This window comes from Sphaerotilus montanus (assembly GCF_013410775.1).
In the GTDB taxonomy this organism is placed as follows: domain Bacteria; phylum Pseudomonadota; class Gammaproteobacteria; order Burkholderiales; family Burkholderiaceae_C; genus Sphaerotilus; species Sphaerotilus montanus.
The window spans coordinates 796093-906902 of the sequence record NZ_JACCFH010000001.1 but is presented as its reverse complement, the minus strand read 5'-3'; the positions used below and the strand labels follow the sequence as shown (position 1 = coordinate 906902).

The window sequence follows — 110810 nt, the reverse complement described above, 5'->3', positions numbered from 1 at the left end:
CCGCACCGGGCGGGCGTGTCGCGAGCAGCGCCAGCGCCCAGTCCACCAGCGTCTCGGTGTCCGGCCGCGGGTCGAGCACGTCAGGCGTGACGTGCAGCAGCAGACCGTGGAACTCGTGCTGCCCGGTCAGGTACGCCACGGGCACGCCGTCGGCGCGGCGGGCGAGCCAGTCCTGCCAGCGGGCCTGCTGCGTGGCGTCGAGTGGCGCGTCGTCGTGGGTGAGCAGCCAGGTGCGCGAGCGGCCGAGCAGTGCACCGAGCAGCACGTTCGCATCGCTGCGCGGCAGGCCGTGCGTGCGGGCGAGTGCCAGCGCCTCGGCGACGGTCATCCTTGCGCTTCCATCTCGGCCAGCAGCTCCGCGGCGCGGGCGGCCTTGAGCGCGGCGATCACATCGTCCAGCTCGCCCTCCATCACCGCGCCGAGCTTGTAGAGCGTCAGGTTGATGCGGTGGTCGGTCAGGCGGCCCTGCGGGAAGTTGTAGGTGCGGATGCGGTCGCTGCGGTCGCCGGAGCCGATCAGGCCCTTGCGGGTCGCGGCATCCCGGGCCTGGCGTTCCAGCCGGTCCTTGTCGCGCAGGCGGGCGCCGAGCACGGCCAGCGCCTTCGCCTTGTTGCGGTGCTGGCTGCGGTCGTCCTGGCACTCGGCGACGAGGCCGGTCGGGATGTGCGTTACGCGCACCGCCGAGTCGGTCTTGTTGATGTGCTGCCCGCCGGCGCCGCTGGCGCGGTAGGTGTCGATGCGCAGATCGGCCGGGTTGAGCGTGACCTCCTCGGCCTCGTCCGGCTCGGGCAGCACCGCCACCGTGCAGGCGCTGGTGTGGATGCGTCCCTGCGTCTCGGTGGCGGGCACGCGCTGCACGCGGTGGCCACCGGACTCGAACTTCAGGGCCTCGTAGACTGCCTCGCCCTCGATGCGCACGACGACTTCCTTGTAGCCGCCGAGGTCCGAGTCGCTGGCCGACATGATCTCGGTCTTCCAGCCCTGTCGCTCGGCGTGGCGCAGGTACATGCGCAGCAGGTCGCCCGCGAACAGCGCGGATTCGTCGCCGCCGGTGCCCGCGCGGATTTCCAGGAAGGCGTTGCGGTCGTCGTCGGCATCGCGGGGCAGCAGGGCGGTCTGCAGTGCGGCGTCGATGGTGGCGATGTCGCTCTCGGCGGCGGCGATCTCGTCGCTCGCCATGTCAGCCATCTCCGGGTCGTCGAGCATCTGCCGTGCTTCAGCCAGATCCCGCTCGCGCTGCTGCAGCCGTGTCCAGCGCTCGGTCAGCCCGGAGACGCGGGCGTGTTCGCGGTTCAGTGCGCGCAGGCGGCTGATGTCGGAGACGACCTGCGGATCGGCCAGCGCGGCGTCGATTTCGGAGAGGCGGACGAGCTGGCGGTCGAGTTGCAGGCGCAGGAACGGGGTCATCGGGGGGCGTTGTCGCCGCGCAGGAAGAGCCGCGTCACCGCCTCGATCATCCGCGCGCGCTGCTGGGGGTCGGCGTTGTGCAGCTCGGCCAGGGCGCCGTGCAGCATCTTCTGGGTCAGGCTGCGCGCCAGGGCTTCGAGCGCGTCGTCGGTGGAGGCGCCCTTGGCGATGAGCTTGCGGGCGCGCGCCACTTCGATCTGGCGCCAGTGTTCGGCCTGGGCGTTGACGGCCTGGATCAGCGGCACGGTGGCGCGCTGGTCGAGCCAGTGGACGAAGTTCTGCACGCCGGATTCGATGATCGCCTCGGCCTGCGCGACGGCCGCCTGGCGCTTTTCACCGGCGGTCTGCACCACGGCGGACAGGTCGTCGACGGTGTAGAGGTAGACGTCGTCGAGCTGCGCCACTTCGGGCTCGATGTCGCGCGGCACGGCCAGATCGACCATGAACATCGGGCGGCGGCGGCGGGCCTTCAGCGCACGCTCGACGGCACCCAGCCCGATCAGCGGCAGCGAACTGGCGGTGCAGGAGATGACGGCGTCGAACTCGTGCAGCCGCGCCGGCAGGTCGGAGAGGCGCATCACCTCGGCGCCGAACTGGCTGGCCAGCTTCTCGCCGCGCTCCAGCGTGCGGTTGGCGATGGTGATGTGCTTCGGGGCCTTGGCGGCGAAGTGGGTCGCGGCGAGTTCGATCATCTCGCCCGCGCCGACGAAGAGGATGCGGATCTTGCTCAGGTCCTCGAACAGCTGCCCGGCGAGCCGGACGGCGGCGGCGGCCATGCTGATCGAGTGCGCGCCGATCTCGGTCGAAGTGCGCACTTCCTTGGCGACCGAGAAGGAGCGCTGGAAGAGCTGGTGCAGTGTGGTGCCCAGGGTGCCGGCGGTGTCGGCCTCGCGCACCGCCTGCTTCATCTGGCCGAGGATCTGCGCCTCGCCGAGCACCATCGAGTCCAGCCCGGAGGCGACCCGGAAGGCATGGCGCGCGGCCTCCTGGCGCTCCAGCACATGGGTGTGGCGCACCAGCTCGTCGGCGCTGACGTTGCCGTGGGCGGCCAGCCATTCGAGCGTGGGGCGCACCAGCGCGCGGCTGTCGCCGGGGCCGGCGGCGATGTAGAGTTCGGTGCGGTTGCACGTGGACAGCAGCGCCGCTTCGGGCGCGGCCTTGTGCAGTCCTTGTCGCAGACCATGCAAGGCGGCCGGAATCTGCTCCAGCGTGAACGCAAAACGACCGCGCAGGTCGACCGGCGCGGTGTGGTGGTTCAAGCTAAGGGCAAAAACGCTCATGGTGCGATTGTAAGATTCCGCGCTGGCCAGTGCTTGTCTTGGCGCTCCCGCATTCGCCCCGGAATGGGCGTGGATTGAAACCATGGGTCCGCTCGACGCGATCTGGCATCTGTTCAACTTCCTGCTCACGCCGATCGGCCTGGGGCTGATCGCGGCGTCGCTGTGCAAGCTGGCATGGTGGCGCCCGTTGCGGGCCGTGCGCTGGCGCCGACTGGCGTTGTCGGCGGCCGGTGCCGCAGTCTTGATCCAGATCATCTTCCTCGTGTGGCTCGGACGCGACGGACGCATGCTCACCTATGGCGCCCAGGTCGTGGGCACCGCGCTGGCGCTGTGGTGGACGGCGTTCGGGCCGCGTCGCCGAGGTGCTTCAGCCGGGTGAGGGGGCCCCGCTGCAGCGCGGGTGGACCTGCCAGGGGTCGCGGTCCTTGCCGCCGAAGGTGCGCAGCAGGAAGTCCCAGAACACCTGCGTGCGCACCGGCACGTGCTTGCGCGTGGGCATCGTCAGCCACAGCCCGAAGCTCATCGCGTGCCAGCCGGGCAGCACGCGCTCCAGCGCGCCCTCCTGCAAGGCGTCCTCCACCACCAGCGACATCAGCCCGGTGATGCCCAGTCCGGCCAGCGCCGAGGCGTAGAGCGTGTCCGTGTGGGCCGTCGTCAGCAGCGGCTGGTGCGGCGGGCTCACGCGGACGGCCGCACGGCCATCCTCGTGCACGAAGGTGACGTCGCGTTGCACCATGGACGTCGGCGGCAGCAGCAGATGGTGCTGCTCCAGCGCCTGGGGGGTGTCGGGGCGGCCGGTGCGGTCGAGGTAGCCTGGGGCGGCACACAGGATGACCTCGCTGCGCGCGAGCCGGCGCGCGATGAAGTCGCCGTCTGGCGCATCGCGCAGCGCCATCACGGTGATGTCGTGGCGGTCGTCCGGGCCGCTGAACTCGATGGTGGACGTCAGCGACAGCGTGACACGGGGGTACTCGGCGTGGAAGGCGGGGAGGTGCTTGGCGAGCTGGTGCACCGCGAAGGCCGAGGGCACCATCACCCGCAGGTGGCCCTGCGGCGACTCCGAGACCGATTGCACCTGCGACTCGGACTCGTCGATGTCGGCCAGGATGTGGCGCACCCGCTCCAGGTAGCGCTCGCCGACGCTGCTCAGCGCCAGGCTGCGGGTGGTGCGCTGGATGAGGCGCGCACCGAGGTGTTCTTCGAGTTCGGCAATCAGCCGGGTGACGACCGCGGGGGCCAGGTCGAGGGCACGGGCGGCGCCCGCGAAACTGCCCTCGTCGATGACGCGGGCGAAGACCCGCATCGCGCGCAATTGATCCATGCAAACTCCCTAGACATCGTGGACCACCTGCTCCTGGATCCGCAGCGCGCCGACGGCGACCAGTTCGGCCAGCAAGGTCTGGCAACTGGCGCGCGGCGGTTCACGGAATCCGGCCCTTCCCAGGGTGCCGACCACCAGTGGTGTGCCTTCGGCCCAGGTCAGCAGGTCTTCGAGAGCTTGTTGGCGCTCTTCCATCACGTGGTATTTCAACAGAACCTTGGCCGCGTGTCGGGCATGCAGGGGCGGATTGGCAACAAATTTCGACAGGCGTTGACGGGCCCGCCGCAGGGCCGGGCCGACATCGGTGAAGGCCGGGCCGTGTCCGGGGATGACGGTGCGCGCGTCGAGTCGCTCGATCAGGTCAAGCACTTCGGCCACCTGGTCGAAGGCGTCGATGCCGTCCAGCTCCGGAAACACCACGCCGAAGCCGTTGTTCCAGAGCGCATCGGCCGAGACCAGCACACCCGCCTGCGCGTCGAACAGCATCAGCGAATCCGGGTCGTGGCCCGGCGCCGCCAGCACGTCCCACGCCCGTTGACCGGCGCGCAGCACGTCGCCCGGATGCAGCACGCCGTCATGCCGAAAGCGGTCGCAGCGCTGTCCGGTGGTGCGGTAGGTCAAGGCGTCCAGGTCCCAGCGGGTGACGGCGTCCGCCTGTCCGGGGGCGATCCAGACCGCGGCCCCATGGGCGGCCTGCAGCGCCGCATTGCCGCCGCAGTGGTCCGAATGCAGATGGGTGTTGACGATGCGCGCCAGCGGCTCGTCGCCCAGCGCCTGCGCCACCAGCGCCACGGTCTGCGCGGCGTGGACGCTATGCCCGGTGTCGACGACGGTGGCGCCTTCGCCCGGCGCACCGTGCAGGAGCAGGTTGTTGGCGGAGAGCCAGCCGCGCTCCAGCAGGGTGAGGCCGTCGAGGTGCTGATCGAGGGGCATGCTTGCGTTTCGTCAAGGGATCCGGAGGGCCGATTCTCACAATGAACGCAAGAACAAGGGGGAACGACAAGATGAAGACCTTGCTGCTGGTCGATGACCAGGTGCTGTTTCGCGAGAGTCTGGCGCTGCTGCTGCGCCAGCGCCTGCCGCAGGTGCGGGTGCTCGAAGCCGGCTCGCTGCACGTGGCGCTGCGGCGCTGCGTGGAGGAGGCGGCGATCGACCTCGTCGTGCTGGATCTGGAACTGCGCGACAGCCGTGGCCTGATGACGCTGGAGCGCCTGCGCGCGGCGCGGCCGGGGTTGGCGGTGGTGGTGGTGTCGGGCACGCTCGACGAGTCGATGGCCGGCGAGGTCCGCCAGCGCGGGGCGCTGGGCTTCCTGCCCAAGTCGAGCCGGGCCGATGCGCTGGTGGACACGCTGCAGCGCACCTTGCTCGGACGCGAGCCCGCCACGCGCCACGAGGAGCGGATCGACCCCTTGTCCGAGCGCCAGCAGGAAGTGCTCGGTCTGCTGGTGGCGGGCAAGTCCAACAAGCTGATCTGCCGCGAGCTGGACGTCTCCGAGGCGACGGTCAAGACGCACCTGCAGGCGATCTTCCGCAAGCTCGACGTCAACAGCCGCACCCAGGCGGTGGTGGCGGCGGTGCGGCTGGGGCTGCACACGCCGGCGCCGGGTCGCTGAGGCCGGGCTGGCGCGGCACGACCAGGCTGAAACGGCTGCCGCGCCCCGGCACCGAACGCAGCGTCAGCGTCGCGCCGAGCAGGTCCGCGCCGCGCCGCGCAATGGCCAGGCCCAGTCCTGCGCCGTGTTCCCGCGCGGGGCCGGTCGGGCGGCCGAGCCGGACGAAGGGGTCGAACAGGCGCTGCTGTCCGGGGCGGTCGATGCCCGGTCCGGTGTCGTGCACGACGATGCGCACCGCGGCCGCGCCACAGGGCCGCACGCCGACCAGCACCCCGCCGCGGTCGGTGTAGCGCACCGCGTTGCCGACCAGGTTGCGCAGGATCTGCGCCAGCAGCACCGGGTCGCTGTCCACCACGGCCGCCGTGGGGTGCAGGATCAGCCGCAGGCCCTTGTCGCGTGCCAGCGCGTCGCTCAGGCCGACGACGTCCTGCAGCAGCGGCTGCAGCGCCACCGCCTGCCGGCGCACCACCAACCCGCCGTCGTCCAGCCGCGACAGGTCGAGCAGACCGGCGAGCAGGCGGTTCATGGCCGCGCAGGCGCTGTCCAGCCGCTGCGACAGCGCCTGCAGGGTGGGGTGGTCGGGGCGGTCGGCGCTGTGCACGCGGTCGTGCAGCAGCTGCAGCAGCAGCGTGAGCGTGGCCATCGGCTGGCGCAGGTCGTGGCTGGCGGCGGCGAGGAAACGCGAGCGCGCCTGCAATGCCTGGTCGAGGGCCCGGGTGCGTTCGGCCACGCGGGTCTCCAGCGCGGTGTTGAGCTGGTCCACCTCGTCCATGCCGCGCATCAGGCGCCGTAACTGCGCCACCGAGAACGCCAGCACCAGCACGGGCACCGCCAGCGGCAGCGCGTAGTGGTGCGTGATCGCCAGCTGGCCGGTCTGGTAGGCGTAGTCGTGCACGGCCGCCGCCAGCACCAGCCCCCAGCCGGCGAGCTGGGCCTGGAGCGTGCGCCGCGACGGATGGCGCAGGGCGTGCCGCAGCAGCAGCCACAGCGCCGGCAGGCAGGCCAGCAGCAGCAGCGGATAGGCCCAGCGCCGCACCAGCGGCATCGTGCCGGTCAGCACGGCGACGGGGCCGCAGACCAGCAGCACGCCGAGCACCAGCGCCAGCATGCCGGCATAGCCGCGGGGCCGGTGCTGCGTGCGGGCCATCGCGAACAGGCCGAGCAGGCCGGCGCTGGCGACCTGCGCCAGATAGAAGAGCAGGTCGGTCCAGGCCCCGGGGAGCGGGCTGTCCGGGCTGTAGTAGCTCAGGTTGCGCAGGCAGGCCAGCAGCGCCACCGCGCCGAAACTGCCCAGCAGCGTCTCGTGCCGCCGGTACACCCACAGCACCAGCATGAACAGCGCGATGCCCGCGCCCGCCGCGTTGAGCATCCGCGGCAGGTCGACGTACCAGCGCAGGAACTGGTGGTGGCGCGGCAGCAGCGCCTCCATCGGGCCGACTTCGAGCGGCGACAGGCCTGCCCGCTCGCCGGTCTGCACGGTGATGTCGAGCGTGTTCTCGCCCGGGTGCAGGGTGTCGCCCGGCAGCGCCAGCAGCATCGGCACGGGGCGGCGCACGCTGTCGGGCAGCAGGCCGAGCGTGTCCGCGACCAGGCGGCCGTTCAAGCGCACGGTGTGGCGGTTCGAGAGCCGCTCGGCGCGCAGGGCCCAGACCGTGTCGCTTCCCGGTGCCGCTGCGAGGGTGAAGCGCAGGGTGTAGCGGCCGGGTTGTCCCACGGCTTGGCCGCGCTGTGCCCAGGTGTCCGGCAGGGGCAGGTCCGGGTGGCGCTGTCCGGTGCTGTCGGTGAAGGCGGCCCGCCGGAGTTCGAGCACCGCCGCCGTGGCGCTCGGCTGCGCAGGCGAGGGCATGGGCAGCAGGCCGAACACCACCGGCAGTGCCAGCAGCAGCACCGCGAACGCCACCGCCAGCCGGACGAGCCGCGCCCGGTGCAGCGCGGGTCGGGCGTCAGCAGTCGTTGCGCCGGGGGTGCTCATGCAGACCATCCTAGGCCCGGGGCGGGTGGCCTGGTGACCCCCCGGCGGGTGAACGTGCAGCCGGGCTGATCTGGCGCAGAGGCCGGTTGCGGCCGCGTGCGGGATCAGCCATTTGGTGGACGCCGCCGCCGAGGGGGCTGCGTAACGTTCGCTGGCGATGCCTTGAAAGACGCTGCTGTTCGGCGGCGTTCGAGGCCCGATTGCCCGAATTGTTCCCAAGGGGGTTTCCCATGCACACGACGAACACGACCGTCCGGACCACCAAGCACCACCCGGCCCGCCGGACCTGGCTGCCCTTGACCCTGCTGGCCGCGGCCACGCTGGCCGCGTGCGGCGGCGGGGGCGGCGACGAAGGTGGCACGGGCGGCACCCCGACCACCACCAAGGCCCTCATCTCGCTCCACGGCGTCGCCTCGAAGGGGCGGATGGCCGGCGCCCGCGTGACGGCGCACCCGGTGCGCAGCGACGGCAGTGTCGACCTGTCGACCGTGCTGGCCAGCACCGAGTCCGACGCGAGCGGCGCCTACCAGCTGCGCTTCGAGGGCACGCCGGACCAGCCGCACGTGATCCGCGTCGCGGCCAAGGACGACGGTTCGACCACCCACCTCGACGAGGTTGCGGGCACGGCTCGGCCGCTGCCCGCCGGGTTCGTGATGCGGGCGCTCTACACGCCCCGCCAGTCGGGCGAGGTGGCGGCCACCGCCAGCCTGACGCCCTTCAGCGAGATGGCCGTCTCGGCGGCCGAGCGTTCCAGCGGCGGGGTGACGGCGGCCAATGCGGCCCAGGCCACCGCGGCCGTCACGCAACTGCTCGGCTTCGATCCGGCCCAGACCACGCCGCGCACCGTGGCCACCGCCACCAGCGCCGACGAGCAGACGCTGGCGATCCTGCTGACCGCCGTGTCCGGGCTCGCCCACGACGGCGCGCTGGGCTGCACGACCGGCAGCGATGGCGAACGCACGCAATGTGTCGTCGACACGCTGGCCCGCGCGGCGTCGCCGTCGACGATCCACCTCGGCGTGACCGCGGGCGGTACCACGACCGATGTTTCCGCGGCGTTGAAGGCCGGGGTGGCGAAGGTGCTGGCCGACGCCGCCCTGCGCGGCCCGGTCAGCAGCGTGACGCTGACCCCGGTGGTGACCAACCTGGGCTGCAGCGAGGCGGCCTGCACCGTCGCGCCGGCCGCGGGTACGCCGGGCGACGCGGTGGCCAGCGCGATCGCCTCGGCCAAGACGCTCTTCGGCCAGATCAAGAGCGACTGGCTGGCGCTGTTCAGCCGGGGCGGTGCCAGCTCGCTGGCCGCGGGTGCGGTCAATGTCGAGGCCTACAAGATCCGCACGGCGATGCAGGGCATCGAGGTGCCGGTGGAGACCATGGGCAAGGATCTTGGCGCACTGCTGATGGGCATCGACCTCTACAGCGACTACAAGGCCGGGCGCACGCCCACGGCCACGCGGTCGCACGGGCCGGTGCCGTCCAACGACGGTCTGGCCGACTACAGCGCTTCTGAATCGGCTGGGTGCACCGTCTACCAGGGCGCCACCGGCTCCACCACGGCCACCAGCGCCGCCGAGGCGGGCTCGGTGGGCTGCTCGGCGCGTTACTACCTGACCCGCACGACCACTCGGCTGGCCGACGGCTCCAACCAGACCGTCGATCTCCAGTGGCGGCATGGCTTCACGCTCGTGCCGCAGGCCGACGGCCGCTACACCTATGCCGCGCGGCCCCGCAAGCGCACGACCACCACCACCTGTCCCGCCACCGGCGTCTGCACCACGACCACCACCGACGACATGCTCCAGACCGAGCCGTCCGAGGGCACGCTGGTGCCGACCTTCGACGCGGCCGGCCGGATCTCGGCCTTCACCGTCGAGGGCCGCCTGCCGGGCGCCTTCCGCGCCGACGGCAACACGCTGGCCAACCACCACCTCACCTGGTCGATGTCGGGCACGACCGCCTCGGCGCCGGACGGTCTGACCGCCACCAGCACCAGCCGCACCACCCGCATCACCGGGTCGATGCTGGCGTATTCCGACGCGACGACGCAGGCCGGCACCCTGACGCTGCGCAGCGGCCAGATCGGCGAGTCGGATGCGATGCTGACCGGCTCGACCGAGACGGCGCTGACGCTGGCCGATCTCGACCTGGCCTGGACCACGCCGGGCGCGGAATTCGAAGGCGCCTTCAAGGCCGACGGCATGAGTTTCGACAAGTCGCGCACCGACTACATCCCGACCCGGGTGCAGCTGAGCGGCTCGCTGCGCAGCCGTTCGGGTGGCGTGGCGACGGACGTGATGGCCGTCTCGGCCACGGTGACGGCGACCGGCTATGCCGCCTACGACAGCACGCAGCACAGCAGCGCGGCCAACCACTACACCGACCAGCTCACGGCCGTGGGCACGGTGTCGGCGCCGGGTCGCCCGGTGCTGGAGTTCAGCCTGGGCGCCAGCAAGCCGACCTACCTGAGCGAGACCGACACGATGACCTTCCAGTACCGCTCGCTGGTGGCGGGTACGCCCCGCACCGTACTGTCCGGCAGCGCCACCCGCGGCACCGACGGCGTGACCCGCTTCAGCCTCAACGAAGCCGCGAGCAAGGTGTCGATGCAATGGCGCAGCGGCCTGAGCGCGGCGACGGTGCAGTTCGACGGCAGCACCGCCATCGGCACCCTCGACTCGAACAACCGGATGCTGACGTTCAGCGACGGCACGTTCCTGTCGCTGGACCTCGGCCTGTGAAGCGGCGCCGGGTCTGCGCGCTCCGGCGGCTCGCTGGCCTGGTGTCCGGCATGGCGACTGGCCTGGTGGTGACCGGCGCGTCGGCTGCGGACTGGACGCTCACCGTGCAGACCGACCGCCACCTCGACGCGCTGGCGCTCGGCCACCTCGGCGACGACGCGGCCTGGTCCCGGCTGCGCCCGCGGCCGGGGCGCAACCTTGGCTACTTCTTCGACGAGGTGCGCCTGACGCGCCAGACCGAGGGCGGGCACTGGAGCCTGCTGGCCCGCCAGCGCGCGGTGGCGGTGGTCAGCGAAGGGGCGCTCGATCTGGCACGCAGCGTGGACGCTGGCGGCGATCCGGCGGGCGACCGGCGCTGGTCGGTGGCGCTGGACTACCTCGGGTTCTCCGGGGTGGGCGTCGAGTTCGGGCGCGGGCTGGACCTGGGTGGCGGCTGGCGGGGGGATGCCGCCTGCCAGGGACTGCAACTGCAGCGGCTGAGCGCGCGCCAGGCCCACGGCGAGGCGGCCTACCAGGCGGCGACGGCGTCCTACAGCGCCGCATTGACCTCCCGCGAGGCCGACAGCCGCCTGACCTTCCCCTACCAGGCGGCGGTGGCCGGGCACGGGCTGGGTCTGCTCTGCCGGGCCGGGGTGCAGTGGCAGGGCGGGCCGTGGACGGTGGCGGTCGAGGGGCGCGATGCCGGGGTGCTGATGTGGGACGGGCTGCCGCAGCAGGACGCGGTGCTGTCGACCGACCAGCAGCGGGTCGGCGCCGACGGGTTCGTGACCTACCAGCCGCTGGTGCAGGGCCGCAACACGCAGTCGCCGGGCCGCCGCACGCTGGCACCGATCTCGACCTGGTCGGTGGGCTGGAGCGGCTCCTCGCTGGGGCGGTTTCGTGCCGATGTGGTGTGGCTGCCGGGCTGGGGCGCGCTGCCGGGGGCGAGTTGGGAGCGTGGGTTCGGCGACTGGCAGCTCGGCCTGGGCTGGCGCGTGCACGAGCGCCGCGCCGAGGCCAGCGTGGCCCGCGGTGGCTGGCGGCTGGCGCTGTCCAGCGACGGGCGCGGGCAGACGCGCTCCACCGGATGGCGGCTCGACTGGCGCGTGGCCTCGCCTTGAGCCCTGACCCCGAACGTTCATTCCCTGTTGTTGAATTGAAGGATCTGACCATGAACAAAACATTGCTGGCGATCGCGGCGGCGCTGCTGTGCGCGGCCACGGGCGCCCGGGCTGCCCCTGAGATGCCGGTGCCGACGACCGCGCTGACCGTTGCGCCGACGACCACCGAGGCGCTCGGCGACAAGGGCTTCTCGTATTTCATCGGCCTGTCGCAGCTGCACAGCCACTACCGCGAGGACGTGCACCTGATGCCGATCCGCAGCAAGGTCACGGCCTCCAGCCCGCTGCTGGTGACCGGCGCGCTCTACGCGGTCACGCCCGACTGGCTGCTGTCGCTGGACAACGAGACCACCTTCGCGCCCCGCGCCGCCACCGAGACCTGGACCGCGACCGGCCCGGTGGTGGCCGGCGTGACGGTGACCAGCCCGACGCTGCAGACCGACCAGTTCCGTCTGTCGGAGTCCCGCACGCGGCTGCTGGTCCACCGCCGCTGGCAGGACCAGGTGTTCCTGCTCGGCGGCACCGAGTTCCATTCGCAGTCGTTCCGGCGCTACGCCTACCAGAGCGGCCCGGACGGACTGGTCAGCATCGCCAGCGGCCAGACCTCGGAGGAAACCGCGGCCGAGGTGGTGCTGGCGCTGGGCGCGGCGATCGAGTCCGAGTCGGTGCGCCGCCAGCCGCAGCACTACAGCCTGCGGGCGATGGTGGGCGTGCCGGTGTGGCGCCGGGTGGAGAGCACCAGCGCGCCGCAGACCCGCTTCACCGGCCTCGGCGGATACGACCTGACGCTGGAAGCCCGCTACAGCCGCGCCGTGCTGGACGACGTCCACCTGGGCGGCTGGGTCAAGCTCAGCCGGTCCGAACGGGCGCGCGACACCGCAGGCGCCAGCCTGGAGCTGCCACGCAGCCGGCTCGATGGGCTGGCGGTCGGGCTCGAACTGCTCTGGAAGCTTTGAGTCCTGAGCTTTGACTTTGCGTCACCCAAAGGATCTCACCATGAAGACGATGCAGACGAACCGAGCGGGCCTGCCCGCGACGATGAAGACGCTGGCGACCGCCGCCGCCCTGGTTGTACTGGCCGGTTGCGGCGGGGGAGGCAGTGACAGCACACCCGGAGGCACGGCGGTGGTTGGTCCGCTGACGCTGTCGGGCGTGGTGGCCGCGCGGGCCGCGGCGACGGGTCAGTCCGTGGACATCCAGTGCGCCAGCGGCACCGGCACGGCCACCAGCAACGCCGACGGCAGCTACACCGTGACCGTCACCGACGGCCAACTGCCCTGCGTGCTGCGCGCCAAGGGCACGGCCGACGGGGATCTGTACTCGGTCGCCACCGGCAGCGGTCGCACCGCGACGGCCAACCTGACGCCGCTGACACATCTGGTGGTGGCCAGCATGGCGGGGGGCACGCCGGCGACGTTCTACAACAACTTCGGCGCGGACATGGGGGCGCTGGTCACCCCCGCCCGCGTCGAGGCGGCACTGGCCACGGTGCAGGCGGACCTGACCGCCCGCGGCATCCAGACCGCCGCTGTCGGCAACCCGATCACGGCGGCCCTGGTGCCCGCCGGCACGGCGCAGACCGCCAATCCCTATGGCGAGGTGCTGGCCGGACTGGAAGCGAGCCTGACGACGACCGGCACGACGCTGGCGCAGCTCGTCACCGCGGTCGCGAAGGCCAGTCCGACGGTGCGGCTGCCGGCCGAGTTGCTGCGCCAGCCGCAGGCGAGCAACTGTGCGGCGCTGCGCAGCGGGACTTTGCGGTTTGTCTGGATCACGCCAGCTGAACTGAAAGCCGATGGCGACCTCGGCACCGTGTCGCGTGTCACGCTGGATGCCCCGATGCTGACGTTCGGCAACGCGAACGGCACATCGACTTCGGTGACCGCCGACGGCACCTGCCGCTACAAGGGCAGCACCGGCATGAACGGTGACCCGGCAGAGGTTGTCGTCTCGCAAGGCGGCGTGATGCTCGCGTCCTCGACGATCGGTGGGGTCAAGCGGCTCGGCATCGGTTTCCCCGAGCAGTCGCTGACGCTGGCGGATCTGGCGGGCGAGTACAACATGATGCAGGTGGAGTCGAACCAGGGCGTCGTGGTCGGAAGTGGCTTGACCTTCCGGCTGAATGCGAGCGGTGCCGTCGAATCGGCAGCGTGCCAGCCCGGTGAAGTGCTGGCCCGGACCTGTACACCGCTTTCCGGCCTGTTCCCGAAGCTGTCGGTCAATGCGGCTGGCGGGTTCACGATGACCTCGACCGATCCCGCCGAGCCCTGGACGAGCCGCTGGTTCGCCTACCGCACCGGCAGTGGTGACGTGGTGCTCATGCAGATCGATCAGGGCGGCACGTTTGGTTTCGCGTCGCCCAAGGTCGCCCGCACGCTGCCCAGTCTGGGCACCAGCCGTTCATGGGGCGCCTCCATGGACATGGAGCGTGTGGCCAGCGCGACCACGTTCGGCGAGACGACCTACCTGACCAAGCGCGTCGATGCCGCCACGGACAGCTACGTGCGCACCATTCGCAACCCGCTGCTGGCCACCGACGACAGCCACGACCAGACCATCCAGCACAACTGGCCCCGCGCCGGTTGGACCCACCTGGCGGCCGGCTCTTCGCCCACGCCGAGCGGGTCGCTGGTCAGCTTCCGCGAATGGGTCAACCTGCGGCTGCTGGGCACGGGGCTGTCGGTGACCTACTCGGTGCCGACGGCGACGCAGGCGCCGGTGTTTTCGTTCACGGTGACGCAGTGAGGCCGAGAGTGGTGCACAGCACGGTCTTGATGCACCCGATCTGGAAATTCACCTGAATATTGCCTCGATTTTTGTTGAATCAACCCATTCCTGAGGGGAGTACGTGCCCCACTGTTGTGCGTAGCATCTGGCTCGCGAACCAAGACAGGGCTGCAGTGCACGGACGCCACGTGCACATGCCGCAGACCAGGCGAGACAGGAACGGGACATGAGGCAATTCAAGGTGTACAGACACCCTTCGGGCGCACTCGACTGCGTCAAGCCAGGATGGTCGTGGCCGGCTTTCTTCTTCGGGGGCTTCTGGGGGTTCAGCAAGAAGATGTGGTGGCCGGGTGCCGCGGAGCTGAGCGGCCTGCTGGTGCTGCTGGTCCTGCCCGTCCACGCGGTATTTCCGGTTGTCGCCGTGCTGGTCTGTCACCTGGTGTTCGGTTGGTGCGGCCATGCCTGGCTGGCCCTCCACCTCCTGCGCCAGGGCTACCGCCACGCCGACACGGTGACCGCCAACGACCGTGGTGGTGCGCTGGCGCTGTCGATCCGCCAGCGTGGCTGGCGGGTGTCGACCGGTTTGCTCAACGGGTGATGCACACCTCGCCGCGCAGCGAGTGCGGCATGGCGCTGACGATGGTCACGTCCAGCATCTGACCCACCAGCCGCGCCGGGTTCGGCCCGCCTGGGAAGTTGACGATGCGGTTGCACTCGGTGCGGCCCATCAGCTCGGTCGGATCCTTGCGGCTCGGGCCTTCGACCAGGATGCGCTGCACGGTGCCGACGCGGCTGGCGCTGATGCGGCGCACGTTGTCCTCGATCGTCGCCTGCAGGTGCTGCAGGCGCTTGAGCTTCACGTCGGCTGGCGTGTCGTCGTGCAGTGCGGCGGCGGGCGTGCCGGGGCGCGGACTGAAGATGAAGCTGAAGCTGGAGTCGAAGCCGATGTCCTCGATCAGCTTCATCGTGCGGGCGTGGTCGTCGTCGGTCTCGCCGGGGAAGCCGACGATGAAGTCGGTCGACAGGCTGATGTCCGGCCGCACCGCGCGGATCTTGCGGATCGTGCTCTTGTATTCGAGCACCGTGTAGCCGCGCTTCATGCCGGCGAGGATGCGGTCGCTGCCGTGCTGCACGGGCAGGTGCAGGTGGTTCACGAGCTGCGGCACCTTGGCGTAGACGTCGACCAGGCGCTGCGTGAACTCGTTCGGGTGGCTGGTGGTGTAGCGGATGCGCTGGATGCCGGTGATCTCGGCGACGTACTCGATGAGCATCGCGAAGTCGGCGATCTCGCTGGTGCCACCCATCTTGCCGCGGTAGGCGTTGACGTTCTGGCCGAGCAGCGTCACCTCCTTGACCCCTTGGTCGGCCAGTCCGGCGACTTCGGTCAGCACCTCCTCGAACGGCCGGCTGAACTCCTCGCCGCGCGTGTAGGGCACGACGCAGTACGAGCAGTATTTCGAGCAGCCTTCCATGATCGAGACGAACGCCGAGGCACCCTCGACCCGCGCCGGCGGCAGGTGGTCGAACTTCTCGATCTCGGGGAAGCTGATGTCGACCTGCTGGCGGCCGATCGCCTTGCGCTGCGCCAGCAGTTGCGGCAGGCGGTGCAGCGTCTGCGGACCGAACACCACGTCCACATACGGCGCGCGCTCGATGATGGCCGCCCCTTCCTGGCTCGCGACACACCCACCCACGCCGATCATCACGCCCTTGGCCTTCAGGTGGCGCACGCGGCCGAGGTCGCTGAACACCTTCTCTTGCGCCTTCTCGCGCACCGAGCAGGTGTTGAACAGGATCAGGTCGGCTTCTTCCGGGTCGTTGGTCGGGGTGTAGCCCTCGGCGGCGCGCATCACGTCGGACATCTTGTCCGAGTCGTACTCGTTCATCTGGCAGCCGAAGGTGCGGATGTAGACCTTCTTGCCGGCAGGCACGGGCGCGGTATCGGGGGCGGCGGTGGTCGGGAGATCGGTGTCGGTGGACATGGCAGTCGTCGCAGTCAGGGCAGGGGTTCGGGGAAATCCGCCGGAATCTGCCTGTGCACGAACGCCTGTGTGCCTGCCTCGGCTGGAGCGGGCAGGACCGTCTCGCCATCGGGCGAGGAGGAGGCGCAGCGCTGCGTGGTGTAGATCCAGGGGCCGCGCGCGGATTTTAGCGGCCGGACCCTGCACGCGCCGACCGGCGGCAGGTGCGGAGAAGGAACTATTCGGGTACTTGCATGGATCCTGCGGGTACCAAATCGTGACCAAGAGTAGTAAAAGTGACGGCGAGGCTCAATTTGTGAGCCACTGGTGAGCGGATTGCATGGTCGGCCATGTTCAAATCGGGGCTGCGTGTGGGATTTGATGCATTTTTAAAAATATCGATTTTTTGATTTTCGGACGGAAATCTGTCGGTTGTGCTAGGGATAAAAGAACGAATTTTCGTGGGCCGGTTTCCCCGGTTCGCGGGGCACCAGCAAGTACCGGTGCCGGACGCCGATGGACGTGGTTACCATCGAACGACCCAAGGTGCATCTGCCTCTTCACGCAGCCTGTTGATCCGAACCTCTGCAGTCCTGGATGAAGTTGCCGATATGAACTGGTTGAACTGGTCAAACAACGCTCAGCAGCAGCCACGATGGGGGCATACCGCCATGCGATTCGGCCGTACGAAACAGCGGGGCGACCCCGTGCAGGAGCGCATCGACTGTCTGGTGGGCTCCGGCACCACCGTGACGGGCGACCTGACGTTCGCTGGCGGGTTGCGGATCGACGGGCACGTCGAAGGCGATGTCATCGTGTCGCCCGCCATTCCGGGGACACTGGTGATCGGCGATGGGGGCAGTGTCGCCGGGGATGTCCGGGTGTCGCACCTGATCGTGTTCGGCCGGGTGCTGGGCACGGTGTACGCCAGCGGACTGGTGGACCTGCGCATCAGTGCCCAGGTGGACGGTGACGTGCACTATGGTGCGATCGAGATCGAGAAGGGCGCGGTGGTCGAGGGCCATCTCGTCAAACACAAGACGGCGGGTGCAATTCAATGAGCGGTGTTCAGTCGGTGACCGGGGGGTCGGACCCCATGTTCGTGTTCGCCCGTGCAGGGCGTCTGGACTGCCCGTCAAGCACGGATGTACAGGATGCCTGGCGCCATTTCTCGATGCAGATCGCACGGGATCCGCTCGACATCGAGGCCCATGCGCGCCGGGTGCTGCTGGCCAGTCGGCCGCCGCTGACCGACCGCGCCTTCGGTGCCCTGGTCGACCTGTTCCTGGCGCTGGGCGACCGCGGGCGGGCACTGCGCCGACAGTTGCTGGAGCAGGCCATGCCCTGGCTCGATCCGGACGACGCACATTTCCTGCGCACCCACCTCGATACCGAACTGCCACGCGGCGCACAACTGCCGACACAGCGCTGGTCGGTGCTGGACACGGCTGTTCTGGGGTCGCTGAACATGGTGGGATTGCAACGCCGGGAGGTTGCGCAGGAGACGCCTTTCCAGCAGGCCATGTCGTTACTTGAATATGGAGATCTGGCTGGCGCGCGTGGCATGCTTGAGGCTGCGCTGCTGGACGAACCCGACCACGAGGAGGTCAACCGCGAGTTGCTGGCCATCTACCAGCACAGTCGGGACGACGCAGGCAAGGCCGAGATGGCCGACAAGCTCGTGGCCCGCCACGGCGCGCTGCCTTCGGGGTGGTCCTGAGACGTCTTGCGGCGTTTCGAGCAGACAACCCAGCCGATCGATCTATGACCTTGAGCCTGTAGTCAGTGGAAGCCACCAAGCTGCAAACCCGATTGAAGGTAGTCCTTCTGTCTCTGCCCCCACGCACCCAGGCGGTGCTGGATTTCTTCTTTTCGAGCACTGGTCGCAGCAGCTTCGCGCCCTCGGGCGAGGAAGCGGCCGAAGTGGCCATCTTCGACTTCGACACGCTCGAATCGCGCCAGCACTGGGACGCGTGGCATGCCCGCCGCGGCGGCCCGGGCATCGCCCTGTCGACCCAGTCCCAGGACGTTGCCTCCGCGATCTGGGTCCAGAAACCCGTGACACCAGCGGCCTTGCTGGCCGCGGCGGCGGAGTTGCGCACGCGGCGCTGGAACAGTGCGCCAGCCGCTGTCGAGCCGGCGCCCGCACCTGCGCCTGTGGCGGCGGCTCCGGTCGCTGCCACGGCCACTCCGCCTGTGCCGGCCTCGGTCGTCGCGGAACCGTCGATGTGGACCGAGAGCCCGGCACCCGCTCCTGCACTGGACTCCCGTCCGGTCGCGCCCTCGGTGGCCCGGCCAGTGGCGGCGCGTCCGGTGTCCGCGCCGCCACCGGTACCGCCCGCCAGTGGCGGACTGGGGGGGCTGATTCGCCGCTTCTTCGGCAAGACGGCGCCTGCGCCGGCCCCTGCGCCGGCCCCTGCGCCAGTGGCCCCCCCGATGCCGGTTTCAGCGCCCGCACCGGTGGCGGTGGTCGCCGCACCTGTGCCGGCTCCGGTGCCCGCGCCAGCACCCGCCCCTGTGCCATCTGTGGCGGCGCCAGCGGTGAAACCGGTGGTCAAGACGGCCCCGGTGGCCGTGCCCAAGCCGGCGCCGGCGCCCAAGGTGGCGGTGGCACCAGCGCCGGTCCCTGCGCCAGCCGCCCCCGTGCCAGCACCCGTCCCGGAGGCCCCGCCGGCCGTCGCCGCACCGGTCCATGACGCCCACGGCCACCGCCGTCCCCGGCCCGAAGAGCTGATCGACGAGGCCCGCTACTGCGGTACGCGGGCCGATGTGGCCGAGTCCGCGCAACTGGCCGATGCCAGCCTGCGCTACGACCCGGCCCAGCACCTGGTGGGTGTCCTCAAGGATGCCTACCTCGTCAGCTGCAAGTGGCAGGTGCCGACCCACCTGGACAGCCCGGCCGGTCGCATCACGGTCGACGGCACGACCAACCTGATCTACTGCGAGTTCACGGCCGAGCAACTGGCCGGCCTGGTGAACCAGCCCCTCGACAAGCGACCGAAGACCCGCGCGTTCAGCCGCCAGGAGTTCGCCGACCTGCAGGGCACGCTGGAACAGAAGGCCCTCGTGCAGCGACTGGACCACGTGCTGTGGCAGACCGCGCTGGAAACGTCGGCGGGTCGCTTGCCTGTCGGGGTGGATCCGGTCGCCCCGGTCTACCTGAAGCAGTGGCCCAACCTGACCCGGCTGCACCGCACGCCGCACGCGCTGCGCATCGCGGCACTCTGGACCACCAAGGGCGCCGGGCTGCTGGAGACGGCCCAGACGCTCAAGATCGCCCAGCGGCATGTGATCGCGTTCTACAACGCGGCGCTGGCGCTGGATCTGATCACCGAGGATGGCGCGCAGGTCCGCAGGGCACAGCGCAAGACCAAGAACAACCGCGGTCTGCTGACCCGCTTGTTCGGCTGGCTGAACAAATAAGCAACATGGCCCAAACCGATCACAAAATCATCTTCACCGGACCCGTCGGTGCAGGCAAGACCACCGCCATCGCCTCGATCAGCGACATCGAGCCGATCCGTACCGACGAACACGCGTCGGACATGACCCAGAAGCGCAAGTCCGCCACCACCGTGGCGATGGACTACGGAATGATCCGCCTGGGACCGAAGGAGAAGGTCCACCTGTACGGCACGCCCGGCCAGGAGCGCTTCGACTTCATGTGGGACATCCTGACCAAGGGCGGCATCGGCCTGGTGCTGCTGCTGGACAACACGCGCCCGACCCCGTTCGAGGACATGCGCTTCTACATCAAGGCGTTCAAGGAATTCATCGACGGCACCCGGCTCGTGATCGGCGTGACGCAGATGGACGCCCGCCGGACGCCCACCATCGACGAGTACGTGCGCCAGCTGGCCGAACTGGACGTGTCCGCGCCCATCTTCGAGGTGGATGCCCGTCAGCGCACCGATGTCTCGACGCTGATCGAGGCGCTGCTGCTCCAGATCGATCCGACCCTCTGACCCGGGAACCACCGCGCCCTCCATGGACCACTACACGCTCACTGGCGAGTTCTACCTCCACCCGACGCCGGCGGGTGCCTACTACGCCGCCAGCCGGCCCACCCGTGATCCGGCGCGGCTGTTCCTGCAGCGTCTGCTGCGCGAATCCGAGACGCCGCGGCTGACCGCCGATCTGGTGCAGGACTGGATGTCGATGAGCCAGCAGGACGCGCTGGAGTTCATCTACCGGCTGCAGTCTTCCGGTTTCGTGCAGGGACTGCCGATGCACGTGGAGGTGCCGCCGGACTCGATCGAGGCGATGCTGCCGCCGCTGCTGGCCCAGCTCTCCGACGAGGGCAAGGCGATCCTGGCCGACAAGCGCGGTCTCTACCTGGGCACTGCTGGCTTCGCGCACGAGACGGCCGAAGAGCTCGCCGCGCTGGGCGGTGACCTGGCCAGCGTCCATGAGCGCCATTCCCGGCTGCTGCACGGCAACATGCGCCTGCGCAGCGACGGCTGGGGCATGGTGAATGCCGCCGGCTACTGTGAAGTCGGCTTCTGGCCGCTGTACTTCGGCGACGACTACTTCATCCTGATCGTCAACGGCATGCCGCGTTTCAACCAGGAAGCCTTCACCACGCTGGTGTGGACCCTGGGTGTGCGCTACGGCAACACGGCCTTCTGAGGCCCGGTGCTGCGGCACCAGACTCCCGACCCTCCTCCCTCACTCCCCGATCTCCATTTTTCTCTCGAAGGAACTGCCCCATGCGTGAAGACCTGCTGAACTCGATCCTGAGCGAACTCAACGGATCCACCGCCGACATCGAAGCCTCGGCCGTGCTGTCCACCGACGGCCTGATGATGGCCTCCATGCTGCCCGCCGGCATGGACGAGGACCGCGTCGGTGCGATGAGCGCCGCCATGCTGTCGCTGGGTGACCGCACGTCGCGCGAACTGGCCCGGGGCGAGCTGGAGCAGGTGCTGGTCAAGGGGGCCAAGGGTTATGTGCTGATGACCTACGCCGGCCGCGACTCGGTGCTGACGGCACTGTGCAAGCCGAATTCGCGTCTGGGCCTGATCTTTCTTGACGTCAAGCGCGCTGCCGATGCCATCAGCAAGGTCATCTGATCGGTCTGTCGAGATCGAGGGAAATCGATGATGACCGATATGAGAGAGGCTGACCTGGTGCCGACGGCGACGCCGCGCGAACTGATGCTCGGCTACTTCGACGGACGGACCCGGCGCGTGCTGGTGGTCGACGAGGAAGTGCCGTATCCGGACGGCAAGCTGATCGTCTCGCGCACCGATCCCACCGGCATCATCACGCACGCCAACCAGGCCTTCGTGGACATGTCGGGTTACGAGCGGGACGAGCTGATCGGCGAGAACCACTGCATCCTGCGCCATCCGGACATGCCGGCAGCGGCGTTCCGGGACCTGTGGGACACGGTCGGGCGCGGCAGCAAGTGGCAGGGCTACGTGAAGAACCTGCGCAAGGATGGCGCCCACTACTGGGTCTTCGCCACCGCGATTCCCAATGTGCGTGACGGCCGCGTCGTGGGCTACACCTCGGTGCGCCGCAAGCCGTCGCGCGCCAAGGTCAACGAATACACCGCGCTGTATGCACGGATGCGTGCCGAGGAGCTGAAGTGACCCTGGAACTGACCGTCAGCCCCGACTTCTCGCCCGAGCACATCGCCGGCTGGTATGTGTTCAACACCTGGCTGCAGCGCAAGCTCGGCGTGCGCATCCACCTGGAGCTGTACGAGGACTTCTCGGCCCAGCGCCAGGCGATTGCCGCCGACAAGGTCGACCTGATCTACGCCAACCCCTACGACGCGGCCATGCTGGTGCGCGAGAAGGGGTTCGTGGCCATTGCCGCGCCGCAGGGCAAGGCCGACGAGGTGGTGATCGCTGTGCCGGTGGACTCGCCCGCACAGTCGGTCGAGGACCTGCAGCCGGGCCTGCGCCTGGCCGTGACCCGCGACCCGGACGTCAACCTGATCGGCATGATCCTGCTGGAGTCGGCCGATCTGACCCGCGACAACACGCAGACGCAGCAGGTCTCCACCTACGTCGTGCTCGCCCGAACCTTGCTTCAGGGCAAGGCCGATCCTGATTAGCAACGATCCTCAGCATTCCCCCGAACGACCCGCTGAGCCCGAGGCTTGCACCGCGAGACATCGATGATGAGCCGAGCCACCAACTCGCGCAGGTCGAACCGACGGTTGAAGCGGTAGGCGAACGCTGCCAGGTAGCTGCTGGCGTACTTGGGGTACTTGAACGCATGGAACGCACCCGACAACGTCGTCTTCAGGTTGCCCAGCACCGTGTTGACCCAGGTGAACTCGGGCAGCTCGCGCGGCTTGCGCTGCCCCACCACGATCGGCGTGTGCAGACAGCCCGCGCTGGTGACCGCGGCGAAGCACCCCAGCCCGTCGCTGACCACCCGCGCTCCCGGCATCAGCGCCGCCTGCGCCCACTGGCCCACCGCCTCCAGCGTGAAGCCGCTCACCGGCGCGAGCTTGACGTACTGCGGATGCCCCTGGTCATTGACCGAGACCGCCGCCACGAACGGCACCTTGTTCTCCGAACCCCGACCCGCCTTGCCGCCGCTGCGCTCCCCGCCGAGGTAGGCATCGTCGAGCTGCACCGTGCCGTCGAGCCGGTGCTGGCTCTCCCGCTCGGCCATCGCGTGCATGATCTTCTGGTGCATCAGCCACGCCGTCGGGTAGCTCACGCCCACCTGCCGCTTGAGCGCCAGCGCCGACAGCCCCGTCTTGGCCTGGCTGAGCAGGTAGATCGCCAGGAACCACGTTCTCAGCGGCAGCTTGGTGCTCGCGAACAGGCTGCCCGCGGTCAGCGAAGTCTGGTGGCGGCAGCCGTTGCATTGATACAGCTTGCGTGCGCCCTGGCCCACCACGTAGTGCGCCGCAGTGCCGCAGCGCGGGCACTCGAAGCCCTGGGGCCAGCGTGCCTGCTTGACCGCCTCGGCGCATTGCTCTTCCGTGCCGAAGCTGCTCATGAACTCCGGCAGCGACATCCCTTGCTGGAACTGGATTCGGTTCATCGGCATGTGCTCGCTCCTGCGCTTTGTCTGCCTTCTACGCTACGCCTGATCGTCGGCTAGGGCCTTGCTGAAGATCATTGCTAATCAGGAGGCCGATTGCGGTTTCTTCCTCAAGGAGGCGTTCGATGATCTGAGCGCCCCGATCCGCCGGCAACTGCGCCCGGTGATGACCAGCCAGATCAGTCTGGTGCACCACGTGCTGCTGGTGGGGCCGCGCTGCGCCGACCTGCGCGAGTCGCTGCAGACGCTGGTGCTGGGCATGGCCGAGCCGGGCTCGGATGGCCGGGCCACGCTGCAGGCGCTGGGTCTGAGTGGCTGGGACAGGCAGGATCAGGAAGACACCGAATTCATGATCGACCTGATGGACACCTTGATGGTGTGAAAACGGACATGTTGCCACCCCCCCTGAAGCGTCATCTTCTCTCCCTTGCGCTGGCCCTGACGGTCGGACCGGTCCTGGCCCAGACAGCGGCCGCGCCTGCGGGCGCCGGCACGCCTGCCGCGTCCAGCTCGCGCACGACGGTGGAGCAGGACAATCTCTGGGACATCGCCGGGCAGCTGGCACCGGTTCTGGGAGCGACCCGGCAGCAGGTCATGGTGGCCGTGCTGCGCCGCAATCCGGAGGCCTTCGTCAAGGGCAACATCCACCGCCTGCGCCGGGGCGTGCCGCTGGTGCTGCCCGGTCGTGACGAGGTGCTGGCCGAAGACCGGGCCGGCGCGACCACGCTGGTGGCGGAGCATCTGAAGGCGATGCGCGGTGGCCAGGTGCTGGCGTCGCTGCCTGCGCTGGCGCGGGTCCCGTCCACGACGCCGGTGGCCCCGCCGGCGTCCGCTCCCGTGCCGGCACCGCCCCCCAAGGTCGACGCGCCGGCTTCTGTGGCAGCGCCGCCGGTCGTTGCCAAGCCGCCGGAGCCCGCACCCGCACCTCCGCCGGCGCCCGAGCCTGCCCCGGCGTCCGCGCCCGTCCCTGCCGTCGAGCCGGTGGCCTCGGCCCCCGCCGACAGTGCCTCGGAGGCGGCCAGTGCCGTGGCGACCGGCGGCAGTTCCTCCGTGCCGCGGATCCTGCCCTGGTTGCTGGTGCTGGGTGGTCTGGCGGGGGGCGTGATCCTGTGGCGTCGCCGGCGTGCAGGCTTCCAGCCTGACGCGGCACCGCCGGAGTTTGCCAATTCGCTGAGTGCCACCCGCACCGGTGGTCCGCGCGTGTTCGACATCTCGAACGCCGCGGCCGAGATGGCCCGTTCGGTGGAAACCTCGCAGGTGGCCACCCAGCTGGTGCGCAGCGACACGGCCATGGGTGACGAGGTGGATGTGTCCCGGCTCACCGAGCAGGCGGCACTGAAGCTGGAGATCGCCCGCGCCAGCCTCGAAGTGGGCCGCCCGGACGATGCCCGCGCGCTGCTGCAGGCGGTGGTGCGCGAGGGTTCGGGTCGTCACGCGGCGGAGGCCGCCGAGATCCTCGCACGCATGGGCTGACGCCCACCGACCGTCAGATCAGTTTTCTGGGCGAGAACTGGCGGGCCTGCGGCATCTGGTCTGCGGCCCGGACGGCGCGGGTCAGCACCTGGTCCGCGTCCACCGGCCCCAGCGCTTCGCACATGGCCACGTAGAACTGGTGCACCACCTGCGACAACTCCTGCGGCGTTCCTTCGATCACCCAGGTGGCCTGCAGCGGCTGCGCCCAGGCATCGCGCACCTGCTTGCGCACGGGCTGCGACAGCCGGCCCTGGTCGATCTGTTCGAGTGCGCCGCTGCGCAGATCCGACAGCGCGCCTGCGTGGAAGCGCTGTACCTCGGCCAGCGCGGTGCGCAGCAGTTCGGCGCAGACTGCCCGGTCCGGTGAGGCCGGTGCGCTGGCGACCGGTGCTGGTGCCGCGGCCTGCATGGCCGCCGCCACCGGCTCCAGTGCCGCCGCCGAGACCGCCGGTGGCGCGACAGGGACCGGCGCCGGAGCCGCCGTGGTGCCGATCTGCATCAGCGGCCATGGGTCCATCGGCAGCTCGCTCTCGGGCTGTTTCAGGGCCTTGTAGTAGGCCTCGTAGAGCTTCTTGCGGCTGGCCGCGTCGATGTGGTGGCGCGCGGCCACCTGGTCGATGTAGCCGATGATGTCCGACACCGCGTCGCCGCGCATCGACTGGTGCTGCAGGCGCAGCGCGTCGAGCAGGGCGTCTTCCTCCAGCAGCGGCGACAGCACGGCGTAGGCGGCACGGCGCCGCTGGGACAGGGCTTGGGTGGCCATGCGGTCAGGCTTCCTTGTGCATCTGGCCCGGCGAGTTCTGGAACTCGGGGTAGCCGATCTCGTGGTGCTCGGTGTAGTCGAGTCCACGCTGCTCGTTCAGGGTGGGCGCACGCAGGCCGATCAGCTTGTCGACCAGCTTGAAGCAGACATAGGCCATCGGGAAGGCCCAGGCGAAGGCCGCCACGGCGCCGAGCACCTGCACCATCACGCGGCTGCCGCTGAACAGGTCCCCCTCGAAGAACAGGCCGGCGGCGAGCAGGCCCCAGGTGCCACCCAGGCCGTGCACCGCGATGGCGTCCACGGTGTCATCGATGCGGCGTTGGCGCAGGGCTTCTGCACCCCAGGTGGTCAGTGCGCCGGCGATCAGGCCGGTGACGATGGCCGTGACCGGGTTCAACGTGGCCGCACCCGCCGTCAGCGAGACCAGTCCGGCCAGGCTGCCGTTGACCGAGGCGCTCATCAGCACCGGACGGCCGGTGAGCCGCATGAAGGCCAGTGCGCCGATGCCACCGGCGCAGCCACCGAGGTAGGTGTTGAGCAGCACGGTGCCCAGCTGGCCGCTCTCGATGCCGGAGATCGAGCCGCCGTTGAAGCCGAACCAGCCCAGCCACAGGATGAAGCCACCCAGCGCCACCATCGGCAGGTTGTGGCCGGGGATGTCGCGCACTTCACCGTTCTTGCCGAAACGACCCAGGCGCGGGCCGAGGGCCAGCAGGCCGGCCAGTGCGCACCAGGCGCCCACCGAGTGCACGGCGCCGTCGCCCGCGAGGTCGATGAAGCCCATCTGCTTGAGCCAGCCGCCCGGATTCCAGGCCCAGTGGGCATAGACCGGGTAGATCACCAGGGCCATCAGTGCGGCGAAGGCCAGGTAGGCGCTGTAGCGCATGCGCTCGGCCACGGCGCCGGAGACGATGGTCACCGCAGTCGTCGCGAACATCATCTGGTAGAGGAGGCCGACCGCGTCGGTTGCGCCGAGTTTCTGCGGCGCGAAGCTGCCGCCGCCGATCAGTCCCTCGACGGAGGGACCGAAGGCCAGACCGTAGCCGACCGCCCAGAAGCTCACCCCGATGAAGCAGGTGCCCAGGTAGATCTTCATGATCACGTTGATCGAGTTCTTGGCGCGCGAGAGGCCGCCCTCGACCAGCGCGAAGCCAGCCTGCATGAAAAACACGAGGGCGGTGCAGATGCCCACCCAGACGAGGTTGATCAGTTCGTTCATTGGCACGCGCCCCGCGATTTTTGAGTCTCGTCAAGACGCAAGGGCAGTGCCAGACAAATCAGTGACTTGTCGCAACCTGAAGTGAAAAAATCACGATGCAGGTGGTGCGAATTGTCACGCTGGATCACGTCCTGCAACAGGTCGTTGCGGATCGACTGGCGTGCATGCACCACATCGGTGTGCACCTATGTGGTGGGTGCACCAATGGCGATCACGCGGGGAAGACGCCGGTTGACAGGTAGCGGTCGCCCCGGTCGCAGACGATGAAGACAATGGTCGCGTCGCGTACCTGCAGCGAGAGTTGCAGCGCTGCCCAGCAGGCGCCCGCGGCGGAGATGCCGGCGAACAGGCCTTCTTCGCGGGCCATGCGGCGTGCCATGTCCTCGGCATCGGCCTGGCTGACGAGCACCAGTTCGTCCACGTGGCGCGGCTCGTAGATCTTCGGCAGATAGGCCTCGGGCCACTTGCGGATGCCGGGAATGCGCGAGCCCTCGGACGGCTGTGCACCGATGATGCGCACCGCCGGGTTCATCTCCTTGAGGTAGCGCGAGGTGCCGGTGATGGTGCCGGTGGTGCCCATGGCGCTGACGAAGTGGGTGATCTGCCCGCCGGTGTCGGTCCAGAGTTCGGGGCCGGTGGTCTCGTAGTGGACGCGTGGGTTGTCCAGGTTGGAGAACTGGTCGAGCACGCGGCCCTTGCCGTCGCGCTGCATCTGTTCGGCCAGGTCGCGGGCGTACTCCATGCCGCCGGCCTTGGGCGTGAGCACGAGTTCGGCGCCGAAGGCCTTCATGGTCTGGGCGCGTTCGATGGACAGGTCCTCCGGCATGATCAGCACCATGCGGTAGCCGCGCACCGCAGCGGCCATGGCCAGCGCGATGCCGGTGTTGCCCGAGGTGGCTTCGATCAGCGTGTCGCCGGGCCGGATCTCGCCGCGCTCCTCGGCGCGGCGGATCATGCTGATGGCGGGGCGGTCTTTCACCGAGCCGGCCGGGTTGTTGCCTTCGAGCTTGGCCAGGAGGACGTTGCCGCGTTCGGCGGCGTCTGCGCCGGGCAGGCGCTGCAGGCGCACGAGCGGGGTGCGGCCGATCACGTCTTCGATGGTCTGGTAGGCGGGCATGGAATCTGTCTCCGGAGGTGGCGCAGCACCGATGCGGCACATTTTGGCAGCAAGACGAGCCGCGCGCTGTGCAGGGCAAGGGGGCCGGTTCGGCATGCCATAATCGCGGCTTCGCGCACCACGCAGCGCGACACCCACCTGCCGGAGTGGCGAAATCGGTAGACGCAGCGGATTCAAAATCCGCCGCCCTCAACAGGCGTGCCGGTTCGAGTCCGGCCTCCGGCACCAGTGATCAGGCTCAACGCTCTCCCTCTTCAGAGAGTCTTTCCATGCCCCAGCTCCCCCCTGTCACCAAAGCCCTGATGCTGATCTGCACGGTGGTGTACTGCCTGCAGATGCTTGCGGGGTACTGGGTCGAAGTGCTGTTTGCGCTGTGGCCGCTGGGCAGCGAGCCGTTCATGCCCTGGCAGCTGATCACCTATGCCTTCCTGCACGGCAGCATGGGGCACCTGTTCTTCAACATGCTCGGCCTGTGGATGTTCGGCGCCGAACTGGAGTCGGTCTGGGGTCGCCACCGTTACCTGCAGTTCCTGGGCGCCAGTGCGCTGGCGGGCGGGGTGATCCAGCTGGTGGTGGTGAGCCTGGGTGCCACGGGCGGTGGTCCGACGCTCGGTGCGTCCGGGGCGCTCTACGGGCTGCTGATGGCCTTCGGGATGATGTTCCCTGACCGCACGATCATGCCGCTGTTCCCGCCCATCCCGATGAAGGCCAAGGTCTTCGTGCTGGTGTTCGGCGGGATGGAGTTGCTGTTCGGCCTGGCGGGCGGCGGTGGCGTGGCCCACTTCGCGCACCTTGGCGGCATGCTGGGTGGCTGGTTGATGCTGCGCTTCTGGCGCGGCCTGCCGCCGTTTCCACCCAAGCGCCGCCGCCGCTGATCGGCTGCGGCCTCAGGCCAGCAGGCCGGTGGTGACGTCCGGGTAGCGCAAGGCGACCCGCAATTCCCGCTTCATGCGTCGGTTGTCCAGCCGGCGCGACTCGCTCATGAAGCTCAGCAGCATCGGGCTGAGTTGTGCCCGTGCTTCCTCGCGCGAGATCCGCCGTGGCGGGGGCAGTCCGCACAGCCGGGCCGCCAGATCGAAATAGTCCCCCATCTTCAGTTCGGTGTCGTCGCAGGCGTGCCAGATGCGCTGCGGCCGTCCCCGCAGCAGCGCCGCGATGCACAGGCGGGCCAGATCATCGGCGTGGATGTGGTTGGTGTAGACGTCGTCTTCGGCGCACAGCACCGGCGTGCCGCGTGCCAGCCGCTCGCGCGGGTGGCCGCCCGGCCGGTCCCCGGCGTAGATGCCGGGGATGCGCAGGATCGAGGCCTGCACGCCTTGGTCGACCGCCCAGCGGCGGATGGACGATTCGGCGGCGACCCGGCGCCGGGCGCGGGCGTTGACCGGGGCGACGGTGCGGGTCTCGTCGAAGCGGGCGCCGCCGGTGTCGCCATAGACGCCGGTGGTGCTGCCGTAGACGAGGCGCCGGCAGACGCCGTGCTGGCCGAGCGCCTGCAGGAGATGCCGGGTGCGGGGGTCGGCCTCGCCGCTGCCGGGTGGAGGCGCCAGATGCAGCACGCGCGGGGCGAGGGCGCCCAGGCGGTGCAGCGAGGCGGGCGTGTCCAGGTTGCCGATCAGCGGCGTGATGCCCTGCGCGCGCAGGATGGCGGCGCGCTCTGGCTGCGAGGTGAGTGCGCGCACGCTCCAGCCTCGGCCGAGGGCCTTGGCGACGCGCTGGCCGACGTCGCCGCAGCCGACGATCAGCAGGCGCGGCTGTCGCATGCGGCGCAAGGGTCTCGGGGCTGCGGAGCGGGCGGCGCACAGGCGGGTGGGGTGGGGCATGGTTCGGGTTCTTTCGGATCGGTACGGCACAATCTCGCCCGCGGCGACATGGCCGCGGACATCGCCGGGACGGCCCAGAGGATACGAGCAATGACTTTCACGGTGACAGTGCAGCCTGCAGGCCGCAGCTTCGAGGTGGCGCGCGACGAGGCGATGCTGCCGGCGGCGATCCGCCAGGGGATCGGTCTGCCCTACGGTTGCAAGGATGGCGCCTGCGGATCCTGCAAGAGCCGGCTGCTCGAAGGGCGCGTCATCCACGGCGCGCACCAGCTCAAGGCGCTCAGCGCGGCCGAGGAGGCGTCCGGCCTGGTCCTCACCTGCTGCGCCACGCCGCAGACGGACTGCGTGATCGAGTCCCGGCAGGTGACGTCGGTGGGGCAGTTCCCGGTGCTGAAGATGCCGGTGCGGGTCACCACGATCGAGCGCCGCGCACCGGACGTGGCCGTGCTGACGCTGCAGTTGCCGGGCAACCAGGTGTTCCAGTACCACGCAGGCCAGTACATCGAGTTCATCCTGCGGGATGGCGCCCGGCGCAGCTACTCGATGGCGAGCGCACCGGAGACCGCGCAGGGGCAGATGGAGCTCCACATCCGCCACATGCCCGGCGGGCGCTTCACCGACCATGTGTTCGGGGCGATGAAGGAGCGCGAGATCCTGCGTGTGGAGGGGCCGTTCGGCAGCTTCTTCCTGCGCGAGGACAGTGCGAAGCCGGTCGTGCTGCTGGCCTCCGGCACCGGTTTTGCGCCGATCAAGGCGCTGATCGAGCACATGCAGGCGCATGGCATGGACCGCGAGGCGGTGCTGTACTGGGGTTGCCGCAGCGAGGCCGATCTCTATCTGCACGACTGGGCGCTGGAGATGGCGCGCATGCTGCCCTGGCTGCGCTATGTGCCGGTGCTCTCGGAGCCTGGCGTGGCATGGCAGGGGCGCACGGGCTTCGTGCACCGCGCGGTGATGGCGGATCTGCCGGATCTGTCCGGACACCAGGTCTACGCCTGCGGTGCGCCGGTCATGGTGGCGGCTGCGCAGCGTGATCTGGTGGCGCAGTGCGCCCTGCCGGCGGAAGAGTTCTACGCCGACGCGTTCACCAGCGAGGCGGACAAGCACGGCGCCTGAGCGGGCCGGCCGGTTCCGAGGCAGGCAATGCAAAAGGCCCGCAGAGCGGGCCTTTGCAGTGGATCCACCCGGATCAGTCTTTAGGCAGCGGCAACCGCCAGGGCCTTGACCTTGGCAGACAGGCGGCTCTTGATGCGGGCGGCCTTGTTCTTGTGGAAGATGCCCTTGTCGGCGATCGAATCGATCACGGCCTGGGCGGACTTGAACGTGTCACCGGCCTTGGCCTTGTCGCCCGTGGCGACGGCCTTCAGCACGCCCTTGACAGCGGTGCGGAACTTCGAACGCAGCGAGGTGTTGGCGGCATTCAGCTTGACGTCCTGGCGGACGCGCTTGCGGCCGGAGGCGATGCGGACGGTCTTCTTCTTGGCTTTGGAAGCGGTGGCCATAAATGTGTCTCGTGTTCCGGGTGGAGGAAAGCCTAGCACTATAGCATGGATAATCGCAGGCTTTGCGACCGAGAACCCCCACCCATGAGTCTGCTTCGTTCTGCCTCTGTCGTGTCCGCGCTCACGCTGGCGTCCCGGGTCACCGGACTCGTGCGCGAGCAGCTCATCGCGGCGGCCTTCGGGGCGAGCAGTGCCACCGATGCGTTCCAGGTCGCCTTCCGCATCCCGAACCTGCTGCGCCGCCTGTTTGCCGAAGGGGCCTTCTCGCAGGCCTTCGTGCCGATCCTGGCGGCCTCCCGCACGACCCACGGGGATGCGGCCACGCAGACGCTGATCGATGCCGTGGCCACCGTGCTGATGTGGGCGCTGGTGGTCGTGTGCGCGGTCGGGGTGCTCGGCTCGCCGGTGCTGGTGTGGGTGATGGCCTCCGGTCTGCCGGCCGAGGCGCAGGACTCGGCCGTCGTGATGACGCGGCTGATGTTCCCCTACATCGGCTGCATGTCGCTGGTGGCGCTGTCGGCCGGCATCCTGAATTCGTGGAAGCGCTTCGCGGTGCCGGCCATCACGCCGGTGCTGCTCAACCTGAGCGTGATCGGCGCGGCGTGGCTGCTGGCGCCGCAGTTCCCGCGCTGGGGCATTGCGCCGGTGTACGCGCTGGCGGTGGGGGTGATGATCGGCGGGCTGCTGCAGCTCGGCGTGCAGCTGCCGGCGCTGCGCGCGGTCGGCGTGATGCCGCACCTCGGATTCACCGTCGCGGCCTTTCGCCAGGCCTGGGCGCACGAGGGCGTGCACCGCATCCTGAAGCAGATGGCGCCGGCGCTGCTCGGCGTGTCGGTGGCGCAGCTGTCGCTGCTGGTGAACACGCAGATCGCCTCGCACCTCGCCGCCGGCTCGGTGTCCTGGCTGACCTATGCCGACCGGCTGATGGAGTTCCCGACCGCCTTGCTGGGCGTCGCGATGGGCGTGGTGCTGCTGCCGCAGCTGTCGGCTGCGCAGGCACAGGGCGACATGGAGCGCTACTCGGCGCTGCTGGACTGGGGGCTGCGCCTGGTGGTGCTGCTGGCGCTGCCATGCGCGGTGGCGCTGCTGGTGTTTCCGCAGCCGCTGGTGGCGGTGCTCTACCACTATGGCCGCTTCACCGCAGCCGATGTGCAGCAGACGGTGCTGGCGCTGATGGGCTACGGGGCCGGGCTGATGGGCCTGGTGGCGATCAAGGTGCTGGCGCCGGGCTTCTACGCCCGGCAGGACATCCGCACTCCCGTGCGCATCGCCATCACCGTGCTCGCGCTGACGCAGGTGATGAACGCCATCTTCGTGCCGCTGCTGGGGCACGCCGGGCTGGCGCTGTCGATCGGGCTGGCGGCGCTGGTCAACGCGACCTGGCTGCTGATCGGCCTGCGCAAGCGGGGCAGCTACCAGCCGTCGCCTGGCTGGCTGGCGTTCGGGCTGCGCGTGGGGGCGGGCTGTGCGGTGATGGGGGGCGGGCTGGCGTGGGCAGCCCGGTCGATCGACTGGATCGGTCTGCAGGCGCACTCGGGGCTGCGTGTGGGCGTGCTGGCCGGGGTGCTGGCACTGGCGGGGCTGGTGTATTTCGGCGTGCTGCTGCTGGCCGGGGTCAACTTGCGGCAATTTGCACGCCGTTGAGCGCTGGCCGATACACTTTCGGCCATGGAGTGCTCCTCGCCGTCCCCGCTGGACTATTTCGCCGCCCTCGTGCGCGATGACGACAGCCTGTCGCTGACCGAAGCGGCCGGCGCCATCGCGCTGGTCGACCACCCGGCGCTCGACCTCGCCGCGCTGCAGACCGAGCTGGACGAGCTTGCGCAGCGCCTGCGGCAGCGTCTGCCGGCCGATGCCGGCGCGCTGCAGCGGGTGCGGGGCCTGCACCAGTTTTTTTACCGGGATCTCGGTTTCGGCGGCAACGTCAATGACCTGCGCGACGCTGACAACAGCCACCTCCACGCGGTGCTGCAGCGCCGGCGCGGCCTGCCGATCGCGCTGGCAGTGCTCTACCTCGAACTCGCCGGGCAGCTTGGCCTGCAGGCGGACGGCATCTCCTTTCCTGGCCATTTCCTCATCAAGCTGCATCTGCCGCTGGGCGACGCGGTGATCGACCCCGTCGATGGCCGCTCGCTGACCCGTGCGGAGCTGGAGGAGCGGCTGGAGCCCTACCTTGGCCACGAGATGCGGCTGGAGCTGGAGACCGGCATGGGGCTGGGCGAGATGCTCAGCGACTACCTCCAGCCGGCGTCGGGGCGCGAGATCCTGTCGCGCATGCTGCGCAACCTCGCCCGGCTGCACCGCGAGGACGGCGACCTGCCGCGCCTGCTGCAGGTGCAGCACCGCCAGGTCGTGCTGGAGCCGCTCGACTGGGCCCTGCGCCGCGAGCGCGGCCAGACGCTCGCGGCACTCGGCCAGACCGCGCTGGCCATCGAGGACCTGGCGCTCTACCTGCAGCACGCAGGGGCCACGCCGGACCGGGCACGGGTGTCGGCGCAGCTGGCCGCCTTGCGGGATGCCGGTCCGCCACGGTGGCACTGAGCCCCACTGCGCCATGCTGAGACAATGTCCCGCATGAAGCTGCCCCTGACCCAACGCCTGATGCTCGCCTGGCTGGCGCTTGCCGGGACTTCGGTCGTGCTGGTGTGGCTGCTGGCGCCGGTGCTCATGCCCTTCCTGACCGCCGCCGTGCTGGCCTATGTGCTGCAGCCGGCGGTCGACCGGCTGTCCCGGCGCCTGCCGCGGGCGCTGGCCGTGGTGCTGGTGGAGCTGGGGGCGATGGCGGCGGCGCTGGGGGTGCTGCTGCTGATCGTGCCGATCATCTCGCGCGAACTGCCGGTGCTGCGGGACCAGATTCCCGTGCTGGCGGTGCGGCTCAACGACCATCTGGCGCCCCGGCTGGCGCAGTTCGGCATCGCGATCAGCCTCGACATCGAGAGCATCAAGGCCTTCGTGCTCAAGTACTTCGATGCCAAGGGCGACGGCTGGCTGGCGGCGCTGCTGAGTTCAGCGCGCATCGGCGGCAGCTTCCTGCTGGCCATCATCGGCAATGCGGTGCTGGTGCCGGTGGTGACCTTCTACCTGCTGCTCGACTGGCACGACCTGCAGCGCCGTCTGCGCCGCATGGTGCCGCCGCGCTACCTCGATGCCGTGCTCGGATTCACCCGGGAGTGCGACGCCGTGCTGGGCCAGTACCTGCGCGGCCAGCTGCTGGTGATGCTGATCCTTGCGGCCTACTACACGGTGGCGCTGGCGCTGGCGCGTTTCGATCTCGCGCTGCCGGTGGGCATCTTCACGGGACTCGCGATCTTCGTGCCCTACGTGGGGTTCGGCATCGGCGCTGCGCTGGCCTTGCTGGCGGGTGTGTTGCAATACGCCAGTCTGTACGGCGTGGGGGTGGTGGCGGTGGTCTATGGCGCGGGCCAGGTGATCGAAAGTTTCTTCCTCACGCCCCGGCTCGTCGGCGAGCGCATCGGACTGCACCCGCTGGCGGTGATCTTCGTGCTGCTGGCCTTCGGGCACCTGTTCGGCTTTGTCGGCGTGCTGCTGGCGCTGCCGGCCGGTGCGCTGGTGCTGGTGGCCTTGCGCCGGATGCGTGCAGGCTATGTGGCCAGTCGGCTTTACCAGGGATGAACCTCGCGAATGCCTCGTGGATTGCCTCGTGACCGGACATCTCCGCTGATGCGGCAGGTGCCGCTCGCCTTCGGACCGGAGCCGGTGCTCCGGTTCGACACCTTCCTGCCCGGCGGCAACGCCCAGTGGGAGCAGGTGCTCATGGCCCTGCTGTCGCCGAGTCCGTCGATGCCGCTGTACCTGTGGGGCCCGCCCGGCAGCGGCAAGACGCACCTGCTGCAGGCGGCCGTCAGCCAGGCGCAGTCCTTCGGGCTGCGCACGATGAAGTTCGACCTCACGACGTCCACCCCCTGGGAGTACGACGAGGACGCGCGCCTGCTGCTGCTCGACGACTGTGACCGCTACGATGCCGACCGCCAGCACGAGGCCTTCCGCATGTTCATCGAGGCGACGATCGCCGGCGTGCCCATCATCGCGGGCGGTCGGCTGCCGCCGGTGGACCTGCCGGTGCGCGACGACCTGCGCACGCGGCTGGCCTGGGGCCTCGTCTACCGGCTGGTGCCCCCGACCGACGAGCAGGTCTGCGCGCTGCTGCGGCGCGATGCGACCCGCCGGGGCATCCCCCTGAGCGACGAGGTGCTGGCCTGTCTGCTCGGCCACGGCGAGCGCGACCTGACCCACCTGATGGACCTGCTGGGCCGCCTCGACCGCTACGCGCTGGCGACCAAGCGGCCGGTGACGCTGCCGCTGCTGCGCCAGATGCTGGCCGAACCCGACCTGCACACGATCTGAATCCGAAACCGATGCCCCAGAACGACCGCCACCTCTGCCTGTTCGACCTCGACGGCACCCTGATCCCCATCGACTCCGACCACGCCTTCGGCGAGTTCATGGTGGCGATCGGCTGGGCCAACGGCGACACCTTCCGCGCCCGCAACGACGCCTTCTACGCCGACTACCAGGCCGGCACGCTCGACCTGCCGGCCTACATCGCCTTCACCACCGCCGCCTGGCGCGACCGTCCGCTGGCCGAATCGGCGGCCGCGCATGCCCGCTTCATGGCCGAGGTGCTGCGTCCGAACGTGCACCCGCAGGCCCGTGAGCTGGTGCGTTTTCACCAGCAGCGTGGCGATCTCGTGGCCATCGTCACCGCGACCAACGAATTCGTCACCGCGCCGATCGCCGCCGAGTTCGACATCGACCACCTCCTGGCTGTCCAGCTCGACCGCGAACCCGACGGTCGCTGGGCGGGTACCATCCGCGGCACGCCCACCTTCCGCGAAGGCAAGGTCGGCCGGGTCCACGACTGGCTTGCCGGCCTGGGCCACCGCCTGAGCGACTTCTCCGGCATCAGCGTCTACAGCGACTCGCCCAACGACCTGCCGCTGCTGGAATTGGCCACCGAACCGGTGGCGACCAACCCGAGTCCCGCGCTCGAAGCCACTGCCTGCGAACGCGGCTGGCGCATCCTGCGGCTCTTCCCATGATCAAGAAATTCATCGACAAGCTGCTTGGCAAATCTGCCGGCAAGACGCCCTCCGGTCCGCAGACGCTCGCCGCCGAACCCGAGGCGGCGGTGCCGGTCGGGCCGGTGATCGGCGTGCGGGTGGAGGTGCCCGTGTCCGAACACGGCATCAACCCGGCCCTGCTCGACGACCGCGCCGTGAAGGTGGTCACCACGCTGCAGGACGCGGGCTACGAGGCCTATGTGGTCGGCGGCGCCGTGCGCGACCTGCTGCTCGGCCACCGCCCCAAGGACTTCGACGTGGCGACCAGCGCGACGCCCGAGCAGGTGAAGGCGCTGTTCCGCCGCGCCTTCATCATCGGCCGGCGCTTCCGCATCGTCCACGTCGTGCACGGCCGCGGCCGCGAGCACGAGGTGATCGAGGTCTCCACCTTCCGCGCCTACCTCGACGCGAGTGCCGCCGAGCAGGTCGCCGGCAACGAGAAGACCTCGAAATCCGAACTGGCCGGCAAGAGCCACGTCGTGGACGCCAGCGGCCGCGTGCTGCGCGACAACGTCTGGGGCCCGCAGGACGAGGACGCCGCGCGCCGCGACTTCACCGTCAACGCGCTCTACTACGACCCGCGCCGCCAGATCGTCGTCGACTACCACCACGGCCTGGCCGACGCCAGGAAGCGCCTGCTGCGCATGATCGGCGACCCGGTGACGCGTTACCGCGAAGACCCGGTGCGCATCATCCGCGTCGTGCGTTTCGCGGCCAAGCTCGGCTTCGAGATCGAGGCCGGCACGCGCAAGCCGATCCGCGCCTGCGCCGACCTGCTGGCCAACGTGCCGGCGAGCCGGTTGTTCGACGAGATGATCAAGCTGCTGCAGACGGGCCACTCGCTCGCCAGCCTGGAAGAGCTGCGCAAGCAGGGCCTGCACAAGGGCATCTTCCCGATCCTGGACGCCGTGCTCGACGACGCGCACCAGCACGATGGCCGCGAGCAGTTCATCCAGCGCGCGCTGGCCGACACCGACCGCCGCGTCGGCGAGGGCAAGCCGGTGGCGCCGAGCTTCATGCTGGCCTGCATGCTGTGGCACGACGTGCTGCGCCGGGCCGCGCAGCTGCGCGCCAAGGGCGAACATCCCACCGCCGCGCTGCAGGCCGCCACGGACGCCGTGTTCGACGCCCGCATCGGCGACATCTCCGGCCGCGGCAAGCTGGCCGCCGACATGCGCGAGATCTGGCTGATGCAGCCGCGTTTCGAACGCCGCACCCCTTCGTCGGCGCTGTCGCTGGTGGAGCAGGTGCGCTTCCGGGCGGGCTTCGATTTCCTGCGCCTGCGCGCCGATTCCGGGGAGGTCGACGCCGATCTGGCCCGCTGGTGGGAGGAGTTCTCCACCGCGAACGAGGCCGTGCGCGAGGACCTGCTGACCGAGGCCCGCGTGCAGGACCAGGCCCGCCGCGCCGCTGGTGGTGCGTCCGCGCCCGCCCGTGTGCAGGCGGCCGAGGGCGCTGAGGGCGCCGAGGGCGATGCGGCGCTGGCCGGCGCACCGGCTCCCGCCGCGCGCAAGCGCCGTCGCCGCCGCAAGCCGGCCGGGGACCGTTCCGCCGCCACCTCTGCACCCGCACCGGATGACACGGCCACGTCCTGACGCCCCGGCGCTGCTGGCCTGCATCGGCCTGGGTGCCAACCTGGGCGATGCTGCGGCGACGCTGGATGCCGCCTGCGCCGCGCTGGCCGTGTTGCCGGAGACCGCCTGGGTGGCGGTCTCCGGCCGCTGGCGCAGCCGTCCGGTCGAGGCCAGCGGGCCGGACTATCTCAACGCCGTCGCCTGTGTGCGTACCCGCCTGACGCCCGAGGCACTGCTGGACGCCCTGCAGGCCATCGAGCTGGCCCATGGCCGCGAGCGCCCCTATCCGAACGCACCGCGCACGCTCGACCTGGACCTGCTGCTCCACGGCGACCTGCAGCGCCATACCGTGCGGCTCACCCTGCCGCATCCCCGCCTGACCGAGCGGGCCTTCGTGCTGCTGCCGCTGCTGCAGCTGTGCGCGGTGCTGCCCGGGCAGCTCGTGCTGCCCGCCGGCATGGACGCGTCCGACTGGCCGGCACGCGCGCAGCGCCTCGCGGCCGAGCAGGGCATCGCGCCGGCCTGAACCCGTCCGGGTTCCATCGGGTTTCTTTGCTGCGTGAATTCCTGGCGCCTGCGGCTAAACTCGCCCCGTCCCGATTCATGACAACTGCGTGACAGCCGCCGAGACGGCCGTGCACCGCGCAGGACTGTCCATCTGTTCCGAAGTCCCCCTGGAGTCCCACACCATGCTGTTCGGCAAGCTGCTGCCGCGCGAAGGCAATTTCTTCGAGCTTTTCAACACGCACGGCGAAGCCATCGTCACTGGTTCCCGCGCGTTTCTGGCCATGGTCCAGAACTATGGTGACGTGGCGCTGCGCGAGCGATACGCCACCGAGGTCGATGACGCCGAGCACGCCGCCGACAAGGTTACTGCCGAGGTCAACCGCCTGCTGCACAAGACCTTCATCACGCCGATCGACCGCGAGCAGATCCACGGCCTGATCAACGCGATGGACGACATCCTCGACCTGCTGCAGGACACCTCCGAGACGATGTCGCTCTACGATGTGCGCCACATGACCGAGGACGTGCTGCGCCTGAGCGAGCTGTCGGTCAAGTGCTGCGAGCGGGTGGCGCATGCGGTGACGCTGCTGTCCAAGCTCAGCCAGAGCAGCGTGGCCGAAGCCACCGTCAAGACCTGCGCCGAGATCGACCGCCTCGAATCCGATGCCGACCGCGTCATGCGCTCGGCGATGTCGAAGCTGTTCCGCGAGGAGCAGGACATCCGCGAGCTGATCAAGCTCAAGGCGATCTACGAGCTGCTGGAGTCGATCTCCGACAAGTGCGAGGACGTCGCGAACCTGATCGAGGGCATCGTCCTCGAAAACTCCTGATCCCGCGGAGTCCGTGCACATGGACGGCCTGCAGGTGAGTTTCTGGGTGATCGCCATGCTGGTGGTGCTGGCGATCGCGTTCGATTTCATGAACGGTTTCCACGACGCGGCGAACTCGATCGCCACCGTCGTCTCCACCGGCGTGCTCAAGCCGCAGCATGCGGTGCTGTTCGCGGCGTTCTTCAATGTCGTGGCCATCGCCATCTTCCAGCTCAAGGTGGCGGCCACCGTCGGCAAGGGCATCGTGGAGCCGGGCATCGTGGACCACCATGTGGTGTTCGGCGCGCTGGTCGGGGCGATCGCGTGGAACGTGGTGACGTGGCTGTACGGCATCCCGTCGAGCTCGTCGCATGCGCTGATCGGCGGCATCGTCGGCTCGGTGATCGCCAAGGCGGGCATCACGGCGCTGATCGGTGCGGGCATCTGGAAGACGGTGGCGTTCATCTTCGTGTCGCCGCTGCTGGGTTTCCTGCTGGGCTCGCTGATGATGGTGCTCGTGGCGTGGATCTTTCGCCGCACGACACCGCTGCGGGTCGACAAGTGGTTCCGTCGGCTGCAGCTGGTCTCTGCCGGCCTGTACAGCCTCGGTCACGGCGGCAACGACGCGCAGAAGACCATCGGCATCATCTGGATGCTGCTGATCGCCACCGGCTATTCGCAGGTCGGCGACAAGATGCCGCCAAGCTGGGTGATCTGGTGCTGCTACGTCGCGATCGGCATGGGCACGATGTTCGGCGGCTGGCGCATCGTCAAGACCATGGGCCAGAAGATCACCAAGCTCAAGCCGGTGGGAGGCTTCTGCGCCGAGACGGGCGGGGCGATCACGCTGTTCCTGGCGACGGCGCTGGGCGTGCCGGTCTCGACCACGCACACCATCACGGGCGCGATCGTCGGTGTCGGTTCGGTGCAGCGTGCCTCGGCCGTGCGCTGGGGCGTCGCGGGCAACATCGTGTGGGCGTGGATCTTCACGATCCCCGCCTCGGCCTCGGTGGCCGCGCTCGCTTACTACGCGGGGACCCGGCTGTTCTGAGCCGGGCCGGGACGAGGGCGTTCAGCGGCTGATCTGGTGGGCCGCTTCGGCCTCGGCCTCGAAGTAGCGCTGCAGCGTGAAGGTGATCGACGACAGCAGCACCGTCGCACCGATCAGCAGCGCCGCGATCACGCCGAGGACCGCGCCCCAGCCCCCCGCCGGGGAGCCCTGGCCGGCCGGCGCGCCGGGGTTGTGGCGGGCGTCCCAGCGCTCGTCGGGGCTCAGGCCGCACAGGATGGCCGCGAGCATGCCCGCGACGATCGACACCCCGCCCAGCGGCAGCAGCCACGGGGCGGCGGTGTCGTCCACGCCGAAGGCCAGCATGCGCTGCACGCCGGCCATGCCCAGCAGCGTCAGCGGCACGTGTGCCCAGCCCCACAGGTCGCGCAGGCCGTGCAGGTAGAACCGGTGCAGCCCGAAACCCCCGCCCACCACGGCAAGCCAGGTGGCCAGCGTCTTCGATTTCACGGCGCTCATGCCGAGGCTCCCGGCCAGGGGGTCGTCGGGGTGATCTGGTCGCCGGCTCCCAGTGCGCGTTGCATCATCACCACATCGAGCCAGCGATCGAATTTCCATCCGACCGAGCGCATCACGCCGAGTGTCTCGAATCCGCAGGCGCGGTGCACGCCGATGGAGCCGAGGTTGTCCGAGTCGCCGATCACCGCGAGCAGTTGCCGCGCACCCAGCGCCGTGCACTGCGCGATCAGCTCGGCCAGCAGCAGCCGGCCCAGCCCCAGGCGGTGGGCGCGTGGGGACAGATAGATCGAATCCTCCAGTGCGTAGCGCCAGGCGGGACGGGCGCGGAAGTGGTTGGCGTAGGCATAGCCGAGCACCTCGCTGCCCTGGCCGAGATCGTGTTCGACGACGATCCAGGGTAGCCCCTTGCCGAGTACATCGGCGCGGCGCCGGGTCATCTCGGCAAGGTCCGGCGCATCGATCTCGAAGGTGCCGGTGCCGTGTTCGACGTTCGCGGCATAGATCTCGGTGATGGCCTGCAAGTCGGCCTCGTGACTGGGTCGGATCGTGGGAGCGTTCATGTGGGTCTGGGAAAGTTTATAATCCGCGGTTTTCCGATGACGGCTGACCGGCAGCATGCCACGCAGCGCGATCTAACGGGGTCGGGAAGAAAGTGGTTGTCGCTTGCAAGTCGCCGGACTTGCGCACGGCATTGTCTGATCTGCTGGCCTGAGTGTCTCCTGGTCGCGTGGGTCTCTGGTTTTGCCTTCTATACCTTTGATCAAGGAAACATCATGGTCGTGATTCGTCTTTCCCGTGGCGGCGCCAAGAAGCGCCCGTTCTACAACCTGGTCGTGGCCCACAGCCAGAACCGCCGTGACGGCCGCTTCATCGAGCGCGTCGGCTTCTACAACCCGGTCGCGTCTGGCCAGGCCGAAGCCCTGCGCGTCGCGTTCGACCGCGTCGACTACTGGACGAGCGTCGGTGCACAACTGTCGCCCACCGTCGAACGCCTGATCAAGCAAGCCAAGTCCACGGTCGCTGCGCCCGTCGTCGCCGCTGCCTGATTGCCCTTGCCCTGACCGCCCCGAGCACCCCCACCATGACCGTGACCACCACCGATGACGCCGTGGCCTGGCCCGATGACGCCATCGAGGTCGCGCGGGTGGCCGATGCCTGGGGCATCAAGGGCTGGCTGCGGATCCAGCCGTACGCGGCGGATCCGCAGGTCGTGCTCAAGGCACGGCACTGGTTCCTGCAGCCGCCTGCCGGCAAGCCGCGCGCCAAGGAGGCGCCTGCGCTGCCCAAGGTGCTGAACGTCACGCTGGTCAAGGAGCACAGCGACGGCGTGATCGCCTCCGTGCGCGAAGTGGCCGACCGCAATGGCGCCGAAGCGCTGCGCGGCGCCCGCATCTTCGTGTCGCGTTCGATCTTCCCGAAGACGGACGACGGCGAGTACTACTGGATCGACCTGATCGGCCTGAACGTCGTCAACCGTGACGGCGCTGCGCTGGGCACGGTCGCCGAGATGATGGACACCGGCGCCCACAGCGTGATGCGCCTGACCGCCGAGAGCGTCGACGAGGCCGGCACGCCCCGCACCGTCGAGCGCCTGATTCCCTTCGTCGCCGCCTACATCGACGATGTCAGCCTGACCGAGCGGCGCATCGTCGCCGACTGGGGTCTGGACTACTGACCCCGCTGCGCCTGCCGTGCGCTTCGACATCGTCACCCTGTTTCCCGAACTGTTCGACCCCTTCCTGAAGGTCGGCGTGACGCGCCGCGCCTACACGACCGGGCAGGTCGACGTGCGCCTGTGGCCGCTGCGCGACCACGCCGACAACACCTACCGCCGCGTCGACGATCGCGCCTATGGCGGCGGCCCGGGCATGGTGATGCTGGTCGAGCCGCTGGAGCGTGCGCTCGCGGCCATCCGCGCCGACCGGGTCGAGGCCGCGCCGGTCATCCTCTTCAGTCCCGCCGGGGCCACGCTGACGCAGTCGCGGGTGCAGGCGCTGGCCGCCAGTCCGGGGGCGATCCTGGTCTGCGGCCGCTACGAAGGGCTGGACCAGCGCTTCATCGACCGCCATGTGGACGAGGAACTCAGCCTGGGCGACTTCGTGCTGTCCGGTGGCGAACTGCCCGCACTGACGCTGCTGGACGCCGTGACGCGCCTGCAGCCGGGTGTCCTGAATGCGGCAGCCTCGCACGAGCAGGACAGCTTTTCCGACGGTCTGCTCGACTGCCCGCACTACAGCCGTCCCGAGACGCTGGGCGACGACGCCGTGCCACCCGTGCTACTGTCGGGCCACCACGCGCACATCGCCACCTGGCGCCGCGAGCGGCAGCTGGAGCTGACGGCACGCCGCCGCCCCGACCTGATCGCCGCGGCCCGCCAGGCTGGCCGGCTCAGCCGGGCCGACGAGCTGTACCTGTCGAAAATCCGGCTATAATCTTGGGTTTTGATCCTCTGCCTGAAGGCAGTCGGGTGCTCGGCATGAGCCCCCGCCCTTGCAAGCACGATCGCCTGGAGCTCCCATGAACCTGATCCAAGAACTCGAGCAAGAAGAAATCGCTCGACTGAACAAGACCATCCCCGTCTTCGCCCCTGGCGACACGGTGATCGTCAGCGTCAACGTCGTCGAAGGCACCCGCAAGCGCGTGCAGGCCTACGAAGGTGTCGTGATCGCCCGCCGCAACCGTGGCCTGAACAGCAACTTCATCGTGCGCAAGATCTCCAGCGGCGAAGGCGTGGAACGCACGTTCCAGCTGTACAGCCCGCTGATCGCCAACATCGAAGTCAAGCGCCGCGGTGACGTCCGCCGCGCCAAGCTGTACTACCTGCGCCAGCGCAGCGGCAAGTCGGCACGCATCAAGGAAAAGCTGGCCTGATCGCTGGCTCACCCGCCGACCCAGGCATCCTGCACGCAGGACGCCTCGGCAACAAGGCCGCCTTCGGGCGGCTTTGTCGTTTTCGGCCTATGCTGAACGGCATGTCCCGACCGCCCACCCTGATCCGCGATCCACGTGCCGTGCCGGTGGCCAGCGCGGACTCCCACCTGCCGGCGCTGTCCGGTGAGCGTCTGCAACCGGCCCGACTCAAGGCGCGGTTCGCCTCGCCGCCCGACTGGCGGCCGGAATTCCGCGGAGACGGTGGTGGCCCGCTGTCGGAGCGTGCGCCGGCAGCCGCGGCCGTGCTGGTGGCGCTGGTGGTGCGCGAGGAGGGGCTGCGCGTGCTGCTGACCCGCCGCACCGACCACCTGCGCCACCACGCCGGGCAGATCAGTTTCCCCGGGGGACGGGTGGATCCCGGCGAGGTGGATCCGGTCGTGACCGCGCTGCGCGAGGCGCGCGAGGAAATCGGTCTGGAGGGCCGGTCCATCGAAGTGATCGGCGCGCTGCCCACCTACACCACGGTCACGTCCTACGTCGTGACCCCGGTGGTGGCATTGGTGCACCCGCCATTCGCGCTGCAGATCGACGGCGGCGAGGTCGCCGAGGCGTTCGAGGTGCCGCTGGAGTTCCTGATGACACCCGCCCACCACCAGATCCACCTCTTCGACACGCCCACCGAGCGCCGGAAGTTCCTGTCGATGCCCTGGCGCGGCCCGTCGGCGGAAGGCGACGAGCGCGAGTACTTCATCTGGGGTGCCACGGCGGCGATGCTGCGCAACCTCTACCGCTTTCTGGCTGCCTGATTGTTGATGCGCGTGAAGGCCCGTGCCGTGCCGTTGTTCACACCGTTATCATTGACGGCATGAGTTTCCTTGCCGTCCTGCTGGCCCTGATCGTTGAGCAACTGCGGCCTCTGCCGCAGGGCAACCCCGTTCACGAAGCACTGATCGACTGGGCGCGCTGGACTGCGCGCAACTTTGACGCGGGCAAGGAGCACCACGCCTGGGTGGTCTGGATGGTGACCGTGTTCACGCCGGCGCTGGTGGTCTGGGGCGCGTTTGCGCTGCTGCACCACCAGAGCCTGATCCTGGCGCTCGGCTTCAACCTGCTGATCCTGTACCTGACGCTCGGCTTCCGCCAGTTCAGCCACTACTTCACCGACATCCGCGACGCGCTGGAGCAGGGCGACGAAGACCGCGCCCGCAGCGTGCTGCAGGAGTGGCGCCACCTGGACGCCAGCGAACTGCCCCGCACCGAACTGCTGCGCCACGTCATCGAACACGCGCTGCTGGCCGCGCACCGGCATGTGTTCGGCGTGTTTTTCTGGTTCGTGCTGGGCTCGGCGCTCGGGCTGGGGCCGGTGGGGGCGGTGGTCTACCGCATGTCGGAGTTCTGCGCCCGCTACTGGGCCTTCAAGATCCGCGCCGAAACCGCGCCGGTCAATGGCGCGCTGATGCTGCGTTCGCAGGCCGCGTTCTCGGTGCTCGACCATGTTCCGGCGCGGCTGACGGCCGCCGGTTTTGCGGTGGTCGGCAACTTCGAGGAGGCCGTGGACTGCTGGCGGCAGTGCGCAGGGCTGTGGAAGCAGTCGAACGACGGCATCCTGCTGTCCGCGGCGGCGGGGGCCTGTGGCGTGTCGCTGGGCGGTGCCGAGGCGCCCTCCCTGGCTGCGCGGGTGGCCGGCAACTTTGCCGTGGCGCTGCCGGGCGAAGAGGTGACCGACGGGCAGGGCAGCACACCGGGCGCACCACCGACGCTGGCGCATCTGCGCTCGGTGGTCGGGCTGGTGTGGCGTTCGATGGTGCTGTGGATGATGCTGCTGGCACTGCTGTCGCTGGCGAACCGGCTGGGCTGATCCGCTCGCCCCGGGTTCTCAACCCTTCAGGGTCTGCATCGTCAGGCCGCCGGCCAGCGCGATCATCATCATGGCCACGCCGGCGTCGAACACGCGCCACGTGTGCGGCCGGCGGAACAGCGGCGCCAGGCGTCCGGCGGCCCACGCCAGCACGGTGAACCACAGCAGGCTCGACGTCATCGCGCCGGCGGCAAAGGCCCAGCGTCCCGCATCCCCCTGTGCATTGGCCAGCGAGCCCAGCAGCACGGTCGTGTCGAGCCAGGCATGCGGGTTGAGCCAACTGAAGGCCGCCGCCTGCAGCAGGGCCGAGCGCAAGGTCAGCGCCGCACCGCCATGCCCGTGCAGACCATCGCCCGTGGGCCGCCACGCGCGCCGCGCCGCCTGCAGGCCGTAGACCGACAGGAACAGGATGCCGGCGACCGTCATGAGCGGGATCGCCAGGGGAAAGACCGCGGACGCGGCGCCGATGCCCGCCGTGCCGAGCGCGATCAGCGCCGCGTCCGACACCGCGCACACGGCGACCACCGCCGCCACATGCTCGCGCCGCACGCCCTGGCGCAGGATGAAGGCGTTCTGGGCGCCGATGGCCATGATCAGACCGGCGCTGGCGGCCATGCCGAGGAAGTAGGTGCTGGTGTTCATGGGGGTCAGCGTAGGGCGGCGCGCTGGCGTAGTACAGCTAAACTTCCTAACCATGATTAAGCTGAGCTTCACTTCATGATCGACCTTGTCGCACTGCGTGCCCTGTCCACCGTGCTGCGCCTGGGCAGCTTCGAGCGCGCGGCGCGGGAGCTGCACGTGACGCCGTCCGCCGTGTCGCAGCGGGTCAAGGCGCTGGAGGAGCGGCTGGGCTGCGTGCTGCTGGTGCGCGCGGCGCCGGTCACCCCGACCCCCGAAGGTGCGCGGCTGTACCGGCACTACCTGCAGATCGAGATGCTCGAAACCGACCTGCAGAACGACCTGCAGCCACTGGTCGAGGCGGGTGCGCCCGGCGCCCGGCCGCGCAGCATCCCCGTGGCCGTCAACGCCGACAGTCTGGCGACTTGGTTCATACCCGCGATGGCCGATTTTCACAGCCGCACCGGCGACACGCTGGCGCTGCAGGTCGATGACCAGGACCACACCCGCGAGTGGCTGAAGAACGGCACCGTGTTCGGTGCCGTGACGGCTGCGGCCGAGCCGGTGGGCGGCTGCCGGGTCGATGCGCTCGGGTCGATGCGCTACATCGCGGCGGTGAGTCCGGCCTATGCGCAGCGGCACTTTGCCGGCGTGTCGCTGGCCGAGGGCTTCCGGCGCGCGCCCATGCTGGTCTACAACCAGAAGGACCAGATGCAGCACCGTTTCCTCGCCCAGGTGATCGGCGAGGACTGCACGCCGCCGCAGTGGTGGGTGCCCTCGGCGCAGGGCTTTCTGGATGCGGCCATCGCCGGACTCGGCTGGGGCCTGCACCCGGTCGCGCTGGCGGCGGCGGCGCTGGCGGAGGGGACGCTGGTCGATCTCTGCCCCGGCCACAGCGTCTCGGTGGCGCTGTACTGGCAGAGCTGGCGGCTCGATTCGGCCAGCGTGCGCACGCTGCGGGACTGTGTCTGGCGGGCGGCGTCCGTGGTGCTCGACCCGCAGGAGCCAACGGGTCAGTAGTGCGTGCGGCCCAGCTCGTCGCGCACTTCCAGATAGATCCGATGCCGCGATGGCGCAATGTCGCCCTTTGCCAGCGCCGCCAGCACCGCACACCCCGGCTCGTGGTCATGGCTGCAGTTGGCAAACCGGCACTGGCCCAGGTACGGCGACAGGTCCGGCATCCACGCGGCGAGGTCTTCCACCGGGATGTGGCGCAGGCCGAATTCCTGGAAGCCTGGTGAATCGATCAGCGCGCCCTGGTGCGCGTCGTCGAGCCAGTACCAGCGCGTGTGCGTCGTCGTGTGGCGGCCGGAGTTCAGCGCGACCGAGATCTCGCGCACGGGTGCGGCGGCGTCCAGCCCCAGCAGGTTCACCAGCGTGCTCTTGCCCGTGCCGGACGGGCCGAGCACCAGCGTCGAGCCGGTGGCGAGCAGGTCGGTCAGGCGCGCCCGCGTCTCGTCCGGACGGGCCTTGATGGCGACCTCGATCACGTCATAGCCCATCTTCACGTAGGGCGCCAGCCGCTCGCGGGCGAGCTGGGCCGACTCGACCAGATCGATCTTGTTCAGCAGGATGCTGACCTTGATGCGCGCCTGCTCGGCGGCGATCAGCGCCCGGGCGAGCTGGCTCTCGCTGAACACCGGCTCCGCGGCGACGAGGATCAGCAGCCGGTCCAGGTTCGCCGCGAAGGACTTGGTCTTCCACTCGTCCTGACGGTAGAGCAGGTTGGTGCGCGGCTCCATCGCCTCGATCACGCCCTCGTTGCCCAGCGTGTCGGTGGGCTGCCAGCGCACGCGGTCGCCGACGACGAGCTGGCTTTTCTTGCCGCGGGGACTGCACTTGATCTCGCGGCCCTCCGGTGTCTCGACGATGTAGTGGCGGCCGTGGCCGGCGATGACGAGGCCGATGTCGAGTTCAGGAGTGGGCATGGAGGGCGGCGAGGCGTTCGGACGCGGGTGGGTGGGAATAGTGGAAACGCACGTACAGCGGGTCGGGGGTCAGCGTGGTCGCGTTGTCCTCGAAGAGCTTGAGCAGCGCGGATTTCAGGTCGGCGGCGCGGGCCTGCTGGCTGGCGTAGGCGTCGGCCTCGAACTCGTGGCGGCGCGACACGGCGGCGGTGATCGGCGTGATGAAGAAGCCGAACACCGGCCCCGCCAGCGTCAGCAGCAGCAGCGCCAGGCCGTGGTTCGGCGCCACCATGTTCGGCTGCACGCCTAGGCCCGTGTAGAACGACGGCTGGTTCATCAGCCAGCCCAGCAGCGCCAGGCTCGCCAGCCACACGCCCATCACCGTGACCAGTCGCTTGGGCACGTGGCGGTGGTGGAAGTGGCCGAGTTCGTGGGCGAGCACGGCTTCGATCTCTTCCGCGGACAGCCGCGACAGCAGCGTGTCGAAGAAGACCACGCGCTTGCTGGCACCGAAGCCGGTGAAGTAGGCGTTGGCGTGGGCGGAGCGCTTGGAGCCGTCCATCACGTACAGGCCCTGCGCCTGGAAGCCGCAGCGCTGCATCAAGGCCTGCACGCGGCCTTTCAGCGGGCCATGCGTCTCGTCGTCCAGCGGCTGGAACTTGTTGAACAGCGGCGCGATGACCGTCGGGTAGAGCACCTGCATCAGCAGCGTGAACCCGGCCAGCACCGCGAACGCCCACAGCCACCACAGCGCGCCCGCCGCCGACATCAGCCACAGCACCAGCGCCATCAGCGGGATGCCGATCGCAGCACCCATGACGGTGCCGACCAGCGCGTCCTTGAGCCACAGCCCCCAGGTCATGCGGTTGAAACCGAACTGCTGCTCGATGCGGAAGGTGCGCCACAGGTCGAAGGGCAGGTCGATCACGCTGCCGATGGCGCTCACCGCCACGAGCAGCGCGACCTGGTAGCCCAGGGCGCCCCAGCGCGGCAGCGTCCAGTCCAGCACGACGCCGTTGACCGCGTCCAGCCCGCCCAGCAAGGTCCAGCCCAGCAGCATCGCGCCGCCCCAGGCGGTGGTCAGCAGCTCGAAGCGCTGGCGGGCGATGGTGTAGTCGGCGGCTTTCTGGTGGGCTTCGAGCGAGACCACGTCGGCAAACGCGGCGGGCACGCTGCTGCGGTGCTGCGCCACGTGGCGGATCTGGCGGCTGATCAGCCACAGGCGGGTGCCGAGCATCGCCACGAGGGCGGCGGCAAAGGCGAACGTCACGGCGAGCGAATGCATGCGCGGATTCTCGCCGATGGCGCGTGGGAAAATCGCCGCTTCTCCTGGAGCCCCTGATGACCGAGCCGATTGCCGCTGAAGCCACCGCCCCGACCCTGACCCGCAACGACCAGAACCTCGTCTGGATCGACATGGAAATGACCGGGCTCGACCCCGCGACCGACCGCATCATCGAGATCGCCGTCGTCGTCACCGATGCGCAGCTCACCGTGCGTGTCGAAGGCCCCGTGATCGCCATCCACCAGTCGGACGCCGTGCTCAACGGCATGGACGCCTGGAACAAGGGCACCCACGGCAAGAGCGGCCTGGTCGACCGCGTGAAGGCGTCGACCATCACCGAGGACGAGGCCGCGCAGCAGGTGATCGCCTTCCTGAAGCAGTACGTCAGCGCCAAGGCCTCGCCGATGTGCGGCAACAGCATCTGCCAGGACCGCCGCTTCATGGCCAACTACATGAAGAAGCTCGAAGCCTTCTTCCATTACCGCAACGTCGACGTCTCCACGCTGAAGGAGCTGGCGCGCCGCTGGCAGCCGGGCCTCGTCGAAGGCTTCAAGAAGCACCAGAAGCACACGGCGCTGGCGGACATCCACGAGTCGATCGACGAGCTGCTGTACTACCGGGCGCACATCCTCAAGGTTTGATCAGCGTCTGCGAGTGGATCTGCCATTGCGCCCGCGTGGCGTGCTGCGCGATGTGCGGGTCGTGGGTGACCAGCAGCAGCGCGCAGCCACTCTCGGCCATGGCGTCGCACAGCGCGGCCAGGGTGTCGCGCTGCGTCAGGGCATCCAGCCGCGAGGTCGGCTCGTCGGCAAAGACGAACACCGGGTTCAGCAGCATGGCCCGCAGCAGCGCCAGACGCTGCAGTTCGCCCCCTGACACTTCGCCGGGTTGGCGGTCCAGCAGTTCGTCGGACAGCCGCAGCCGTTGCAGCCATGTCTCGACGGGGCCGGGATCCAGCCGGTGCAGGCGGATCAGGTCCGTCAGCCCCTGGCGCAGGGTCTGCTGTGCGGCGAACGACGCCACAGGATCCTGGTACAGCTTCTGGAAGCGCCAGCGGGCAACGTCCGCCCGGTGGGATACCCGACCACGGCTGGGTGGCAGGATGCCCACCAGCACATTGCCCAGCGTGGTCTTGCCACAGCCACTCGGTCCGACGACGGAAACCGAGGCGCCCTGGCCGATGTGCAGATCGGCTTCACGGAAGATCAGCCGCTCCCCCCGGGTGACGCTGATTCTTTCGGCGGTGATGAGTGTCTCGCCGGTCGTGCGAGGCGGCATCAGGTCGGGCCAGTGCCGTGGCTGCGCTGCCATCAGTGCCTGGGTGTAGGGGTGGCACGGGTGGTTCAGCACGTCCCCGACCGGTCCTTGCTCGACGATCTGGCCGGCCCGCAGCACAGCGATCTGCCCCCCGAGGCGTTCGGCCAGGTCCAGGTCGTGGGTGATGGTCAGCAGCGCCTGCCCGTTCTGCTGGGCGTTGGTCAGCAGCTGGGCGACCTGTTCGCACGCGCCCGTGTCCAGTCCCTTGGTCGGCTCGTCCGCGATCAGGATGCGCGTGTCCCCCTGGCTGGCGCAGGCGATGCCCACCCGCTGCGCCATGCCACCCGAGACCTGGTGCAGCCACTGTCGACCGGCCGTGGCCAGGCCCAGCGCCGCCAGGTGCTGGTCAGCACGCGCCTGGGCCTGTGACCATGGGAGGCGGCTGGCATGGCGGCCGGCCTCTGCCACCTGGGTGTGCAGTCGCATCAGGGGGCTGAGCGCTGTCCACGGCTCCTGGGGCAGCATGCCGATCTGCCGGCCCCACAGGGGCTGGGTGCGGTCACGCTGGCCGTGGGTGTCGTGGCCGGCGATGCGGACCCGCCCCCGTGCCCGCATCGCCGCTGGCAGCGTCCCCATGATGGCCTGCGCCAGCAGCGACTTGCCCGCGCCCGACTCTCCGACCAGCGTCAGCCGCTGCCCGGCGTGAAGCTGGAAGCTGCAGCCTTGCAGCAGGACCCGCCCCGCAGGCAGCCCGGTCGTCGGCAGCAGGTCGACCCCCAGGTCTTCGACGCTGAGCACGGTGTCCGTGACGCGGGTGTTCATGGGGTGACTCCCGAGGCGGGCGCTTCGACCAGCTCTTCGACCAGGGCCTGCAGCGACCCGATCACCAGCACCAGGGTCACCACCGGTGTCGCCAGCAGCCAGGGGGCGTCGTACCAGTAAGGCAAGGCTTCGGTCATCATCAGGCCCAGTTCGGCCACGGGTGGCTGCAGGCCCACGCTCACGAAACCCAGCGCGGAGACCGCCAGCACGGCACTGGCCACCGCATAGGCCCACAGGCGTCCCAGCACGCCGACCATCGGGTGCAGCACATGCCACCGCAGCACGTACAGCCCGCCAAATCCCAGCAACCGCGCGGCTTCCACTGGCGTGCCGCGCATGGCCAGGCGGGTGTGCGAGCGCATCAGCCGAAAGAACTCGACCCAGGCGGTGAGCACCAGACCGCTGTAGAGCGCCCATTTCTGACCAGGCGCGATGGCCGCGATCAGCAGCACCCACAGCAGGCCGGGTATCGAGGCCACCGCATCCGCGCAGACCGACAGCAGCCGGTCGACCGCCCCCCCACGGGCGCCGGCCAGCACCCCCAGCGCCGTGCCCAGGATGACGGCGAGCAGCGCCGACGCGATCGCCAGCCCCAGCGAGGTGCGCAGGCCTTCGCCCAGGCGGGCCAGTTGGTCGCGCCCGAGGTGGTCCCGGCCGAGCCAGTGCTGCTGGTCCGGGGGGTGCAGGGCGGTCAGGAGGTCCTGGGCGTGCGGGTCGGCTGCAAGCCAGGGCGTCAGCAAGGCCACGGCCGCCACCAGGGCCAGGCGTGTGGCGGGCCAGCGCCACCGGGTGTGTCGTGCGCTCATCGTGTGTCCGACAGCCGTGGGTCAAGGCGGTGCAGCAGCCCGTCGATCAGGCCGTGCAGCAGCACGAACAGCAGCGCCATCGTCAGCGCCGTGCCCTGGATCATCGGCACGTCCCGGGCCATGACGGCATGGACCAGCGCATGGCCGATGCCGGGCCAGGCGAACAGGGTCTCCACCACCACCATGCCCTCGATCAGCAGCACCAGCTGCACGGCGGCGTATGCGAGGGTGGCGAGCAGGACATGGGGCAGTGCATGGCGCCACAGGGCGGTGCGCAGCGGCAGTCCCTTGAGCTGCGCGAACTCGAACGCATCCGAGCCGAGCACCTTGCGGCCGGCATCGCGCACGACCTGCGTGAAGCCCGGACACAGCGCCAGTGCGAGCGTCAGCGCAGGCAGAAAGACGTGTGCCGCCTCTTCATGCCCGGCCACCGGGAACCAGCCCAGCTCGACCGCGAACAGCGTGGACAGCACGACCCCGAGCAGGAAGGACGGGCTGGCGCGCAGCACGGTGTTCACGCGCTCGATGAGTCGGCTCCACACGCCCCCAGGCCACAACGCCGTCCAGAAGCCCAGCCCCAGCCCCAGTGCCACCGCCAGGCTCCAGGCCACCAGCGACAGGTGGAGCGTGTGTCCGAGCTGGTAGGCGACGAGGTCGAGCACCGGATCGCCCAGCACCATCGATCGGCCGAACTGGCCTTGCGCCAGCTGTTCCAGCCACTCCGCCCACCGCACGAGGGCGGGCCGGTCCAGGCCCAGTTCCGCTCGCACCGCCTGGGCGATCTCGGTGTTGACCACGTCGTAGCCGAAGCGGCCCGCCGCCACGCGGTAGGCCACATCGCCCGGCAGCGACTCGGCCATCACGAAGCACAGCGTGCCGACGGCCAGCAGCACGAACACCCCCTGCGCCAGCAGGCGCCAGCCCCCACCCAGCCGACGCATCAGCCGGCCCAGCCCATGCGGCTGATCCGGTAGCTGCGCTCCAGCGGGTCGATGCTCACGTTGCGCAGGCGGTGGCTGCTGGTGGCGGAGTGCTGGTACCAGGCCACAGGGATCAGCGGCAGCTCGGCTTGCAGGACTGTGGCGATCGAGCCCCGCAGTGCGGATCGGCGCAGCGGATCGACGGTCTGGCCCATGGCGGCCAAGGTCTGGCTCACCTGGGCACTGTGCCAGCCCATCGCGCCCCAGTCGCCGCCGTTCGGCCCGAAGTCCTGCAGCAGCGTGCCCAGCGGATCGGGCACCAGGGCGTAGTTGCGCGCCACCAGGGCCAGTTCCAGCGAGCCATCCTGGTGGCCGCTCGGGATCTCGCCCGCGTTGGTGACCGAGACGGCCATGTCGACGCCGATGGCCTTGAACTGGGCCTGGATGGCCGTGGCCAGCGGGGGCAGCTCCGGCCGGTCGGAGAAGGTGCGCAGCGTGACCTGGAAGCGCTGACCGTCGCTGCGGCGTGCCCAGCCGTCGCTGGCGGGTTGCCACCCGGCGTCACGCAACAGTGCGCGGGCCTGGTCGAGGTTCCGGGTCAGCGGGGCCAGACCCGGCACATGCCATTCCGACAGGACGGGCGGGAACAACTGCGTCGCGGCCGCCTGTGGCGAGCGCAGGATCGCGGTGGCCATGCCGGTGCGGTCGAGGGCCAGACTCAGGGCACGCCGCACCCGCAGGTCCGACAGGAAGCGGTGGCCGGCGTTGACCTTGAGGTAGACGGTGCGCGGCAGCGGCAGGGTGTGCAGCACGAGCTGGCGGTGCTGGCGCAGGCGGGCGAAGCTGACAGGGTCGTGCGTGAAGACCAGGTCGGCCTGCCCGCTCGTGGCGAGCATGCCCCGTGTCTCGCCCCGGCTGACGCCCAGGTAGTCGACCTGCTCGATCACCGGACGGGGGCCATCGTGGCCGTCGAAGCGGCGGGTGCGCATCGATTGTGGTGCGTTGACCTCGACCACCTGGTACGGGCCGGAGCCGATGAGCTGGCGCACGGTGCCGTCCGGCGCGAACGATGCGGGGGCCAGGACCAGCGTGCTGCTGTGTGCCAGCAGGGCTGGCAGCGGGCTGAACGGCCGCGTCAGCCGCAGCACCACCTGACCCTCGCGTGCCAGCACTTCCTGAATGCCTGCGCTGCGCAACACGCCGGGCTGGGCCAGTGCGCGTTGCAGGCTGCTGGCGATCGCCTCGGCGGTGACCGGGCTGCCGTCATGGAAGCGTGCGCGGGGGCGCGGCACGAAGCGCCATTGTTTCCCGTCGGGCGAGGTACTCCAGCTCTGCGCCAGGCCGGGCTTGAGCTGGCCCTGGTCGTCCACCTCGACCAGGGTTTCGGCGATTTCGAGGCGGGCGAAGACAGGGCCCGAGCGTCCAGGGTCGAGGTTCATCACCTCCCATGGCGCCACCACCTTGAGCGTGCGTTCGGCGGAGGGGCGGGTCTGTGCCTGCACCAGCCCGCCCGCGGGCAGCACGGCGAGGGCCGAAGCCAGGTCGAGAAAGCGGCGGCGGGTCGTTCGGGTCATGGCGGTCCGGGGGATCGGTGGGTTCAGAGCTTCACGTTCAGCGACAGGTAGGCCGACCGCCCGGGCGCCGGGGAGTACATCGGCTGGTCGGCACCGCCCCAGAAGAAGTTGTCGTACCAGACATACGCATAGGCCCGGTTGGTCAGGTTGCGGACCTGGAAGTCGATGCTGACCGTCTTCGTGAGCTGGTGCCGCACGCTCGCGTCCAGCACGGCGAAGCCTCCATGCTTGCCCTTGGCATTCAGGTCATCGATGAAATAGCTGCCCTGCGAGCGGGCTTGCACGCCCAGCCGCCAGTCTGGCGTGGCCTGGAAGTCGACGCCGAGGTTGGTGATGTGGCGCGGGGTCGAGAAGACCTCCTTGCCGGCCAGAGACGCCCCACTGGCGGTGTAGGCACTGACGACCTTGGCCTGCTGCAGCGCGTGCGAGAACGTGACGCTCCACTGGCGGTCGAGCTGGCTGTTGACCTGGACATCGAGGCCCTTGCGGCGGGTCTGGCCGAGGCCCACGGTCGTGCCGGTGCTGGGCATGTTGGCCACCTCGTCGGTGGCGTCCTGCTGCCAGGCGGCGATGCGTGCTTCGGTGTCCGGGGCGGGCCTGAACTTGACCCCGATTTCCTGCCCGGTGTTGAGGGAGGCGCCGTAGTTCGCCTGACCACTGGTCAGGTACGCCGGTTCGCGCGAGCCGGTCAGCACCTGGATGGTCTTGCCCCAGTTGGCGTAGAGCTGGGTGTCCGGCGTCACGCTGTACACGGCGCTCAGCTTGGGCTGGTGGATCCAGCCGTAGCGCTGCAGAGGGGCGGACACCCCGGTGGTGTTGAGCCGTGTGTCCCCGGAGAACTTGTCCATGCGGAAGGCCGGGATGACCTTCAGCGCATCGTTGACCTGGACGATCGCCTGGACGTAGGCGCCGATGTTGTTGAAGGTGTAGGCGTCGTCGTTCTGGACCCGGGCCGGGGTGACGGAAAAGTCTGTCGGATCGCTGTAGTTGAAGCGGTGGCGGATGTACGCGTTGTGCTGGCGCTCGATGTTCAGTCCGCCATCGACCGTCAGGTCTGCGCTGGCGCGCCAGGTCAGCGTGCTCGTCAGGCCGGTCTGCGTCTCGTCCCATAGGCGGCGCTGGCGGGGGGCATTGCCCGTGGCGTAGCTGGTGAACGTGATGCGGCGGTCGTCGGTGTAGCGGTTGTGGTACAGCCGACTGCTGAGCGTCAGGTCGTCCTGGACCTTCCAGTCCAGGTGGGCCGCGAACTGCTGCATGTCGCGCTCGTCACCGTCATGGGCGTTCTTCGAGGGCGACTGCGTGCGGCTGGCGGCCACCTCGGCCGCGGTCAGGTAGCCGGCCTCCTCGGCCTCGTGCTGGTAGACCCGGGCGGTCAGGCCTGCACGCAGCCGGCTGTCCTCGCTGGTGTGGAACCACTTGCCACCCAGCGAGAACTTCTTCGACGCGGCGTGGTCCCGGTGACCGTCCGACGCTTGCCAGGCGGCGAAGTAGTTCTGGGCGAAGCCATCCGCTTCTCGTCCGATCGCCACCTGGACCTCCCGCGTGTCGAAGCTGCCGTAGGTGACGCGGCCGTCGCTGTAGTTGCCGCCGCGGCGGGTGACGAAGTTCAGGTTGCCGCCGATGTTGTGCAGGCCATGGCGGGGATCGTTCGTGCCACGGACCACCTCGATGCGCTCGACCTCCAGCGGGAACACCATGTCGATGAACCGCTGGTTGCCACTGTTGACGTTGCTGGGGATGCCGTCGATCAAGGTCTTGATGCCGTTGATGTAGCCCTCGCCGTTGAAGGCCCGGAAGGTGGCCTTGCCGGACTCCGCGCCCATGCGGGTTTCGGTCAACTGGATACCGGGCATCTGTCCGAGCAGTTCCCAGCTGGTCATGACGTGTTTGTCCTCGACCTTCTCGCCCCCCAGGATGTCGACCGAGGTCAGGATCCGCGTGGTCGGGACCGGCCCGGGGCTGACGCGGATCAGGACTTCGCCGAGGTGGGTGGTGGCGTCGCTGGCGGAGGCGGTCTGGCCGAGCGTGGCGAGCGCAGCGGAGATGGCGAGCGGGAGGGTCTTGGCCTTGATCTTGAACGGCATCGGGTGTTCCTGGTGGCCAGGGGCCGACGTTGACAGGGCGTGCAGACCTGACGGCGCCGGCCCTCGCTGGGTGCTGGGAGTGGGTGCTCGTCAAGTTTACATTAACGCAAATGCGTTTGCATTTGCGTTTAAGAACGAGGCCGAGGCCAGGGTTGCCTCATGGGCTCGTGGCGCGGGGGCCGTCGGTCATCGGCGCGCCAGCCACACCCCGGCCACCGCCACGACCATCCCGACGACGCCTGTCGGGCTGAGCGCCTCGCCGAACAGCGCCCACGCCACCACCGCGGTGCAGGGCGGCACCATGTAGAACAGGCTGGCGACGTTCACCGCGCTGCCGGAGCGGATCAGGACGTTCAGCAGCCCGACCGCGCCCAGCGAGAGCACCAGCACCAGCCACCCCAGCGCGAAGACGAAGGCGCCGGACGACCAGTTGATGCCCCGGTCTTCCGTCGCCCACGCCAGCGCGCCGGTGACCAGCAGGCAGGGCAGGAACTGCGCCACCGCACCAGTGCGGAAATCAAAGCTGGGGCAGTAGCGCTTCTGGTACAGCGTGCCCGCCGTGATGCCCAGCAGCGCGACCAGCGCCGCCGGCAGGCCGGGCAGGTGGACGATGTGCCTGAGGGTCTGCAGATCAAGCCCTGCGCCCGCCAGCCGCGACGACAGCACCAGCACCACGCCGACCAGCCCGAGCACGAGGCCCAGCCACTGCTTCGGCCGCACCGCCTCGCCCAGCACCCAGCCGGCGCCGACCGCGGTCAGCAGCGGCTGCAGGCCGACGACGAGGCTCGACACGCCGGCCGGCAGTCCCTGCGAGATGCCGGTGAACACGCCGCCCAGGTAGACCGCGTGCACCAGCAGCCCGGCCACCGCGAGGTGTCCCCAGGCGCGTGCACCCTGCGGCCACGGCGCCCGCACCCACAGCGCTGCCACCGCCATCAGCGCGACGACGAAGGCATAGCGTGTGGCCAGGAAACCCAGCGGCGGCGCGTGCGGCAGGCCGAGCTTGGCGCCGATGAAGCCGGTGCTCCACAGCAGCACGAACAGCAGCGGGGCATGGCGCACCCAGCCCCTGGCGGGTGCAGCGGCGGCCGTCATGCGGGGCGGTGCCTGGCGATCTTGTCGAGCAGTTCGATCAGCAGCGCGCGTTCGGCGCGGCTGAGGCAGCTGTCGAGTTCGGCTTCCATCGCCGGCGTCTTCGTGGCGATCTCGTCGGTGAGCGCTCGGCCTGCGTCGGTCAGCATCACGTGCTGCGAGCGGCGGTCGACCTCGCTGCGCACGCGCTGGAGCATGCCCCGGTCCTGCATCCGGTCGAGCAGGATGGTGAGGTTCGGCGCGGACAGGGCCAGCGACTGCGCGAGCTGCTTGGGCGTGAGCTGCGCATTGGCGGCCAGCAGCATCAGCAGCGAATACTCGACCGGGCGCAGGTCATAAGGCTGACCGAAATGCTTGAGAAAGGTGACATGCGTGGTCACGCGCGCGCAGGCGAGGTGGTGGCCGACGACACCATCCAGCACGCCCTGTGCCGGGCCTTGTGGTTTCTTGGAACTGCTGCTCATGGCCGGATGATGCCCCTTCCGGGACGACGGTCCTGTCACCCCGGGATCCAGCCCAGCGCCAGTGTCGCGTCCGCCACACGCTGCCAGCGCCAGCGCGCCGCGGGCAGCAGCCAGGTGCGGCCGTGCTGCGTGACGGTGAGCAGCCAGTCGCGCCGCGCGGTGTCGTGGTCGGTCAGCGCGGCGCGGGCCAGCCGCGCCCAGCTCCACGCCAGCAGGCTGTGGCCGAGCGCGTGCAGGTAGTCGTCGGCGACGAGGAAGGGCCGGTCCGGCGCCGCCGCCCGGCCGGCCTGCAGCTCGGCGGTGGCGGCGACGATGGTCTCGACCTCGTCGGTGAGCGTGGCGGCCCAGGTGCGCAGCGTGCCGGCGGCGTCGTCTTGGGCGGCCAGCAGCGTGTCGATCTCGACGCGGAACACGTCCAGCAGCAGGTCCAGCCGCTGCGGCCGGTCCAGCACCTTGCGCATCAGCAGGTCGATGGCCTGGATCTCGTTGGTGCCTTCGTAGATCAGCGCGATGCGGCTGTCGCGCACATGCTGCTCGATGCCCCAGTCGTGCACATAGCCATGACCACCGAGCACGCCGAGGGCCTCGTTGGCGCCGTGGTGGCCGAGGTGGGTGAGGAAGGCCTTGAGGATGGGCGTCAGCAGCGCCACCAGGTCGTTGCGCTCCTGGCGCACGGTGGCGTCCGGGTGGTGCTCCGACTCGTCGAGCAGGATCGCCGTCCAGTACGCCATGACACGCGCGCCCTCGCACTGCGCGTGCAGGTCGAGCAGCGTGCGGCGCATCGCGGGGTGCCAGACGATCGGGTCCGGTCCCTTGTGCGCGGGATCGGCGTCGGCCGGACGATTCGGGGCGCGCAGTTGCAGCCGCTCGCGGGCGTAGGCGGTGGCGATCTGGCAGGCGGCTTCCAGGTGGCCGAGGCCTTGCATCCCGACGTGCAGCCGCGCCGAGTTCATCATCAGGAACATCGCGGCCAGCCCCGCGTTCGGCTCGCCGAGGATCCAGCCTTCGGCGTTCTCGAAGCGCATCTGGGCGGTGGCGCTGCCCTTGATGCCCATCTTCTTCTCGATGCCGTCGCACCACGCGCCGTTGCGCCGGCCGTCGGGCATGAACTTGGGCACCAGCACCAGCGTCAGGCCCTTGGTCCCCGCGGGCGCGCCGGGCAGGCGGGCGAGCACGAGGTGGACGATGTTGTCCGTCATGTCCTGGTCGCCGCCGGAGATGAAGATCTTCTGGCCGGTGACGGTGACCGCCGCGCCGTTGACCACCGGCGCGTCCGGATCGACCGGCTCGCAGCGGGTGCGGGTCAGGCCGAGGTCGCTGCCGGCCTGCGGCTCGGTCAGGTTCATCGTCGAGAGCCACTCGCCGCTGACGACCTTCGGCAGGTAACGCGCACGCAACGCCGGCACGGCGTTGTGGCGGATCGCTTCATACGCGCCGTGCAGCAGCCCCGGGTACATGGTCCAGGCGTGGTTGGCCGAGACGAGCATCTCGAACAGCGCCGCGTTCAGCAGGCTGGGCAGGCCCTGGCCACCGTCTTCCGGGGCGCAGGGCAGCGAAGGCCAGCCGCCGTCGACGAACGCCTTCCACGCCGCAGGGTAGCCGGCGGGTGTCTTCACCGCGTTGGCGTCCCAGCGGCAGCCTTCGGTGTCGCCGGTGCCGTTGATCGGCGCGATGACCTCAACGGCAAAGCGGCCGGCCTGCTCCAGCACCTCGCGGGCGGTGTCGGCGTCGAGGTCGGCGAAGTCGGGCTGGGCGCGCCAAGAAGCCGGCGCGTCCAGCACCTGCTCGATGACAAACTGCATGCGCTGCAGGGGCGGGGTCCAGGTGCTCATGGCGTGTTTCGCGGGGCTTATTTCTTCTGCGCGCCGAGGTAGGTCTCGATCACGCGGGCATCGCCGGCCAACTCGCGCGCCGGGCCTTCCAGCGCGATCGCGCCGGTCTCCAGCACATAGCCGTAATCGGCGACTTCGAGCGCGGCGCGGGCGTTCTGCTCGATCAGCAGGATGCTCACGCCAGTCTCACGCAGCCGGGTGATGATGCGGAAGATCTCGCGCACGATCAGCGGCGCCAGGCCCAGGCTCGGCTCGTCGAGCATCAGCACCTTGGGCTGGCTCATCAGCGCGCGGCCGACGGCCAGCATCTGCCGCTCGCCGCCGGACATCGTGCCGGCGTGCTGGTCACGGCGCTCCTTGAGGCGCGGGAACAGCGTGTAGACGTGGTCGAGCTGGTCGCGCCACTGGCCGTTGCCGCTGCGCATCTGGCGCCAGCCGCCGAGCACGAGGTTGTCCTCGACCGTCATGGTCGAGAACAGCTCGCGCTTCTCGGGCACCAGCGCCAGACCCGCCATCACGCGGTCTTCCAGCGTGACGTTGGCGAGGTCCTGGCCGTCGAACAGCACCTTGCCGGTGGACGGCAGCACGCCCATCAGCGCGTTCAGCGTGGTGGACTTGCCGGCGCCGTTCGGGCCGATCACGGTGACGACGCTGCCGGCGGGCAGCGTCAGGTTCAGGCCCGAGAGCACCTCGGCCTTGCCGTAGCCGGCGTGCAGCCCGGTGACGGAGAGCAGGGCCGGGGCGGTGGCGGTCTTGGTCGTGGAAGTCATCGTCATGGTGTCAGTGCTCCGTGCCGAGGTAGGCGGCGCGCACGACCGGGCTGGCCTGCACTTCGGCCGGGGTGCCCTCGATCAGCTTGGTGCCGAACTCCATCACCACGATGCGGTCGGTCAGGTTCATCACGAAGTCCATGTCGTGTTCGACCAGCAGCAGGCTCATGCCCTCGCCCTTGAGCTGGCGCAGCACGGTGGCCAGCGCCTGCTTTTCCTTGTGGCGCAGACCGGCGGCGGGCTCGTCCAGCAGCAGCAGCGCCGGGTCGGTGCACAGCGCACGGGCGATTTCCATCATCCGCGCCGGGCCGAGCGCCAGGTTGCCGGCGAGTTCGTGCATCTGGTCCTGCATGCCGATGCGCACGAGCTGGCGTTCGGCCTCGCGGAAGAGCTGGCGTTCCTCCGCACGGTCCAGACGCAGCATCGCCTTGGCGGTGCCGGAGGTGCTGCGCAGGTAGCCGCCGAGGGCGACGTTTTCCAGCACCGTCATGTCCGGCAGCATCTTCACGTGCTGGAAGGTGCGCGACATGCCGCGGCGGGCGATCTCGCGCGAGGACAGCGCCGAAACGTCCTCCCCGCGGAAGCGCACCTGGCCGGAGGTCTTGGAGAGCACGCCCGACACGAGGTTGAAGGTGGTCGACTTGCCGGCACCGTTCGGGCCGATCAGGCCGACGATGTCGCCAGTGCGGATCTGGAAGCTGACGTCGTTCACCGCAACCAGCCCGCCGAACTGCTTGCGCACCTTGTCCACGTCCAGCAGCAGCTCGCCCGCGGCCGGCTTGCTGCGCTCGGGCAGCGGTGCGGCGTCGGCCCAGTCGCACACCCGCTGGCGCGAGGGCAGGAAGCGGTCGAACAGCTTCTCCAGGTGCGGCCAGAGACCTTCCGGCGCGTACTTCAGCACGATGACCAGCACCACGCCGAACACGATGGTCTCGTAGTTGCCGCTGGAACCGAGCAGGCGCGGCAGCCAGTCCTGCAGCTGCTCCTCGACGATCTTGACCAGCGCGGCCCCCGTGAAGGCGCCCCAGACATTGCCCACGCCGCCGAGCACCGCCATGAACAGGTACTCGATGCCCTTGCCGAGCGCAAACGGCGAGGGGTTCACCGTGCGCTGGAAGTGCGCGAACAGCCAGCCCGAGATGGACGCGAGCATGGCGGCCAGCACGAACACCAGCACCTTGTAGCGGTAGGTCGAGATGCCCATGGCCTCGGCCATCGTCACGCCGCCCTTGAGCGCGCGGATGGCGCGGCCGGTGCGCGAGTCCAGCAGGTGGACCACGCCGACCGCCGCCAGCAGCGCGACGACCCAGATCACGTAGAAGTAGCTGCGCCCCGACGCCAGGCTCATGCCGAACAGCGTCATCGCCGGCACGCCCAGGATGCCGTCGTACTTGCCCAGCCAGTCCATGTTGGACATGGTGTAGTAGAGCGACAGCGCCCAGGCGATGGTCGCCAGCGGCAGGTAGTGGCCCGACATGCGCAGCGTCACGGCGGCCAGGATCAGCGCCACGACGACCGTGATCGCCAGGCCGATGAACACCGTCAGCCAGGGCGAGATGGCGTAGTTCACCGACAGGAAGGCCGCCGTGTAGGCGCCGACGCCGACAAACGCCGCCTGCCCGAAGGAGGTCAGGCCGGCGACCCCGGTGAGCAGCACCAGGCCGAGCGAGACGGTGGCGTAGAGGCCGATGTAGTTGAGCTGGGTGATCCAGAACTCCGGCACCGGCAGCACTGGCAGCAGGGCCAGCAGCGCGGCGAAGAACAGGAACCAGCGAGTGCGTGCCGCCACGGGTCAATCCTCCTCAGTATGCGGGTCACGCAGCGAACGCCACAGGAGCACCGGCAGGATGGAGGTGAACACGATCACCTCCTTGAACGAGCTGGCCCAGAACGAGCCGAACGATTCGAGCAGACCGACCCCGAGCGCGCCGACCAGCGCCATCGGGTAGCTCGCCAGCCCGCCGAACACGGCGGCGACGAAGCCCTTCAGGCCGATCAGGAAGCCGGAGTCGTAGAACACGGTGGTGGTCGGCCCGATCAGCAGGCCCGACAGCGCGCCGATGAAGGCGGCCATCGTGAAGCTGAGGCGGCCGGCCTGCACCGTCGAGATGCCCATCAGGCGGGCGCCGAGGCGGTTCACGGCGGTGGCGCGCAGGGCCTTGCCGTACAGCGAGCGCTCGAAGAACAGCCACAGCAGCACGATCAGCGCGGCCGAGGCCAGGAAGATGATGACCGTCTGGCCCGTCAGCATCAGCGGGCCGGCGTTGAAGCGCGCGTCCCAGAAGCTCGGGTTGCGGTAACCCTCGGCGCCGAAGAACAGCAGCCCCACCCCGGTGAGCGCGAAGTGCACCCCCACCGACACGATCAGCAGCACCAGCACGGTGGCGTCCGCCAGCGACTCGTAGGCGAGCCGGTAGGTCAGCCCGCCCAGCGGCGTGACGATGGCCAGCGTCAGCAGCGCCTGCACGACCAGCGGCAGGTTCAGCGGTGCGGCGACCATGGCGACCGTGGCGATGACCAGCGGCAGGGCCAGGGTCAGCACGGCGCTCTTGGCCACCAGCCCGGCCGGGCGGCGCTGGCGCAGCCCGTGGACCGCTTCGACCACGGCGGCCACTGCCGCCATGATCAGCAGCAGCCAGACGGTGCCCGGCACCTGGCCGGTCTGCAGCACGGCCAGCGTCAGCGCTCCATAGGCGACAAATTCGCCCTGCGGGATGAAGATCACCCGCGTGACGGCGAACAGCAGCACGGTCGCCGTGGCCAGCAGCGCGTAGACCGCGCCATTGGTCATGCCGTCGAGCGCCAGGATGCTTGCAATCGAGAAGTCCATCGGAGGGGGTTCCGGTTCAGGTGGGGGCGGCGCGACCGGAGCCGCGCCGCAGCAGGCTTATTCGACCTTCCAGTCGCCGTTGACCACCTTCAGGATCACGCCGGTTTCGGTCGTGAAGCCCCAGTGGTTGTCCTTCGCGTAGGTCAGCACGCCGTGGGAGACGACGGTGCGGCCCATCGTTTCGGTGGCGTCCTTCAGGGCGGCGCGGAACTCGGGGGTGCCCGGCTTGGCCTTCTTCAGCGCCATCGGGATGATCTTTTCCAGCACCAGCGCGGCGTCATAGGCATGGCCGGCGAACTGGTTGCGCGAGCCGGCGCCGTTGGCCTTCTCGAACTTCTGCACGAAGTCGGTGGCGACCTTCTTGGACGGGTGGTCGTCGGGCAGCTGCTCGGCGATCACGCAGGGGCCGGAGACGACGTAGGCGCCCTCGACGTCCTTGCCGCCGATGCGCATCAGGTCGCGGGTGGCGGCGGCGTGGGTCTGGTAGACCTTGCCCTTGTAGCCACGCTCGATGATGGCCTTGTGCGGCATGGCCGCCCCCGATCCCGAGGCGACGATCAGCATCGCGTCCGGGTTCGCGGCGGTCAGCTTCAGCGCCTGGGCGGTCACGGCGGTGTCGGTGCGGGCGAAGCGCTCGGTCGCGATGACCTTGATCGGCAGGCCCATGGCGGCGGCTTCGGCCTGGAAGTCCTTCAGCCAGCTCTCGCCGTAGGCGTCGGTATAGCCAAGGAAGCCGACGGTCTTCACGCCGAGCTTCTTCATGTGGTTGAGCATCGCGTGCGACATCACCGCGTTCGACTGCGGCAGGCGGAAGGCCCAGCTGTCCTTGCCGGCCTGGAGCACGGCGGGGGAGAACATGAACTGCGGCGTGCCGGCCTCGGCCACGGTGTCGGACATGGCGATGGCCACCGGCGTCGCGGCCGAGCCCATCACGATGTCCATCTTGTCGGTGACGAAGCGCTTGGCGTTCTGCACGCCCTTGGTCGGGTCGGAACCATCGTCGAGCACGACCACGTTGAGCTTTTCCCCGCCGATCGACGCCGGCCACAGGCTGATGCCTTTCTGCATCGGGATGCCCAGGCCGTTGGCCGGGCCGGTCAGCGGCAGGCTGATGCCGATGTTGATGTCGGCCCATGCCGCGCCCGAGGCCGCCCACAGCGCGGCTGCGGCGACCAGGGTCTTGAGAAGCGTCGGGGCGTTCTTCGTGGGGGTCATGTCTTCCTCCGGGGGTCGGTGGGTGGTGGCAATGTGCCGTTGAGAAGGATCAAAATCCATGCGTATATTCCCGACCGACTGGTCGGTTGATCGGGAGATCACCGTGGCGCCATCCGCAGTGCGCCATCCAGCCGGATCACTTCGCCGTTGAGGTGGCCGTTCTGGACGATGTGCGCGGCCAGCGCGGCGAACTCGTCGGGCTGGCCCAGGCGCTTCGGGAAGGGGATCGATGCCGCCAGCGACTGCTGCACCGCTTCGGGCAGCTCGTTCATCAGCGGCGTGGCGAACAGGCCCGGCGCGATCGTGCAGACGCGGATGCCCCACTGCGCCAGATCGCGTGCCAGCGGCAGGGTCATGCCGACCACGCCGCCCTTGGACGCCGAGTACGCCTCCTGCCCGACCTGTCCGTCGAAGGCGGCCACCGAGGCGGTGTTGACGATGACGCCGCGTTCGCCCGAGGTGCCTTCCAGCGGCTCGGCCTTCGCCAGCCGGGCGGCGGCGAGGCGCACGACGTTGTAGGTGCCGATCAGGTTCACGCGCACGACGCGCTCGAAATCCTCCAGCGGCGCGGGCGAGCCGTCGCGCTGGATCACGCGCTTGGCGCTGCCGATGCCGGCGATGTTCATGACGATGCGGGCCGTGCCATGGACGGCTTCGGCGGCGTCGAGCGCGGCGGTGACGCTGGCGCTGTCGGTGATGTCGCAGCGCAGCGCGAGCCCGCCGATGTCCTGGGCGACGCGCTCGGCGCCGGCCTGGTTCACGTCGAGCACGGTGACCCTGGCGCCCAGCCGGGCGAGTTCGCGGGCGACGGCCTCGCCGAGGCCCGAGCCGCCGCCGGTGACGATCGCTGCGTGTCCTGAGATCTGCATGGGGTGGTGTCCTGCGTGGGTCCCCGCTGGCGCGGGGATGACGGGGTGGGTTGGAGGAGGGCGGGGCGGGTCAGCGGATGGGCAGGATGACGAACGGGTCGCTGTCCCGGCCTTCGTAGAGCGCTTCGACCAGCGCAGCGCGGTGCAGCAGCACGGCGCGCTGGTTGATCGAGCCCTTGTCGGTGACCTCGCCCTTGTCGATCGACGGCGGCTCGGCCATGACGTGCATCCGGGCCGGGCGGTTGGCGCTGCCGGTGCCGGCGCGCCAGAGCTGGTCGGCGACGCGCTGGAAGAAGTCGCGCACGGCGGGCGTGTGCATCAGCTCCGGCACGGGCAGCGACTCGGCCTCCAGCCCGTCGGCGGCGGCGAGCTTGCGGCACTCGTCGACGCGCGGGAACACCAGCAGCCCGATCTCGTCGCGGTTCAGTCCGGCGACGACCACATCCTGGATGCAGGGCGCACCGGCCAGCGTGACCTTGGCGCGCAGCGGGCCGACGCTGACGAAGGTGCCGGTGGAGAGCTTGAAGTCCTCGGCAGTGCGGCCATCGAACAGCAGGCCGCGGGTCGGTTCGGCCGGGTCGATGAACTTCACGGCGTCGCCGGTGCGGTAGTAGCCCTCCCCGTCGAAGGCCTCGGCGGTCTGTTGCGGGGCGCGCCAGTAGCCGGGCATGACGTTCGGGCCGCGAAAGCGCACCTCGGTCTTGGCCGTGTCACCCGCGCCGTCCGGCACCAGCTTGACCTCGACACCCGGCACCGGCAGCCCGATCCAGCCCGAGCGCACATCGGTGCCGACCGCGAAGGTGCAGGACGGCGCCGTCTCGGTCATGCCCAGGCCGGTGATGATGCGGATGCGCTCGCCGACTTCGGCCTCGCCATGGGTGTCCAGCTTGTCCCAGACCGCCTGCGACAGACCGGCTCCCGCGAACATGAAGGCCTGCACGCGGGCGAACAGCGAGCGGCGCAGCACCGGGTCGGCGTCCATCGCGAAGGCGATTTCCTCGAAACCCTTGGGCACGTTGAAGTAGATCGTCGGCGAGACCTCGCGCAGGTTGCGCAGCGTCTCGGCCATGCCCTTCGGGGTCGGCTTGCCTTCGTCGATGTAGAGCGTGCCGCCGTTGTAGAGCACGAGGCCGACGTTGTGGTTGCCGCCGAAGGTGTGGTTCCACGGCAGCCAGTCGACCAGCACGGGCGGCTCGTCGGCGAGGAAGGCGAGGCACTGGCGCAGCATCTGCTGATTGGCGCACAGCATCCGCTGCGTGTTGATGACCGCCTTGGGCAGCTTGGTCGAGCCGGAGGTGAACAGGAACTTGACGATGGTGTCGGGGCCGACCAGCGCGTGGGCGGCGTCGCCCGATGCGGCGGGGACGGTGGCCAGCAGCGCGTCGAACGGGGTGACGGTGCGGTCGTCCAGCGTGCCTTCGGTCAACACCACTTCCACATCTGCGCCGAACACGGCCGAGATCGCCTTGCCGAAGGCCGGCGAGGCGGCGAAGACCAGCCCCGGCGTCACCGTCTCCGCGATGTGGCGCAGCTTGCCGTAGTCCTGCGAGATCAGCGAGTAGGCCGAGGACACCGGCGTCACGGGGATGCCCGCCCACATCGCGCCCAGCACCAGTGTCAGGTGTTCGAGGTCGTTGTCCGAGAGGATGGCGATCGGGCGCTCGGCGGACAGGCCGCGCGCCGTCAGCGCCTGGCCGACGGCGCGGGCGCGCTGCAGCATCTCGGCGTAGGCGATGCGCCGCCAGTCGCCGCCCTGCACACGCTTGGCGACGAAGGTGCGGTCAGGCGCTTCGGCGGCCCACTGTTCGAGCGCGTCGGTCAGCCGCGGCGGGAACCAGCCCAGCGCCTCGGTGGACCGCAGGCGCTGCAGGCCGTCAGTCCCCGTGTCCAGCACGGCTTGCGTGCAGCCGCCGACGCGGGCGTCGCGGTAGCGGGCGGTGGAGTTCGCGGCCGTGCTCATGACTGCTTGACCACCTTGCCCGCCCGCCCTTCGAGGAAGGCGCGCAGCCGGTCCTGGGCTTCGGGCGTGTTGCTGGCGGCCGCGGCCATCAGCGATTCGGTGAACAGGCCTTCCGCCGGGCCCATCTCGACGATGCGCGGCAGCGCGTGCATCACGGCGAAGGCGGTCATCGGGGCATTGCCCGCGATCTTGCGGGCCAGCGCGATGCCCTTGGCCAGCCCCTCGCCATCGGCGGTGCGGTAGTTGACGACGCCGTAGCGCTCGCCTTGGTCAGCGTCGAAGACGCGGCCGGTGAGCATCATGTCGGTCATGCGCGCGGTGCCCATCAGGCGCGGGATGCGCACCGAGCCGCCGCCGCCGACGAAGATGCCGCGCTGGCCTTCGGGCAGGCCGAAGTAGGCCGAATCCTCGGCGACACGGATCTGGCACGACGCGGCCAGCTCCAGCCCGCCGCCGACCACCGCGCCGTGCAGCACCGCGATCACCGGTACCTTGCCAAACTGCACCGCGTCAAACGCTGCGTGCCAGCCGCGCGAGTGCAGGATGGCGCCGTGGATGTCGCGCTCCACCAGCTCCGACAGGTCCAGCCCGGCGCAGAAATGGTCGCCCGCACCGCTGACCACGACGGCGCGGGTGTCGGCCGGCAGGTTGACGAAGGCGGTGTGGAGTTGCGCCACCAGCGTGTCGTTGATGGCGTTGCGCTTGGCCGGGCGGTTCAGGCGGACCTGCGTGACCGGGCCGGATTGCGAGATCTGCAGCAGGTCGAGCCCGGCCAGCAGGCCCGTGGCCGGGACGAACGAGGAGTCGGGGGCGGGTGAAGTCATGGCGTGAGGAGCGGCAGAAGCGGGGAAATTTGATTAACAAATATAAGTAGTTGTGCGTCCCGAGTGCTCCGTGATTACCCTTTGCTGCACTGCATCACGGTTTAAATCATTCCTGTTTTGCGGGTATACCCTGATCTTGTGTTCCTCGATTGATTACAAAATTTAAGCAAATCACCCCGGTACGCTCCATGAACACCAACGACCTGATCGCCATCGACATCCACACCCACGCCGAGGTGTCGTGCCGCAATCCCTTCGACAACTACGGCGAGGAGTACGACCGCGCGGCCGACAAGTACTTCGGCTCCAGCTTGCGCCCGACGATTGCCGAGACGGTGGCCTACTACCGCGAGAAGAAGATCGGCCTGGTGATGTTCACGGTGGACAGCGAGGCGCAGCTCGGCCGCCGCCGCATCCCGAACGAGGAGATCTGCGACGCCGCGCGCGAGAACAGCGACATGATGGTCGCCTTCGCCTCGATCGACCCCCACAAGGGCAAGATGGGCGCCCGCGAAGCGCGCCGGCTGATCGAGGAGCACGGCGTCAAGGGCTTCAAGTTCCACCCGACGGTGCAGGGCTTCCTGCCGTATGACCGCATGGCGTGGCCGCTGTACGAGGTCATCGCCGAATACAAGCTGCCGGCGATCTTCCACAGCGGGCACTCGGGCATCGGCTCGGGCATGCGCTGCGGCGGCGGACTGCGCCTGCAGAACTCGAACCCGATGCTGCTGGAGGATGTGGCGATCGATTTCCCCGACATCCAGATCGTCATCGCCCACCCGAGCTGGCCGTGGCAGGACGAGGCGCTGTCGCTGGCGCTGCACAAGCCCAATGTCTGGATCGACCTGTCCGGCTGGAGCCCGAAGTACTTCCCGGCGCAGCTGGTCCAGTACGCCAACACGCTGCTGAAGGACCGGATGCTGTTCGGCTCGGACTACCCGCTGATCACGCCGGAGCGCTGGATGAAGGACTTCGACGAGGCCGGTTTCAAGGACAAGGTCAAGCCGCTGATCCTCAAGGAAAACGCCAAGCGCCTGCTCGGCTTTGTCTGAGCAGCGCCGTTCCATCGGTCAGCGGGAGTGTCCCGGCGTTGCGCAACCGCATGCACCGGGTGTGCCGCCTGTGCCATTGCGGCAGGCATTGCCCCGGGTAAACACCGGTCCGCCTGGCGTGCAGGACGCACGTTGAGGGCAGGGCACGCAGTTTGCACAGGAGCACCGCCGCGGCGGTGCGCGTGTGTACCGGCCCGTGCCCCCATTCCTGTTCAACGCCCCGAGGAGACTCCATGAAAGCCTTGCTGCCCGTTCTGGCCGCTGCCACCCTGACCCTGTCCACCGGCCTGTCCCAGGCTGCAGAAGGCAAGGACGTCTACAACCAGGCCTGCGCCATGTGCCATGTGCCAGGCCTCGCCAACGCGCCCAAGTTTGGCGACAAGGATGCCTGGGGTCCGCGTGTGAAGACCGGCCGCGAGGCACTGCTGACGTCCGTCCTGAAGGGCAAGGGCGCCATGCCGGCCAAGGGTGGCAACCCCAAGCTGAGCGACGAGGACGTCGGCGCGGCACTCGATTTCATGCTGGCTGCCGTCAAATGATGGCGGCGGGGCTGTCACATTGCTGAAATATGAGGCAATCTAGGAAAAGTCCTTGTGAATCAAGGACTTGAGCGCTGAATTCTCAGCTCATCCCCAGGGTTATCCACAGCGCCTGTGGAATGGGCTGGCGAGAGTCAGGCACAAAAAAAGCGCGACCTCGGTCGCGCTTTTTCATGCGTGCAGGGTCACTGCTCGGCGAAGGCCCGCTCGATGACGAAGTCGCCCGGCGTGGTCGTGTTGCCTTCGGCGAAACCGCGCTCTTCGAGCATCTTCTTCAGGTCGCGCAGCATCGCGGGGCTGCCGCAGATCATGGCGCGGTCCTCGGCGGGGTTGAACGCGGGCAGACCGAAGTCGTTCCACATCCGGCCGTCCTCGATCAGGTCGGTGATGCGGCCCTGGCGCTCGAAGGGCTCGCGGGTCACGGTCGGGCAGTAGACCAGCTTGTCGCCGATCAGTTCGCCCAGGAACTCGTGGTTCGGCAGGCTCTTGAACAGGTCCTGGTAGGCCAGCTCGTTCACCTGGCGGCAGCCGTGGACGACGATGACCTTCTCGAAGCGCTCGTAGGTCTCCGGGTCCTGAATGATCGACAGCCACGGGGCCAGGCCGGTGCCGGTGCCCAGCAGGTACAGGCGCTTGCCGGGGTTGAGGTAGTCGAGCAGCAGCGTGCCGGTGGGCTTGCGGCCGACGATGATCTTGTCGCCGACCTGCAGGTGCTGCAGGCGCGAGGTCAACGGGCCGTCCGGCACCTTGATCGAGAAGAAATGCAGGCTCTCTTCCCAGTTCGGGCTGGCGATGGAATAGGCACGCAGCAGCGGCTTGCCGTTGACGGGCAGGCCGATCATCACGAAGTGGCCGCTCGAAAACCGGAAGGCCGGGTCGCGCGTGGTGGTGAAGCTGAACAACCGGTCGGTCCAGTGGTGGACCGAGGTGACGGTTTCTTCGTTGAAGGCTTTCATGGCAGTCGCAGGCAGAGGCACAGGGCCAGCGCGGAGGGGTCGCGCGAAAGGGGCGAGGATACCCGATGGCGGTAGAAGGTCACAAACGGCTGTGGCCGTCAATCAGGCGTTCCCCCGCGAACAGGCTCTCGACGGTTTCACGGGCGCGGATCAGCGTGACCTGCGCACCATCGACCATCACCTCGGCGGCGCGCGGGCGGCTGTTGTAGTTGCTCGCCATCGTCATGCCGTAGGCGCCGGCCGAGAGCATCGCCAGCGTGTCGCCGGGCTGCACGGCCAGCGCGCGGTCGCGGCCGAGCCAGTCGCCCGACTCGCACACCGGGCCGACCACGTCCCAGGTCTGCGCCGCCTCGCCGCGCTGCCGGCAGGGCACGATGCCCATCCACGCCTCGTACATCGCCGGGCGCGCCATGTCGTTCATCGCGGCGTCGACGATGCAGAAGTTCTTGTGCTCGCCGGGCTTGAGGTAGAGCACCTCGGTCAGCAGCACGCCGGCGTTGCCGACCAGCGAGCGGCCCGGCTCCATCAGGATCTCGCGGTGGCCGTGGCCGCGTGCGTCGATCTTGGCCAGCAATGCACCGATCAGCGCGTCGGCGGTGGGCGGCTGCTCGTCGGTGTAGGTGATGCCCAGGCCGCCGCCGAGGTCGAGGTGGTGCACGGGGATGCCGGCCGCCTCGATCGCCTCGACCAGGTCGAGCACGCGGTCGAGTGCGTCGAGGTAGGGGCTGATCTCGGTGATCTGCGAGCCGATGTGGCAGTCGATGCCGTGCACCGCGATGCCGGGCAGGCGCGCGGCGTGCTGGTAGACGGCCAGCGCGTGTTCGTGCGAGATGCCGAACTTGTTGCCTTTCAGCCCGGTGGAAATGTAAGGATGTGTCTTGGCGTCGACGTCCGGATTCACGCGCAGGCTGATCGGTGCGGTCTTGCCCATCGCGGTGGCGACCTCGGACAGTACGTCGAGTTCAGCTTCGCTCTCGACGTTGAAGCAGCGCACGCCGGCCTCCAGCGCCAGACGCATCTCGGCGCGGGTCTTGCCGACCCCGGAGAACACCACCTGGTCGGCCGAGCCACCCGCGGCCAGCACCCGCTGCAGTTCGCCCGCGGAGACGATGTCGAAGCCGCAGCCGGCCTCGGCGAAGGTCTGCAGCACGGCGAGGCTGGAGTTGGCCTTCATCGCGTAGCAGACCAGGTGGGGGCGACCCGCCAGCGCCTGCTGGTAGGCGGTGACGGCCGCGCGCATGGCCTGGCGCGAGTAGACGTACAGCGGCGTGGCGAACTCGTGCGCCAGACCGGCCAGCGCGTGGCCTTCGAGCGTGAGGGTGCCAGCGGCGTCGCGGGCGAGGAAGGGGGAGCCGGGCAGGTTCATCGTGCGGGTGTGGAAGCGGAGGCGGCTGCAGCCGCAGGGACGGGGAGGATGGACGGCGTGGTGCCCTGGGGTGGCAGCGTCAGCGGGCCCTTCTGGCCGCAGGCCGACAGCGACAGCAGCAGGGCGCAGACTGCGGAGGCCCGCAGCGCTAAACTCGTTTTCAGCAAGCCTTTGAACATCGACGAATTCTAGCGACCATGGACCACACCACTGCTTCGACCGGCCTCTCCGATGCCGAGTACACCCGCCGCGCGCATGCCGCACTGGCCGCCATCGAGACCACCATCGACCGCTGGCTGGAAGACGACGTGATCGACATCGACACGCACCGCACCGGTGGCCTGCTGGAGCTGAGCTTCCCGGGCGGCAGCAAGATCATCCTCAACACGCAGCCGCCGCTGCAGGAGCTGTGGATGGCGGCCCGCGCCGGTGGCTTCCATTACCGCTGGACCGACGGCGCCTGGCGCGACAGCCGTGGCGGCGACGAGTTCTTCGCCGCGCTGTCTGCCCAGGCCAGTGCACAGGGTGGCTGCACGCTGGCCTTCACGCCGCCGGTCACCACGGCCTGAGGCGGGCGCGCGCCACCAGTTCAGCGCGGAACGTCCGCGGGGGCCGGCCCGGGCGAGGGTGACGGTGTCGGCACACCCGGTGCCGGGGACGGGCTGGGGGTGCCGTCCGTGTCGCGGAACAGGTCGAGGATGCCCTTGCGTTCTTCCGTCTGCGCCGGCCGGGGGGCGGTGTCTTCCAGGCCCAGCGAGCGCACGCCGCCACCCTGGGTGTTCTCGGTGTAATACCAGTCGTTGCCCAGGAACACGACACCCTCCGGCGCCGTGTATTCGCTCACCGGCACGTTGCGCAGCGCCTGTGCCATGTAGTCGATCCAGATCGGCAGGGCCAGCCCGCCGCCGGTCTCCTTGTCGCCCAGCGAGCGCGGCGTGTCATAGCCGATCCAGACCACCGCCACGAGGCCCTTGTTGTAGCCGGTGAACCAGGCGTCCTGCGAATCGTTGGTGGTGCCCGTCTTGCCGTAGATGTCCGGGCGCTTGAGCACGGTCTGTGCCCGGGCGGCGGTACCGGTGCGCGTGACCTCCTGCAGCAGGCTGCTGGTGATGAATGCGTTGCGGGCCGGGATGGCGCGCATGCGCTCGTCCTGGCCGCTTTGCGGGGGCGCCTGGGTGATGACCTGGCCGCGGGCATCGGTGATGCGGGTGATCAGCACCGGATGGACCCGGATGCCGCCGTTGGCCAGCACCGCATACCCGTCGGCCATCGACATCGGCGTGACCGCACCGGCGCCCAGTGCCATCGTCAGGTAGGGCGGGTTCTTCTCGGCCTCGAAGCCGAAATGGGTGATCCATTGCTGCGCATAGGCCGGCCCGATGGCCTTGAGCAGGCGGATCGAGACCATGTTCTTGGACTTGGCCAGCCCGCGGCGGATCGACATCGGGCCGTCGAACTGGCCGTCGTAGTTCTTCGGCTCCCAGGGCTGGCTGCCCGTGACGCCCGCGTCGAAGAACAGCGGTGCGTCGTTCACCACGGTGGCGGGCGAGAAGCCCTTCTCCATCGCCGCCGAGTAGATGAAGGGCTTGAAGCTCGACCCCGGCTGGCGCCAGGCCTGCGTGACGTGGTTGAACTTGCTCTTGGCGTAGTCGAAGCCGCCGACCATGGCACGGATCTCGCCGGTCTGCGGGTCCAGCGAGACGAGCGCACCTTCGACCTCGGGCAGGTTGACGATGCTCCAGTCCCCCTTGGCGCCCTTCATCACCCGGACCACGGCACCACGGCGGATCTGCATCTTGGGTGCCACATCCGCCACGAGCGATGCACGCGCCTGGCGCAGGCCGTCACCGGTCACGGTGATCGCTTCCCCGTTCTGCAGCATCGCGCCGACCTTCTTCGGACTGGCCTCGGTGACGACGGCCGCGCGCAGGTCGTCGAAGTCCGGGTGTTCCTCCAGCGCCTCGGCGATGCGGGCGTCGAGCTTGCTCTCGTCGCGCGGCAGATCGACGAAGGCGGTCGGTCCCCGGTAGGACTTGCGGGCCTCGAAGTTGAGCAGGCCGCGCCGCAGCATGCGGTAGGCGTGCATCTGCTCGCTGGCGCGCAGCGAGAGCTCGACGTTCAGGCCGCGGCTGTAGGCCGCCTCGCCGTACTGGGCGAAGATCATCTGGCGGGCGGTCTCCGCCGCGTATTCGGCGTGGATGCCCGAACTGCGCGGCGTGTGGTACGACAGGGTCTCGGCCAGCGCCGCGTCGTGCTCGGCTTCGGTGATGAACCCGTTTTCCAGCATGCGGCCGATGATGTGGCGCTGGCGCAGCTCGGCCCGCTTGCGGTTGACGATCGGGTTGTAGGCCGACGGTGCCTTGGGCAGGCCGGCGAGCATGGCGGCCTCGGCGACCGTGATGTCCTTGAGCGGCTTGCCGAAATAGATTTCGCTGGCGGCCGCGAAGCCGTAGGAGCGCTGTCCCAGATAGATCTGGTTCATGTAGACCTCGAGGATCTTCTCCTTGCCGAGCTGGCTCTCGATCTTCAGCGCGAGCAGGATCTCGTAGACCTTGCGTGTCAGCGTCTTTTCGGTGGAGAGGTAGAAGTTGCGCGCCACCTGCATGGTGATGGTCGAGGCGCCCTGGCTGCGCGCGTCGTGCAGGTTCTCGAGACCGGCGCGCAGGATGCCTTTGTAGTCGATGCCGCCGTGCTGGTAGAAGCGGGCGTCCTCGATGGCGAGCACGGCGTCCTGCATGACCTTCGGGATGGCCTTGATCGGGAGATAATTCCGGCGCTCTTCGCCGTACTCGCCCAGAACGACTCCGTCGGCCGAGACCACGCGCATCGGCAGCTTGGGCCGGTAGTCCACCAGGCCGTTGATCTCGGGGAGATTGGGGTAGGCCACGGCCAGTGCCAGACCCAGCAGCAGCATGAACGTCAGCAGCAGCGCCAGCGGCAGCCCGACCAGCCAGGCCATGGTGCGCAGCGCAGGGTGCAGGCGAGATGGCGACGGGATCTGGCGGTCGGTCGGAGGAGTTCGATGGGTGTCGCTCATGTACGGATGGGCCTGAATCGTCCGGGGGATTATAGGAACCGGTCATAAACGCCGAGATACGTTTGTAACGCCCCTGGACCGCGCCTTGTCCGGGCGGTCGTATTGTGCTTGGATGGAGGCCGGTGTTCGTCTTGCCGGGTACAACACGGCAACAATGCAAAATCCGGGAAAATCTTTGTGCCTCAATGCCTTTGTTGCTAGCATTGAAGTGGTTTGTTAACAGTCCGGCATGTCCCCGGACGTGACTTTTGGGGATCTGCGTGAGCTTTCTTGACATCCTTCTGGGCCGCAAGCATGCGTCTCTGATCGGACTGGACATCAGCTCCTCCGGCGTCAAGCTCGTCGAACTGAGTCAGAGCGCATCGGGTGAGTACATCGTCGAACGCTTTGCCAGCGAGGTGTTCGAGAAGGGCTGGATTTCCGAAGGCCAGATCGAGAAATTCGACGAGGTGGCCGACGCGGTCAAGCGTGTCGTCGTCAAGAGCGGCTCGCGCACGAAGAGCGTGGCCATGGCCATGCCGCAGTCCGCGGTGATCACCAAGAAGATCGTGCTGCCCGGTGGCCTGCGCGAGGAAGAACTCGAGATGCAGGTCGAGGCCGAGGCCCACCAGTACATCCCGTTCTCGCTCGACGAGGTGAGCCTCGATTTCTGCGTCGTCGGACCCAGCTCGGACCAGGTGGGCGATGTCGAGGTGCTGATCGCCGCGTCGCGCAAGGACCGGGTGCAGGACCGGCAGGGGCTGGCCGAAGCCGCCGGACTCAAGCCGGTCATTCTCGACATCGAATCGAACGCTTCTCGCCTGGCGATGAGCCGTGTCATCGACAACCTGCCCAACCAGGGGCGCGATGCGCTGGTCGCGCTGTTCGAGATCGGTGCGGACGCGACGAGCCTGAAGGTGCTGCGCGACGAGGACATCCTGTATGACCGGGACCAGGCCTTCGGTGGCGCGCAGCTCACCCAGCTCATCGCGCGCCAGTACGGCCTGTCCTTCGAGGAGGCCGAGAATCGCAAGACCGCCGGCGATCTGCCGGAGGACTACGAATCGACGCTGCTGGTGCCGTTTGTCGACAGCCTGTCCCAGGAGATCGGCCGTGCGCTCCAGTATTTCTTCACGAGCACGCCGCATCACAAGGTCCACTACGTGATGCTGTCGGGTGGCTCGGCCACACTGCCGGGTCTCAAGGAGCGGGTGACCGAGTTCACCGGCTTCGCGTCCCAGGTGGTCAACCCCTTCGAAGGCATGAAAATCGGCTCTGCAGTCCGGGAAAGCAAGTTGCGCCGCGAGGCGCCGTCCTACCTCACGGCTTGCGGGCTGGCGATGCGGAGATTCCTGCAATGATCCTGATCAACCTCCTCCCGCACCGGGAAGAGAAGCGCAGGCGCCGCAAGCAAGCCTTTTTCCTGGGCATTGGCCTGGCGATCCTGGCCGGCGCACTCATCGCGGGCGCCTGGTATCTGGTGCTGGGCGAAATGCGGCGCGAACAGCGCTCGCGCAACGAGTTCCTGCAGACGGAGATCCGCCGGCTGGAGAGCCAGATCAAGGACATCGCCTCGTTGAAGTCCGAGATCGAGGCGCTGAAGGCACGCCAGAAGGTGGTCGAGGACTTCCAGATCGACCGCAACATGCCCGTGCACCTGCTCAACGAGCTGACGGCGCAAGTGCCCGAAGGCATCTACCTGACGGCGATCCGCCAGGACGGCCAGAGCGTGGCGGTGACCGGCGTGGCGCAGACCAACGAGCGGGTGTCCGAATTCCTGCGCAACACCGCCTACCACTCGCCCTGGCTGGAGCGGCCCGAGCTGGTCGAGATCAAGGCGGCGGCGGTCACGACCGCGCGGGACCAGAAGCGCCTGTTCGAGTTCGCCGTGCGCCTGACGCTCAAGCGACCGCAGGACAAGGAGCAGGCGGCTTCCCCGCTGGCGCCTGGGGCTTCGGGTGTTCCGGCAGCGGCCGCGCCGGCGGCATCCGGTCCGGCTTCATGAAGGAGGCGTGATGGCCAACACGACACGTCCCCCGATGAACATCGAATTCGACACGCTGATCGACAACGTCCAGTCGCAGTTCCGCAACCTCAATCCGAACGAGCCCGGCCAGTGGCCGCTGCTGCCCAAGCTGGCGACCTGGCTGGTGACGACCACTGTCGTTGTGGTGCTGGCCTGGTTCGGTGTGGTTGCCGACGAGGTCCAGGCACTCGATGACGAGGCTGCCCAGGAACTGGCCCTCAAGGCCGAGTACCGCACCAAGCTCGCTCAGGCGATCAATCTCGACGAGTTGCGCAAGCAGAAGCTGCAGGTGCAGGAGTACGTGACGCAACTGGAGCGGCAGCTCCCCGGCAAGGCCGAGATGGATGCGCTGCTGTCCGACATCAACCAGGCCGGTGTCGGGCGCGGCCTGCAGTTCGAGCTGTTCCGCCCCGGCCAGGTGCTGATCCGGGACTACTACGCCGAACTGCCGATCGCGCTGCGTGTCAGCGGCAAGTACCACGACATCGGCTCGTTCGCGTCCGATGTGGCGAACCTGTCGCGCATCGTGACGCTGCACAACCTGGTCATCACGATGCCGGGCCTGTCGCAGGGCCAGTCGGTGCCCAGCGGCACGGGGCTGCTGGCCATGGAGGCCACGGCGCGGACCTACCGCTACCTGGATCCGGCCGAAGTCGAGGAACGCCGCCAGGCCAAGGCCAAGGCGGCCAAGGAGGCCAAGGCCGCTGGAGGTGGCAAATGAGCCCGAGCGTTCGCGCCCTGAGAATGGTGGCCGCCGCCGCGCTGGCCTGGACCGCCGCGGTGACATTGACCGCCTGTTCCGATCCGCACGAGGAATTGCAGGCCTGGATGGACGAGCAGCGCCGCGACGCCAGGCCGCGCGTGTCGCCGCTGGTGCCGCCGCGCAAGTTCGATCCGCAGCCCTATCTGGCGAGCCAGGCGGTCGAGCCGTTCAGCATCCAGAAACTGCAGGTGGCGATCAAGCAGGAGAGCCGCCAGCCGAACTCGCTGCTGTCGCCCGAGATGAACCGGCGGCGCGAACCGCTGGAGGCCTATCCGCTTGATTCGCTGAGCATGGTCGGCAGTCTGGTGCGCAGCGGCCGGACCTATGCATTGCTGCGGGCGGATAACCTGCTGTACCAAGTCAAGGTGGGTGACTACATGGGCCAGAACTACGGCCGCGTCACCCGCATCACGGAAACCGAAATTGCCTTGCGCGAAATCGTGCAGGACGCGATTGGAGAGTGGATCGAGCGCACCAGCACGCTTGCCCTCCAGGAGCGGGCCCAGGAGAAGCGATGAAGACCACCGACAAGATTGCATCCACGGACCGCTGGAGCGTTCGCCTGGCCACGCTGGCCGTGCTGGCGATGGCGCCGGTGCTCAGCTTTGCGCAGAACACCATCCAGGCCATCACCAATGGTTTGCAGGGGGGCAGCGAGGTCATTCGCCTGGAGTTCAGCGAACCGCTGGCTGCGGTGCCCAAGGGCTTCGCGCTGCAGTCGCCGGCCCGTGTCGCGCTGGATCTGCCGGGCGTGCGCAATGCGACGGGCCAGAACACCCAGGAAGTCAACCAGGGCAATCTGCGCTCGCTGGCGCTGGCCCAGGGCAGTGACCGGACCCGGCTGGTGCTCAACCTGAAGCAGGCCACCCGCTACCGCGCCGAGATCGATGGCAAGACCCTGGTCATCACGCTGGATCCGGTGCCGGCCGGCAGTGCGCCATCGACCTCAAGTGCGGTGGCCGGTGCGTCGGCGCCGGTGCATTTCGCCGAGCCGCAGAACACCCAGCCCGAGCGCCTGCGCGACATCGACTTCCGCCGCGGCAAGGACGGTGCCGGCCGCGTGGTCGTCGATCTGCCCAGCAACCAGGTCGGGGTGGACATCCGCCAGCAGGGACAGAACCTCATCGTCGAGTTCCTGCGGTCCTCTGCGTCCGAGGGCTTGCGGCGCCGGCTGGACGTGACCGATTTCGGCACCCCTGTGCAGGCCGTCACCACCACCCAGGTCGGCGACCGTGTGCGCATGGTGGTCGAGCCGCGCGGCCACTGGGAGCACAGCGCCTACCAGACCGACAACCAGTTCGTGCTGGAAGTGCGTCCCGTCAAGGTCGATCCGCAGAAGCTGACGCAGGGCCCGGGCTACGGGGGTGAAAAACTCTCGCTGAATTTCCAGAGCATCGAGGTGCGGGCGCTGCTGCAGGTCATCGCCGACTTCACCAACTTCAACATCGTCACCAGCGACACCGTCACCGGCAACGTGACGCTGCGGCTGAAGGACGTGCCCTGGGACCAGGCGCTCGACATCATCATGCAGGCCAAGGGGCTGGGCGTGAAGAAGTCGGGCAACGTGCTGTGGGTGGCGCCCAAGGAAGAACTGGCGGCCAAGGACAAGTCCGAACTGGAATCCCGGGCCCAGGTGGCTGCGCTGGAGCCGTTGCGCACGCAGTCCTTCCAGCTCAACTACACCAAGGCCGAGGAAGTGGCCAAGGGCCTCGTCGGTCAGCAGAACAGCGGTGGCAGTGGATCGACCAATGCCACGCGGCTGCTGTCCACCCGTGGCAGCGTGATCTCCGAGATGCGCACCAACCAGCTCTTCGTGACCGACATCCCGGGCAAGCTCGAAGAGATCGGCCAGATGATCACCAAGATCGACATCCCGGTGCGCCAGGTGATGATCGAGGCGCGCATCGTCGAGGCCGAGGACACCTTCGGCCGTTCGCTGGGCGTGAAGCTCGGGGCGAATGACCTGCGTGGCGTGCGTGGCGGGGTGCCGGGCGTGAACCTGGGTCTCGGCAACGTGACGGTGGGGGGGACCTACGGCGGCATCGGCTACCAGACGGGGCAGTCGTCGACGGGTGACTACGCCAACACCCAGTTCGTCAATCTGCCGGCCAACACCAGCACCATGGGTGGCGCGAGCGCGGCGACGTTCGCGCTGTCGCTGTTCGGTGCGGCGTCCAACCGCTTCCTGAACCTCGAACTCTCGGCGCTCGAAGCCGAAGGCCGCGGCAAGCTGGTGTCGAGCCCGCGCGTGATCACGGCCGACCAGGTGAAGGCGCTGATCGAGCAGGGCACCGAACTGCCTTACCAGACCGCCACGTCCAGCGGCGCGACCGCGATCCAGTTCCGCAAGGCCAACCTCAAGCTCGAAGTGATCCCGCAGATCACGCCCGAGGGCAGCATCATCCTGGACGTCGATGTCAACAAGGACAGCGTCGGCCAGCAGACTGCGGCAGGCTATGCCATCAACACCAAGCACGTGAAGACGCAGGTGCTGGTCGAGAACGGCGGCACGGTGGTGATCGGCGGCATCTTCGAGATCAGCGAGACCGAATCGGTCAACAAGGTGCCCTTCCTGGGCGACATTCCCTACGTGGGCGCGCTGTTCCGGAACAAGACGCGCGCGTCGAACAAGACCGAGCTGCTCGTGTTCCTGACCCCGAAGGTCATCACCGACCGCAATGCGGCGGCCCGTTGAACCTGGATCCAACCGAAGTGATGACGATGAACAAGATGATCTGGCGTGTCGGGGGACTGGCACTGGCGGCGGTGCTGAGCGCGTGTGGTGGGGGAGGGAGTGACGCGGGGTGTGTCAGCTTCTCCGGAAGCTGCACGACGGGAGCCTCTACGACCACGACCACGACCTCGAACACCGGAGCGGTGTCGACCAGTGCGACTGGCTCCGTGGTGTTGTCGCTGTCGAGCGTGACGATCAGTGCTTCCACACCTGGCACGGTGACGGCGCAGGTCCGGGATGCCAGTGGGAATCCACTGGAGAACAAGCTCGTCAAGTTCTCCGTCTCGGAGAGCAATATCGCGACGGTGTCGCTCAGCGCAGTGACCGATAAATTCGGCAATGCCTCAGCCACGCTGCAGCCTGTGGCAGGCGCATTGGGAGCTGCCTATGTATCGGCGGCTGCAGATGTCTCCAACGGTGTGACGCTGGAGACCAAGACTGTTTTCAGTGTCTCTGCCGTGGATGTCGCGTTGGCCAGTGTGTCTGCCAGCCCGACCGCTGTCAGTGCCTATGGTTCGTCCGTCGTCACGGTGAACGTCAAGGGTGCCTCTTCTTCCTCGCCGGTCACGGTCAACTTCTCATCCACTTGCGCCAGTGCCGGCAAGGCCCTTCTTTCGCCTGCTTCAATCACTGTTACTGGTCCCACGGCCTCGACCACCTACCAAGACAATGCATGCGCTGGTACGGACCGCATCAGTGTTTCCATCACGGGCACCAGTGAGCGTCAGCAGGTCGATCTGGCTGTGACCGCTCCCGTCATCCAGGCACTGGAATTCGTCACCGCCAATCCAGCCAAGATCTGCCTGGCAGGCAGCGGTTGTGCAGGTACTTCGGAAATCCAGTTCAGCCTCAAGGATCAGTCCGGCAAGCCGATCGCGAACCGCGATGTGTACTTCCATCTGGACAACGCCAACATCGCGACCCTCTCCGCTGTCTCTAACAAGACGCTGGCCACTGGCGTCGTCAGTGTGTCAGTGTCGGCCAAGTCCATCCCCTCGCCGATCCGGGTGCGCGCCTCGGTGACGCTGGACGATGGCACCACGCTTAGCACCTATTCGAACGTGCTGGCCGTGAGTGCGGGGCTGCCCACGGGCAACGCCATCAGCTTCTCCGCGTCTGCCTACAACCCGGATGGCTGGCGGCGCGACGGCACCGAGAGCGACATCCGTGTCCAGCTCAACGATCGCTTCGGCAATCCGGTACCCGATGGGACGGTTGTCAGCTTCGTTGCCGAGGGGGCCAGCGTGATCCCTGCGAGCTGCACCACGGCCTCGGCGGTGTGCAATGTCAAATTCGTCACCAGCGAGTCCCGGCCTGCCGATGGCCGCGTGACGGTCGTGGCCTTTGCCAAGGGTGAGGAGTCGTTCAATGATGCCAACGGCGACAACCTCTACACAGCGGGTGAAAAGTTTGCTGACCTTGGCCCTGTGTACCTGGACAAGGATGAGGATCGACAGATGGCGCCACAAGGTGAGTACCTGACCGGCGACGAACTCAATGGAAAGTGGGATGCGCTCACCCATGTCTGGTTCAAGCGCGTCTTCACGCTGTCGGACAGCTCTCGCAAGCCACGTTTGTTCTCACTCAACGCGGATGGCGTCACCTGCAGCACGACACCATTCCCGTCTCAGGTGCTGTCTCTGACGACAACAGGAGCCTGTCGGCTGTCTACCCAGTTCTGCATGCGCGACGCCAACACGGACGCCGACGCACTTGGTGGCAACCCGGTTCCCGCCAACGCCACGCTGACGCTGGCGACCAAGGCCAAGGGCGGTACCGTGGCCGTCGATGCCTCGCCCGTCACTGGCATTTGGACCGGCCCCACCACGCACACGGTCACGGCCGACCTGGACGACTGCACCAAGCCGCTCGAAGCCAGCGGCCCCATCGACCTGACGGTGAAGATGCCCAACGGGCAGTCGTACAAGTTCGACATCGGGCGCCTGGAGTAAGCGCCCCTCGGCACCCGCAGGGTAGACTGATCGACCGTCCCGCGCCGGCCTTCCGGCGCGGGCGATTGATCACAGACTTCTCCCCAAGAGCGTGGCCCTTTCCCTTTCGATTTCCCCGGACGACGGGGCCGGTGCCCAGCGACCCGCGACACCCACCATCAGCCTCGTCGCCATGCCCGGCGCCGGCAAGTCCACGGCCGGCCGGCACCTCGCGAGTGCGCTCGGCCTGCCGTTCGTCGACGCAGACGTCGAGATCGAGCGCCGCATCGGCATGTCGATCCGCGCTTTCTTCGAGCGCGAGGGCGAGGCGGCATTCCGCGACATCGAGCAGGCGGTGCTGGCCGAGCTGGCGCACCGCGGCGGGCTCGTGCTGGCCACCGGCGGCGGCGCCGTGCTGCGCGAGGCCAACCGGCAGGTGCTGCGCGACCACACGACCGTCGTCTACCTGCGCGCTTCCCCCGAAGAGCTGTTCCGCCGCCTGCGCCACGACACCCAGCGCCCGCTGCTGCAGGTGGCCGACCCGCTGCGCAAGCTGCGCGAGCTGTACCAGACCCGCGACCCGCTCTACCGCGAGACCGCGCAGTTCACCATCGAGACTGGCCGCCCGTCCGTGCCGACGCTGGTCAACATGATCCTGATGCAGCTCGAACTGGCCGGCGTGGTGTCCGCGTTCCGTCCGCCCAAGATCTCTGCCACGGCGCCGGTCTCGCCCGCGGCGACCCAACGAACCCCTCCACGATGATGACGACCACGACTTCCGCTGTGACCCAGACCGTGCCGGTGTCCCTCGGCGACCGCAGCTACGACATCCGCATCGGATCCGGCCTGCTCGACGCCGACGAGAGCTGGACCGGCCTGCCCAAGGCCTCCACCGCCGTCATCGTCACCAACACCACCGTCGGCCCGCTCTACGCCGCCCGCCTGCGCGCCGCGCTGGACAAGCATTACCCGCGCGTCCTGACCATCGAGCTGCCCGATGGCGAGGCGTTCAAGGATTCGGCGACGCTCAACCTGGTCTACGACGGCCTGCTCGGTGCCGCCTGTGACCGCAAGACGGTGCTGTTCGCGCTCGGCGGCGGCGTCATCGGCGACATGACCGGCTTCGCCGCATCGTGCTACATGCGCGGCGTGCCCTTCGTGCAAGTGCCCACCACGCTGCTGTCGCAGGTCGATTCGTCGGTGGGCGGCAAGACTGCCATCAACCACCCGCTCGGCAAGAACATGATCGGCGCGTTCTACCAGCCGGTGCGCGTCATCTGCGACCTCGACACGCTCGACACGCTGCCGCCGCGCGAGCTGTCCGCCGGGCTGGCCGAGGTCATCAAGTACGGTCCGATCGCCGACGCCGAGTTTCTCGACTGGATCGAGGCGAACCTGCCCGCGCTGATGGCCCGCGATAAGGCCGCGCTGGCCCATGCCGTGAAGCGCTCGTGCGAGATCAAGGCGGCGGTTGTCGGCAGCGACGAGCGCGAGAGCGGCCTGCGCGCCATCCTGAACTTCGGCCACACCTTCGGCCACGCGATCGAGTCCGGGCTGGGCTACGGCGAGTGGCTGCACGGCGAGGCGGTCGGCTGCGGCATGGTGATGGCGGCGGACCTGTCGATGCGGCTCGGCCTGATGCCCGCCGAGTTCGTGGCCCGCGTGAAGGTGGTGTGCGAACGCGCCGGCCTGCCGGTGGTCGGCCCGGCGCTCGGCGCGGACCGCTACCTGGCGCTGATGCAGGTCGACAAGAAGACCGAGGGCGGCGAGATCCGCTTCGTCGTCATCGACCGGCTCGGCAGCGCCCGGATGCAGGGCGCGCCAGAAGCCTTGGTGCGCGACGTGCTCGCCGCCCACTGCCAGCCGGCCTGACCGCGCACGGCACCGGATGCGCCTCGACCTCGCGCCCTTCGCCAGTGACCCGGCGCAGGGCCGCGGTCGCCGACACGCCGAAGCCCCGGCGCCGACCCGCAACGACTACCAGCGCGACCGCGACCGCATCGTCCACAGCACCGCGTTCCGCCGCCTCGTCTACAAGACGCAGGTCTTCCTCAACCACGAAGGCGACCTGTTCCGCACCCGGCTGACGCACACGCTGGAGGTCGCGCAGCTCGGTCGCTCCATCGCCCGCTCGCTGCGGCTGCACGAGGACCTGGTCGAGGCGATCGCGCTGGCCCACGACCTCGGCCACACCCCTTTCGGCCACGCCGGGCAGGACGCGCTGCATGCCTGCATGCGCCAGCACGGCGGCTTCGAGCACAACCTGCAGAGCCTGCGCGTGATCGACGTGCTGGAAGAGCGCTACCCCGCCTTCGACGGGCTGAACCTGACCTTCGAGACCCGCGAAGGGGTGCTCAAGCATTGCGCCAAACGGGTGGCGCGCTGGATCGACGCGCACGAGCCGGGCGGGGTAGGGCGGCGCTTCCTGGATGGCACGCAGCCCTCGCTGGAGGCGCAGCTCGCCAACCTCGCCGACGAGATCGCCTACAACGCGCACGACGTGGACGATGGCGTGCGCTCCGGGCTGATCGACTTCGAGCAGGTGTGTGCGCTGCCGCTGGTGGCGCGGTTCCGTGATGAGGCGCTGGCCGAATACCCGGAGCTGGTGCGGATGAAGCCACGCCGGCTGCTGTCCGAGACGCTGCGGCGCATGTTGTCGGCGCAGGTCTACGACGTGATCGACACGACGCGGGCTGCCTTGGCACGCCACCAGCCCGACAGCGCCGATGCGGTGCGCCAGTTGCCGCCGCTGGTGGCTTTCAGTCCCGAGATGCGCGCGGCGAGCAGCGCGCTCAAGCGCTTCCTGCTGCAGCAGCTCTACCGCCACCCGCAGGTGATGGACACCACCGAGCGGGCGCAGCGCATCGTGCGCGAGCTGTTCGCCATCTACATCGACCGGCCGCAGGACATGCCGGCCGATTTCGCCGCGTCGCCGCTGCCGCACCGGGCGGTGGCCGACTACATCGCCGGCATGACCGACCGCTACGCCATCCGCGAGCACGAGCGGCTCACGGGGCAGCGGCTGTTCGACCACGGTCCCGGCTGAGGCCGCTCAGCCTTCGGTCGGCAGGAAGCCTTCGATCGACAGGTAACGCTCGCCGGTGTCGTAGTTGAAGCCCAGCACGCGGGCGCCTGCCGGCAGTTCCGGCAGCTTCTGCGCGATGGCGGCGAGCGTCGCCCCGCTGGAGATGCCGACCAGCAGGCCTTCCTCGCGGGCGCTGCGGCGCGCCATCTCGCGTGCGGCTTCGGCGTCGACCTGGATCACGCCGTCGAGCAAGTCGGTGTGCAGGTTCTTCGGGATGAAACCGGCGCCGATGCCCTGGATCGGGTGCGGGGCCGGCGCGCCGCCGCTGATGACGGGGGACGCGGCCGGCTCGACGGCGAACACCTTCAGGTTCGGCCAGCGGCTCTTCAGCACCTGTGCGCAGCCGGTCAGGTGGCCGCCGGTGCCCACGCCGGTGATCAGCGCGTCCAGGCCTTCGGGGAAGTCGGCGAAGATTTCCTCGGCGGTGGTGCGCACATGGACCGCGACATTGGCCGGGTTCTCGAACTGCTGCGGCATCCACGCGCCGGGGGTGGCCGCGACCAGCTCTTCCGCCTTGGCGATCGCGCCTTTCATGCCCTTCTCGCGGGGCGTCAGCACGAACTTCGCACCATAGGCCAGCATCAGGCGGCGGCGCTCGATGCTCATGCTCTCGGGCATCACCAGCACCAGCGCGTAGCCCTTGACGGCCGCGACCATCGCCAGCCCGACACCCGTGTTGCCGGAGGTCGGCTCGACGATGGTGCCGCCGGGCTGCAGCGCACCGCTGACCTCGGCATCCTCGACCATGGCCAGCGCGATGCGGTCCTTGATCGAGCCGCCGGGGTTGCCGCGCTCGGACTTGATCCAGACCTCGGCGCCCGGGCCGAACAGGCGGTTGATGCGGATGTGCGGCGTGTTGCCGATCGTGGCGAGAACGCTGGCAGCTTTCATGGGGGGACTCCGGGTGGTACCAAAACGAACAAGTCGAAGGAGAATGTGGATTCTGAACCATCGACAGCCCGCCTGTCCGGTGCGCACAATCCGGGTCGATCCGGACCTTGCCCTGCACTCTGCTTCCGCACTTTCGCCCATGGCCCGACTGCCCCGCCTTGCCATTGCCGGTCTGACCCACCACGTGATCCAGCGTGGACACAACCGCCAGTCGGTCTTCCTCGACGACACGGACCGCCTCGCCTACCTCACCGCCCTGCGCGAGGCTGCGGCGCTGCAGCACGTGGCGGTCCACGCCTATGTGCTGATGGACGACCACGTCCACCTGCTCGTCACGCCGCCGACGGCGGAAGCGCTCAGCAAGATGCTGCAGGCGATCGGGCGGCGCTATGTCTCGGCCTTCAACCGCCGGCACGGCCGGGTCGGCACGCTCTGGGATGGCCGCTTCCGTGCCACGGTGCTGGAGAGCGGCCCGCACGTGCTGGCCTGCATGCGCTACATCGAGCAGAACCCGCAGCGCCTGATCCCGCCCACGGCCGCGACCGACTATCCGTGGTCGAGTGCCTCGCACCACCTCGGACGGCGCCGCGACAGCCTGCTGACCGACCACGCGCTGTACTGGGCGACCGGCAACACGCCGTTCGAGCGCGAACTGGCATGGCGGCGTCTGCTCGACGATCCGCTGTCCGGCGACGAGGTCCAGGCCCACACCGACAGCGCGCTCAAGGGCTGGGCGCTGGGGTCTGGTGCGTTTCTTGCAGGCTTGGGCGCCACCACCGAGCGGCCCATGGCCCCACGCCCGCGCGGCCGTCCGGCCCGCGCACCACGACAGCGCATGGTGGCCGAAACCTGACCACATCGGTGCAGACGGCAATCAATCTGTCCCCATTTGATTGTCGTGAATTTGCTGATCTGATTTTAAATGAGTCTGACCCCTTTTAGTTTTGCTTGAGGGGTTCGCTGCAGTGCAGTAAATTTGCACGGTTTTCCATCGCCATACGCAGGAGTGCGCCATGAACCAGGCTGCCTCGGGACATCCGTCCCCCCAAGAGATCCAAGCCCTCGCCGCCGGCGGGTTGTACGACCCGGCCAACGAGCATGACGCATGCGGCGTCGGCTTCGTCGCGCACATCAAGGGCCAGAAGGCGCACTCCATCGTCGAGCAGGGTCTGAAGATCCTCGAGAATCTCGACCACCGTGGTGCGGTCGGCGCCGATGCGCTGATGGGCGACGGCGCGGGCATCCTGATCCAGATCCCCGACGAGTTCTTCCGCGCCGAGATGGCCGCACAGGGCATCAAGCTGCCCCCGCCGGGCGAGTACGGTGTCGGCATGATCTTCCTGCCGAAGGAGCACGCCTCGCGGCTGGCCTGCGAGCAGGAAGTCGAGCGCGCGATCAAGGCCGAAGGGCAGGTGCTGCTGGGCTGGCGCGATGTGCCGGTGGACAAGGACATGCCCATGTCGCCCACCGTGCGCAAGACCGAGCCGGTCATCCGCCAGGTCTTCATCGGCCGTGGCGCCGACGTGATCGTGCCGGACGCGCTGGAGCGCAAGCTGTACGTGATCCGCAAGACCGCCTCGGCGGCGATCATGAAGCTCAAGCTCACGCACAGCCGCGAGTACTACGTGCCCAGCATGTCGTGCCGCACCATCATCTACAAGGGCCTGCTGCTGGCGGATCAGGTCGGCACCTACTACCTGGACCTGCAGGACGTTCGCTGCACCTCGGCGCTGGCGCTGGTCCACCAGCGCTTCTCGACCAACACCTTCCCCGAGTGGCCGCTCGCGCACCCGTACCGGATGGTCGCGCACAACGGCGAGATCAACACCGTCAAGGGCAACTTCAACTGGATGCGTGCGCGCCAGGGCGTCATGAAGTCGCCGGTGCTGGGCGATGACCTGCAGAAGCTCTACCCGATCAGCTTCTTCGGCCAGTCCGACACGGCCACCTTCGACAACACGCTCGAACTGCTGACGATGTCGGGCTACTCGCTCGCCCACGCCGCGATGATGATGATCCCGGAAGCCTGGGAACAGCACGCGACGATGGACGAGCGCCGCCGCGCGTTCTACGAGTACCACGCCGCGATGATCGAGCCGTGGGACGGCCCGGCCGCGATGGTCTTCACCGACGGCAAGCAGATCGGCGCCACGCTGGACCGCAACGGCCTGCGCCCCGCCCGCTACATCGTCACCGACGACGACCTGGTCGTGATGGCCTCGGAAGCCGGCGTGCTGCCGATGATCCCCGAGAACAAGGTCATCAAGAAGTGGCGCCTGCAGCCGGGCAAGATGTTCCTGATCGACTTCGAGCAGGGCCGCATCGTCGACGACGAAGAGCTGAAGAACCAGTTCGCGTCGGCCAAGCCCTATCGCCAGTGGATCGAGAACGTGCGCATCAAGCTCGACTCGATCCCGGCTGATGCCGCGCCGGTCGCCGCCGCCACCGAGTCGCTGCTGGACCGTCAGCAAGCCTTCGGCTACACCCAGGAAGACATCAAGTTCCTGATGGCCCCGATGGCCGCCAACGGCGAAGAAGGCATCGGCTCGATGGGCAACGACAGCCCGCTGGCCGTGCTGAGCGACAAGAACAAGCCGCTCTACAACTACTTCAAGCAGCTGTTCGCCCAGGTCACGAACCCGCCGATCGACCCGATCCGCGAAGCGATCGTGATGTCGCTGAACTCGTTCATCGGCCCGAAGCCCAACCTGCTCGACATCAACGCGGTCAACCCGCCGATGCGCCTGGAAGTGGCCCAGCCGATCCTCGACTTCGCCGACATGGCGCGCCTGCGCGGCATCGAGCGCCACACCGGTGGCAAGTTCAAGTCCTACGAGCTGGACATCACCTACCCGCTGGTCTGGGGCCATGAGGGTGTCGAAGCCAAGCTGGCCTCGCTGTGCGCGGAAGCCGTGGACGCGATCAAGGGTGGCTCGAACATCCTGGTCATCACCGACCGTGCGATGAACGCCACGCACGTCGCGATCCCGGCGCTGCTGGCCCTGTCCGCGATCCACCACCACCTGGTGCGCGAAGGCCTGCGCACGACCGCCGGTCTGGTGGTCGAGACCGCCTCGGCCCGCGAAGTCCACCACTTCGCCGTGCTGGCGGGCTACGGCGCCGAAGCCGTGCACCCCTACCTGGCGATGGAAACGCTGGTCGATCTGCACAAGACGCTGCCGGGCAACCTGTCGGCCGACAAGGCGATCTACAACTACGTCAAGGCCATCGGCAAGGGTCTGTCGAAGATCATGTCGAAGATGGGCGTGTCGACCTACATGTCCTACTGCGGCGCGCAGCTGTTCGAGGCCATCGGCCTGAACAAGGAGCTGGTCAAGCAGTACTTCCGGGGCACCCCGACGCAGGTCGAGGGCATCGGCGTGTTCCAGGTCGCCGAGGAAGCGATCCGCAACCACCTCGCCGCCTTCGGGGACGACCCGGTGCTGGCGACGATGCTGGACGCTGGCGGCGAATACGCCTGGCGCGCCCGTGGCGAAGAGCACATGTGGACGCCGGACGCCATCGCCAAGCTGCAGCACAGCACGCGCTCGGGCAAGTTCGACACCTACAAGGAATACGCCCAGATCATCAACGACCAGAACAAGCGCCACCTCACGCTGCGCGGCCTGTTCGAGTTCAAGTGTGATCCGGCCAAGGCGATCCCGGTCGAGGAGGTCGAACCGGCCGCCGAGATCGTCAAGCGCTTTGCCACGGGCGCCATGTCGCTGGGCTCGATCTCCACTGAAGCCCACTCGACGCTGGCCCTGGCGATGAACCGCATCGGCGGCAAGTCGAACACCGGCGAAGGCGGCGAAGACCCGGCCCGTTACCGCAACGAGCTGAAGGGCATCCAGATCGTCGACGGCACCAAGGTGTCGGACGTGATCGGCGCCAAGGTCATCGAGTCCGACTACGCGATGAAGGCCGGCGACAGCCTGCGCTCGAAGATCAAGCAGGTCGCCTCGGGCCGTTTCGGCGTCACGACCGAGTACCTCGTGTCGGCCGACCAGATCCAGATCAAGATGGCGCAGGGCGCCAAGCCGGGCGAGGGTGGTCAGCTCCCGGGCGGCAAGGTGTCCGAGTACATCGGCAAGCTGCGGCATTCGGTCCCCGGCGTGGGCCTGATCTCGCCGCCGCCGCACCACGACATTTACTCGATCGAGGACCTGGCGCAGCTCATCCACGACCTGAAGAACGTCAATCCGGCGTCCTCCATCAGCGTGAAGCTGGTGTCGGAAGTCGGTGTCGGCACCATCGCCGCGGGCGTGACCAAGTGCAAGGCCGACCACATCGTGATCGCCGGCCATGACGGCGGCACGGGGGCCTCGCCCTGGTCGTCCATCAAGCACTGCGGCACGCCGTGGGAGCTGGGCCTGGCCGAGACGCAGCAGACGCTGGTGCTGAACCGCCTGCGCGGCCGTGTCCGCGTGCAGGCCGACGGCCAGATGAAGACCGGCCGCGACGTCGTCATCGGCGCGCTGCTGGGCGCCGACGAGTTCGGTTTCGCGACCGCGCCGCTGGTGGTCGAGGGCTGCATCATGATGCGCAAGTGCCACCTGAACACCTGCCCGGTCGGGGTGGCGACGCAGGACCCGGTGCTGCGCAAGAAGTTCACCGGCAAGCCCGAGCATGTCGTCAACTTCTTCTTCTTCATTGCCGAGGAAGCGCGTCAGCTGATGGCGCAGCTCGGCATCCGCAAGTTCGACGACCTGATCGGTCGCTCGGACCTGCTCGACACGAAGAAGGCGATCAGCCACTGGAAGGCCAAGGGCCTGGACTTCACCAAGGTGTTCTTCCAGCCCGCCGTGCCCGCTGATGTGCCGCGCCTGCATGTCGCGACGCAGGACCACGGTCTGGAAAAGGCCCTCGACCACAAGCTCATCGCCAAGGCCAAGGCCGCGATCGAGAAGGGCGAGAAGACGCAGTTCATGGAAGACGTGCGCAACGTCAACCGCTCCGTCGGCGCGATGCTGTCGGGCGAGCTGATCAAGCACCACCCGGACGGTCTGCCCGACGAGACGATCTTCGTGCAGATGGAAGGCACGGGCGGCCAGAGCTTTGGCGCCTTCCTGGCCAGCGGCATCACGTTCTATTTGATCGGTGAAGCCAACGACTACACCGGCAAGGGGATGTCGGGCGGCCGCATCGTGGTGCGTCCGTCGATCGAGTTCCGCGGCGATGCGTCGAAGAACATCATCATCGGCAACACGGCGCTGTTCGGCGCCACCAGCGGCGAGGCCTTCTTCCGCGGCGTGGCGGGCGAGCGTTTCGCGGTGCGTCTGTCGGGTGCGACGACCGTCGTCGAAGGCACGGGCGACCACGGCTGCGAATACATGACCGGCGGTACCGCCGTCGTGCTGGGTCAGACGGGGCGCAACTTCGCGGCCGGCATGTCGGGCGGCGTGGCCTATGTGTATGACGCGGACGGCACCTTCGCCTCGCGCTGCAACACCGCGCAGGTCGCCCTCGACAAGGTGCTGCCGGCGGCCGAGCAGGAAAAGAGCATGGACCTGGCGATCTGGCACAAGGGCCAGACCGACGAGGCCCTGCTCAAGAAGCTGATCGACGACCACCACCGCTGGACCGGCTCGCTGCGTGCGCGCGACATCCTCGACAACTGGAGCGAAGCCCGCGGCCGGTTCGTCAAGGTGTTCCCGAACGAGTACAAGCGCGCACTGGGCGAGATCAACGCTTCCAAGGCTGCCGACGAGACCATCGCCAGGGCCAAGGGCGACGTCAAGGGTGATGGCAAGACCGCGCAAGCGGTCCCGGCCAAGTAAGCGCCCCGCCATCCGACGAACCGAACATTTGCGAGAGTCAACGCACCATGGGTAAGGTCACTGGTTTCATGGAGTTCGAGCGCCTCGAAGAGGGCTACGAACCGGTCGAGAAGCGCCTGAAGAACTACAAGGAATTCGTCATCGGTCTGAAGGCCGACGAGTCCAAGGTCCAGGCCGCACGCTGCATGGACTGCGGCACGCCGTTCTGCAACAACGGCTGCCCGGTCAACAACATCATCCCGGACTTCAATGATCTGGTCTTCCACGGCGACTGGAAGAACGCGATCACGGTCCTGCACTCGACCAACAACTTCCCCGAGTTCACCGGCCGCATCTGCCCCGCCCCGTGCGAGGCGGCCTGCACGCTGAACGTGAACGACGACGCCGTGGGCATCAAGTCCATCGAGCACGCGATCATCGACCGCGCCTGGGAAGAGGGCTGGGTCGTGCCGCAGCCGCCGAAGGCGAAGACGGGCAAGAAGGTCGCGGTCGTCGGCTCCGGCCCGGCCGGCATGGCCGCGGCGCAGCAGCTGGCCCGCGCCGGCCACGACGTGACGCTGTTCGAGAAGAACGACCGTCCGGGCGGCCTGCTGCGCTACGGCATCCCCGACTTCAAGATGGAGAAGACCCACATCGACCGCCGCGTGAAGCAGATGGAGGCCGAGGGCGTGGTCTTCCGCAACAACGTGATGGTCGGCGAGCTGCCCAAGGGCTCCAAGGTCACCAGCTGGGCCAAGGAAACCATCAGCCCCGCGCAGTTGAAGGCCGACTTCGACGCCGTGCTGCTGACCGGTGGCTCCGAGCAGTCGCGCGACCTGCCGGTGCCGGGCCGCGAGCTGTCGGGCATCCATTTCGCGATGGAACTCCTGCCGCAGCAGAACAAGGTCAACCATGGCGGCAAGGTGAAGGACCCGATCCGCGCCGACGGCAAGCACGTCATCGTCATCGGTGGCGGCGACACCGGCAGCGACTGCGTGGGCACCAGCAACCGCCACGGCGCCGCCAGCGTCACGCAGTTCGAGGTGATGCCGCAGCCGCCGGTCGAGGAAAACCGCCCGCTGACCTGGCCCTACTGGCCGATGAAGCTGCGCACCTCGTCGAGCCACGAGGAAGGCTGCACCCGCGAGTTTGCTGTCTCGACCAAGGAGTTCACGGGCAAGGACGGCAAGGTCACCGGCCTGAAGACCGTGCACGTCGAGTTCAAGGACGGCAAGCTGGTCGAGATCCCCGGCACCGAGAAGGAATACAAGGCCGACCTCGTGCTGCTGGCGATGGGCTTCGTGAACCCGGTGGCCACGGTGCTGGACGGCTTCGGCGTGGCCAAGGACGCCCGCGGCAACGCCAAGGCGACGACCGACGCCGACGGTGGCTACAAGACCAATGTGGACAAGGTGTTCGCGGCCGGTGACATGCGCCGTGGCCAGTCGCTGGTCGTGTGGGCGATCCGCGAAGGCCGGCAGGCGGCGCGTGAGGTGGACCAGTTCCTGATGGGGGCGACGACGCTGCCGCGTTGAAGTGCGCTGCCTTCGAGTTTGAAAACCGCCTTCGGGCGGTTTTTGTTTTGGTGTGTCGATGACCAGGATGCGGCCGTTCGGGTTCGGCCGCAGGAACCCTGGACGTCGATCATGGGTGGGCCTTCCCTTCCGGTGCTGTCATGTGCCGGGGCCGCAGTCCAGACAGCGCTCCACCGGCACCGGCCCCATGTGCAGGGCGCGCTGCAGCTGGCGCAGCGCGGTCCGCAGGCCCTCCTCGACCACCGGGTGGTAGAACGGACTGTCGAGCATCTGCTGCACGGTGTCGCCGCGTTGCACCGACCAGGCCAGCAGGTGGCCGATGTGCTCGGCCGCCGGGCCCAGCATCTCGGCGCCCAGGAAGCGGCCGGTGCCCACCTCACCGTAGACGTGCAAGGCGCCCTGGTTGCGGCCCATCACGCGGCTGCGGCCCTGGTCCTCGAAGGACACGCGGCCGGTCTCGAAGGCGATGCCGCTGGCGCTCAGCTCGGCGTGGCTGGCGCCGGCCAGCGCGATCTGTGGCTCGCTGAACACCACCGCCAGCGGCGCACGGCGCGGCCGCATGCGCACGTCGGGGAAGCGACCGGCGTTGTCGCCCGCGATGCGCCCTTCGTCGGCTGCTTCGTGCAGCAGCGGGCGGTCCTCGTTCACGTCCCCTGCGATGAACACCGGATGGTCCGCCACCTGGGCACTGCGGCGGTCGTGCAACGGAATGCCGTCCGCGTCCAGCGGCAGCGTGGTGTGTTCCAGGCCGAGCTGGTCGATGTTGGGCCGGCGCCCGGTGGCGGCCAGCAGCCAGTCGAAGCGTTCCTCGTGCACGCTGCCGTCGTGGCCGGTGGCCCGCACGACGACGCTGTCACCGTCACGGCGCGGTTCGATCTGCGCGAGGCCGGTGCTCAGCGGCAGTTCGGCGGCGAACACCTGGCGCGTCAGCGCCTGCAGCGCCGGGTCGGTGAGCGGGCCGACGCGGTCCGTGCGGCCGTACAGGCGCACCCGGACACCCAGCCGGTGCAGCGCCTGCGCCAGTTCCAGGCCGATGACACCGGCTCCCACCACCGCCACCGAGCGCGGCAGGTCGGTCCACTCGAAGACATCGTCGTTGACGATCAACCGATCCCCCAGTGCCGCGCGCCAGGTCTCCGGCACATCGGGCCGCGAACCGGTGGCGATGACGATGCGCTGCGCGCGCACTTGCGTGGCACCCACCAGCAGGGTGTGGTCATCGACGAAGCGGGCACGGCCCATCAGCCGGTGCTCGGCAGGCCAGCGCTGCACGGCGTCAACGACGAAGCCGACAAAACGGTCCCGTTCACTGCGCACACGCGCCATCACGGCGCGGCCGTCGATGGCCACCGGCCCGGCCACCACGCCGAAGCGTGCCGCACCGGCCACCGCATGCGCCGCTTCGGCCGCCGCGATCAGCAGCTTGCTGGGCATGCAGCCGACACGCGCACAGGTGGTGCCGTAGACACCGCGCTCGATCACCAGCACCCGCGGCGTGTGTTCCAGCGCCGCTCGGTACGCCGACATGCCGGCCGTGCCTGCACCGATGATGGCGACGTCGGTCTCGATGACATGGTTTGCGTTCATGGTCGCTTTCCCTTCCTTCACAGGCCCAGCTCGCTCAAGCCCGGATGGTCGTCGGGCCGGCGGCCCTGGGGCCAATGGAACTTGCGCTCCTGCTCGGTGATCGGCTTGTCGTTGATGCTGGCGAAGCGCCGGTGCATGTAGCCGAGGTCGTCGAACTCCCAGTTCTCGTTGCCGTATGAGCGGAACCAGTTGCCGGCGTCATCGCGCCACTCGTAGGCAAAACGCACCGCGATGCGGTGGCCATCGTGGGCCCACGCCTCCTTGATGAGGCGGTAGTCCAGTTCGCGTGCCCACTTCCGCTCAAGGAAGGCCTGCACCTGCGCGCGGCCCACCGGAAACTCGGCGCGGTTGCGCCAGACCGTGTCCACCGTGTACGCCAGCGCCACGCGCTGAGGATCACGCGTGTTCCAGGCGTCCTCGGCCAGGCGCACCTTCTGGGCCGCGGTCTCGCGGGTGAACGGGGGCAGCGGCGGACGGGGTGGGGCCGTGGTGGTCATGGCGGGTTCCTATGGGGTCATCGAAAGACAGGTGGGGTGGCAGACGAACTCTGCGTGATGCTGGCTGCGCAGAGAATCCGTGGGCCACCCAAGACAGACTTTCTGAAACGGAAACAGTATGGACCGCCTGCAAGCCATGACCACCTTCGTCGCCGTCGTCGACAGCGGCGGCTTTGCCCGTGCGGCCCGCAAGCTCAACCTGTCGCCGCCGGTGGTGACGCGGGCGGTTGCGGAACTGGAAGAACGGTTAGGCCTGCGCCTGCTGACGCGCACCACCCGCATCGTGCGCGTCACCGACGCGGGCGCGCGCTTTGCGGAAGACTGCCGCCGCATCCTGGCCGACATCGACGAGGCAGAGACGCTGGCCACGGGCACCCACGCCGCGCCGCCGGGCACGCTCTCGCTGACGGCGCCGGTGCTGTTCGGCCAGCTGTACGTGACGCCGATCCTGGTGCGTTACCTGCAGCAATACCCCGAGGTCGATGCGCAGTGCCTGTTCCTGGACCGCGTGGTCAACGTCGTCGAGGAGGGGGTCGACGTGGCGGTGCGCATCGGCGAACTGCCCGACTCGTCGCTGCAGGCTGCGCGCGTCGGGCGCGTTCGTCGTGTGCTGGTGGCTGCCCCCGCCTATCTGGAGGCGCAGGGTATGCCACGGCGCCCGGAAGAGCTGGCCCGGCACGCCATCGTGTCGGCCTCGGGCGTGACCCCGGTGTCGGAATGGCGCTTCAACGATGGCGGCAAGCCCTTGCTGCAGCGCCTGCAGCCGCGGCTGCGCACGACGACAAACGACTCGGCCATCGCCGCGGCGGTGGCGGGCCTGGGCATCACGCGGCTGTTGAGCTACCAGGTGGCGGCGCATGTGCGCAGCGGCGCGCTGCAGATCCTGCTGGAGAAATTCGAAGGGGCGCCGCTGCCGGTGCACGTGTTGCACCACGAGGGGCGGCGTGCGACGCAGAAGGTGCGCGCCTTCATCGATCTGGCGGTGGACATGCTGCGTGCCGATCCAGCCCTGAACTGACGGCCAGGTGGGCGTGTCCATCGTGTGCGTTGCGGGGCTTCGTCAAAGGTCCAGTTCGATGTGCGCCCCGTCGCCCGCCGCCGGCACCGCGCAGCACAGCAGCACCTCGCCGTCGGCGGGGCGCCACGCCGTGGGCTCGGCATAGGTCACCCGGCCGGCTGTCAGACGCGTGGCACACGACCCGCAATGCCCGGCACGGCATGAGAAGGGCGGATTCAAGCCCTGGCCTTCCGCGAACGCCAGCAGCGTGCCGCGTTCGGGTGTCCACGCGGCCGCATCGCCGCTGCGCGTGAAGCGCACGGTGGCGTGCTGGGCCGGCGGCAACGGTGGGGGCGACGCCGCGGCTTGGCCGTCCGAGCGTCGCTTCAGCGACGACGGCCCGAAGGCCTCGGCCTGGATGCGGGTGTCGCGAACACCCAGGTCGCGCAGGCCGTCGTACAGCGCCTGCATGAAACTGAGTGGGCCGCAGAGAAAGAACTCGTGGTCGTCGAAGGGCAGCAGCGACTTCAACCGGTCGATCGTCAGCGGGCCGGGGTGCGCGCCCTCGGGGGCACCCTCCCCGCTGTCCAGCACCACGTGCAGCTGCATCGCACCCTTGGCGCGCTGCACGAGGTCGTTCAGCTCGTCCCCGAATGCGCGCAGCGACGCGTCGCGCGCCACCTGAACCAGGTGCAGCGGCCGCGTGCGCCGGCGGCGGAACCCTTCGGCGACCAGGTGGCGCGCAAACGCCACCATCGGCGTGATGCCCACGCCGGCACCGATCAGCACGGCCGGGCGACGCAGCTGCGCGTCGATCGTGAACTGGCCGCGCGGGCCCAGCGCCTCGATCACGTCGCCCGCGCGCACGTGGTCGTGCAGATGGCGAGAGGCCGTGCCCTCGCGCTTGACGCTCAGGCGCAGGCCTTCGTCGCTGGGCGCCTGCGAGAGGGTGTAGGTCCGGTGCAGCACCTCACCCGCCGTGGTGTTCAGGCGGATCGGCAGGTGCTGCCCGGCCTGGAAGGGCGGGACCGCATGGCCGTCGGCCGGTGTGAGGTGGAAGGATCGGATGACGTGGCTCTCGTCGACGACGCGCGTGACCTGGTAGGGCCGCCAGGTCTGCGCCAGGCCCTGGGCCTCGCGGCGTGCCTCGGCCTCGGCCCAGGTGCCGGTGAGGGTCGAGTGGGGCGAGAAGTCGCGGAACGCCCAGCGCAGCGGCAGCGCCTCACGCAGCCGCCAGCCGCCGTCGAGGCGGAAGCGCCACGCGCGTTCGGCGCCGTCGAAGGCCTTCAGCGCCTCCCCCTCCCACACCACTTCGGCCGTGCCGGTCAGCGTGAGCAGGTCGCCGGTCTCGAAGTCGATGAACAGCACGCCGGCGCGCGGGTTCAGCTGCAGGTTGCCCAAGGTCATGAAGAAGAAGTTGCCGGTGAAGTCGGGCACGAGGAAGGTGTGCGCGTCCTCGATCTTCACGAAACCAGGCCGCCCGCCGCGGTGCGAGACATCGGCACCGCGGCCGGTTGCCACGTCGGCACCGTCCGCGGTGGCGGGCGCCTGGGTGGCGATGAACAGGGTGTCCGAGCGTGCGATGAGCGCGCGTGCATCGGCGTCCAGCGCGCTGAGGGCCTCGGTGCCGCGCGGCCGCAGGTCAGCGGCATCGCGCACCCAGGTGCACGCGCGCCCCTGGATGTACTGCGGGCAGTTGCCCACCGACTGGTCGACCTCGACGCTGAAGCCTCCCGCATCGGTGGCCACGACATGGCCGTTGACGCGGTTGCGCCGTCGCGTGTGCAGCTCGATGCCCAGGAAGCCCAGCTGCGCGCCCGGGACCAGGCCTTCGGCCAGTGGGTCGCCGGGAATCGGCCGCGCGTGGAAGTCCAGCCGCCTGGCGTCCGGCGCCTGCACGAATCCGGGCCGACCCACCAGCACCGAAGCCCAGGGCCGGCCTGCACCGTCCACCGAGCCTGCCAGCAGGAACGGCAGCTGCTCGAAGAAGCGCTGGTGCTGCTCGGGCATCGCGGTGCGGATGACACGCTGCCCCAGGCTGACCATGCGTTCGCGGATGCCCAGCCGTTCGTGCACCGCCTGCTCGCCGGCGTGGAAGGGGTTGTCCTGGCGTGTGATGGCGGTGTCCATGGTCGGCTCCCGGGGTGGCGCAGTCTGTGACGATCAGGCTGTCAGGCGGCCAGACCGACCGGCGTCTTCTGGAACGGCACGAAGCCGGGCAGCGCTTCCACGCGGGCCAGCCAGGCGCGCACGTTCGGGTAGGCCGCGAGGTCCACGTTGCCTTCCGGTGCGGCCGAGACATAGCTGTAGCCGGCGATGTCGGCCAGCGTGGCGCTGTTGCCGACGAGGAAGTGGCGCGCGGCCAGTTGTGCGTCCATCACCTTGAGCAGGCCATGCGCGCGGCCGATCACGTCTTCCGGGTTGATCCTGGCGCCGAACACCGTGATCAGGCGCGCCGCCGCCGGGCCGAAGGCAATCTGTCCGGCCGCCACCGACAACCAGGCCTGCACGTCGGCCTGACCCTTGGGGTCGCGCGGCAGCCAGCGGTGGTCGGCGTCGTACTTCGTGGCCAGGTAGACCAGGATGGCGTTGGAGTCGAACAGCGTGGTGCCGCCGTCGTCGAGCACTGGCACCTGGCCGAACGGGTTGAGCTGGAGGAACTCGGGCGACTTGTGCGCGCCGTTCTTCAGGTCGACCTGCACCACCTGATGCGGCAGTCCCATCAGGGACAGCGCGAGTTGAACGCGGTGCGAGTGGCCGGAGAGCGGGAAGCCGTGGAGGGTGATGGACATGGCGGTCATCTCGGTGATGTGGAGGGCTCCCGGGCAACAAGGTGCCGGGGAGCAGCTCGGCCACATGGCCAATGCATGACGTGACTGTGGCCTCGCCTGCCAGGCAGCGGAATGCCTGTGGGCGCCAAGTCAGTGTTTCGCGTCCTGCAACAGTGGGGGCCTTCAGCGGCAGTCCGGACCGCTGGGGTAACACGCCCCCAGCACCCGCAACCCCGTCGCCCCCGTCACCGCCGGCTCGTTCGCAGCGCGCCGATGCACATGCATGTGGGCCAGCCAGGCAAAGGCCGCCGCCTCGACTTCCAGCGCGGGCAGGCCCTCCGCCTCGGTGGAAAGGATCGCCAGACCGGGCAGAAGGGCCTTCAGGCGCGTGATCAGCGTGTCGTTGAAGGCGCCCCCGCCACACACCAGCAGATCGGCTGCATCGGGCGCGTGGCGGCGCACGTCGTCGGCGATGGCCGCGGCGGTGAACTCGCACAGCGTCGCCTGGACGTCGGCGCGGGACGGCACGGGTGCGCCGGTCCGGGCGAGCGCGTCCAGCCGCTCCTGCAGCCATGCGGGATGGAACAGGTCGCGCCCGGTGCTCTTGGGCGGCTGCTGGGCGAAATAGGGTTGCGCCAGCAGGTCGGCCAGCAGGGCGGGCGAGGCCGTGCCGCTGGCCGCCCAGGTGCCGCGGTCGTCGTAGGCGCGGCCGTGGTGGCGGTGGATCCAGTGGTCCATCAGCGCATTGCCGGGTCCGCAGTCGAAGCCGCGGGCCGGCTCTCCGGGCCGCAGGATGGTCAGGTTGCTGATGCCGCCGATGTTGACGACGGCGCGCGTGGCGTCGGGTCGGCCGAAGACGTGCTGGTGGAAGACCGGCACCAGCGGCGCACCCTGGCCACCTGCGGCGACGTCGCGGCTGCGCAGGTCGGCGATGACGTCGATGCCGGTGCGCTCGGCGAGCAGGGCGGCGTTGCCGAGTTGCAGCGTGTAGCCGATGCCGTCGTGCAGGCCGGGCTGGTGGCGCACCGTCTGGCCGTGGGCGCCGATGGCCCGCACGGCGGTGGCCGGCATCTGGCTGGTGTCGAGCAGCGCCTGCACGACCTCGGCATAGGCCAGGGCCAGTGCGTTGCCGGCGAGGGCGGCGCGGTGCAGTTCGTCCGGGCCGCTGGATTGCAGCGCCATCAGGGCGCCACGCAGCGGTTCAGAAAACGGCCGGTGGGCATGCGCGAGGACGCCGTGCCAGCAGCCATCGGCGCCGATGCGGCAGAGCACGCCATCGACGCCGTCCAGCGACGTGCCCGACATCAGGCCGATGAAGAGCGCGTCGGGACGGACGTCGGTCATTCCACGCGGGCCAGCTTTCCGACCGGGCGGGAGATCGACTCCACCAGCTGGGCGTGCATCTGCTTGGCATGCACGTCGAAGCGCACGCGAACAGCGGGCGACAGCTCCGACGTTTCGGACGCGCGGGCAATTTGCGACGGGTTGACTTGGGCGCCCTTGACCTTGAATTCAAAGTGCAGGTGCGGACCCGTGGCCCAGCCGGTGGCGCCGACCGCGCCGATCACGGCGCCTTGGGACACCTTCGCCCCCTTGCTCACGTCGATGCGGCTGAGGTGGGCGTAGACGGTTTCGCGCCCGGCGCTGTGTCCGATGACGACCACATTGCCATAGCCGTTCTGCACGCCGGCGAAGTTCACCACACCGTTGCCGACCGTGCGCACGGGCGTGCCGCTGGGCGCACCCATGTCCACGCCGAGGTGGGCGCGCCATGTCTGCAGGATCGGGTGGAAGCGCATGGCGAAACCCGAGGTCACGCGGGAGAAGGCGAGCGGCGACGCCATGAAGGCCTTCTGCTTGCCCTGGCCCTTGAGGCTGTAGTACTCGCCCTTCTTGCCGGGCTCCTGGAACCAGACGGCTTCGTAGGTCTGACTGCCGTGGATGAACCGGCCCGCCAGCACGCGCCCTGCGGTGCCCGCCCAGGTGACCGGCTCGCCGTCGGCGGTCATGGTCTCGTAGACGACCGCGAAGCTGTCGCCGCGCTGGATTTCCTTGCGGAAGTCCACGTCGTTGTCGAACATCTCGGCCATCTGGCTCGTGATGTTGTCGGGCATGCGGGCCTCGTCGGTCGCGGCGAACAGCGTGGACGTGACGGTGGCGGCGCCACTGCGGGTCTCGATCTTCATCGGTACCTGCTCGCTGACCGCGCTCAGGCCCTGCTCGGCGCGGCGCACGGTGATGCGCGTGAAGTGGGTGCCGGTGCGGGCTGCATCGCTGGCGGGGCCGCGTGCGACCAGCTCCTGCAGTTCGCCGCCGCCGGGGGTCGACTCGGTGACCGCCCGCAGCATCTTGCCCGGCCTGCCCGAAAGGATGGTGCGGGCCACGGGATCCTTGCGCAAGAATGCGGATGCTTCCGGATCGGAAATACCCAGGCGGCGCAGCAGGGTGTCGGCGGTGTCGGTGGAGCGGGTCAGGTCGCTGCGGTGCAGCAGCATCTCGTAGTCCGCCAGGGCCTCGGCCTGCTCGGCCAGACCTTCGGGCGAAACCGACTCGGTGACCATCTGGATGTTCTTCGGCGTCGAGTCGACCATGCTCAGTGGTGCGACACCAAACGCCGTGACACCGCTGAGGGTCAGCACGGCGGTGACGATGGCACTGAACGTCTTCGGATGCCGACGAACGGTGAGGTCTGCGTGCGCCAGATGCAGGCGCGCTTTTTCGCCCAGATTGTTCACGAGTCTGTTCTTTGTTCGTGACGGGCGCGGGACACGCCAGTCCGGATTGATCTATCGGCACCGTCCTCCCCCTTGGAGATGTCTGGCCTGTTCTGCTCTGGAACAGGCACGGGACACTCTAGAATCCGGGCCAACTCGAAGTCGGCGCAGTATACCGAGACGTGCCAAAGTTACGAACTAATAACCCCCCGTTTCGTCATGTCCCATGATTTAAGTGAAATAGAAGAATCCGTGCAATCCGCACTGGATGTCACGTTGCGGGGTTGCGAAGAGCTGCTGCCGCGTGCGGAATGGGTGGCCAAGCTGCAGCGTTCGCACCGCACCGGCCAGCCGCTGCGCATCAAGCTGGGGCTGGATCCGACCGCGCCGGACATCCACCTGGGTCACACGGTGGTCCTCAACAAGCTGCGCCAGCTGCAGGACCTGGGTCACACCGTGATCTTCCTGATCGGCGACTTCACCTCGATGATCGGTGACCCTTCTGGCAGAAACACGACCCGCCCGCCCTTGACGGCCGAGCAGATCAAGGCTAATGCGGAGACCTACTACCGCCAGGCCAGCCTGGTGCTGGATCCGGCGCGTACCGAGATTCGTTACAACTCTGAATGGTCCGATCCGCTGGGTGCGCGGGGCCTGATCGCGTTGGCATCGCGCTACACCGTGGCCCGGATGATGGAACGCGACGATTTCACCAACCGTTTCAAGGCCGGCACGCCGATCTCGGTCCACGAGTTTCTCTACCCCCTCATGCAGGGGTATGACTCGGTGGCGCTGCAGTCGGATCTGGAACTGGGCGGCACGGACCAGAAGTTCAATCTGCTGATGGGACGCCACCTGCAGCAGGAATATGGCCAGGAACCGCAGTGCATCCTGACCATGCCGCTGCTGGTCGGGCTGGATGGCGTCGAGAAGATGTCCAAGTCCAAGGGCAACTACATCGGCATCAGCGAGCCGGCGAACGCGATGTACGCCAAGCTGCTGTCGATCAGCGACACGCTGATGTGGACCTACTACACGCTGCTGAGCTTCCGCAGCGAGGCCGACATCGCGGCGCTGAAGGCCGAGGTCGAGGCGGGGCGCAACCCCAAGGACGCCAAGGTGCTGCTCGCCAAGGAGATCACGGCACGCTTCCACGGTGCCGCGGCGGCCGACGCGGCCGAGCAGGACTTCCAGAACCGCGCCCGCGGCGGCGTGCCGGATGTCCTGCCGGAGGTGTCCCTGTCCGGAGCGCCGCTCGGCATCTCGGCGCTGCTGCGCCAGGCGGGTCTCGTGGCCTCGGGCGGCGAAGGCCAGCGCCTGATCGAGCAGAACGGCGTGCGCATCGACGGCACCACCATCAGCGACAAGGCGCTGCGCGTGGAGGCCGGCACCTACGTCGTGCAGGTCGGCAAGCGCAAGTTCGCCCGCGTCACGCTGGTGGCTTGAACCACAGGCAGGCGCGCCAGCCGCGCCCGTCCGACACGGGCGAGGTCAGCAGCAGTTCCGCCCCCGACTGCCGCGCGATGGTCTGGACCAGCGACAGCCCCAGGCCGCTGCCGCGCGCCAGCGTGCTGCCGCGCTCGAAGGGGCGGGTCAGCGCGGCCAGGTCCACGCCCGGCGCACCGGGACCGTCGTCGGTGACCGAGATCTCGTCGGGCAGCACCCGCACCACCACGCTGGCCTCGCCGCCAGCGTGCTTCAGCGCGTTGTCGATCAGATTGCGCACGGCGATGCCGAGCGCGTCGATGTCGCCCATGACCCGCGCGGGCGAGGTGTCGGTGATCAGGCGCAGCTGGTGGGTGTTGTCGCGCGACTGCGGGAATTCGTCGACCACCATCTGCGCGAGCTGACGCAGGTCGATCGACTGGCGCTGCAGCGCGACGCCGGAATCCACCCGCGCGATCTGCAGCAGCCGCGTGGCCAGATGGGTCAGGCGGTCGAGCTGGCGCACCAGGGTCTGGGAGCGCTCGCGGGCCCGTTCGTCCTCGGTTTCCTGGGCCAGGCGCTGGGCCTGCGCACGGGCGGCGGCCAGCGGGGTGCGCAGCTCATGGGCCATCTTGGCAGAGAAGCTCCGCTCGGCGGCCAGCAGCGCCTGCACGCGTGCCATCAGACCGTTGACGGTCTCCATCAGCGGGTGCAGCTCGATGGGGGTCTCCTGCAGCGAGACGGGCTGCAGGTCGTGGGCGGAGCGCCGGGCGAGCTCTTCCTGCACGGGCTGCAGTTGCCGGAAGGTCTTGCGCACCACCTGGTGCAGCACCATCGCCGCCAGCGGCAGCAGCAGCAGCAGTGGGATGAGCAGCGTCACGGAGGCCTGCTCCAGTGTGGACTTGCGGTGCCAGACGGCCTCGGCGAACTGCGCGCGGCGGCCCTGGTGGGTGACGGTGGCCACGCGCCAGTCACCGTGCAGGCTCATGCCCTCGCGGGCGCCGGGGGCCAGCGCCGTGGTCGGTGCGTGGGACGAACGCAGCAGCACCCGGTTGTCCAGGGCGAGCACCTGGTAGACGACGATCGGTGCCGAGCTGTCCCGCCGCAGGCCGATGCTGTCGATCCGGGCACGGTCGGCGTCCAGGGGATCTTCGGGCAGGTGCAGCGGCAGCAGCGTGAGCAGGCGCTCGGCGTTTTCCGCCAGTGCCAGATCGAGCACCTCGTTGGTTTCCTTGCGCACCTCGAAGATGGCCACGGCCGCCGCCACCAGCCACAGCATGCCCAGCACCAGCAGCAGCCGCACATGCAGCCGGGATTCCAGGCTGTGCCGGGCGGCAGGAGCGGTGCCGGCCTGCGTGGCTGGCGGGGGGGCGTCAGGCGTCAAGGCGGTATCCCAGTCCGCGGTGGGTGGTGATCAGCGTGGCGCCGAGTTTCTTGCGCAGGCGGCTGATGATGACCTCCAGCGTGTTGCTCTCGCCCGCGAGCAGCCCCTCGGACACCAGCGTCGATTCGATGTCGTTGCGGCTGTAGATGCGGCCGATGTGGCCGCAGAGCACCCGCAGCACCGTCCACTCCATCGCGGTCAGGTCCACCCCCGAGCCGCGCCGCCAGGCCCGCAGATTGGCCAGGTCGAACTCGCAGTCCTGGACCTTGAGGTGGGGGCTCGGCGTCGAGCGCCGCTGGATGGCCGACATGCGCGCCAGCATCTCGTCGAGATCGAAGGGCTTGACGAGGTAGTCGTCCGCACCGGCTTCGAGACCGCGGATGCGGTCGCTGACCTGGTCACGTGCCGTCATCACCAGCACCGGCAGGCGCAGTCCCGCGGCGCGCCACTGGCGCAGCAGGCCGAGTGCATCGCCGTCGGGCAGCTGGAGGTCCAGCATCGCGAAATCCGCCGGGCGGGGCTCCCGCGCCTGGGCGATCAGCTTGCACCAGTGCACCTGGTGACCGGCGGCCTCCAGGTGGTCGGTGACGGCCTGTCCCAGGTCGATGTCGTCTTCAAGCAGCAGCACATGCATGGTCGGGATCATGGCGGGTATCGGGCTGCTGATTGGAGTCTTGCGGACTGAATCGATGCTGAATCGCCGGGCCGCCAAGCAAAAGGCCGCCCGGGCGGGGCGGCCTTCGGCCTGCGGCAGACGCGCGGTGGCTCCGCCTCAGTCGGCGTACTGGCCAGCGGCCTTGATGACCGGGCCCCACTTGGCGATCTCGGCCTCGACGAACTTCTTGTGCTCGGCCGGATTGACGCGGGCGTCATCGACGATGTCGGCGCCCAGGGCTTCTTCACGCTTGATGAAGTCGGCATCCTTCAGCGCCACCTTCATGGCCGCGTTGACCTTGTCCAGCACCGCTTTCGGGGTGCCCTTGGGCGCGTACAGGCCGTGCCAGATCGTGACGTTGAAGCCCTTCAGACCCGACTCGTTGAGCGTCGGCAGGTTCTTGAGGCTGTCGGTGCCCAGGCGCTTGTTCGTGGTGACGGCATAGGCCTTGACCTTGCCGGACGTGATCTGGCCAGTCGTGTTGGTGGTCTGGTCACACATCAGGTCGACCTGGCCGCCGATCAGGTCGGTCATGGCCGGGCCGGTGCCCTTGTACGGCACGGTGGTCATGTCGATCTTGATGCTCTGCTGGAACAGCAGACCGCACAGGTGCGAGGCCGATCCCAGACCGGCGTTGGCCAGATTGATCTTGCCCTTGTTGGCGTCGAGCCACTTGGTGAGGTCGGCGTAGTTGGTCGCCGGCAGGCTCGGACGGCCGATCAGCGTCATCGGCACTTCATTGATCAGGCCGAGGTATTCGAAATCGGTCAGCGCGTCGTACTGCATCTTGCGGTACAGCGCCGGCGCCGTGGCCATCGCGACGTGGGCCAGCAGCAGGGTGTAGCCGTCCGGGCTGGCCTTGGCGACCTTGGTGTGGCCGAGCGTGCCGCCAGCGCCGGCGACGTTCTCGATGATCACCTGCCCGCCCAGGGGCTTGCGCATGGCTTCGGCCAGATCGCGCGCCACCTTGTCCGTCGGGCCACCGGCCGCGAACGGCACGATGATCGTGACCGGCTTGTCACCGGGGTAGGTCTGGGCCGAGGCGCCCAGGGACAGGGCGGCCAGTGCGACGGCGGTGATCAGGTGCTTCATGGTGTCTCCAGTGACGCGGGAAGTCGAGGTTCCGGGTGAGTGCGCCGCATCCTAGCGGCAGTCCGAAGAGGATGCACTTCGGGAACTACGTAACGCACGGTGGTTCGTGCAGGCTGACCGCCCGTTCACCAGAAAGCGCGAGAAGCCCCGTCCTTCAGGGCGGGGAGGTAGAGCGCAGGCTCGCGCAGCGAGCCGTTGGCTTGGTGGATGAGTTTCCTGTGGCATGGTTGACTGGCTTTGTATACAGTATCGATCATGTCCATTCGAGCCTTCCGCTTCCAGTTGCGCCCCAAGCCCGGCACTGCGCACGCCTTGCGCCGGTTCGCTGGCGCGTGCCGCTGGGTGTGGAACCGGGCCATCGGCGAACAGCAGCGGCTGAGGGCGGCGGGCGAGAAGTTCTCGGGTTACGCGGTGATGTGCCGCTGGCTGACAGTGTGGCGCAACGACCCGGACACGGCGTGGCTGGCTGAAACGCCGGTGCAGACGCAGCAGCAAACGCTGAAGCGACTGGAGGCGAGCTACCGGCGCTTCTTCGAGGGCCAGGGCGGCTATCCCCGGTTTCGCGGGCGAGGCCAAGATGCCGGACTGCGGTTCCCGAAAGCCTCGGACTGCAAGCTCGACCTGGACAACCAGCGCCTGAAGCCACCGAAACTCGGCTGGGTGCGGATGCGCCAGTCGCAGCCTGTGCAGGGAGAGGTTCGGAACTGGACGCTGACACAGGAGCGGGGCCGCTGGTTCGTGTCGATCCAAGTTGAACAAGCTGACGTGATCCCGGCGGCGGGGCTGGTGCCGACGCTGGGGATCGATTTCGGGGTGACGCTGTTCGCCGCGACGACAGACGGGGAGTGCGTGGCGCCGCTGAATGCGTTGAAGCGGCAGCAGAAGTACCTGAAGCGCGTGCAGCGATCGGTGTCGCGCAAGGTGAAGGGGTCGAAGAACCGGCGCAAGGCGATCGACCGACTGGGCAGGGTGCATGCGCGGATCGTGGCGCAGCGCAGCGACTGGCTGCACAAGCTGACGACGCGGTGGGCGAACGAGCATCCGGTGATCGCGATCGAGGATCTGAAGGTGGCGGCGATGAGCGCCAGCGCCAAGGGCACGGCCACCGCACCAGGAAAGAAGCTGCGGCAGAAGGCGGGACTGAATCGCTCGATCCTGGATCAGGCGTGGGGCGAGGCACGGCGACAACTGGAATACAAGACCGCGGCCCGAGGTGGTGCAGTGGTGCCAGGGGACCCGGCGTACACGAGCCAGCGGTGCAGCGCCTGCGGGCACACCGCCAGAGAGAACCGGCCGACGCAAGCCCGCTTCGCGTGCGAAGCGTGCGGGCACAGCGAGAACGCGGACCTGAACGCCGCGAAGAACATATTGGCCGCGGGACACGCGGTCTGGGTCGCAAGGCCCGAAGCCTGTGGAGCGGAGGTCAGACGCGCCAGACCCGTGAGGGGACGACGCGCAGCCGCGAGGAAGCAGGAACCCGCCGAAGGCTCGGCCGCGCAAGCGGTCGCGCCCGCCGGAATCCCCGTCCTTTAGGGCGGGGAGGATGTCAATGGTAGCTGCGCCGGTCCTCGATCACCTTGCCGTCGTTGGGCAGGCTGCCTGCAGCAACGGGGACGATGTCCGCCCGCAGCTTGGTCACGTCGCGCACCGATTCCGCCACGCGTGCCGCCAGTCCTTCGGGGGGCGTGTCGCACTCGATGTGCAGCGTCATGCGGTCGTTGGCCATCTCGCCCTCGACCACCAGTCGGGCGCGGGTGATCTCGGGGTGGCGCCGCACCACGTCGGCCACCTGCGAGGGATGCACGAACATGCCGCGCACCTTCGTGGTCTGGTCGGCGCGGCCCATCCAGCCCTTGATGCGCGGTGCGGTGCGGCCGGTGGGGCAGCTTCCGGCCAGCACGGCCGAGAGGTCGCCCGTGCCGAAACGGATCAGCGGATAGTCGGGGTTGAGCGTCGTCACCACCAGTTCGCCGACTTCCCCGTCCGGCACCGGGTCACCCGTGCCGGGGCGCACGATCTCGACGATCACGCCTTCGTCGATCACCAGGCCTTCGCGGGCGGCGGTCTCGTAGGCGATCAGGCCCAGGTCGGCGGTGGCATAGCACTGGTAGCCTGCGATGCCGTGCTCGGCCAGCCAGTGGCGCAAGGACGGCGGGAATGCCTCGCCACTGACCAGCGCCTTGGTGATCGAGGACAGGTCGGCACCGGTTTCAGCGGTCTTCTCGACCATGATCTTCAGGAAGCTGGGCGTCCCGATGTAGCCCTGTGGACGCAGCTCCGACACCGCCTGCAGTTGCAGCTCGGTGTTGCCGACACCGCCGGGAAAGACGGTACAGCCCAGCGCATGCGCACCGGTTTCCATCATCGAACCCGCTGGCGTCAGGTGGTAGCTGAAGCTGTTGTGGATCAGGTCGCCCGCGCGGAAGCCTGCGGCGAAGATCGCGCGGGCCATGCGCCAGTAGTCGCTGCCGGCACCTTCCGGTTCGTAGATCGGTCCTGGTGACTGGAACACGCGGCGGGCGCCGGTGGCGGCGGGCTGGCCGGTCCAGCCAATCGCGGAGAAGCCGCCGAAGGCATCACGGCCGCGCAGGGTCTTCTGGCGTTCGAGCAGTTCGCTCTTGCGGGTGACGGGCAGCCGGGCCAGGGCCGCACGGCTGGTGATGCTGGCGCCATCGACGCCAGCCAGGATGGCGGCAAATGCCGGCGTGCGGCCAGCCGCGCGGGCGACCTGCTCCGGCAGGGCCGCAAATTGTGCAGCCTCGCGCAGGGCAGGGGCGCGGGTTTCCAGGGCGTCGTAGAACTCGCTCACGGCGCGAACCTTTCTTGGAGGGGGATGGGCGGGGAGGTACCGACAGCTCAGGCCAGCCAGCGCTTGCGGCGCTTGTAGCTCTTGTTGTCCTTGAAGCTCTTGCGGTCGCCGCCGCCCATGCCGAGGTAGAACTCCTTGACGTCCTCGTTCTCGCGCAGGGCCTTGGCTTCACCGTCCATCACGATGCGGCCGTTTTCCAGGATGTACCCGTAGTCCGAATAGCGCAGCGCGATGTTGGTGTTCTGTTCGGCGAGCAGGAAGGTGACCCCTTCCTTGGTGTTCAGATCCTTCACGATCTCGAACACCTCTTCCACGATCTGCGGCGCCAGGCCCATCGACGGCTCGTCCAGCAGCACCATCTTCGGGTTGGCCATCAGCGCGCGGCCGATGGCGCACATCTGCTGCTCGCCGCCCGAGGTGTAGGCGGCCTGGCTGGTGCGGCGGGTCTTCAGCCGGGGAAAGTAGTTGTAGACCTTCTCCAGCGTCTGCTCGATCGCCGCCTTGCCGTCCTTGCGGGTGTAGGCGCCGGTCATCAGGTTGTCCTCGATGCTCAGGTGCGCGAAGCAGTGCCGGCCTTCCATGACCTGCACCACCCCGCGGTTGACCATGTCGGAGGTGGAGAGCTTGTCGATGCGCTCTCCGCGCAGCTCGATCGAGCCCTTGGTGACATCGCCCCGCTCGCCCGCCAGCAGGTTGCTGATGGCGCGCAGCGTGGTCGTCTTGCCCGCGCCGTTGCCGCCCAGCAAGGCCACGACCTTGCCTTCGGGCACCTGCAGGGACACGCCCTTGAGCACGAGGATCACGTGGTTGTAGATCACCTCGATGCCGTTGACGTTCAGGAG

General features: G+C 68.8%; 104 protein-coding genes and 1 tRNA gene (2 of these 105 only partly in view). 55 read left to right on the top strand and 50 right to left on the bottom strand.

Annotated features, from left to right (window positions below; translation table 11 throughout):
* The 3 genes in view from prmC to hemA are tightly spaced (each overlapping or abutting the next) and all read right to left on the bottom strand, a layout consistent with a single transcriptional unit that may run on beyond the window.
* Positions 1-328, bottom strand: partial view of a peptide chain release factor N(5)-glutamine methyltransferase gene (gene prmC, locus BDD16_RS03995; RefSeq protein WP_179632755.1) — the start only. The gene continues 494 nt to the left of window position 1, outside the view; the window shows 328 of its 822 coding nt (coding positions 1-328); its start codon is at positions 326-328; the stop codon falls past the left edge of the window.
* Positions 325-1407 carry a peptide chain release factor 1 gene (gene prfA / locus BDD16_RS03990; RefSeq protein ID WP_179632754.1) on the bottom strand — a complete coding sequence of 361 codons (1083 nt, stop codon included), beginning with the start codon at positions 1405-1407 and terminating at the stop codon, positions 325-327. The genes prmC and prfA overlap by 4 nt, the downstream gene beginning before the upstream one ends.
* The gene (gene hemA / locus BDD16_RS03985; protein ID WP_179632753.1) at positions 1404-2687 is read right to left on the bottom strand and encodes a glutamyl-tRNA reductase; all 1284 of its coding nucleotides are present in this window, start codon (positions 2685-2687) and stop codon (positions 1404-1406) included. Before hemA ends, prfA begins: the two co-directional genes overlap by 4 nt.
* Before the next feature lie 82 nt (positions 2688-2769).
* On the opposite strand from hemA, the gene BDD16_RS03980 reads away from it, so the two are divergent.
* Positions 2770-3066 (top strand): hypothetical protein, encoded by a 297-nt coding sequence (locus BDD16_RS03980; protein WP_179632752.1) that lies wholly within the window; start codon positions 2770-2772, stop codon positions 3064-3066.
* Here BDD16_RS03980 and BDD16_RS03975 read toward each other — a convergent pair.
* On the bottom strand, positions 3055-4008 hold the full coding sequence (locus BDD16_RS03975) for a LysR family transcriptional regulator (RefSeq protein ID WP_179632751.1): 954 nt from the start codon (positions 4006-4008) through the stop codon (positions 3055-3057). The genes BDD16_RS03980 and BDD16_RS03975 overlap by 12 nt on opposite strands.
* Positions 4009-4017: 9 nt before the next feature.
* Entirely contained in the window at positions 4018-4941 is a 924-nt protein-coding gene (locus tag BDD16_RS03970) for an MBL fold metallo-hydrolase (protein ID WP_179632750.1), read from the bottom strand.
* A 71-nt stretch (positions 4942-5012) separates the two neighbouring features.
* On the opposite strand from BDD16_RS03970, the gene BDD16_RS03965 reads away from it, so the two are divergent.
* Positions 5013-5621: a response regulator transcription factor gene (locus tag BDD16_RS03965; protein WP_179632749.1), complete on the top strand. Its 609-nt coding sequence runs from the start codon at positions 5013-5015 to the stop codon at positions 5619-5621.
* Here BDD16_RS03965 and BDD16_RS03960 read toward each other — a convergent pair.
* Positions 5551-7593 (bottom strand): sensor histidine kinase, encoded by a 2043-nt coding sequence (locus BDD16_RS03960; RefSeq protein ID WP_179632748.1) that lies wholly within the window; start codon positions 7591-7593, stop codon positions 5551-5553. The genes BDD16_RS03965 and BDD16_RS03960 overlap by 71 nt on opposite strands.
* Positions 7594-7823: 230 nt before the next feature.
* Between BDD16_RS03960 and BDD16_RS03955 the strand changes: the two genes are divergently transcribed.
* The 5 genes from BDD16_RS03955 (at position 7824) to BDD16_RS03935 (ending at position 14756) form a co-directional block, all read left to right on the top strand.
* The gene (locus tag BDD16_RS03955) at positions 7824-10331 is read left to right on the top strand and encodes a hypothetical protein (RefSeq protein WP_179632747.1); all 2508 of its coding nucleotides are present in this window, start codon (positions 7824-7826) and stop codon (positions 10329-10331) included.
* Between the two features lie 50 nt (positions 10332-10381).
* A complete protein-coding gene (locus tag BDD16_RS03950) occupies positions 10382-11431 on the top strand; it encodes a hypothetical protein (RefSeq protein WP_179632746.1) in 1050 nt (349 codons plus the stop codon).
* A gap of 50 nt (positions 11432-11481) precedes the next feature.
* Positions 11482-12387: a hypothetical protein gene (locus tag BDD16_RS03945; protein WP_179632745.1), complete on the top strand. Its 906-nt coding sequence runs from the start codon at positions 11482-11484 to the stop codon at positions 12385-12387.
* Between the two features lie 40 nt (positions 12388-12427).
* Entirely contained in the window at positions 12428-14176 is a 1749-nt protein-coding gene (locus BDD16_RS03940; protein ID WP_179632744.1) for a hypothetical protein, read from the top strand.
* Between the two features lie 208 nt (positions 14177-14384).
* Complete coding sequence (locus BDD16_RS03935) at positions 14385-14756, top strand: hypothetical protein (protein WP_179632743.1); 372 nt, start codon at positions 14385-14387, stop codon at positions 14754-14756.
* Here BDD16_RS03935 and miaB read toward each other — a convergent pair.
* Positions 14746-16140 (bottom strand): tRNA (N6-isopentenyl adenosine(37)-C2)-methylthiotransferase MiaB, encoded by a 1395-nt coding sequence (gene miaB, locus BDD16_RS03930; RefSeq protein ID WP_179632742.1) that lies wholly within the window; start codon positions 16138-16140, stop codon positions 14746-14748. The two genes, BDD16_RS03935 and miaB, sit on opposite strands and share 11 nt — an antisense overlap.
* 650 nt (positions 16141-16790) lie before the next feature.
* Here miaB and BDD16_RS03925 point away from each other — a divergent pair.
* The 8 genes from BDD16_RS03925 (at position 16791) to BDD16_RS03890 (ending at position 22186) form a co-directional block, all read left to right on the top strand.
* The gene (locus BDD16_RS03925) at positions 16791-17180 is read left to right on the top strand and encodes a bactofilin family protein (protein ID WP_179632741.1); all 390 of its coding nucleotides are present in this window, start codon (positions 16791-16793) and stop codon (positions 17178-17180) included.
* Between the two features lie 35 nt (positions 17181-17215).
* Positions 17216-17839 carry a hypothetical protein gene (locus BDD16_RS03920; protein WP_180552412.1) on the top strand — a complete coding sequence of 208 codons (624 nt, stop codon included), beginning with the start codon at positions 17216-17218 and terminating at the stop codon, positions 17837-17839.
* A 134-nt stretch (positions 17840-17973) separates the two neighbouring features.
* Positions 17974-19542 (top strand): hypothetical protein, encoded by a 1569-nt coding sequence (locus BDD16_RS23250; protein WP_179632739.1) that lies wholly within the window; start codon positions 17974-17976, stop codon positions 19540-19542.
* 5 nt (positions 19543-19547) lie between these two features.
* Complete coding sequence (locus tag BDD16_RS03910) at positions 19548-20084, top strand: GTP-binding protein (RefSeq protein ID WP_179632738.1); 537 nt, start codon at positions 19548-19550, stop codon at positions 20082-20084.
* A gap of 22 nt (positions 20085-20106) precedes the next feature.
* On the top strand, positions 20107-20748 hold the full coding sequence (locus tag BDD16_RS03905) for a hypothetical protein (protein WP_179632737.1): 642 nt from the start codon (positions 20107-20109) through the stop codon (positions 20746-20748).
* Positions 20749-20828: 80 nt separating this feature from the next.
* The gene (locus BDD16_RS03900) at positions 20829-21191 is read left to right on the top strand and encodes a roadblock/LC7 domain-containing protein (protein ID WP_179632736.1); all 363 of its coding nucleotides are present in this window, start codon (positions 20829-20831) and stop codon (positions 21189-21191) included.
* 30 nt (positions 21192-21221) lie between these two features.
* Entirely contained in the window at positions 21222-21716 is a 495-nt protein-coding gene (locus BDD16_RS03895; protein ID WP_218897684.1) for a PAS domain-containing protein, read from the top strand.
* Positions 21713-22186, top strand: coding sequence for a PhnD/SsuA/transferrin family substrate-binding protein (locus BDD16_RS03890; protein ID WP_179632735.1), 474 nt, complete (start codon positions 21713-21715; stop codon positions 22184-22186). Before BDD16_RS03895 ends, BDD16_RS03890 begins: the two co-directional genes overlap by 4 nt.
* Here the strand turns inward: BDD16_RS03890 and BDD16_RS03885 are convergent.
* A complete protein-coding gene (locus BDD16_RS03885) occupies positions 22183-23139 on the bottom strand; it encodes an IS1595 family transposase (protein WP_179632657.1) in 957 nt (318 codons plus the stop codon). The two genes, BDD16_RS03890 and BDD16_RS03885, sit on opposite strands and share 4 nt — an antisense overlap.
* Positions 23140-23197: 58 nt before the next feature.
* Here BDD16_RS03885 and BDD16_RS03880 point away from each other — a divergent pair, with 58 nt between their 5' ends.
* On the top strand, positions 23198-23515 hold the full coding sequence (locus BDD16_RS03880; protein ID WP_179632734.1) for a PhnD/SsuA/transferrin family substrate-binding protein: 318 nt from the start codon (positions 23198-23200) through the stop codon (positions 23513-23515).
* 8 nt (positions 23516-23523) lie between these two features.
* A complete protein-coding gene (locus tag BDD16_RS03875; RefSeq protein ID WP_179632733.1) occupies positions 23524-24606 on the top strand; it encodes a FimV/HubP family polar landmark protein in 1083 nt (360 codons plus the stop codon).
* Between the two features lie 13 nt (positions 24607-24619).
* Here BDD16_RS03875 and BDD16_RS03870 read toward each other — a convergent pair whose 3' ends face one another.
* The 4 genes from BDD16_RS03870 to cysM are packed head-to-tail and all read right to left on the bottom strand — an operon-like array spanning position 24620 to position 27705.
* Positions 24620-25369: a hypothetical protein gene (locus BDD16_RS03870; RefSeq protein WP_179632732.1), complete on the bottom strand. Its 750-nt coding sequence runs from the start codon at positions 25367-25369 to the stop codon at positions 24620-24622.
* Positions 25370-25373: 4 nt separating this feature from the next.
* Positions 25374-26588: an ammonium transporter gene (locus tag BDD16_RS03865; protein ID WP_179632731.1), complete on the bottom strand. Its 1215-nt coding sequence runs from the start codon at positions 26586-26588 to the stop codon at positions 25374-25376.
* A complete protein-coding gene (locus BDD16_RS03860) occupies positions 26585-26773 on the bottom strand; it encodes a hypothetical protein (RefSeq protein WP_179632730.1) in 189 nt (62 codons plus the stop codon). The genes BDD16_RS03865 and BDD16_RS03860 overlap by 4 nt, the downstream gene beginning before the upstream one ends.
* Before the next feature lie 26 nt (positions 26774-26799).
* Entirely contained in the window at positions 26800-27705 is a 906-nt protein-coding gene (cysM, locus tag BDD16_RS03855) for a cysteine synthase CysM (RefSeq protein ID WP_179632729.1), read from the bottom strand.
* Positions 27706-27845: 140 nt separating this feature from the next.
* Between cysM and BDD16_RS03850 the strand changes: the two genes are divergently transcribed.
* Positions 27846-27933: transfer RNA gene (locus tag BDD16_RS03850), tRNA-Leu, on the top strand.
* Between the two features lie 41 nt (positions 27934-27974).
* Entirely contained in the window at positions 27975-28580 is a 606-nt protein-coding gene (locus tag BDD16_RS03845) for a rhomboid family intramembrane serine protease (protein WP_179632728.1), read from the top strand.
* Between the two features lie 12 nt (positions 28581-28592).
* Here BDD16_RS03845 and BDD16_RS03840 read toward each other — a convergent pair whose 3' ends face one another.
* Positions 28593-29525 carry an SDR family oxidoreductase gene (locus tag BDD16_RS03840; RefSeq protein WP_246332459.1) on the bottom strand — a complete coding sequence of 311 codons (933 nt, stop codon included), beginning with the start codon at positions 29523-29525 and terminating at the stop codon, positions 28593-28595.
* Positions 29526-29615: 90 nt separating this feature from the next.
* Here BDD16_RS03840 and BDD16_RS03835 point away from each other — a divergent pair, with 90 nt between their 5' ends.
* Positions 29616-30641, top strand: a complete 1026-nt coding sequence (locus BDD16_RS03835) for a CDP-6-deoxy-delta-3,4-glucoseen reductase (protein ID WP_179632727.1) — start codon at positions 29616-29618, stop codon at positions 30639-30641.
* A gap of 80 nt (positions 30642-30721) precedes the next feature.
* On the opposite strand, the gene rpsT is transcribed toward BDD16_RS03835, so the two are convergent.
* The gene (rpsT, locus tag BDD16_RS03830) at positions 30722-31027 is read right to left on the bottom strand and encodes a 30S ribosomal protein S20 (protein WP_179632726.1); all 306 of its coding nucleotides are present in this window, start codon (positions 31025-31027) and stop codon (positions 30722-30724) included.
* Positions 31028-31111: 84 nt separating this feature from the next.
* On the opposite strand from rpsT, the gene murJ reads away from it, so the two are divergent.
* The 9 genes from murJ to BDD16_RS03785 all read left to right on the top strand — a co-directional run bounded on the left by murJ (position 31112) and on the right by BDD16_RS03785 (position 40049).
* A complete protein-coding gene (gene murJ / locus BDD16_RS03825; RefSeq protein ID WP_179632725.1) occupies positions 31112-32671 on the top strand; it encodes a murein biosynthesis integral membrane protein MurJ in 1560 nt (519 codons plus the stop codon).
* A gap of 24 nt (positions 32672-32695) precedes the next feature.
* Complete coding sequence (locus BDD16_RS03820; protein WP_179632724.1) at positions 32696-33568, top strand: SirB1 family protein; 873 nt, start codon at positions 32696-32698, stop codon at positions 33566-33568.
* 33 nt (positions 33569-33601) lie between these two features.
* The gene (locus BDD16_RS03815) at positions 33602-34660 is read left to right on the top strand and encodes an AI-2E family transporter (protein ID WP_179632723.1); all 1059 of its coding nucleotides are present in this window, start codon (positions 33602-33604) and stop codon (positions 34658-34660) included.
* Positions 34661-34708: 48 nt separating this feature from the next.
* Positions 34709-35392, top strand: a complete 684-nt coding sequence (gene hda, locus BDD16_RS03810) for a DnaA regulatory inactivator Hda (protein ID WP_179632722.1) — start codon at positions 34709-34711, stop codon at positions 35390-35392.
* Between the two features lie 11 nt (positions 35393-35403).
* Positions 35404-36087 (top strand): HAD family hydrolase, encoded by a 684-nt coding sequence (locus tag BDD16_RS03805; RefSeq protein WP_179632721.1) that lies wholly within the window; start codon positions 35404-35406, stop codon positions 36085-36087.
* A complete protein-coding gene (pcnB, locus tag BDD16_RS03800) occupies positions 36084-37703 on the top strand; it encodes a polynucleotide adenylyltransferase PcnB (RefSeq protein ID WP_179632720.1) in 1620 nt (539 codons plus the stop codon). Before BDD16_RS03805 ends, pcnB begins: the two co-directional genes overlap by 4 nt.
* Positions 37684-38208 carry a 2-amino-4-hydroxy-6-hydroxymethyldihydropteridine diphosphokinase gene (gene folK, locus BDD16_RS03795; protein ID WP_179632719.1) on the top strand — a complete coding sequence of 175 codons (525 nt, stop codon included), beginning with the start codon at positions 37684-37686 and terminating at the stop codon, positions 38206-38208. Before pcnB ends, folK begins: the two co-directional genes overlap by 20 nt.
* A 163-nt stretch (positions 38209-38371) precedes the next feature.
* On the top strand, positions 38372-39019 hold the full coding sequence (locus tag BDD16_RS03790) for a DUF47 domain-containing protein (protein ID WP_179632718.1): 648 nt from the start codon (positions 38372-38374) through the stop codon (positions 39017-39019).
* A gap of 19 nt (positions 39020-39038) precedes the next feature.
* Positions 39039-40049, top strand: a complete 1011-nt coding sequence (locus BDD16_RS03785) for an inorganic phosphate transporter (protein WP_179632717.1) — start codon at positions 39039-39041, stop codon at positions 40047-40049.
* A gap of 21 nt (positions 40050-40070) precedes the next feature.
* Here the strand turns inward: BDD16_RS03785 and BDD16_RS03780 are convergent, their stop codons facing one another.
* On the bottom strand, positions 40071-40526 hold the full coding sequence (locus BDD16_RS03780; RefSeq protein ID WP_179632716.1) for a TM2 domain-containing protein: 456 nt from the start codon (positions 40524-40526) through the stop codon (positions 40071-40073).
* A complete protein-coding gene (locus BDD16_RS03775; protein ID WP_179632715.1) occupies positions 40523-41086 on the bottom strand; it encodes a GNAT family N-acetyltransferase in 564 nt (187 codons plus the stop codon). The genes BDD16_RS03780 and BDD16_RS03775 overlap by 4 nt, the downstream gene beginning before the upstream one ends.
* Positions 41087-41299: 213 nt before the next feature.
* Here BDD16_RS03775 and rpsP point away from each other — a divergent pair, with 213 nt between their 5' ends.
* From rpsP to BDD16_RS03745, 6 genes are all read left to right on the top strand, one after another.
* Positions 41300-41572 carry a 30S ribosomal protein S16 gene (gene rpsP / locus BDD16_RS03770; RefSeq protein ID WP_218897682.1) on the top strand — a complete coding sequence of 91 codons (273 nt, stop codon included), beginning with the start codon at positions 41300-41302 and terminating at the stop codon, positions 41570-41572.
* A 35-nt stretch (positions 41573-41607) separates the two neighbouring features.
* Positions 41608-42201 (top strand): ribosome maturation factor RimM, encoded by a 594-nt coding sequence (gene rimM / locus BDD16_RS03765; RefSeq protein ID WP_179632714.1) that lies wholly within the window; start codon positions 41608-41610, stop codon positions 42199-42201.
* Between the two features lie 16 nt (positions 42202-42217).
* Positions 42218-42958 carry a tRNA (guanosine(37)-N1)-methyltransferase TrmD gene (gene trmD / locus BDD16_RS03760; protein ID WP_179632713.1) on the top strand — a complete coding sequence of 247 codons (741 nt, stop codon included), beginning with the start codon at positions 42218-42220 and terminating at the stop codon, positions 42956-42958.
* An 85-nt stretch (positions 42959-43043) separates the two neighbouring features.
* Positions 43044-43397, top strand: a complete 354-nt coding sequence (rplS, locus tag BDD16_RS03755) for a 50S ribosomal protein L19 (protein WP_179632712.1) — start codon at positions 43044-43046, stop codon at positions 43395-43397.
* A gap of 101 nt (positions 43398-43498) precedes the next feature.
* Complete coding sequence (locus tag BDD16_RS03750; RefSeq protein ID WP_179632711.1) at positions 43499-44203, top strand: NUDIX hydrolase; 705 nt, start codon at positions 43499-43501, stop codon at positions 44201-44203.
* 59 nt (positions 44204-44262) lie between these two features.
* The gene (locus BDD16_RS03745) at positions 44263-45255 is read left to right on the top strand and encodes a CobD/CbiB family protein (RefSeq protein WP_179632710.1); all 993 of its coding nucleotides are present in this window, start codon (positions 44263-44265) and stop codon (positions 45253-45255) included.
* Between the two features lie 18 nt (positions 45256-45273).
* Here the strand turns inward: BDD16_RS03745 and BDD16_RS03740 are convergent, their stop codons facing one another.
* Positions 45274-45897, bottom strand: coding sequence for a LysE/ArgO family amino acid transporter (locus tag BDD16_RS03740; protein ID WP_179632709.1), 624 nt, complete (start codon positions 45895-45897; stop codon positions 45274-45276).
* 75 nt (positions 45898-45972) lie between these two features.
* Between BDD16_RS03740 and BDD16_RS03735 the strand changes: the two genes are divergently transcribed.
* Positions 45973-46893, top strand: coding sequence for a LysR family transcriptional regulator ArgP (locus tag BDD16_RS03735; RefSeq protein WP_179632708.1), 921 nt, complete (start codon positions 45973-45975; stop codon positions 46891-46893).
* Here BDD16_RS03735 and rsgA read toward each other — a convergent pair.
* Complete coding sequence (gene rsgA, locus BDD16_RS03730) at positions 46887-47801, bottom strand: ribosome small subunit-dependent GTPase A (RefSeq protein ID WP_179632707.1); 915 nt, start codon at positions 47799-47801, stop codon at positions 46887-46889. The two genes, BDD16_RS03735 and rsgA, sit on opposite strands and share 7 nt — an antisense overlap.
* Entirely contained in the window at positions 47788-49065 is a 1278-nt protein-coding gene (locus tag BDD16_RS03725; protein WP_179632706.1) for a M48 family metallopeptidase, read from the bottom strand. Before BDD16_RS03725 ends, rsgA begins: the two co-directional genes overlap by 14 nt.
* Positions 49066-49121: 56 nt before the next feature.
* On the opposite strand from BDD16_RS03725, the gene orn reads away from it, so the two are divergent.
* Complete coding sequence (gene orn / locus BDD16_RS03720; protein ID WP_179632705.1) at positions 49122-49706, top strand: oligoribonuclease; 585 nt, start codon at positions 49122-49124, stop codon at positions 49704-49706.
* Here orn and BDD16_RS03715 read toward each other — a convergent pair.
* From BDD16_RS03715 to BDD16_RS03645, 15 genes are all read right to left on the bottom strand, one after another.
* Positions 49696-51144, bottom strand: coding sequence for an ABC transporter ATP-binding protein (locus BDD16_RS03715; protein WP_179632704.1), 1449 nt, complete (start codon positions 51142-51144; stop codon positions 49696-49698). The two genes, orn and BDD16_RS03715, sit on opposite strands and share 11 nt — an antisense overlap.
* Positions 51141-51950, bottom strand: a complete 810-nt coding sequence (locus BDD16_RS03710; RefSeq protein ID WP_179632703.1) for an ABC transporter permease — start codon at positions 51948-51950, stop codon at positions 51141-51143. The genes BDD16_RS03715 and BDD16_RS03710 overlap by 4 nt, the downstream gene beginning before the upstream one ends.
* Complete coding sequence (locus tag BDD16_RS03705; protein ID WP_218897681.1) at positions 51947-52891, bottom strand: ABC transporter permease; 945 nt, start codon at positions 52889-52891, stop codon at positions 51947-51949. Before BDD16_RS03705 ends, BDD16_RS03710 begins: the two co-directional genes overlap by 4 nt.
* Entirely contained in the window at positions 52891-54444 is a 1554-nt protein-coding gene (locus BDD16_RS03700; RefSeq protein ID WP_179632702.1) for an ABC transporter substrate-binding protein, read from the bottom strand. The genes BDD16_RS03705 and BDD16_RS03700 overlap by 1 nt, the downstream gene beginning before the upstream one ends.
* A 23-nt stretch (positions 54445-54467) precedes the next feature.
* Positions 54468-56528 carry a TonB-dependent receptor gene (locus tag BDD16_RS03695; RefSeq protein WP_179632701.1) on the bottom strand — a complete coding sequence of 687 codons (2061 nt, stop codon included), beginning with the start codon at positions 56526-56528 and terminating at the stop codon, positions 54468-54470.
* A gap of 186 nt (positions 56529-56714) precedes the next feature.
* On the bottom strand, positions 56715-57623 hold the full coding sequence (locus BDD16_RS03690; RefSeq protein WP_179632700.1) for a DMT family transporter: 909 nt from the start codon (positions 57621-57623) through the stop codon (positions 56715-56717).
* Positions 57620-58084 (bottom strand): MarR family winged helix-turn-helix transcriptional regulator, encoded by a 465-nt coding sequence (locus BDD16_RS03685; RefSeq protein ID WP_179632699.1) that lies wholly within the window; start codon positions 58082-58084, stop codon positions 57620-57622. The genes BDD16_RS03690 and BDD16_RS03685 overlap by 4 nt, the downstream gene beginning before the upstream one ends.
* A 35-nt stretch (positions 58085-58119) precedes the next feature.
* Positions 58120-59916 carry an acyl-CoA dehydrogenase family protein gene (locus BDD16_RS03680; RefSeq protein ID WP_179632698.1) on the bottom strand — a complete coding sequence of 599 codons (1797 nt, stop codon included), beginning with the start codon at positions 59914-59916 and terminating at the stop codon, positions 58120-58122.
* Positions 59917-59933: 17 nt separating this feature from the next.
* On the bottom strand, positions 59934-60692 hold the full coding sequence (locus tag BDD16_RS03675) for an ABC transporter ATP-binding protein (RefSeq protein ID WP_246332458.1): 759 nt from the start codon (positions 60690-60692) through the stop codon (positions 59934-59936).
* Between the two features lie 4 nt (positions 60693-60696).
* Complete coding sequence (locus BDD16_RS03670; protein WP_179632697.1) at positions 60697-62475, bottom strand: branched-chain amino acid ABC transporter ATP-binding protein/permease; 1779 nt, start codon at positions 62473-62475, stop codon at positions 60697-60699.
* A gap of 3 nt (positions 62476-62478) precedes the next feature.
* Positions 62479-63516: a branched-chain amino acid ABC transporter permease gene (locus BDD16_RS03665; protein ID WP_179632696.1), complete on the bottom strand. Its 1038-nt coding sequence runs from the start codon at positions 63514-63516 to the stop codon at positions 62479-62481.
* Between the two features lie 57 nt (positions 63517-63573).
* On the bottom strand, positions 63574-64731 hold the full coding sequence (locus tag BDD16_RS03660; protein WP_179632695.1) for an ABC transporter substrate-binding protein: 1158 nt from the start codon (positions 64729-64731) through the stop codon (positions 63574-63576).
* Positions 64732-64829: 98 nt separating this feature from the next.
* Positions 64830-65600, bottom strand: a complete 771-nt coding sequence (locus BDD16_RS03655; protein ID WP_179632694.1) for an SDR family NAD(P)-dependent oxidoreductase — start codon at positions 65598-65600, stop codon at positions 64830-64832.
* A gap of 70 nt (positions 65601-65670) precedes the next feature.
* On the bottom strand, positions 65671-67560 hold the full coding sequence (locus BDD16_RS03650) for a feruloyl-CoA synthase (RefSeq protein ID WP_179632693.1): 1890 nt from the start codon (positions 67558-67560) through the stop codon (positions 65671-65673).
* Positions 67557-68384, bottom strand: coding sequence for a crotonase/enoyl-CoA hydratase family protein (locus BDD16_RS03645; RefSeq protein ID WP_179632692.1), 828 nt, complete (start codon positions 68382-68384; stop codon positions 67557-67559). Before BDD16_RS03645 ends, BDD16_RS03650 begins: the two co-directional genes overlap by 4 nt.
* A 188-nt stretch (positions 68385-68572) precedes the next feature.
* On the opposite strand from BDD16_RS03645, the gene BDD16_RS03640 reads away from it, so the two are divergent.
* Both BDD16_RS03640 and BDD16_RS03635 read left to right on the top strand, forming a co-directional pair.
* Positions 68573-69436 (top strand): amidohydrolase family protein, encoded by an 864-nt coding sequence (locus BDD16_RS03640; protein WP_179632691.1) that lies wholly within the window; start codon positions 68573-68575, stop codon positions 69434-69436.
* 233 nt (positions 69437-69669) lie between these two features.
* Entirely contained in the window at positions 69670-69975 is a 306-nt protein-coding gene (locus tag BDD16_RS03635; protein ID WP_179632690.1) for a c-type cytochrome, read from the top strand.
* 185 nt (positions 69976-70160) lie between these two features.
* Here BDD16_RS03635 and BDD16_RS03630 read toward each other — a convergent pair whose 3' ends face one another.
* The 3 genes from BDD16_RS03630 to lptM form a co-directional block, all read right to left on the bottom strand.
* Positions 70161-70931, bottom strand: coding sequence for a ferredoxin--NADP reductase (locus BDD16_RS03630; RefSeq protein WP_179632689.1), 771 nt, complete (start codon positions 70929-70931; stop codon positions 70161-70163).
* 79 nt (positions 70932-71010) lie between these two features.
* On the bottom strand, positions 71011-72297 hold the full coding sequence (lysA, locus tag BDD16_RS03625) for a diaminopimelate decarboxylase (RefSeq protein WP_179632688.1): 1287 nt from the start codon (positions 72295-72297) through the stop codon (positions 71011-71013).
* The gene (gene lptM, locus BDD16_RS03620) at positions 72294-72476 is read right to left on the bottom strand and encodes an LPS translocon maturation chaperone LptM (RefSeq protein ID WP_179632687.1); all 183 of its coding nucleotides are present in this window, start codon (positions 72474-72476) and stop codon (positions 72294-72296) included. Before lptM ends, lysA begins: the two co-directional genes overlap by 4 nt.
* Before the next feature lie 18 nt (positions 72477-72494).
* Between lptM and cyaY the strand changes: the two genes are divergently transcribed.
* Positions 72495-72866 carry an iron donor protein CyaY gene (gene cyaY, locus BDD16_RS03615; RefSeq protein WP_179632686.1) on the top strand — a complete coding sequence of 124 codons (372 nt, stop codon included), beginning with the start codon at positions 72495-72497 and terminating at the stop codon, positions 72864-72866.
* Positions 72867-72886: 20 nt separating this feature from the next.
* Here cyaY and BDD16_RS03610 read toward each other — a convergent pair whose 3' ends face one another.
* Positions 72887-75334, bottom strand: coding sequence for a penicillin-binding protein 1A (locus BDD16_RS03610; RefSeq protein WP_179632685.1), 2448 nt, complete (start codon positions 75332-75334; stop codon positions 72887-72889).
* A 260-nt stretch (positions 75335-75594) separates the two neighbouring features.
* Between BDD16_RS03610 and BDD16_RS03605 the strand changes: the two genes are divergently transcribed.
* From BDD16_RS03605 to BDD16_RS03565, 9 genes are all read left to right on the top strand, one after another.
* Complete coding sequence (locus tag BDD16_RS03605; RefSeq protein WP_179632684.1) at positions 75595-76674, top strand: pilus assembly protein PilM; 1080 nt, start codon at positions 75595-75597, stop codon at positions 76672-76674.
* Entirely contained in the window at positions 76671-77318 is a 648-nt protein-coding gene (locus BDD16_RS03600) for a PilN domain-containing protein (RefSeq protein ID WP_179632683.1), read from the top strand. The genes BDD16_RS03605 and BDD16_RS03600 overlap by 4 nt, the downstream gene beginning before the upstream one ends.
* 10 nt (positions 77319-77328) lie before the next feature.
* A complete protein-coding gene (locus BDD16_RS03595) occupies positions 77329-78060 on the top strand; it encodes a type IV pilus inner membrane component PilO (RefSeq protein WP_179632682.1) in 732 nt (243 codons plus the stop codon).
* Between the two features lie 23 nt (positions 78061-78083).
* Positions 78084-78620, top strand: a complete 537-nt coding sequence (locus tag BDD16_RS03590) for a pilus assembly protein PilP (RefSeq protein WP_246332456.1) — start codon at positions 78084-78086, stop codon at positions 78618-78620.
* Positions 78617-80797: a type IV pilus secretin PilQ gene (locus tag BDD16_RS03585; protein WP_179632680.1), complete on the top strand. Its 2181-nt coding sequence runs from the start codon at positions 78617-78619 to the stop codon at positions 80795-80797. The genes BDD16_RS03590 and BDD16_RS03585 overlap by 4 nt, the downstream gene beginning before the upstream one ends.
* A 26-nt stretch (positions 80798-80823) precedes the next feature.
* The gene (locus BDD16_RS03580; RefSeq protein ID WP_179632679.1) at positions 80824-82788 is read left to right on the top strand and encodes an Ig-like domain-containing protein; all 1965 of its coding nucleotides are present in this window, start codon (positions 80824-80826) and stop codon (positions 82786-82788) included.
* 157 nt (positions 82789-82945) lie between these two features.
* Positions 82946-83530, top strand: coding sequence for a shikimate kinase (locus tag BDD16_RS03575; RefSeq protein ID WP_375139093.1), 585 nt, complete (start codon positions 82946-82948; stop codon positions 83528-83530).
* The gene (gene aroB / locus BDD16_RS03570; RefSeq protein ID WP_375139061.1) at positions 83527-84639 is read left to right on the top strand and encodes a 3-dehydroquinate synthase; all 1113 of its coding nucleotides are present in this window, start codon (positions 83527-83529) and stop codon (positions 84637-84639) included. The genes BDD16_RS03575 and aroB overlap by 4 nt, the downstream gene beginning before the upstream one ends.
* Positions 84640-84655: 16 nt before the next feature.
* Entirely contained in the window at positions 84656-85813 is a 1158-nt protein-coding gene (locus BDD16_RS03565) for a deoxyguanosinetriphosphate triphosphohydrolase (protein WP_179632677.1), read from the top strand.
* Between the two features lie 6 nt (positions 85814-85819).
* Here the strand turns inward: BDD16_RS03565 and cysK are convergent, their stop codons facing one another.
* Entirely contained in the window at positions 85820-86743 is a 924-nt protein-coding gene (cysK, locus tag BDD16_RS03560; protein WP_179632676.1) for a cysteine synthase A, read from the bottom strand.
* A gap of 139 nt (positions 86744-86882) precedes the next feature.
* Between cysK and BDD16_RS03555 the strand changes: the two genes are divergently transcribed.
* The 3 genes from BDD16_RS03555 (at position 86883) to BDD16_RS03545 (ending at position 94037) form a co-directional block, all read left to right on the top strand.
* A complete protein-coding gene (locus BDD16_RS03555) occupies positions 86883-87596 on the top strand; it encodes a transposase (protein WP_179632675.1) in 714 nt (237 codons plus the stop codon).
* Positions 87597-87756: 160 nt separating this feature from the next.
* A complete protein-coding gene (locus BDD16_RS03550) occupies positions 87757-92523 on the top strand; it encodes a glutamate synthase-related protein (RefSeq protein ID WP_179632674.1) in 4767 nt (1588 codons plus the stop codon).
* A gap of 47 nt (positions 92524-92570) precedes the next feature.
* Complete coding sequence (locus BDD16_RS03545; RefSeq protein ID WP_179632673.1) at positions 92571-94037, top strand: glutamate synthase subunit beta; 1467 nt, start codon at positions 92571-92573, stop codon at positions 94035-94037.
* 138 nt (positions 94038-94175) lie between these two features.
* On the opposite strand, the gene BDD16_RS03540 is transcribed toward BDD16_RS03545, so the two are convergent.
* Together BDD16_RS03540 and BDD16_RS03535 are read right to left on the bottom strand one after the other, a co-directional pair.
* Positions 94176-95624, bottom strand: coding sequence for a dihydrolipoyl dehydrogenase (locus BDD16_RS03540; RefSeq protein WP_179632672.1), 1449 nt, complete (start codon positions 95622-95624; stop codon positions 94176-94178).
* Positions 95625-95641: 17 nt separating this feature from the next.
* A complete protein-coding gene (locus BDD16_RS03535) occupies positions 95642-96121 on the bottom strand; it encodes a nuclear transport factor 2 family protein (RefSeq protein WP_179632671.1) in 480 nt (159 codons plus the stop codon).
* A 118-nt stretch (positions 96122-96239) separates the two neighbouring features.
* On the opposite strand from BDD16_RS03535, the gene BDD16_RS03530 reads away from it, so the two are divergent.
* The gene (locus tag BDD16_RS03530; protein ID WP_179632670.1) at positions 96240-97139 is read left to right on the top strand and encodes a LysR family transcriptional regulator; all 900 of its coding nucleotides are present in this window, start codon (positions 96240-96242) and stop codon (positions 97137-97139) included.
* Positions 97140-97181: 42 nt separating this feature from the next.
* Here the strand turns inward: BDD16_RS03530 and BDD16_RS03525 are convergent, their stop codons facing one another.
* The 4 genes from BDD16_RS03525 to BDD16_RS03510 all read right to left on the bottom strand — a co-directional run bounded on the left by BDD16_RS03525 (position 97182) and on the right by BDD16_RS03510 (position 102624).
* Positions 97182-99248: a 2Fe-2S iron-sulfur cluster-binding protein gene (locus BDD16_RS03525; protein WP_179632669.1), complete on the bottom strand. Its 2067-nt coding sequence runs from the start codon at positions 99246-99248 to the stop codon at positions 97182-97184.
* Positions 99249-99289: 41 nt separating this feature from the next.
* Complete coding sequence (locus BDD16_RS03520; RefSeq protein WP_310732803.1) at positions 99290-99904, bottom strand: glutathione S-transferase family protein; 615 nt, start codon at positions 99902-99904, stop codon at positions 99290-99292.
* 168 nt (positions 99905-100072) lie between these two features.
* Complete coding sequence (locus BDD16_RS03515) at positions 100073-101233, bottom strand: anhydro-N-acetylmuramic acid kinase (RefSeq protein WP_179632667.1); 1161 nt, start codon at positions 101231-101233, stop codon at positions 100073-100075.
* Complete coding sequence (locus BDD16_RS03510; RefSeq protein WP_310732802.1) at positions 101230-102624, bottom strand: peptidoglycan DD-metalloendopeptidase family protein; 1395 nt, start codon at positions 102622-102624, stop codon at positions 101230-101232. Before BDD16_RS03510 ends, BDD16_RS03515 begins: the two co-directional genes overlap by 4 nt.
* 198 nt (positions 102625-102822) lie before the next feature.
* Between BDD16_RS03510 and tyrS the strand changes: the two genes are divergently transcribed.
* On the top strand, positions 102823-104049 hold the full coding sequence (gene tyrS / locus BDD16_RS03505) for a tyrosine--tRNA ligase (protein WP_179632666.1): 1227 nt from the start codon (positions 102823-102825) through the stop codon (positions 104047-104049).
* Here tyrS and BDD16_RS03500 read toward each other — a convergent pair.
* From BDD16_RS03500 to BDD16_RS03490, 3 genes are all read right to left on the bottom strand, one after another.
* Positions 104033-105412 carry a sensor histidine kinase gene (locus BDD16_RS03500; RefSeq protein WP_179632665.1) on the bottom strand — a complete coding sequence of 460 codons (1380 nt, stop codon included), beginning with the start codon at positions 105410-105412 and terminating at the stop codon, positions 104033-104035. The genes tyrS and BDD16_RS03500 overlap by 17 nt on opposite strands.
* Entirely contained in the window at positions 105402-106046 is a 645-nt protein-coding gene (locus BDD16_RS03495; protein ID WP_179635975.1) for a response regulator transcription factor, read from the bottom strand. Before BDD16_RS03495 ends, BDD16_RS03500 begins: the two co-directional genes overlap by 11 nt.
* 138 nt (positions 106047-106184) lie before the next feature.
* Positions 106185-107159, bottom strand: a complete 975-nt coding sequence (locus tag BDD16_RS03490; protein WP_179632664.1) for a tripartite tricarboxylate transporter substrate-binding protein — start codon at positions 107157-107159, stop codon at positions 106185-106187.
* A 255-nt stretch (positions 107160-107414) separates the two neighbouring features.
* On the opposite strand from BDD16_RS03490, the gene BDD16_RS03485 reads away from it, so the two are divergent.
* Complete coding sequence (locus BDD16_RS03485) at positions 107415-108692, top strand: RNA-guided endonuclease InsQ/TnpB family protein (RefSeq protein WP_179632663.1); 1278 nt, start codon at positions 107415-107417, stop codon at positions 108690-108692.
* A gap of 13 nt (positions 108693-108705) precedes the next feature.
* Here the strand turns inward: BDD16_RS03485 and BDD16_RS03480 are convergent, their stop codons facing one another.
* Complete coding sequence (locus tag BDD16_RS03480; RefSeq protein ID WP_179632662.1) at positions 108706-109968, bottom strand: phenylacetate--CoA ligase family protein; 1263 nt, start codon at positions 109966-109968, stop codon at positions 108706-108708.
* A gap of 47 nt (positions 109969-110015) precedes the next feature.
* A protein-coding gene (locus tag BDD16_RS03475) for an ABC transporter ATP-binding protein (RefSeq protein ID WP_179632661.1) crosses the window boundary here: on the bottom strand, positions 110016-110810 show its 3' portion. The gene runs 18 nt beyond the window's last position; only the last 795 of its 813 coding nucleotides appear in the window; the start codon falls outside the window, past its right edge; its stop codon occupies positions 110016-110018.

Excerpts from the sequence above, each read along its gene's own strand:
- tyrS (WP_179632666.1), top strand. The coding sequence starts at position 102,823 with ATGTCCCATGATTTAAGTGAAATAGAAGAATCCGTGCAATCCGCACTG.
- pcnB (WP_179632720.1), top strand. The coding sequence starts at position 36,084 with ATGATCAAGAAATTCATCGACAAGCTGCTTGGCAAATCTGCCGGCAAG.
- BDD16_RS03835 (WP_179632727.1), top strand. The coding sequence starts at position 29,616 with ATGACTTTCACGGTGACAGTGCAGCCTGCAGGCCGCAGCTTCGAGGTG.
- BDD16_RS03910 (WP_179632738.1), top strand. The coding sequence starts at position 19,548 with ATGGCCCAAACCGATCACAAAATCATCTTCACCGGACCCGTCGGTGCA.
- BDD16_RS03970 (WP_179632750.1), bottom strand. The coding sequence starts at position 4,941 with ATGCCCCTCGATCAGCACCTCGACGGCCTCACCCTGCTGGAGCGCGGC.
- BDD16_RS03740 (WP_179632709.1), bottom strand. The coding sequence starts at position 45,897 with ATGAACACCAGCACCTACTTCCTCGGCATGGCCGCCAGCGCCGGTCTG.
- BDD16_RS03495 (WP_179635975.1), bottom strand. The coding sequence starts at position 106,046 with ATGCATGTGCTGCTGCTTGAAGACGACATCGACCTGGGACAGGCCGTC.
- aroB (WP_375139061.1), top strand. The coding sequence starts at position 83,527 with ATGATGACGACCACGACTTCCGCTGTGACCCAGACCGTGCCGGTGTCC.
- BDD16_RS03705 (WP_218897681.1), bottom strand. The coding sequence starts at position 52,891 with ATGCGTCGGCTGGGTGGGGGCTGGCGCCTGCTGGCGCAGGGGGTGTTC.
- BDD16_RS03635 (WP_179632690.1), top strand. The coding sequence starts at position 69,670 with ATGAAAGCCTTGCTGCCCGTTCTGGCCGCTGCCACCCTGACCCTGTCC.
- BDD16_RS03590 (WP_246332456.1), top strand. The coding sequence starts at position 78,084 with ATGGTGGCCGCCGCCGCGCTGGCCTGGACCGCCGCGGTGACATTGACC.
- BDD16_RS03535 (WP_179632671.1), bottom strand. The coding sequence starts at position 96,121 with ATGACCACCACGGCCCCACCCCGTCCGCCGCTGCCCCCGTTCACCCGC.
- BDD16_RS03920 (WP_180552412.1), top strand. The coding sequence starts at position 17,216 with ATGTTCGTGTTCGCCCGTGCAGGGCGTCTGGACTGCCCGTCAAGCACG.
- BDD16_RS03965 (WP_179632749.1), top strand. The coding sequence starts at position 5,013 with ATGAAGACCTTGCTGCTGGTCGATGACCAGGTGCTGTTTCGCGAGAGT.
- hemA (WP_179632753.1), bottom strand. The coding sequence starts at position 2,687 with ATGAGCGTTTTTGCCCTTAGCTTGAACCACCACACCGCGCCGGTCGAC.
- BDD16_RS03820 (WP_179632724.1), top strand. The coding sequence starts at position 32,696 with ATGGAGTGCTCCTCGCCGTCCCCGCTGGACTATTTCGCCGCCCTCGTG.
- BDD16_RS03875 (WP_179632733.1), top strand. The coding sequence starts at position 23,524 with ATGTTGCCACCCCCCCTGAAGCGTCATCTTCTCTCCCTTGCGCTGGCC.
- BDD16_RS03645 (WP_179632692.1), bottom strand. The coding sequence starts at position 68,384 with ATGACTTCACCCGCCCCCGACTCCTCGTTCGTCCCGGCCACGGGCCTG.
- BDD16_RS03665 (WP_179632696.1), bottom strand. The coding sequence starts at position 63,516 with ATGGACTTCTCGATTGCAAGCATCCTGGCGCTCGACGGCATGACCAAT.
- BDD16_RS03490 (WP_179632664.1), bottom strand. The coding sequence starts at position 107,159 with ATGAAGCACCTGATCACCGCCGTCGCACTGGCCGCCCTGTCCCTGGGC.
- murJ (WP_179632725.1), top strand. The coding sequence starts at position 31,112 with ATGAGTCTGCTTCGTTCTGCCTCTGTCGTGTCCGCGCTCACGCTGGCG.
- BDD16_RS03900 (WP_179632736.1), top strand. The coding sequence starts at position 20,829 with ATGCGTGAAGACCTGCTGAACTCGATCCTGAGCGAACTCAACGGATCC.
- BDD16_RS03600 (WP_179632683.1), top strand. The coding sequence starts at position 76,671 with ATGATCCTGATCAACCTCCTCCCGCACCGGGAAGAGAAGCGCAGGCGC.
- BDD16_RS03545 (WP_179632673.1), top strand. The coding sequence starts at position 92,571 with ATGGGTAAGGTCACTGGTTTCATGGAGTTCGAGCGCCTCGAAGAGGGC.
- rpsT (WP_179632726.1), bottom strand. The coding sequence starts at position 31,027 with ATGGCCACCGCTTCCAAAGCCAAGAAGAAGACCGTCCGCATCGCCTCC.
- BDD16_RS03540 (WP_179632672.1), bottom strand. The coding sequence starts at position 95,624 with ATGAACGCAAACCATGTCATCGAGACCGACGTCGCCATCATCGGTGCA.
- rsgA (WP_179632707.1), bottom strand. The coding sequence starts at position 47,801 with ATGCCCACTCCTGAACTCGACATCGGCCTCGTCATCGCCGGCCACGGC.
- cyaY (WP_179632686.1), top strand. The coding sequence starts at position 72,495 with ATGGACCACACCACTGCTTCGACCGGCCTCTCCGATGCCGAGTACACC.
- BDD16_RS03885 (WP_179632657.1), bottom strand. The coding sequence starts at position 23,139 with ATGCCGATGAACCGAATCCAGTTCCAGCAAGGGATGTCGCTGCCGGAG.
- BDD16_RS03525 (WP_179632669.1), bottom strand. The coding sequence starts at position 99,248 with ATGGACACCGCCATCACACGCCAGGACAACCCCTTCCACGCCGGCGAG.
- BDD16_RS03845 (WP_179632728.1), top strand. The coding sequence starts at position 27,975 with ATGCCCCAGCTCCCCCCTGTCACCAAAGCCCTGATGCTGATCTGCACG.
- rpsP (WP_218897682.1), top strand. The coding sequence starts at position 41,300 with ATGGTCGTGATTCGTCTTTCCCGTGGCGGCGCCAAGAAGCGCCCGTTC.
- BDD16_RS03785 (WP_179632717.1), top strand. The coding sequence starts at position 39,039 with ATGGACGGCCTGCAGGTGAGTTTCTGGGTGATCGCCATGCTGGTGGTG.
- BDD16_RS03940 (WP_179632744.1), top strand. The coding sequence starts at position 12,428 with ATGAAGACGATGCAGACGAACCGAGCGGGCCTGCCCGCGACGATGAAG.
- lysA (WP_179632688.1), bottom strand. The coding sequence starts at position 72,297 with ATGAACCTGCCCGGCTCCCCCTTCCTCGCCCGCGACGCCGCTGGCACC.
- BDD16_RS03725 (WP_179632706.1), bottom strand. The coding sequence starts at position 49,065 with ATGCATTCGCTCGCCGTGACGTTCGCCTTTGCCGCCGCCCTCGTGGCG.
- BDD16_RS03805 (WP_179632721.1), top strand. The coding sequence starts at position 35,404 with ATGCCCCAGAACGACCGCCACCTCTGCCTGTTCGACCTCGACGGCACC.
- BDD16_RS03610 (WP_179632685.1), bottom strand. The coding sequence starts at position 75,334 with ATGAGCGACACCCATCGAACTCCTCCGACCGACCGCCAGATCCCGTCG.
- rplS (WP_179632712.1), top strand. The coding sequence starts at position 43,044 with ATGAACCTGATCCAAGAACTCGAGCAAGAAGAAATCGCTCGACTGAAC.
- BDD16_RS03515 (WP_179632667.1), bottom strand. The coding sequence starts at position 101,233 with ATGACCGACGTCCGTCCCGACGCGCTCTTCATCGGCCTGATGTCGGGC.
- BDD16_RS03675 (WP_246332458.1), bottom strand. The coding sequence starts at position 60,692 with ATGACGATGACTTCCACGACCAAGACCGCCACCGCCCCGGCCCTGCTC.
- BDD16_RS03585 (WP_179632680.1), top strand. The coding sequence starts at position 78,617 with ATGAAGACCACCGACAAGATTGCATCCACGGACCGCTGGAGCGTTCGC.
- rimM (WP_179632714.1), top strand. The coding sequence starts at position 41,608 with ATGACCGTGACCACCACCGATGACGCCGTGGCCTGGCCCGATGACGCC.
- lptM (WP_179632687.1), bottom strand. The coding sequence starts at position 72,476 with ATGTTCAAAGGCTTGCTGAAAACGAGTTTAGCGCTGCGGGCCTCCGCA.
- BDD16_RS03750 (WP_179632711.1), top strand. The coding sequence starts at position 43,499 with ATGTCCCGACCGCCCACCCTGATCCGCGATCCACGTGCCGTGCCGGTG.
- BDD16_RS03550 (WP_179632674.1), top strand. The coding sequence starts at position 87,757 with ATGAACCAGGCTGCCTCGGGACATCCGTCCCCCCAAGAGATCCAAGCC.
- BDD16_RS03685 (WP_179632699.1), bottom strand. The coding sequence starts at position 58,084 with ATGAGCAGCAGTTCCAAGAAACCACAAGGCCCGGCACAGGGCGTGCTG.
- cysM (WP_179632729.1), bottom strand. The coding sequence starts at position 27,705 with ATGCCCGCCTACCAGACCATCGAAGACGTGATCGGCCGCACCCCGCTC.
- BDD16_RS03695 (WP_179632701.1), bottom strand. The coding sequence starts at position 56,528 with ATGCCGTTCAAGATCAAGGCCAAGACCCTCCCGCTCGCCATCTCCGCT.
- BDD16_RS03960 (WP_179632748.1), bottom strand. The coding sequence starts at position 7,593 with ATGAGCACCCCCGGCGCAACGACTGCTGACGCCCGACCCGCGCTGCAC.
- BDD16_RS03895 (WP_218897684.1), top strand. The coding sequence starts at position 21,222 with ATGACCGATATGAGAGAGGCTGACCTGGTGCCGACGGCGACGCCGCGC.
- BDD16_RS03700 (WP_179632702.1), bottom strand. The coding sequence starts at position 54,444 with ATGACCCGAACGACCCGCCGCCGCTTTCTCGACCTGGCTTCGGCCCTC.
- BDD16_RS03745 (WP_179632710.1), top strand. The coding sequence starts at position 44,263 with ATGAGTTTCCTTGCCGTCCTGCTGGCCCTGATCGTTGAGCAACTGCGG.
- BDD16_RS03945 (WP_179632745.1), top strand. The coding sequence starts at position 11,482 with ATGAACAAAACATTGCTGGCGATCGCGGCGGCGCTGCTGTGCGCGGCC.
- BDD16_RS03485 (WP_179632663.1), top strand. The coding sequence starts at position 107,415 with ATGTCCATTCGAGCCTTCCGCTTCCAGTTGCGCCCCAAGCCCGGCACT.
- BDD16_RS03980 (WP_179632752.1), top strand. The coding sequence starts at position 2,770 with ATGGGTCCGCTCGACGCGATCTGGCATCTGTTCAACTTCCTGCTCACG.
- prfA (WP_179632754.1), bottom strand. The coding sequence starts at position 1,407 with ATGACCCCGTTCCTGCGCCTGCAACTCGACCGCCAGCTCGTCCGCCTC.
- BDD16_RS03975 (WP_179632751.1), bottom strand. The coding sequence starts at position 4,008 with ATGGATCAATTGCGCGCGATGCGGGTCTTCGCCCGCGTCATCGACGAG.
- miaB (WP_179632742.1), bottom strand. The coding sequence starts at position 16,140 with ATGTCCACCGACACCGATCTCCCGACCACCGCCGCCCCCGATACCGCG.
- BDD16_RS03905 (WP_179632737.1), top strand. The coding sequence starts at position 20,107 with ATGGACCACTACACGCTCACTGGCGAGTTCTACCTCCACCCGACGCCG.
- hda (WP_179632722.1), top strand. The coding sequence starts at position 34,709 with ATGCGGCAGGTGCCGCTCGCCTTCGGACCGGAGCCGGTGCTCCGGTTC.
- BDD16_RS03935 (WP_179632743.1), top strand. The coding sequence starts at position 14,385 with ATGAGGCAATTCAAGGTGTACAGACACCCTTCGGGCGCACTCGACTGC.
- BDD16_RS03680 (WP_179632698.1), bottom strand. The coding sequence starts at position 59,916 with ATGAGCACCTGGACCCCGCCCCTGCAGCGCATGCAGTTTGTCATCGAG.
- BDD16_RS03630 (WP_179632689.1), bottom strand. The coding sequence starts at position 70,931 with ATGAAAGCCTTCAACGAAGAAACCGTCACCTCGGTCCACCACTGGACC.
- BDD16_RS03780 (WP_179632716.1), bottom strand. The coding sequence starts at position 40,526 with ATGAGCGCCGTGAAATCGAAGACGCTGGCCACCTGGCTTGCCGTGGTG.
- BDD16_RS03660 (WP_179632695.1), bottom strand. The coding sequence starts at position 64,731 with ATGACCCCCACGAAGAACGCCCCGACGCTTCTCAAGACCCTGGTCGCC.
- BDD16_RS03775 (WP_179632715.1), bottom strand. The coding sequence starts at position 41,086 with ATGAACGCTCCCACGATCCGACCCAGTCACGAGGCCGACTTGCAGGCC.
- orn (WP_179632705.1), top strand. The coding sequence starts at position 49,122 with ATGACCGAGCCGATTGCCGCTGAAGCCACCGCCCCGACCCTGACCCGC.
- folK (WP_179632719.1), top strand. The coding sequence starts at position 37,684 with ATGACACGGCCACGTCCTGACGCCCCGGCGCTGCTGGCCTGCATCGGC.
- BDD16_RS03840 (WP_246332459.1), bottom strand. The coding sequence starts at position 29,525 with ATGCCCCACCCCACCCGCCTGTGCGCCGCCCGCTCCGCAGCCCCGAGA.
- BDD16_RS03870 (WP_179632732.1), bottom strand. The coding sequence starts at position 25,369 with ATGGCCACCCAAGCCCTGTCCCAGCGGCGCCGTGCCGCCTACGCCGTG.
- BDD16_RS03710 (WP_179632703.1), bottom strand. The coding sequence starts at position 51,950 with ATGAGCGCACGACACACCCGGTGGCGCTGGCCCGCCACACGCCTGGCC.
- BDD16_RS03580 (WP_179632679.1), top strand. The coding sequence starts at position 80,824 with ATGAACAAGATGATCTGGCGTGTCGGGGGACTGGCACTGGCGGCGGTG.
- BDD16_RS03715 (WP_179632704.1), bottom strand. The coding sequence starts at position 51,144 with ATGAACACCCGCGTCACGGACACCGTGCTCAGCGTCGAAGACCTGGGG.
- BDD16_RS03690 (WP_179632700.1), bottom strand. The coding sequence starts at position 57,623 with ATGACGGCCGCCGCTGCACCCGCCAGGGGCTGGGTGCGCCATGCCCCG.
- BDD16_RS03640 (WP_179632691.1), top strand. The coding sequence starts at position 68,573 with ATGAACACCAACGACCTGATCGCCATCGACATCCACACCCACGCCGAG.
- BDD16_RS03530 (WP_179632670.1), top strand. The coding sequence starts at position 96,240 with ATGGACCGCCTGCAAGCCATGACCACCTTCGTCGCCGTCGTCGACAGC.
- BDD16_RS03790 (WP_179632718.1), top strand. The coding sequence starts at position 38,372 with ATGCTGTTCGGCAAGCTGCTGCCGCGCGAAGGCAATTTCTTCGAGCTT.
- cysK (WP_179632676.1), bottom strand. The coding sequence starts at position 86,743 with ATGAAAGCTGCCAGCGTTCTCGCCACGATCGGCAACACGCCGCACATC.
- BDD16_RS03925 (WP_179632741.1), top strand. The coding sequence starts at position 16,791 with ATGCGATTCGGCCGTACGAAACAGCGGGGCGACCCCGTGCAGGAGCGC.
- BDD16_RS03595 (WP_179632682.1), top strand. The coding sequence starts at position 77,329 with ATGGCCAACACGACACGTCCCCCGATGAACATCGAATTCGACACGCTG.
- BDD16_RS03565 (WP_179632677.1), top strand. The coding sequence starts at position 84,656 with ATGCGCCTCGACCTCGCGCCCTTCGCCAGTGACCCGGCGCAGGGCCGC.
- BDD16_RS03950 (WP_179632746.1), top strand. The coding sequence starts at position 10,382 with ATGGCGACTGGCCTGGTGGTGACCGGCGCGTCGGCTGCGGACTGGACG.
- BDD16_RS03865 (WP_179632731.1), bottom strand. The coding sequence starts at position 26,588 with ATGAACGAACTGATCAACCTCGTCTGGGTGGGCATCTGCACCGCCCTC.
- BDD16_RS03955 (WP_179632747.1), top strand. The coding sequence starts at position 7,824 with ATGCACACGACGAACACGACCGTCCGGACCACCAAGCACCACCCGGCC.
- BDD16_RS03815 (WP_179632723.1), top strand. The coding sequence starts at position 33,602 with ATGAAGCTGCCCCTGACCCAACGCCTGATGCTCGCCTGGCTGGCGCTT.
- BDD16_RS03555 (WP_179632675.1), top strand. The coding sequence starts at position 86,883 with ATGGCCCGACTGCCCCGCCTTGCCATTGCCGGTCTGACCCACCACGTG.
- BDD16_RS03655 (WP_179632694.1), bottom strand. The coding sequence starts at position 65,600 with ATGCAGATCTCAGGACACGCAGCGATCGTCACCGGCGGCGGCTCGGGC.
- BDD16_RS03650 (WP_179632693.1), bottom strand. The coding sequence starts at position 67,560 with ATGAGCACGGCCGCGAACTCCACCGCCCGCTACCGCGACGCCCGCGTC.
- BDD16_RS03735 (WP_179632708.1), top strand. The coding sequence starts at position 45,973 with ATGATCGACCTTGTCGCACTGCGTGCCCTGTCCACCGTGCTGCGCCTG.